The sequence below is a fragment of the Curtobacterium sp. KBS0715 genome (assembly GCF_005938005.2).
In the GTDB taxonomy this organism is placed as follows: Bacteria; Actinomycetota; Actinomycetes; order Actinomycetales; family Microbacteriaceae; genus Curtobacterium; species Curtobacterium flaccumfaciens.
This window is the reverse complement of record NZ_VCCA02000001.1, coordinates 2,098,319-2,213,661: the sequence shown is the minus strand read 5'-3', so window position 1 is coordinate 2,213,661 and position 115,343 is coordinate 2,098,319. Positions and strand designations below refer to the sequence as shown.

General features: G+C 71.1%; 101 protein-coding genes, 2 tRNA genes and 1 pseudogene (2 of these 104 running past the window's edge). 21 read left to right on the top strand and 83 right to left on the bottom strand.

Annotated features, from left to right (window positions below):
* Positions 1–268: the start of a hypothetical protein gene (locus FFG40_RS10560; protein WP_138803134.1), read on the bottom strand. The gene continues 770 nt to the left of window position 1, outside the view; 268 of the gene's 1,038 nt are visible here — the first part of the coding sequence; it begins with the start codon at positions 266–268; its stop codon lies off the left edge, out of view.
* A 106-nt stretch (positions 269–374) separates the two neighbouring features.
* Between FFG40_RS10560 and FFG40_RS10555 the strand changes: the two genes are divergently transcribed.
* From FFG40_RS10555 to FFG40_RS10535, 5 genes are all read left to right on the top strand, one after another.
* Positions 375–749, top strand: a complete 375-nt coding sequence (locus FFG40_RS10555) for a holo-ACP synthase (RefSeq protein ID WP_185974158.1) — start codon at positions 375–377, stop codon at positions 747–749.
* A gap of 81 nt (positions 750–830) precedes the next feature.
* Positions 831–1,118, top strand: coding sequence for an acyl carrier protein (locus FFG40_RS10550; RefSeq protein WP_138803132.1), 288 nt, complete (start codon positions 831–833; stop codon positions 1,116–1,118).
* Complete coding sequence (locus FFG40_RS10545; protein WP_071248024.1) at positions 1,115–2,290, top strand: acyl-CoA dehydrogenase family protein; 1,176 nt, start codon at positions 1,115–1,117, stop codon at positions 2,288–2,290. Before FFG40_RS10550 ends, FFG40_RS10545 begins: the two co-directional genes overlap by 4 nt.
* Positions 2,287–3,258, top strand: a complete 972-nt coding sequence (locus FFG40_RS10540; protein WP_221935168.1) for an amino acid--[acyl-carrier-protein] ligase — start codon at positions 2,287–2,289, stop codon at positions 3,256–3,258. Before FFG40_RS10545 ends, FFG40_RS10540 begins: the two co-directional genes overlap by 4 nt.
* Entirely contained in the window at positions 3,255–4,841 is a 1,587-nt protein-coding gene (locus tag FFG40_RS10535) for an alpha/beta fold hydrolase (RefSeq protein WP_138803131.1), read from the top strand. The genes FFG40_RS10540 and FFG40_RS10535 overlap by 4 nt, the downstream gene beginning before the upstream one ends.
* A gap of 15 nt (positions 4,842–4,856) precedes the next feature.
* On the opposite strand, the gene FFG40_RS10530 is transcribed toward FFG40_RS10535, so the two are convergent.
* Both FFG40_RS10530 and FFG40_RS10525 read right to left on the bottom strand, forming a co-directional pair.
* Positions 4,857–5,783 (bottom strand): alpha/beta fold hydrolase, encoded by a 927-nt coding sequence (locus FFG40_RS10530; RefSeq protein WP_185974157.1) that lies wholly within the window; start codon positions 5,781–5,783, stop codon positions 4,857–4,859.
* Between the two features lie 56 nt (positions 5,784–5,839).
* A complete protein-coding gene (locus FFG40_RS10525) occupies positions 5,840–6,328 on the bottom strand; it encodes a peroxiredoxin (protein WP_017886715.1) in 489 nt (162 codons plus the stop codon).
* Between the two features lie 241 nt (positions 6,329–6,569).
* Here FFG40_RS10525 and aceE point away from each other — a divergent pair, with 241 nt between their 5' ends.
* From aceE to FFG40_RS10495, 6 genes are all read left to right on the top strand, one after another.
* On the top strand, positions 6,570–9,314 hold the full coding sequence (aceE, locus tag FFG40_RS10520) for a pyruvate dehydrogenase (acetyl-transferring), homodimeric type (RefSeq protein WP_071405343.1): 2,745 nt from the start codon (positions 6,570–6,572) through the stop codon (positions 9,312–9,314).
* A 7-nt stretch (positions 9,315–9,321) separates the two neighbouring features.
* On the top strand, positions 9,322–10,548 hold the full coding sequence (locus FFG40_RS10515) for a CdaR family transcriptional regulator (protein WP_027465341.1): 1,227 nt from the start codon (positions 9,322–9,324) through the stop codon (positions 10,546–10,548).
* A gap of 78 nt (positions 10,549–10,626) precedes the next feature.
* Entirely contained in the window at positions 10,627–11,568 is a 942-nt protein-coding gene (locus FFG40_RS10510) for an ACP S-malonyltransferase (protein ID WP_138803129.1), read from the top strand.
* Complete coding sequence (locus tag FFG40_RS10505; RefSeq protein ID WP_260678855.1) at positions 11,565–12,617, top strand: beta-ketoacyl-ACP synthase III; 1,053 nt, start codon at positions 11,565–11,567, stop codon at positions 12,615–12,617. Before FFG40_RS10510 ends, FFG40_RS10505 begins: the two co-directional genes overlap by 4 nt.
* A 121-nt stretch (positions 12,618–12,738) precedes the next feature.
* A complete protein-coding gene (locus FFG40_RS10500; RefSeq protein ID WP_017886710.1) occupies positions 12,739–12,987 on the top strand; it encodes an acyl carrier protein in 249 nt (82 codons plus the stop codon).
* A gap of 87 nt (positions 12,988–13,074) precedes the next feature.
* On the top strand, positions 13,075–14,319 hold the full coding sequence (locus FFG40_RS10495) for a beta-ketoacyl synthase (protein ID WP_138803128.1): 1,245 nt from the start codon (positions 13,075–13,077) through the stop codon (positions 14,317–14,319).
* Between the two features lie 244 nt (positions 14,320–14,563).
* On the opposite strand, the gene FFG40_RS10490 is transcribed toward FFG40_RS10495, so the two are convergent.
* The 6 genes from FFG40_RS10490 to FFG40_RS10465 form a co-directional block, all read right to left on the bottom strand.
* A complete protein-coding gene (locus FFG40_RS10490; RefSeq protein ID WP_027465337.1) occupies positions 14,564–15,064 on the bottom strand; it encodes a DUF3145 domain-containing protein in 501 nt (166 codons plus the stop codon).
* A gap of 157 nt (positions 15,065–15,221) precedes the next feature.
* Positions 15,222–16,067: a DUF1684 domain-containing protein gene (locus FFG40_RS10485; protein WP_138803127.1), complete on the bottom strand. Its 846-nt coding sequence runs from the start codon at positions 16,065–16,067 to the stop codon at positions 15,222–15,224.
* Positions 16,064–17,188: an AI-2E family transporter gene (locus tag FFG40_RS10480; RefSeq protein ID WP_173033412.1), complete on the bottom strand. Its 1,125-nt coding sequence runs from the start codon at positions 17,186–17,188 to the stop codon at positions 16,064–16,066. The genes FFG40_RS10485 and FFG40_RS10480 overlap by 4 nt, the downstream gene beginning before the upstream one ends.
* Before the next feature lie 7 nt (positions 17,189–17,195).
* Positions 17,196–17,270: transfer RNA gene (locus FFG40_RS10475), tRNA-Ile, on the bottom strand.
* Positions 17,271–17,283: 13 nt separating this feature from the next.
* Complete coding sequence (locus FFG40_RS10470; RefSeq protein WP_027465335.1) at positions 17,284–18,495, bottom strand: glycosyltransferase; 1,212 nt, start codon at positions 18,493–18,495, stop codon at positions 17,284–17,286.
* Between the two features lie 113 nt (positions 18,496–18,608).
* The gene (locus FFG40_RS10465; RefSeq protein WP_181440182.1) at positions 18,609–19,523 is read right to left on the bottom strand and encodes a DMT family transporter; all 915 of its coding nucleotides are present in this window, start codon (positions 19,521–19,523) and stop codon (positions 18,609–18,611) included.
* 39 nt (positions 19,524–19,562) lie between these two features.
* On the opposite strand from FFG40_RS10465, the gene def reads away from it, so the two are divergent.
* Positions 19,563–20,138, top strand: a complete 576-nt coding sequence (def, locus tag FFG40_RS10460; RefSeq protein ID WP_138803126.1) for a peptide deformylase — start codon at positions 19,563–19,565, stop codon at positions 20,136–20,138.
* Between the two features lie 58 nt (positions 20,139–20,196).
* Here the strand turns inward: def and FFG40_RS10455 are convergent, their stop codons facing one another.
* The 11 genes from FFG40_RS10455 to dusB all read right to left on the bottom strand — a co-directional run bounded on the left by FFG40_RS10455 (position 20,197) and on the right by dusB (position 34,006).
* Positions 20,197–20,685 carry a hypothetical protein gene (locus FFG40_RS10455; protein ID WP_138803125.1) on the bottom strand — a complete coding sequence of 163 codons (489 nt, stop codon included), beginning with the start codon at positions 20,683–20,685 and terminating at the stop codon, positions 20,197–20,199.
* Between the two features lie 129 nt (positions 20,686–20,814).
* A tRNA-Asn gene (locus FFG40_RS10450) sits at positions 20,815–20,887 on the bottom strand.
* Between the two features lie 115 nt (positions 20,888–21,002).
* Complete coding sequence (locus FFG40_RS10445) at positions 21,003–22,061, bottom strand: D-isomer specific 2-hydroxyacid dehydrogenase family protein (RefSeq protein WP_260678854.1); 1,059 nt, start codon at positions 22,059–22,061, stop codon at positions 21,003–21,005.
* The gene (locus FFG40_RS10440; RefSeq protein WP_081827275.1) at positions 22,058–22,987 is read right to left on the bottom strand and encodes an ATP-binding cassette domain-containing protein; all 930 of its coding nucleotides are present in this window, start codon (positions 22,985–22,987) and stop codon (positions 22,058–22,060) included. The genes FFG40_RS10445 and FFG40_RS10440 overlap by 4 nt, the downstream gene beginning before the upstream one ends.
* Positions 22,988–23,135: 148 nt before the next feature.
* The gene (locus tag FFG40_RS10435) at positions 23,136–24,833 is read right to left on the bottom strand and encodes an ABC transporter ATP-binding protein (protein ID WP_138803124.1); all 1,698 of its coding nucleotides are present in this window, start codon (positions 24,831–24,833) and stop codon (positions 23,136–23,138) included.
* The gene (locus FFG40_RS10430; protein WP_138803123.1) at positions 24,830–25,855 is read right to left on the bottom strand and encodes an ABC transporter permease; all 1,026 of its coding nucleotides are present in this window, start codon (positions 25,853–25,855) and stop codon (positions 24,830–24,832) included. The genes FFG40_RS10435 and FFG40_RS10430 overlap by 4 nt, the downstream gene beginning before the upstream one ends.
* A 2-nt stretch (positions 25,856–25,857) precedes the next feature.
* Positions 25,858–26,934: an ABC transporter permease gene (locus FFG40_RS10425; RefSeq protein ID WP_083404423.1), complete on the bottom strand. Its 1,077-nt coding sequence runs from the start codon at positions 26,932–26,934 to the stop codon at positions 25,858–25,860.
* Between the two features lie 117 nt (positions 26,935–27,051).
* A complete protein-coding gene (locus FFG40_RS10420) occupies positions 27,052–28,668 on the bottom strand; it encodes an ABC transporter substrate-binding protein (protein ID WP_071248075.1) in 1,617 nt (538 codons plus the stop codon).
* Between the two features lie 913 nt (positions 28,669–29,581).
* Entirely contained in the window at positions 29,582–31,501 is a 1,920-nt protein-coding gene (gene dnaG, locus FFG40_RS10415; protein WP_138803122.1) for a DNA primase, read from the bottom strand.
* A gap of 40 nt (positions 31,502–31,541) precedes the next feature.
* Entirely contained in the window at positions 31,542–32,837 is a 1,296-nt protein-coding gene (locus FFG40_RS10410; RefSeq protein ID WP_138803121.1) for a deoxyguanosinetriphosphate triphosphohydrolase, read from the bottom strand.
* On the bottom strand, positions 32,834–34,006 hold the full coding sequence (dusB, locus tag FFG40_RS10405; RefSeq protein WP_071248081.1) for a tRNA dihydrouridine synthase DusB: 1,173 nt from the start codon (positions 34,004–34,006) through the stop codon (positions 32,834–32,836). Before dusB ends, FFG40_RS10410 begins: the two co-directional genes overlap by 4 nt.
* Before the next feature lie 47 nt (positions 34,007–34,053).
* Here dusB and FFG40_RS10400 point away from each other — a divergent pair, with 47 nt between their 5' ends.
* Positions 34,054–34,539 (top strand): aminoacyl-tRNA deacylase, encoded by a 486-nt coding sequence (locus FFG40_RS10400; RefSeq protein ID WP_138803120.1) that lies wholly within the window; start codon positions 34,054–34,056, stop codon positions 34,537–34,539.
* Between the two features lie 8 nt (positions 34,540–34,547).
* On the opposite strand, the gene FFG40_RS10395 is transcribed toward FFG40_RS10400, so the two are convergent.
* The 4 genes from FFG40_RS10395 to FFG40_RS10380 all read right to left on the bottom strand — a co-directional run bounded on the left by FFG40_RS10395 (position 34,548) and on the right by FFG40_RS10380 (position 38,212).
* The gene (locus FFG40_RS10395) at positions 34,548–34,793 is read right to left on the bottom strand and encodes a hypothetical protein (protein ID WP_138803119.1); all 246 of its coding nucleotides are present in this window, start codon (positions 34,791–34,793) and stop codon (positions 34,548–34,550) included.
* A 5-nt stretch (positions 34,794–34,798) separates the two neighbouring features.
* Positions 34,799–35,533 (bottom strand): DsbA family protein, encoded by a 735-nt coding sequence (locus FFG40_RS10390; RefSeq protein ID WP_027465323.1) that lies wholly within the window; start codon positions 35,531–35,533, stop codon positions 34,799–34,801.
* A gap of 130 nt (positions 35,534–35,663) precedes the next feature.
* A complete protein-coding gene (locus tag FFG40_RS10385) occupies positions 35,664–37,049 on the bottom strand; it encodes a glycine--tRNA ligase (RefSeq protein WP_027465322.1) in 1,386 nt (461 codons plus the stop codon).
* 107 nt (positions 37,050–37,156) lie between these two features.
* Positions 37,157–38,212, bottom strand: a complete 1,056-nt coding sequence (locus FFG40_RS10380; RefSeq protein WP_138803118.1) for an aminotransferase class V-fold PLP-dependent enzyme — start codon at positions 38,210–38,212, stop codon at positions 37,157–37,159.
* Positions 38,213–38,282: 70 nt separating this feature from the next.
* On the opposite strand from FFG40_RS10380, the gene FFG40_RS10375 reads away from it, so the two are divergent.
* Positions 38,283–39,230: a LysR family transcriptional regulator gene (locus FFG40_RS10375; RefSeq protein ID WP_138803117.1), complete on the top strand. Its 948-nt coding sequence runs from the start codon at positions 38,283–38,285 to the stop codon at positions 39,228–39,230.
* A gap of 33 nt (positions 39,231–39,263) precedes the next feature.
* Here the strand turns inward: FFG40_RS10375 and FFG40_RS10370 are convergent, their stop codons facing one another.
* The 15 genes from FFG40_RS10370 to hrcA form a co-directional block, all read right to left on the bottom strand.
* Positions 39,264–40,061 (bottom strand): isoprenyl transferase, encoded by a 798-nt coding sequence (locus FFG40_RS10370; protein WP_138803116.1) that lies wholly within the window; start codon positions 40,059–40,061, stop codon positions 39,264–39,266.
* Complete coding sequence (gene recO, locus FFG40_RS10365) at positions 40,058–40,912, bottom strand: DNA repair protein RecO (RefSeq protein WP_138803115.1); 855 nt, start codon at positions 40,910–40,912, stop codon at positions 40,058–40,060. The genes FFG40_RS10370 and recO overlap by 4 nt, the downstream gene beginning before the upstream one ends.
* Before the next feature lie 210 nt (positions 40,913–41,122).
* Positions 41,123–42,892, bottom strand: coding sequence for a 2-isopropylmalate synthase (gene leuA, locus FFG40_RS10360; protein WP_138803114.1), 1,770 nt, complete (start codon positions 42,890–42,892; stop codon positions 41,123–41,125).
* A 456-nt stretch (positions 42,893–43,348) separates the two neighbouring features.
* The gene (locus FFG40_RS10355; RefSeq protein ID WP_138803113.1) at positions 43,349–44,749 is read right to left on the bottom strand and encodes an ABC transporter permease; all 1,401 of its coding nucleotides are present in this window, start codon (positions 44,747–44,749) and stop codon (positions 43,349–43,351) included.
* Positions 44,746–45,498 carry an ABC transporter ATP-binding protein gene (locus FFG40_RS10350; RefSeq protein WP_110860432.1) on the bottom strand — a complete coding sequence of 251 codons (753 nt, stop codon included), beginning with the start codon at positions 45,496–45,498 and terminating at the stop codon, positions 44,746–44,748. The genes FFG40_RS10355 and FFG40_RS10350 overlap by 4 nt, the downstream gene beginning before the upstream one ends.
* Positions 45,499–45,610: 112 nt before the next feature.
* Positions 45,611–46,300 carry a response regulator transcription factor gene (locus FFG40_RS10345; protein ID WP_035808237.1) on the bottom strand — a complete coding sequence of 230 codons (690 nt, stop codon included), beginning with the start codon at positions 46,298–46,300 and terminating at the stop codon, positions 45,611–45,613.
* The gene (locus tag FFG40_RS10340; RefSeq protein WP_221935167.1) at positions 46,297–47,535 is read right to left on the bottom strand and encodes a sensor histidine kinase; all 1,239 of its coding nucleotides are present in this window, start codon (positions 47,533–47,535) and stop codon (positions 46,297–46,299) included. Before FFG40_RS10340 ends, FFG40_RS10345 begins: the two co-directional genes overlap by 4 nt.
* Before the next feature lie 73 nt (positions 47,536–47,608).
* The gene (gene era, locus FFG40_RS10335) at positions 47,609–48,547 is read right to left on the bottom strand and encodes a GTPase Era (RefSeq protein ID WP_027465313.1); all 939 of its coding nucleotides are present in this window, start codon (positions 48,545–48,547) and stop codon (positions 47,609–47,611) included.
* Positions 48,544–49,866 carry a hemolysin family protein gene (locus tag FFG40_RS10330; RefSeq protein ID WP_138803112.1) on the bottom strand — a complete coding sequence of 441 codons (1,323 nt, stop codon included), beginning with the start codon at positions 49,864–49,866 and terminating at the stop codon, positions 48,544–48,546. Before FFG40_RS10330 ends, era begins: the two co-directional genes overlap by 4 nt.
* Before the next feature lie 3 nt (positions 49,867–49,869).
* Positions 49,870–50,331 (bottom strand): rRNA maturation RNase YbeY, encoded by a 462-nt coding sequence (gene ybeY / locus FFG40_RS10325; RefSeq protein WP_017886675.1) that lies wholly within the window; start codon positions 50,329–50,331, stop codon positions 49,870–49,872.
* Positions 50,328–51,470 (bottom strand): PhoH family protein, encoded by a 1,143-nt coding sequence (locus FFG40_RS10320; protein WP_138803111.1) that lies wholly within the window; start codon positions 51,468–51,470, stop codon positions 50,328–50,330. The genes ybeY and FFG40_RS10320 overlap by 4 nt, the downstream gene beginning before the upstream one ends.
* A complete protein-coding gene (locus FFG40_RS10315) occupies positions 51,460–51,813 on the bottom strand; it encodes a histidine triad nucleotide-binding protein (protein ID WP_027465310.1) in 354 nt (117 codons plus the stop codon). Before FFG40_RS10315 ends, FFG40_RS10320 begins: the two co-directional genes overlap by 11 nt.
* A 38-nt stretch (positions 51,814–51,851) precedes the next feature.
* On the bottom strand, positions 51,852–52,589 hold the full coding sequence (locus tag FFG40_RS10310; RefSeq protein WP_138803110.1) for a 16S rRNA (uracil(1498)-N(3))-methyltransferase: 738 nt from the start codon (positions 52,587–52,589) through the stop codon (positions 51,852–51,854).
* The gene (gene dnaJ / locus FFG40_RS10305) at positions 52,589–53,701 is read right to left on the bottom strand and encodes a molecular chaperone DnaJ (RefSeq protein ID WP_017886671.1); all 1,113 of its coding nucleotides are present in this window, start codon (positions 53,699–53,701) and stop codon (positions 52,589–52,591) included. The genes FFG40_RS10310 and dnaJ overlap by 1 nt, the downstream gene beginning before the upstream one ends.
* 33 nt (positions 53,702–53,734) lie before the next feature.
* Complete coding sequence (gene hrcA / locus FFG40_RS10300) at positions 53,735–54,754, bottom strand: heat-inducible transcriptional repressor HrcA (RefSeq protein ID WP_027465308.1); 1,020 nt, start codon at positions 54,752–54,754, stop codon at positions 53,735–53,737.
* A gap of 110 nt (positions 54,755–54,864) precedes the next feature.
* On the opposite strand from hrcA, the gene FFG40_RS10295 reads away from it, so the two are divergent.
* The gene (locus FFG40_RS10295) at positions 54,865–55,338 is read left to right on the top strand and encodes a DUF4870 domain-containing protein (RefSeq protein WP_313900855.1); all 474 of its coding nucleotides are present in this window, start codon (positions 54,865–54,867) and stop codon (positions 55,336–55,338) included.
* 37 nt (positions 55,339–55,375) lie between these two features.
* Here the strand turns inward: FFG40_RS10295 and hemW are convergent, their stop codons facing one another.
* A complete protein-coding gene (gene hemW / locus FFG40_RS10290; protein ID WP_138803109.1) occupies positions 55,376–56,629 on the bottom strand; it encodes a radical SAM family heme chaperone HemW in 1,254 nt (417 codons plus the stop codon).
* A 28-nt stretch (positions 56,630–56,657) separates the two neighbouring features.
* Between hemW and FFG40_RS10285 the strand changes: the two genes are divergently transcribed.
* On the top strand, positions 56,658–57,350 hold the full coding sequence (locus tag FFG40_RS10285; RefSeq protein WP_185974156.1) for an HAD family hydrolase: 693 nt from the start codon (positions 56,658–56,660) through the stop codon (positions 57,348–57,350).
* Between the two features lie 73 nt (positions 57,351–57,423).
* On the opposite strand, the gene FFG40_RS10280 is transcribed toward FFG40_RS10285, so the two are convergent.
* A complete protein-coding gene (locus FFG40_RS10280) occupies positions 57,424–58,071 on the bottom strand; it encodes a DUF1990 family protein (protein WP_035808235.1) in 648 nt (215 codons plus the stop codon).
* Positions 58,072–58,201: 130 nt separating this feature from the next.
* On the opposite strand from FFG40_RS10280, the gene FFG40_RS10275 reads away from it, so the two are divergent.
* Entirely contained in the window at positions 58,202–58,699 is a 498-nt protein-coding gene (locus FFG40_RS10275) for a hypothetical protein (protein WP_138803107.1), read from the top strand.
* A gap of 104 nt (positions 58,700–58,803) precedes the next feature.
* On the opposite strand, the gene lepA is transcribed toward FFG40_RS10275, so the two are convergent.
* Together lepA and FFG40_RS10265 are read right to left on the bottom strand one after the other, a co-directional pair.
* Complete coding sequence (gene lepA / locus FFG40_RS10270; RefSeq protein WP_017886664.1) at positions 58,804–60,651, bottom strand: translation elongation factor 4; 1,848 nt, start codon at positions 60,649–60,651, stop codon at positions 58,804–58,806.
* Between the two features lie 147 nt (positions 60,652–60,798).
* The gene (locus tag FFG40_RS10265) at positions 60,799–61,965 is read right to left on the bottom strand and encodes a pyridoxal phosphate-dependent aminotransferase (RefSeq protein ID WP_027465302.1); all 1,167 of its coding nucleotides are present in this window, start codon (positions 61,963–61,965) and stop codon (positions 60,799–60,801) included.
* 222 nt (positions 61,966–62,187) lie between these two features.
* Here FFG40_RS10265 and rpsT point away from each other — a divergent pair, with 222 nt between their 5' ends.
* A complete protein-coding gene (rpsT, locus tag FFG40_RS10260; RefSeq protein ID WP_017886662.1) occupies positions 62,188–62,448 on the top strand; it encodes a 30S ribosomal protein S20 in 261 nt (86 codons plus the stop codon).
* Positions 62,449–62,654: 206 nt separating this feature from the next.
* Here rpsT and holA read toward each other — a convergent pair whose 3' ends face one another.
* From holA to FFG40_RS17130, 13 genes and pseudogenes are all read right to left on the bottom strand, one after another.
* Positions 62,655–63,674 carry a DNA polymerase III subunit delta gene (gene holA, locus FFG40_RS10255; RefSeq protein ID WP_138803508.1) on the bottom strand — a complete coding sequence of 340 codons (1,020 nt, stop codon included), beginning with the start codon at positions 63,672–63,674 and terminating at the stop codon, positions 62,655–62,657.
* Positions 63,675–64,269: 595 nt separating this feature from the next.
* Positions 64,270–65,469, bottom strand: a pseudogene (locus FFG40_RS17400) (ComEC/Rec2 family competence protein); the annotation flags it as partial.
* Positions 65,470–66,090: 621 nt separating this feature from the next.
* Positions 66,091–66,870 (bottom strand): ComEA family DNA-binding protein, encoded by a 780-nt coding sequence (locus FFG40_RS10245; RefSeq protein WP_138803106.1) that lies wholly within the window; start codon positions 66,868–66,870, stop codon positions 66,091–66,093.
* A 107-nt stretch (positions 66,871–66,977) separates the two neighbouring features.
* Positions 66,978–69,539 carry a leucine--tRNA ligase gene (gene leuS, locus FFG40_RS10240; RefSeq protein WP_138803105.1) on the bottom strand — a complete coding sequence of 854 codons (2,562 nt, stop codon included), beginning with the start codon at positions 69,537–69,539 and terminating at the stop codon, positions 66,978–66,980.
* A gap of 50 nt (positions 69,540–69,589) precedes the next feature.
* On the bottom strand, positions 69,590–71,278 hold the full coding sequence (gene cydC / locus FFG40_RS10235) for a thiol reductant ABC exporter subunit CydC (RefSeq protein WP_138803104.1): 1,689 nt from the start codon (positions 71,276–71,278) through the stop codon (positions 69,590–69,592).
* Positions 71,275–72,957 carry a thiol reductant ABC exporter subunit CydD gene (cydD, locus tag FFG40_RS10230; RefSeq protein ID WP_138803103.1) on the bottom strand — a complete coding sequence of 561 codons (1,683 nt, stop codon included), beginning with the start codon at positions 72,955–72,957 and terminating at the stop codon, positions 71,275–71,277. The genes cydC and cydD overlap by 4 nt, the downstream gene beginning before the upstream one ends.
* 10 nt (positions 72,958–72,967) lie before the next feature.
* The gene (cydB, locus tag FFG40_RS10225; RefSeq protein WP_138803102.1) at positions 72,968–73,972 is read right to left on the bottom strand and encodes a cytochrome d ubiquinol oxidase subunit II; all 1,005 of its coding nucleotides are present in this window, start codon (positions 73,970–73,972) and stop codon (positions 72,968–72,970) included.
* Between the two features lie 16 nt (positions 73,973–73,988).
* Positions 73,989–75,401: a cytochrome ubiquinol oxidase subunit I gene (locus FFG40_RS10220; RefSeq protein ID WP_138803101.1), complete on the bottom strand. Its 1,413-nt coding sequence runs from the start codon at positions 75,399–75,401 to the stop codon at positions 73,989–73,991.
* Positions 75,402–75,676: 275 nt separating this feature from the next.
* Positions 75,677–76,600 (bottom strand): ABC transporter substrate-binding protein, encoded by a 924-nt coding sequence (locus tag FFG40_RS10215; RefSeq protein ID WP_138803100.1) that lies wholly within the window; start codon positions 76,598–76,600, stop codon positions 75,677–75,679.
* Positions 76,597–77,325, bottom strand: a complete 729-nt coding sequence (locus FFG40_RS10210) for an ABC transporter permease (protein ID WP_138803099.1) — start codon at positions 77,323–77,325, stop codon at positions 76,597–76,599. Before FFG40_RS10210 ends, FFG40_RS10215 begins: the two co-directional genes overlap by 4 nt.
* Positions 77,322–78,038 carry an ABC transporter permease gene (locus FFG40_RS10205; RefSeq protein WP_138803098.1) on the bottom strand — a complete coding sequence of 239 codons (717 nt, stop codon included), beginning with the start codon at positions 78,036–78,038 and terminating at the stop codon, positions 77,322–77,324. The genes FFG40_RS10210 and FFG40_RS10205 overlap by 4 nt, the downstream gene beginning before the upstream one ends.
* Positions 78,035–78,961 carry an ABC transporter ATP-binding protein gene (locus FFG40_RS10200; protein ID WP_138803097.1) on the bottom strand — a complete coding sequence of 309 codons (927 nt, stop codon included), beginning with the start codon at positions 78,959–78,961 and terminating at the stop codon, positions 78,035–78,037. Before FFG40_RS10200 ends, FFG40_RS10205 begins: the two co-directional genes overlap by 4 nt.
* A 228-nt stretch (positions 78,962–79,189) precedes the next feature.
* Positions 79,190–79,720, bottom strand: a complete 531-nt coding sequence (locus FFG40_RS17130; RefSeq protein ID WP_175475042.1) for a TetR/AcrR family transcriptional regulator — start codon at positions 79,718–79,720, stop codon at positions 79,190–79,192.
* A 255-nt stretch (positions 79,721–79,975) separates the two neighbouring features.
* Here FFG40_RS17130 and FFG40_RS10190 point away from each other — a divergent pair, with 255 nt between their 5' ends.
* Complete coding sequence (locus FFG40_RS10190; RefSeq protein WP_035808219.1) at positions 79,976–81,040, top strand: App1 family protein; 1,065 nt, start codon at positions 79,976–79,978, stop codon at positions 81,038–81,040.
* 78 nt (positions 81,041–81,118) lie between these two features.
* A complete protein-coding gene (locus FFG40_RS10185; RefSeq protein ID WP_260678853.1) occupies positions 81,119–83,065 on the top strand; it encodes a glycoside hydrolase family 15 protein in 1,947 nt (648 codons plus the stop codon).
* Between the two features lie 210 nt (positions 83,066–83,275).
* On the opposite strand, the gene FFG40_RS10180 is transcribed toward FFG40_RS10185, so the two are convergent.
* The 6 genes from FFG40_RS10180 to FFG40_RS10155 form a co-directional block, all read right to left on the bottom strand.
* A complete protein-coding gene (locus FFG40_RS10180; RefSeq protein ID WP_138803096.1) occupies positions 83,276–84,649 on the bottom strand; it encodes a glucose-6-phosphate dehydrogenase in 1,374 nt (457 codons plus the stop codon).
* A gap of 158 nt (positions 84,650–84,807) precedes the next feature.
* Positions 84,808–85,224 (bottom strand): cytochrome c oxidase subunit 4, encoded by a 417-nt coding sequence (locus tag FFG40_RS10175; protein WP_027465267.1) that lies wholly within the window; start codon positions 85,222–85,224, stop codon positions 84,808–84,810.
* Positions 85,225–85,228: 4 nt separating this feature from the next.
* Positions 85,229–86,965, bottom strand: a complete 1,737-nt coding sequence (ctaD, locus tag FFG40_RS10170; RefSeq protein WP_027465266.1) for a cytochrome c oxidase subunit I — start codon at positions 86,963–86,965, stop codon at positions 85,229–85,231.
* Between the two features lie 11 nt (positions 86,966–86,976).
* On the bottom strand, positions 86,977–87,879 hold the full coding sequence (coxB, locus tag FFG40_RS10165; RefSeq protein ID WP_027465265.1) for a cytochrome c oxidase subunit II: 903 nt from the start codon (positions 87,877–87,879) through the stop codon (positions 86,977–86,979).
* Positions 87,880–88,172: 293 nt separating this feature from the next.
* Positions 88,173–88,541, bottom strand: a complete 369-nt coding sequence (locus FFG40_RS10160) for an iron-sulfur cluster assembly accessory protein (protein ID WP_035808216.1) — start codon at positions 88,539–88,541, stop codon at positions 88,173–88,175.
* A 58-nt stretch (positions 88,542–88,599) separates the two neighbouring features.
* Complete coding sequence (locus tag FFG40_RS10155) at positions 88,600–90,051, bottom strand: dipeptidase (RefSeq protein WP_138803095.1); 1,452 nt, start codon at positions 90,049–90,051, stop codon at positions 88,600–88,602.
* 52 nt (positions 90,052–90,103) lie between these two features.
* Between FFG40_RS10155 and FFG40_RS10150 the strand changes: the two genes are divergently transcribed.
* Positions 90,104–90,679 carry a DUF3043 domain-containing protein gene (locus tag FFG40_RS10150; protein ID WP_138803094.1) on the top strand — a complete coding sequence of 192 codons (576 nt, stop codon included), beginning with the start codon at positions 90,104–90,106 and terminating at the stop codon, positions 90,677–90,679.
* Positions 90,680–90,840: 161 nt separating this feature from the next.
* On the opposite strand, the gene FFG40_RS10145 is transcribed toward FFG40_RS10150, so the two are convergent.
* From FFG40_RS10145 to FFG40_RS10045, 21 genes are all read right to left on the bottom strand, one after another.
* Positions 90,841–91,917, bottom strand: a complete 1,077-nt coding sequence (locus FFG40_RS10145) for a quinone-dependent dihydroorotate dehydrogenase (protein ID WP_138803093.1) — start codon at positions 91,915–91,917, stop codon at positions 90,841–90,843.
* Positions 91,914–92,414 (bottom strand): transcriptional regulator NrdR, encoded by a 501-nt coding sequence (gene nrdR / locus FFG40_RS10140; protein ID WP_027465260.1) that lies wholly within the window; start codon positions 92,412–92,414, stop codon positions 91,914–91,916. The genes FFG40_RS10145 and nrdR overlap by 4 nt, the downstream gene beginning before the upstream one ends.
* A 13-nt stretch (positions 92,415–92,427) precedes the next feature.
* Complete coding sequence (gene hisD / locus FFG40_RS10135) at positions 92,428–93,735, bottom strand: histidinol dehydrogenase (RefSeq protein WP_138803092.1); 1,308 nt, start codon at positions 93,733–93,735, stop codon at positions 92,428–92,430.
* Positions 93,732–94,622, bottom strand: a complete 891-nt coding sequence (locus tag FFG40_RS10130) for a hypothetical protein (RefSeq protein ID WP_138803091.1) — start codon at positions 94,620–94,622, stop codon at positions 93,732–93,734. The genes hisD and FFG40_RS10130 overlap by 4 nt, the downstream gene beginning before the upstream one ends.
* Entirely contained in the window at positions 94,619–94,969 is a 351-nt protein-coding gene (locus FFG40_RS10125) for a DUF2200 domain-containing protein (protein ID WP_027465257.1), read from the bottom strand. Before FFG40_RS10125 ends, FFG40_RS10130 begins: the two co-directional genes overlap by 4 nt.
* An 11-nt stretch (positions 94,970–94,980) precedes the next feature.
* Positions 94,981–98,460: a DNA polymerase III subunit alpha gene (gene dnaE, locus FFG40_RS10120; RefSeq protein WP_071245757.1), complete on the bottom strand. Its 3,480-nt coding sequence runs from the start codon at positions 98,458–98,460 to the stop codon at positions 94,981–94,983.
* Positions 98,461–99,270: 810 nt separating this feature from the next.
* A complete protein-coding gene (locus FFG40_RS10115) occupies positions 99,271–100,200 on the bottom strand; it encodes an RluA family pseudouridine synthase (protein WP_138803090.1) in 930 nt (309 codons plus the stop codon).
* The gene (gene lspA, locus FFG40_RS10110) at positions 100,197–100,883 is read right to left on the bottom strand and encodes a signal peptidase II (RefSeq protein ID WP_260678852.1); all 687 of its coding nucleotides are present in this window, start codon (positions 100,881–100,883) and stop codon (positions 100,197–100,199) included. The genes FFG40_RS10115 and lspA overlap by 4 nt, the downstream gene beginning before the upstream one ends.
* A 2-nt stretch (positions 100,884–100,885) precedes the next feature.
* The gene (locus FFG40_RS10105; RefSeq protein ID WP_185974155.1) at positions 100,886–101,563 is read right to left on the bottom strand and encodes a DivIVA domain-containing protein; all 678 of its coding nucleotides are present in this window, start codon (positions 101,561–101,563) and stop codon (positions 100,886–100,888) included.
* 185 nt (positions 101,564–101,748) lie between these two features.
* Positions 101,749–102,045 carry a YggT family protein gene (locus FFG40_RS10100; RefSeq protein WP_017886631.1) on the bottom strand — a complete coding sequence of 99 codons (297 nt, stop codon included), beginning with the start codon at positions 102,043–102,045 and terminating at the stop codon, positions 101,749–101,751.
* A 68-nt stretch (positions 102,046–102,113) separates the two neighbouring features.
* Complete coding sequence (locus FFG40_RS10095) at positions 102,114–102,698, bottom strand: cell division protein SepF (protein ID WP_138803089.1); 585 nt, start codon at positions 102,696–102,698, stop codon at positions 102,114–102,116.
* Between the two features lie 41 nt (positions 102,699–102,739).
* Complete coding sequence (locus FFG40_RS10090) at positions 102,740–103,465, bottom strand: YggS family pyridoxal phosphate-dependent enzyme (RefSeq protein WP_138803088.1); 726 nt, start codon at positions 103,463–103,465, stop codon at positions 102,740–102,742.
* A gap of 7 nt (positions 103,466–103,472) precedes the next feature.
* Entirely contained in the window at positions 103,473–104,633 is a 1,161-nt protein-coding gene (gene ftsZ, locus FFG40_RS10085; RefSeq protein ID WP_027465251.1) for a cell division protein FtsZ, read from the bottom strand.
* 146 nt (positions 104,634–104,779) lie between these two features.
* Positions 104,780–106,054 (bottom strand): FtsQ-type POTRA domain-containing protein, encoded by a 1,275-nt coding sequence (locus FFG40_RS10080; RefSeq protein ID WP_138803087.1) that lies wholly within the window; start codon positions 106,052–106,054, stop codon positions 104,780–104,782.
* Positions 106,051–107,472, bottom strand: coding sequence for a UDP-N-acetylmuramate--L-alanine ligase (gene murC / locus FFG40_RS10075; RefSeq protein ID WP_138803086.1), 1,422 nt, complete (start codon positions 107,470–107,472; stop codon positions 106,051–106,053). Before murC ends, FFG40_RS10080 begins: the two co-directional genes overlap by 4 nt.
* Positions 107,469–108,566, bottom strand: a complete 1,098-nt coding sequence (gene murG, locus FFG40_RS10070; protein ID WP_138803085.1) for an undecaprenyldiphospho-muramoylpentapeptide beta-N-acetylglucosaminyltransferase — start codon at positions 108,564–108,566, stop codon at positions 107,469–107,471. Before murG ends, murC begins: the two co-directional genes overlap by 4 nt.
* The gene (gene ftsW, locus FFG40_RS10065; protein WP_138803084.1) at positions 108,563–109,828 is read right to left on the bottom strand and encodes a putative lipid II flippase FtsW; all 1,266 of its coding nucleotides are present in this window, start codon (positions 109,826–109,828) and stop codon (positions 108,563–108,565) included. Before ftsW ends, murG begins: the two co-directional genes overlap by 4 nt.
* A complete protein-coding gene (murD, locus tag FFG40_RS10060; protein WP_138803083.1) occupies positions 109,791–111,326 on the bottom strand; it encodes a UDP-N-acetylmuramoyl-L-alanine--D-glutamate ligase in 1,536 nt (511 codons plus the stop codon). The genes ftsW and murD overlap by 38 nt, the downstream gene beginning before the upstream one ends.
* A 4-nt stretch (positions 111,327–111,330) precedes the next feature.
* Positions 111,331–112,434 carry a phospho-N-acetylmuramoyl-pentapeptide-transferase gene (mraY, locus tag FFG40_RS10055; RefSeq protein WP_138803082.1) on the bottom strand — a complete coding sequence of 368 codons (1,104 nt, stop codon included), beginning with the start codon at positions 112,432–112,434 and terminating at the stop codon, positions 111,331–111,333.
* Complete coding sequence (gene murF / locus FFG40_RS10050) at positions 112,431–113,906, bottom strand: UDP-N-acetylmuramoyl-tripeptide--D-alanyl-D-alanine ligase (protein ID WP_138803081.1); 1,476 nt, start codon at positions 113,904–113,906, stop codon at positions 112,431–112,433. Before murF ends, mraY begins: the two co-directional genes overlap by 4 nt.
* Positions 113,903–115,343, bottom strand: the 3' portion of a protein-coding gene (locus FFG40_RS10045) for a Mur ligase family protein (RefSeq protein ID WP_138803080.1). The gene runs 206 nt beyond the window's last position; 1,441 of the gene's 1,647 nt are visible here — the last part of the coding sequence; the start codon falls outside the window, past its right edge; it ends in the stop codon at positions 113,903–113,905. The genes murF and FFG40_RS10045 overlap by 4 nt, the downstream gene beginning before the upstream one ends.

Here is a 115,343-nt window from a genome sequence, read left to right as displayed (position 1 = left end):
GCCGACCGAAGTCCATCTCGGCGTGGTCGAGCCGTTCCTGCACGGTGAACCCGTGCGCCCGTGCCACCACGTCGAGCCCGGCCAGGAACACCCCGGCGCAGACGTGCCCGAACGGGATGCCGAACGACTCCGCCGGCAACCCCCGTCGCAGGTCGTAGAACACGGTCGCGGTGCGGTCGTCCTCGACGCGCACGACGATCGGTTGCGAGTTGTGCGGCGACGGGTAGTGCCGCGCGTCCTCGATGATGCCCGTCCACGGTGATGCCATCGTTCCCCTTCGGTGGTCCCTGGCGACGATCATACGAACCCCCTCGGCGCCCCATGCCCCTCGGGGAATGCGCTGTGGAGAACTCGTGCGTAGCCTGCTCCTCGTGATGACCATCCGCACCGGCACCGACCTCGCCTCGGTCGAGGACGTCGTCGACGCCGTGACGGCGCACGGCGAGCGGTACCTGGACCGGGTGTTCACCCTGCGGGAACGCACCGACACCGGCGACGACCCGGAGCGCCTCGCTGCCCGGTTCGCGGGCAAGGAGGCCGTCGTGAAGCTGCTCCGGCCGGCCCCGGACCAGGCGATTCCGCTGCGTGACGTCGCCGTCGTGCTCGATGCCGGCGGGGCCCCCACGGTCGAGCTGTCCGGGGCGGCCGCGGCGCTGGCGGAGTCGATCGGGTGCGGCCCGATCGCGGTCTCGTTGGCACACGAACGGGGGCTCGCGGTGGCGACGGCGGTGGCCCTCTCGGAGCGCTGACCCGGCGCTCCGGACAGGGGTGCGGTTTCCCGCACCGGCACGGCGGTTTCCCGAGGGCCGTTCCTCTTTACGGTTGCAGTCATGGAACAGGACCCGAACCCCTCCAGCACCACCGCGACGATCGCCGACCCGGCCACCGACCGGGCCGTCCGTCGTGCCCTCGTCGAGCACGGCCGGCTGACGGTCGACGCGTGGGACGTCGCGTCGATCGCCGACCTCTACGCCCTCGGCCTGACCTCGCACGCCACCGTCAACGTGATGCTCGCGGTGGAGTCGGACCTCGACGTCGAGTTCCCCGACTCCGTGCTGAACCGGTCCACCTTCGCGAGCGTCGAGTCGATCACCGCGGCCGCGGAGCTCGCGTCGTGACCCTGGTCCTGCCCGCTCCGTCGGTCATCGACCGCTTCGCCGAGCGTGCGAGCGCGGTGGCCGAGGTCGCCGCGCAGTTCGCCGACGAGGTCGACCGCGACGCCCGACCCCCGCGCGAGGCCATCGCCGCGATGCGGGAGTACGGCCTGCTCGCGGCAGCGGTGCCGACCGAGCACGGTGGCGAGGGTGCCTCCGTGGCCGAGCTCTCCGCGATCGCGACCGAACTCGGCCGGGCCTGTGCCGCGACCGGCATGGTCTTCGCGATGCACCAGGGCCAGGTCATGGCGCTCTGGCGGCACGGCGGCGACGGTGCCGGCGTGCTCGAGACCATCGAGGCCGTCCGTGGCGGTGCGCTCGTCGCGTCGGCCACCACCGAGCGCGGCGTCGGTGGCGACGCCCGGCGGTCCACGTGTTCCATCGAGCCGACCGACGACGGCCGGATCCGTCTGCGCAAGGACGCGCCGGTGATCTCGTACGCCACCGAGGCCGACGCGGTGTTCGTCACCGCCCGACGCGACCCGGACGCCCCGGCGTCGGACCAGCGACTGCTCATCTGCCGCACCGACACGATGGTCTTGTCGCAGACGTCCACCTGGGACACCATGGGGCTCCGCGGTACGTGCAGCAACGGGTGGATCCTCGACACCGAGACGACGATCGACCGGGTGTTCCGCGACGACTACGCCACGATCTCCGCCCAGACCGTGCTGCCGGTGTCGCACGTGCTCTGGGCCTCGGTCTGGCTCGGCATCGCGGTCTCGTCCGCGGAACGTGCCCGCAGCGCCGTCCGGAAGCAGGCCCGCGCCGCCGTCGGGACGACCCCGCCCGGTGCCCTCCGGCTCGCCGAGCTCCTGGTCGACCTGCAGGCCCTCGCCGACTCGGTGCGCCACGCCGCCGAACGGTTCGACGCCGCCGCCGACGACCCGGACGTGCTGGCCTCGAGCGCGTACGCCCTCGCCGCGAACGCCCTGAAGATCGGTGCGTCCGAGCGCGTCACCGACATCGTCACGAAGGCGCTGCGCATCGTCGGGATCGCGGGCTACGCCGCCTCGGGTCCGATGAGCATCGCCCGACACCTCCGAGACGCCCACGGGGCCGCCGTCATGGTGAGCAACGACCGTCTCCTCAAGAACGACGCCGACCTGGCCATCATGACGGGAGTGATCCTGTGACCATCACGGACACCACCACGCACACCACCGACACCAGCACCGCGGACACCGCCGCTGCGCTCGACGCCGCCCGCGCCGCCCTCCGCGCCCGTCTGCTCACCGACGGCGTCCTCCTCGACCTCGGCACGCCCGGCCTCTACGGCCGCACCGGGGTCTTCGAGCGCGTGTACGCCGCGGTCGACGCCGCAGCGGTGCGCAGCCAGCAGCACCTCGGCGCCGAGGTCCTGCGCTTCCCGCCGGTCGAGCCGCTCGCGTCGTTCGAGCGCACCGACTACATCGCGTCGTTCCCGGACCTCGCCGCGTCGATCTCCGGGTTCACCGGCGACGACCGCACCCACCGCGCACTGCTCGCCGCCCGCGAGCGCGGTGAGCGCTGGGAGGGGTTCCTCGAGCCGGCCGACCTCATGCTCACCCCCGCGGTCTGCCACCCGGTCTACGGCCTGATCGGCGACACCGTGCCCCGGCAGGGTCGGTTCTTCGACGTCCTCGGCGACTCCTTCCGCCGGGAGCCCTCGCTCGACCCGATGCGCCTGCAGGCCTTCCACATGCACGAGTTCGTGCACGTCGGCACCCCCGCGTCCGCGGCGGACCACCGCGACGGAAGCATCCCGGTGATGCGCGCGCTGCTCGAGTCGTTCGGGCTCGAGATCGACGTCGTCCCCGCCAACGACCCCTTCTTCGGCCGCGTCGGGCAGATGCTCGCCCGCAACCAGGTCGAGCAGGCGCTCAAGTTCGAGTTCGTGACGAAGGTCTACGGCCCCGGCCACGACGCGACCGCGATCAGCTCCGCGAACCTGCACGAGGACCACTTCGGCACCTCGTTCGGCCTCCGCACCGAGGACGGACAGGTCGCGCACAGCGCCTGCATCGCGTTCGGCCTGGAGCGCATCACCATCGCCCTGTTCGCCGCCCACGGCACGGACCTCGACGCCTGGCCGGCGTCCGCCCGCGCCGCCCTCGCCCTGTGACCACGCTGCACGGCTGGTCCGGATCGCCCGCGATCCGCGCCGCGGTCCAGCTCCCCGCCGCCGCGCGCGCCGGCGTCGTCATCTGCCCGCCGCTCGGGCAGGAGGGCGTCATCGCGTACCGCACGCTCCGTCTGCTGGCCGACCGCCTGGAGGCCCGTGGCATCGCCTCGGTGCGCTACGACCCGTCCGGACGTGGCGACGGCGCCCCCGACACCACGCCGGACGCGCAGGTCCGGTCCGCACGCCACGCCGCCGCCGTGCTCCGCACGACGGGGGTGCAGCACGTCGCCTTCGTCGGGCTGGCCTCGGCCGCCCTCGTCGCGGCGAACGCGGCCGCGGACACCGACGGCCTCGTCGTCTGGGACGCACCGGCATCGGGCAAGGGGTGGCTCCGCAGGCAGCGCGCCCTCGCGACCATCACGATCGGTGCCGACCGCGTGGTCGACGGCGTCGAGAGCCTCATCGGGTTCGACGTCGAGCCGGACGAGGCCGCCGCGCTCTCGGGCCTCGCCTTCGCCCCGCGCACCGGGCCCACCGTCGCGCTCGTCCGCCCGGGTGCCCGGCCGCCGAAGCCCCTCGGTGGCGTCGACGTGACCGAGGTCACCGGCAGCGCCGAGCTCCTCGACGGCACGAGCATCCACGCCCGCATCCCCGGAGCCGCCGTGGACACCGTCGTCGCCTGGCTCGACACCTGGGCACCCGAGACGGCGGTGCCCGTCCGCGCGCCCGTCCTCGACGAGGTCCTCGACGTCGACGGCCGCGTGTCGGAGCGGATCGTCCACCTCGGCGATCAGGGGCTGTTCGGGATCGAGACCGTCTCGTCCGCCCAGCACCACGACGCCCCCGTCGTCGTGCTCCACAGCGGCGGCGCCGAACACCGGGTGGGCGCCACCGACTACCAGGTCGAACTCGCCCGCGCCCTCGCCCGCGACGGCGCCCGGGTCGTCCGGGTCGACCGCCGCGCCACCGGCGAGAGCACCGGCGTGCACGAGGACGAGCGGAGCTTCCTGTTCGCGCAGGAGTGGGTCGAGGACCAGTCCGCCGTCGTCACCGCACTCGCCACACCATCGGACCGGCTCGTGCTCGTCGGCATGTGCGCCGGCGCCTGGGTCGCGGGCCGCGCCGTCGAGGAGGCCCCGCGCCTGGTCGTCGAGATCAGCCCGAACGACTACCGTCGAGTCCCGGCCGAGCCCGGCTCGTACGCCGACGGGGTCCGGGCGATCGACGCCCCGTCGCCCGCCCGGATGTGGGTGCGCGAGCGGTACAACCGGTTCGTGCCGAAGGCCGTCCGCGACCGGATCGCCCGTCGCGACCGGATGGGCGGGGTCGTCGGCCACGTCCGCCCGCTCGTCGAGCACGGCACCGACGTCGTCGTGATCGTCGCTCCCGAGGACGCAGCCCTGTTCGACCGGCTCGGTGGGCAGAAGGCCGTCCGGCGCTGGCCCGGTGACGACCGTCGCGGCTCGGTGTCCGTCGTCCGCGTGGAGGACGGCGACCACGCGCTGTTCTCCCCGGCCATGCGCGAGGCCGTCGTCGCCGAGGTGCGCTCCCGCGTCGCGGCGACGTTCCCCGTCCACACCTGACGCGGCCCGACCGGCTCAGCGGAGGCCGAGCTCCCGCGCGACGGCGTCGGGACGCTCGACGTGGGCGAAGTGCCCGCAGTCGTCGAGCAACACCGTCCGGACCTGCGGCACGAGCACCCGCAGCGCCTCGAGGTCCGAGACGCGGGCGAACACGTCGTCGCGCCCGGCGATCGCCGTCACCGGGCAGGTGACGGCGCGCCACCGGTCGACGTCGTACGCAGCCGCCGACCGTGCCGCCTCGGTGAACTGCTCCGGCCGGAGTTCCTCGACGAAGGCCTCGAGCACGCTCGGGTCCAGGCGTCGCACGTGCGTGAACACCGGCGCCGCGACGAGCGGCAACAGACCGACCCGTGCGATCCCCCGGAGCAGCGGACGAGCGGCGCGCCCGGTCACCGTGAGGCCCGCACGCAGCAGGGTGAACGCCGGCAGGGTGCCGAGCGCCCGCACCGGGTGCCGAGCCGCACCGGCCGTCGCGACCGTGGTGCCGGACACCAGGGCGAGCGACCGCACCCGCTCGGGCGCCACCACCGCCAGGTGCAACCCGACGAACGCGCCCATGGAGTGCCCGACGACGTCGACCGCACCGAGACCCAGCGCGCCGAGGACGGCCGACACGGCACCCGTGACGGCGTCGAGCCCGAGCGGACCGTCCGGAGCCGGCGAGGACCCCCAGCCGGGCAGGTCGACGAGCACCAGGCCGCGGTCGCCGACGCCCTGTGCGGCGTGCAACAAGGGTGTCCACGTCGACCAGGAGCCGGCGACGCCGTGCAGCAGCAGGAGCGGGTCCGGGCCGGCGCGGTGGTGCACCACGACGGGGCCGGTCGGGGCCGCCACGACCGTGCGGGTCAGCCCCCAGGTGCCGGGCGTGACGCGCACCGGGTACGGGGCGTACGCATCAGCGGTGACCCCGTGACCACGTGGGTCGGTGTCGATGGCGTGCACCGGGCCTCCTGTCCGACCGTCGACGCGGACGCGTCCGTCAGGAGGGATTCGGAACGCTAGCCGACGGGGACGGGTGCCGAGCAGGCGGCGAGCCGGTCGAGGGCAGCCTTGTACTCGGCGACGTCGCGCTGCAGGCCGGGCTCGGTGATGATCGAGGCCTTGATCCGACCCTGCACGTCGATGACGAAGGTCGCGCGGGTGGCGAAGCCCTTGTGCTCGAGGAACACGCCGTACTCCTTCGAGACCGCGCCGTGCGGCCAGAAGTCGGCGAGCAGCTCGAAGTCGTAGCCGTTCGTCTCGGCGAACGACCGCAGCGTCGCCTTCGAATCGACCGAGATGCCGAGGAGCTCGATGCGCTGGTCCTGGAACATCGTGATGTTGTCCTGCAGGGTGCAGAGCTCGTTCGTGCACCCGGACGAGAACGCCAGCGGGAAGAAGACGAGTGCGACCGGGCGGTTGCCGCGGAAGTCGCTGAGTCGGACGTGCTCACCGAACTGGTTCGGGAGCTCGAAGTCCGGCGCGAGTGAGCCGATCTCCAGTGCCATCGCTACGTGTGCTTCTTCCTCGGGCGTGGGGTGTGCCCGTCGGGTCCGTGCGCCGCAGATCGCGTGTGCACGATCGGCCATGCTACGCCGACGACACGCGAATGCAAGCACCCGTCCACCTGCACGTCACCATCAGCATCAGCGTCGGTCCTGGGGCCTAGAGTAGACGGGGCCCCAGCCGGTCGCGACCCGACCACCGGAGCCACCATGTCCACCACCACGAGAACGAACGAGGTCAAGGGTGACGGTGAACGACCAGGACCCGTACAGCGCCGGGGCGAACGACCAGGATCCGCAGGAGACCGCCGAATGGCGTGAGTCCCTCGACGGGCTGGTCCAGACCCACGGACACCAGCGCGGTCGCGAGATCATGCTGAGCCTGCTCAAGCGGTCCAAGGAACTGCACCTCGGTGTGCCGATGGTCCCGACGACGGACTACGTGAACACCATCGCGCCGGAGAACGAGCCGGAGTTCCCCGGCGACGAAGAGCTGGAGCGCCGGTACCGCCGCTGGATCCGCTGGAACGCGGCCATCACGGTGCACCGTGCACAGCGTCCCGGCATCGGGGTCGGTGGCCACATCTCGACGTACGCGTCGAGCGCCGCGATGTACGAGGTCGGCTACAACCACTTCTTCCGCGCGCAGGACCACCCCTCCGGCGGCGACCAGGTCTTCTTCCAGGGCCACGCCTCCCCCGGCATGTACGCCCGCGCGTACATGGAAGGGCGCCTCTCCGAGGACCAGCTCGACGGGTTCCGGCAGGAGAAGTCGCACGCCGGCGGCGGCCTGTCGTCGTACCCGCACCCGCGCCTCATGCCGCACTTCTGGCAGTTCCCGACCGTGTCGATGGGCATCGGCCCGATCAACGCGATCTACCAGGCGCAGCAGGCCAAGTACCTGTCGAACCGCGGCATCAAGGACGCCATGGACCAGCAGGTCTGGGCGTTCCTGGGCGACGGCGAGATGGACGAGGTCGAGTCCCGCGGGCAGCTCCAGGTCGCCGCGAACGACGGCCTCGACAACCTGAACTTCGTCATCAACTGCAACCTGCAGCGACTCGACGGTCCGGTCCGTGGCAACGGCAAGATCATCCAGGAGCTCGAGGCGTTCTTCCGCGGTGCGGGCTGGAACGTCATCAAGGTCGTCTGGGGCCGCGAGTGGGACGACCTGCTCGCCCGTGACACCGAGGGCGCGCTCCTCAACCTGATGAACCAGACGCCGGACGGCGACTACCAGACGTACAAGGCCGAGAACGGTGCCTACGTCCGCGAGAACTTCTTCGGGCGCGACCCGAAGGCGCTCGAGCTCGTCAAGGACTACACCGACGACCAGATCTGGAACCTCAAGCGCGGTGGCCACGACTACCGCAAGGTCTACGCCGCGTTCAAGGCCGCGACCGAGCACAAGGGCCAGCCGACCGTCATCCTGGCGAAGACGGTCAAGGGCTACGGCCTCGGCCCGAGCTTCGAGGGCCGCAACGCGACCCACCAGATGAAGAAGCTCACGCTCGACAACCTCAAGCAGTTCCGCGACGAGATGCGCATCCCGATCTCCGACGCGCAGCTCGAGGAGAACCCCTACACGCCGCCGTACTACCACCCGGGCAACGACGACGAGGCGATCCAGTACATGCACGAGCGTCGTCGCGCGCTCGGTGGCTACGTGCCGGAACGTCGCACGAAGTACACGCAGTTCACGCTGCCGGACGACTCGAAGTACCAGGTCGTCAAGAAGGGCTCCGGCAAGCAGGAGGTCGCCACCACCATGGCGTTCGCGCGCCTGCTGAAGGACCTGCTGCGCTCGCCCGACTTCGGCGACCGCGTGGTCCCGATCATCCCGGACGAGGCACGCACGTTCGGCATGGACGCCTACTTCCCGTCGGCGAAGATCTACAACCCGAACGGCCAGCACTACACGTCGGTCGACCGCGAGCTCCTGCTGGCCTACAAGGAGAGCCCGCAGGGCCAGATCATCCACGTCGGCATCAACGAGGCGGGCGCCCTCGCGGCGTTCACCGCGGTCGGCACCTCGTACTCGACGCAGGGCGAGCCGCTCATCCCGGTCTACGTCTTCTACTCGATGTTCGGGTTCCAGCGCACCGGCGACGCCATCTGGGCCGCCGGCGACCAGATGACCCGCGGCTTCATGATCGGCGCGACCGCCGGCCGCACCACGCTGACGGGCGAAGGCCTGCAGCACGCGGACGGCCACTCGCCGCTCCTCGCCACGACGAACCCGGCCGTCGTCTCGTACGACCCGGCCTACGGCTACGAGATCGGCCACATCGTCAAGGCCGGCCTCGACCGCATGTACGGCACGAACGAGGACGGCTCGCCGAAGCACGCCGACCCGAACGTCATGTACTACCTGACGGTCTACAACGAGCCGCTGGTGCAGCCGGCCGAGCCCGAGGGCGTCGACGTCGAGGGGATCCTCAAGGGGATGTACCTGCTCAAGGCGAGCGAGCACGACGGCCCGAAGGCCCAGCTGCTCGCGTCCGGCGTCGCCGTGCCGTGGATCCTCGAGGCGCAGCAGCTCCTCGCCGAGGACTGGGGCGTGTCGGCCGACGTCTGGAGCGTCACGAGCTGGGGTGAGCTGTACCGCGACGGTGTGGCCGCCGAGCAGCAGGCGTTCCTCAACCCGAACGAGCCGGCCCGCACGCCGTTCGTCACCGAGCGTCTGCTCGGCACCGAGGGCCCGGTCGTCGCCGTGAGCGACTTCATGCACCTGGTGCAGGAGCAGATCCGCCCGTTCGTGCCGACCGACTACGCCACCCTCGGCGCAGACGGCTTCGGTTTCTCGGACACCCGTCCGGCCGCTCGCCGCTTCTTCCACATCGACGGCCCCTCGGTCGTCGTGCGGACGCTGCAGCAGCTCGCCCGCCAGGGCAAGGTCGACGGCGCGCTCGTCCAGCAGGCGATCGACAAGTACCGCCTGCACGACGTGACCGCCGGCACCACCGGCAGCGCGGGCGGCGAGAGCTGATCAACCCGTGACGACGGTCCGCCCGGACCACGAGAGCCAGGAGAGCGCGCGCGAGCGTGCGCTCTCCTGGCTCCGTCAGGTGTCCGGAGAACTCTCCACCGCGACGATCAAGCGACTCGAGGACACGCTCCCCTGGTACAGCGAGATGCCACCGGGGCGCCGCTCCGCCGTGGGCCTCGTCGCCCAGGCCGGCATCACCTCGTTCATCAGCTGGCTCGAGGGCACCGCATCGACGCCGTGGATCGCCGCGGCCGACGTCTTCGGGTCCGCCCCGCGGGAACTCCTGCGCTCGGTGAGCCTGCAGCAGACCCTGCAGCTCATCCGCGTCGTGGTGACCGTGGTCGAGGAACGCGCCGCCGACGACGAGATGCTGCAGGAGGCGATCCTCAAGTACTCCCGCGACATCGCGTTCGCCGCCGCCGACGTCTACGCCCGCGCGGCCGAGGCCCGTGGCCTGTGGGACGCCCGGCTCGAAGCGCTCGTGGTCGACTCGATCCTCTCCGGCGAGTACGACGACGAACTGCCCTCCCGCATCGCCGCCCTCGGGTGGCACGGCCACGGCGAGGTCGCGGTGCTCGTCGGCACCGCACCGAAGCAGCTCGAGGTCGACCAGGTCCGGCGCACCGCACGGCACATGGACGCCGACGTGCTCGTCGGGGTCCAGGGATCGCGGCTCGTCGTGGTGATCGGCCGCGCCACCCCCCGCGACGACGTGCCCGAGGGCGAGGAGCCCGTCTCCTTCACGACCATCGCGCAGGCCCTCGAACCGCTGTTCGGCGAGGGCCACCTGGTGCTCGGCAACGAGGTCCCCGGGGTCGTCGACGCCTCGACGAGCGCGAAGGCCGCCCTCGCCGGGTTCGCCGTCGCGCGTGCCTGGCGTGGCGTGCCCCGCCCGGCCCTGGCCGACGACCTGCTGCCCGAACGGGCCCTGGCCGGCGACCCCCTCGCCCGGTCGGCCCTGGTGCAGCGCATCTACGTCCCGCTCAAGGACCAGTCCACCGAGCTCCTGCAGACGCTCTGGTGCTACCTGGACACCGGGCGTTCGCTCGAGGCCACGGCCCGCGAGCTCTTCGTGCACCCGAACACCGTGCGCTACCGCCTGCGCCGGGTCGCCGACATCATCGGCTGGGACGCCACGCACGCCCGTGACGCCCTGATCGTGCAGTCGGCGCTCATCCTCGGCGCGATGTCCGAGTCCGCGACCGGACGCCGCCGCATCACCCCACGGCGGTAGAGAACCAACAATGTCCCGCGGGGATTCGTGTGGGAAGTCCACACGGGCCCCGCGGGACGAGAACGCGAGGATTGTCCGGTGATCGTCGTCGTCGCGCCCGGACAGGGCTCCCAGACCCCCGGCTTCCTCGCCCCCTGGCTCGAGGACGCCACCGTTCGTGAACGAGTCGGGCAGTGGTCGGAGTCGATCGGCGTCGACCTCGCCGAGCACGGCACGAACTCCGACGCGGACACCATCAAGGACACCGCGCTCGCACAGCCCCTCATCGTCGCCGCCGGCCTGGTGACCGCCGACGCCCTGCTCGCCGAGGGCCGTCGTGCCCTGGTGGGCGGGGTCGCCGGACACTCGGTGGGCGAGTTCACCGCCGCCGCGGTCGCCGGGATCCTCGACCCGACCGACGCCGTCGCCCTGGTCGCCGAACGCGGCCGGGCCATGGCCGACGCCGCCGCGCTCGAGCCGACCTCGATGGCCGCCGTCCTCGGTGGCGACGCCGACGCGGTGGCCGCAGCCCTCGCCGAGCACGGCCTGGTGCCCGCGAACCACAACGGTGGCGGCCAGACCGTCGTCGCCGGTGCGGCCGACGCCATCGCGGCCCTCGCCGCCGACCCGCCCGCCAAGGCCCGCGTGATCCCGCTCGCCGTGGCCGGTGCGTTCCACACCCGGTACATGGCCCCCGCCGTCGAGCGGGTCGCCCCGGTCGCGGCCGCCGCCACGGTGCAGGACCCGACCCTGCCGATCTGGACGAACGCCGACGGCTCCCGGGTCGACGACGGTCGCCGCTTCGTCGACCTGATGGTCCAGCAGATCGCGAACCCCGTGCACTGGGACGCGGTCATGGAGTCCTTCTCCGGCGCCGGCGTGACCGGCATCATCGAGCTCGCACCCGCCGGTGCACTCGTCGGCCTGGCGAAGCGCGGCCTCCGCGGCACGCCGACCGTCGCCATCAAGACCCCCGACGACCTGCCTGCAGCGATCGACCTGCTGCAGCGCGCGGGCCAGGAAGCAGACGCAACCGCATGACCGACCCGACCAGCCCGACGGACGCCCCCACGGGCCTCCCGACCGGATCCGCGCGCCCGCTGCTCCAGCAGCGCCGCGGCCACGAGTTCACCCGGATCCTGGCGTTCGGCGCCGCCCGCGGCGAGAACGTCGTGCCGAACGACGACCTCGTCGGCCCGATCGACTCGTCCGACGAGTGGATCCGGCAGCGCACCGGCATCATCACCCGCAAGCGCGCCGGCAAGGACGTCGAGGCCGTCGACCTCGCCGAGGCCGCCGCGCGCGAGGCCATCGAGAAGGCCGGCATCGAGCCGTCCCAGATCGGCGTCGTGCTCGTGAGCACCGTCACGCACACCGTCGCGACCCCGTCGATGGCGTCGCTGCTCGCCGAGCGCATCGGGGCCACCCCGGCGGCCGCGTACGACATCAGCGCCGCCTGCGCCGGGTACGCCTACGGCATCGCCCAGGCCGACTCGTTCATCAAGTCCGGGCTCGCCGACCACGTGCTGGTCGTCGGGGCCGAGAAGCTCAGCGACGTCGTCGACCCGACCGACCGCTCGATCTCGTTCCTGCTCGGGGACGGTGCCGGCGCCGCCGTGATCGGCCCGAGCGACTTCCCGGGCATCGCCCCCACCATCTGGGGTTCCGACGGCTCGAAGTGGGATGCCATCGGCATGACCGCGACCTACAACGAGTGGGAGGCCGGCGCACCGCGCCCGACCATGCGCCAGGCCGGGCAGACGGTGTTCCGCTGGGCCGTCTGGGAGATGGTCAAGGTCGCCCGCCAGGCACTCGAGACCGCCGGGGTCCGCCCCGAGGACCTCGCCGCCTTCGTGCCGCACCAGGCGAACATCCGCATCATCGACGAGTTCGCCAAGCAGCTCGGCCTGCCCGAGACGGTGACGATCGCCCGCGACATCACCACCACCGGCAACACCTCCGCCGCGAGCATCCCGCTCGCCACGCACCGCCTGCTCGAGGAGCACCCGGACCTGTCGGGCGGCCTCGCCCTGCAGATCGGCTTCGGCGCCGGACTCGTCTTCGGCGCGCAGGTGGTCGTCCTCCCCTGATCCCCGCCCGGTCGCGCAGCCGCGCGCCGGTCCCCATCCCGACGAGCCTCCGCGCACCCGGACCCCGCGTGCCCTAGGCTGGTCAACGGTCAAACGACACCCCCCTTCAAGGAGAACACTCATGGCCCTGTCCAACGAAGAAGTCCTCGCCGGCCTGGCCGAGCTGATCAACGACGAGACCGGTATCGCCACCGACACCGTCGCCGCCGACAAGTCCTTCACGGACGACCTCGACATCGACTCCATCTCGATGATGACCATCGTGGTCAACGCCGAGGAGAAGTTCGACGTGAAGATCCCGGACGAAGAGGTCAAGAACCTCAAGACCGTGGGCAACGCGGTCGACTACATCGTCAAGGCCCAGGCCTGACACGAGCTTCCTGAGCGCCGCGGCCCGCGGACCCCTGCGGGCCACGGCGCTCATCTTGTTCACCCCAACGAAAGAACACGTCGTCCCATGACCAAGAAGACCGTCGTCGTCACCGGGATCGGTGCGATCTCACCCCTCGCCGCGACCGCCCCGGACACCTGGGACGCGCTGCTTGCCGGCAAGTCCGGCATCACCCGCATCGAGGACCCCCGTTACGCCGAGCTCGAACTCCCCGTGGAGTTCGCCGGCCAGGCGCGCCGGTTCCTCACCGACCAGCTCACCCGCCCCGAGTCGAAGCGCCTCGACCCCTCGTCGCAGCTGTCGCTCGTCGCGGCGCGTGAGGCCTGGGCCGACGCCGGCATCGACGACGAGTCGGTCGTTCCCGAGCGCCTGATCGTCGACTGGGCGACCGGCATCGGTGGCGTCAACACGCTGCTCGACGCCTGGGACACCCTGCGCGAGAAGGGCCCGCGTCGCGTCCTGCCGATGACGGTGCCGATGCTCATGGCGAACGGCCCCGCCGCCGCCATCGAGATGGAGTTCGGTGCCCGTGGCGGCGCCCGCACCTACCTGTCGGCCTGCGCGTCCTCGACCGAGTCGCTGGCCGAGGCGTACCGGCACATCGCCGACGGCGACGCCGACATCGTCATCACCGGTGGCGCCGAGGCCGCGCTGCACCCGCTCCCGCTGGCCGCGTTCGCCGCGATGCAGGCCCTGTCGCGCCGCAACGACTCCCCCGAGACCGCCTCGCGTCCGTACGACGTCACGCGTGACGGCTTCGTGCTCGGTGACGGCGCAGCGGCACTCATCCTCGAGTCGAAGGAGCACGCGGAAGCCCGCGGCGCGACCATCTACGCCGAGGTCGCCGGCTCCGGCATCACCTCGGACGCCTTCCACATCACCGCGCCGGACCCCGAGGGCAGCGCCGCCGCTCGTGCGGTCCTGCAGGCCCTCGAGCACGCCGACGCGAGCATCGAGGACGTCGTGCACGTCAACGCGCACGCCACCTCGACCCCCGTCGGTGACGTCGCCGAGTACCACGCGATGCGTCGGGTCTTCGGCGACCACCTGGACGACGTCGTGGTGTCCGCCACCAAGGCGTCCACCGGGCACCTGCTCGGTGGTGCCGGAGCGATCGAGGCCGTCTTCACCGTCCTCGCACTGCACAACCGCGTCGCCCCGCCGACGATCAACCTGCACGACCAGGACCCGGAGATCGTCATGGACGTGGCCCGCGAGCCGCGTCCGCTGCCCGAGGGCGACCTGCTCGCGGTCAGCAACTCGTTCGGCTTCGGCGGCCACAACGCCGTGGTCGCGTTCCGCAGCGTCTGATCCGTCACACCCTCCGCCAGGAGGCCCGTCCCGCGTCGTCGGGGCGGGCTTCCGTCGTTTCGGTGGCCGGTCCGGAGTTCCGCCAACACGCCGTCGTGTCGCTGAGGCGCCCCGGGAACGACGAGACGCCGCCGTGTTCGGCGGCGTCTCGAGTCTTCGGCGGTGTCAGGACAACACACCGGCGTGTTGCGCACCCGACGCCGACGTCCGGCGCACCCGAGACGCCGGCGTGTTGCGAGTCGGGTCAGCCGACGCGGTGCAGCCAGACGACCGGGTTGCCCTCGGCCGCGTGGCGGAAGGGCTCGAGCTCGTCGTCCCAGGCCTGCCCGAGGGCGAGTCGGAGCTCACGGTGCAGTTCGAGGGCGTTGCTGCCCGCGACCTCCATCGCGTAGCGCACCCGGTCCTCGGGGATGACCATGTTGCCCGTGACGTCGGTCTGGGCGTAGAACACACCGAGGTCGGGCGTGTGCATCCAGCGGCCGCCGTCCGAGGCGCTCGTCGGCTCCTCGGTGACCTCGTACCGCAGGTGCTCCCACCCGCGCAGGGCCGACGCGATCGCGGCACCGGCGCCCACCGCACCGGTCCACGTGTACTCGGTCCGGCGCGCACCGTCCTGCGCGGGCTGGTCGAGCCACGAGAAGTTCACGGCGCGGTTCATGGCGCGACCTGCTGCCCATTCGACGTGCGGGCAGAGCGCGCGGGGTGAGGAGTGCACGTAGAGCACTCCTGTCGTCGTTCCGTTCACGGTTCCTCCGATACGTCAGGTGCGACTTCCCCATCGACCTGGTGCGGAGGATCCTGACCCGAGGGGCCACGGAACCATCGGTATGCGATTGTGATGTCCCGACGGGACACGCCCATTATGCAGCGCCACGCCTGGGAACGGCAAGGACCTGACCCGATCAGTGCAGGACGGCACCGTTCGCGTCGACCGGGTGCCGCTCCCCCGCCGTGATCGGCACCGGGACGCGGTTGTCCTCCGGTGGGATCGGGCAGGCGTACTGGTACGAGAACGCGCACGGCGGGAGCACCAGCCGGTTCCAGTCGAGCTCGACCGTGGCCTCGGTGCTGGGGTCGTCGAGGTACAGGAACCGACCCATCGAGTAGGTGCTGCCCGGGTCGTCCTCGGGCAGGGCACTCGTGGCGTCCTGCACGATGAGCTGCAGCCGGGGGGCTCCGCGGTGGGCAGCCGACCGGAGGGCGACGAAGCGCACCGTGCCACCACCCACGACGGTCTCGACGTGTCCGGCGACCGGCAGGGCGTCGCCGGCGGCGTCACGGACGCTGCCACGGGCCTCCAGGGCGTCCCCGACCAGCGGGACGTACGTGCCGGACGTCACCCAGTCGCCGGACCACGCGAAGCGGGCGATCTGCGCGAAGCGGGCGATCGCCTCGGAGGACGGGTCCCAGACGCGCAGGGTGTCACCGCTGACGGTGCCGGCGAAGCCGTCCGGCAGGGCGACGGTCGACGGTACGACGGCGGTGTCCCCGGCCGCCAGGACCGTGCCGTCCACCGGCACGCCGTCGACGACGACGCCGTCGGATGCCTCGGCCGTCACGGTGAGTCCGCCGACGGCCGGGGCCCACGTCCCGGGGACCGGCCAGACCGGCTGCGGGTGGTCGACGTGCTGGGCGTTCACCAGGGCGAGTGGCCCACGGGCACTGCGCGCCCAGCGGTCACGGTCGTGGACGTGCTCGGCGAACGCGGCGACGACCGCGTCGTCGGCTGCGCCGGTGCCGCTCGTCACGCCTGTTCCTGGCGGGGGTAGATGACCTTCTGCACGATGATGATGACCGACGCCGCGACGGGCAGCGCCACGAGCGCGCCGAGCACGCCGCCGATCGTGCCGCCGGCGACCGCCGCGATGACCACGAGGGCTCCGGGCACCTGGACTGCCCGCGACATGATGCGCGGGGAGATCAGGTAGGCCTCGACCTGCATGTAGACCAGGTAGTAGATGCCCGAGAACAGGGCGGTGGCCGGCGACGCGAAGAAGCAGAGCAGCGAGATCACGATCGCGGCGGCCAGGGTGCCGACCAGCGGGATCAGCGACCCGAGGAACGCGATGAACGCGAGCAGCACGGGCAGCGGTGCACCGATGATGAGCAGGAAGATGAAGCTCAGGATGCCGTTGATGAGCGCCTGCGACACCTGCCCGACGACGTACCGGCCGACCGCCTGCGTGATCTGCTCGCTCACGTCGATGAAGTTCTGGCGACGCGACGCCGGGACGAACCGGTACGCCGCGCGCTTCATGCCCCGCATCGACGCGAGGAAGTAGAGCATCAGGATGATGACGATGAGCGCCCCGGTGACCCCGGACAGGATCCCGCTGCCGACCGCCAGGATCCCGCCGCCGACGCTGAGCAGGTTGCCCGGCTTCTCGACGAAGGACTGCAGCGACTGCAGCGCGTGGTCGATGTCGAACGACCCGGCGAACTGCTTCGACAGGTCCTGCACCCACGGCTGCTGCGAGATGTCCTGCACGATCTCGGGGAAGTTCTGGACCAGGTTCGAGGTCTGCTCCACCAGGATCGGGACGACGGCGAAGACGATGCCGGCGAAGGCCCCGAGGACGACCACGACGACGATCGTGATGGCGGACCAGCGCGGGATGATCCGCTCGAGGAACGACACGAGGGGGTCGATGCCGAGCGCCAGGAACAGCGCGACCCCGATGTAGACCAGGACCGTGCTCAGCTCGTTGATGATCGACCCGGCGAGCAGCGCGACGAGCACCCCGATGGCGCCCATGAACCCGATCCGGAAGGCGTTCACGCGCACGCCGGTACCGCCACGGGTCACCTCGAAGGTGACGTTCGGTGTCGGTGCGTGGTCGTCCTGCGACGTGTCGCGCTTCCTTGGCATGTGCACGTAGGGCGGGCGGGACTCGAACCCGCGGATCGTTCGGTTATGAGCCGACTGCCTTGACCAGCTTGGCTACCGCCCCTCGCCGGAGACCCTCAGGCCACCGGCTCACCACGATACAGCGACTCGAACGTCGACAGCGTGCGGTTGATGTCGTGTGCCTCGATCATGGCCAGACTGCGTTCCCGCATCGCCACGTACTCCGACTCGGGCGCGGTGAGCACCGTCGTGAGCTTCGCCGCCAGGTCGTCCACGTCGCCCGGGGTGAACAGGTACCCGTTGCCGTCGATCAGGTGCGGCAGCGCCATCGAGTCGGCGGCGACGACGGGCAGTCCCGAGGCCATCCCCTCGAGCGACGAGATGCTCTGCAGTTCCGCCGTGGACGGCATCGCGAACACCGTCGCGTTGGTCAGGGCCTCCTGCTTGCGCTCGTCGGAGACGAAACCCAGGAACCGCACGCGGTCCTCGAGCCCGAGCTCCTTCGCCAACGCGGTGAGCTTCGGGATCATCTCGCCGTCGCCGACGATCGTCAGCGTCGCGGACAGCTCGGCGGGCAGCAGCGCCACCGCGCGGACCAGCACGTCGAGGTTCTTCTCGGGGGCCACACGACCCACGAACACGATGTCGTTGTTGACCGGGCGTCCCTCGCGCGCCACGTACCGGGACGCGTCGATGCCGCACGAGATCGCGAGGACCTGCTGTCCGGCGATGGCCTTCCGCAGGTAGTCGGCGGCCAGGTTCGTCGGCGTCGTGATGGTGTCGGCCAGCCGGTAGGTCTTGGCGGCGTCGCTCCACGCGATCTTCAGCGCGAGGGGCAGCGTCCACTTGCCGAACGGCGTGTACTCGAGCAGGTTCTCCGGCATGAAGTGGTTCGTCGCGATGACCCGGATGCCGCGGTCGTTCGCCTCGTGCACGATGCCGCGGCCGATGACCACGTGCGACTGGATGTGCAGCACGTCGGGCTTCACGGCGTCGAGGATCGGGCCCGTCCACTTCCGGACGCTCCACGGCCACACGAAGCGCAGCCACGGGTGCAGCGGCCACTTGTACGACTTCAGGCGGTGCACGACGAGCGTGACGCCGTGGTGCTCCTCGTCGAAGGTGCCGTACTGGCGGCTCGAGGCCGGGGCCACGACGTGCACCTCGTGCCCGCGCTCGGCGAGACCGACGGCGAGCTGCTCGGCGAAGGTGGCGGCGCCGTTGACGTCGGGGGCGAAGGTGTCCGCAGCGATCAGCACGCGCAACGGTCGGTGACCGCCCGTCGCACCCGTCGGTCCGGCGGTGGCGGTGGTGGCGTCTCCTGACACGGCTGAGTTCGTCCTCTCGTGGGCGATGGCTGGTCGGCAGTGACGCTATCGCACCAGGATCGACGGTCGCGTCAGCCGCGCGGATGAGGGCGGCGACCTCCGGGTGCGCGGCGTCAGGCCCGGGTCTGGGGGTGGTGCTTGGCGAGCAGGAACACCCCGGTGATGGCGATGCCCGCGGCGACCACGAACCCCGCCACCGCGAACCACGGCGCCCCCGATGCCTCGCCGAGCACGATGACGCCGATGCCGACCGCGACGATCGGGTCGATCACCGTCAGCCCCGCGATCACGAGGTCGGCCGATCCGCTCGAGTACGCGTTCTGCACGAAGTACCCGCCGAGCGATGCCGCCACGATCACGCCGGCGATGGCGAGCACGGTCAGCCAGTCGAAGGTGCCGTTCACGAACCGGTTGAGCACGACCTTGGCCAGTGTCGCCACGAACCCGTAGAGCACCCCCGCCCCGACGATGTAGTAGAGCGCGCTGCGGTGCTTGGCCACGAGCCGGAACGACACCAGCACGAGCACCAGCACGACGGCCAGGATCACCAGCACGGTGACGAGCTGCTGGCGGGTGATCGCGCTCTCGTGCCCGACGAACGCCGCGATCCCGACGAAGATGCCGACACCGATGATGCACGTCCACACGGCCCGCCGCGCTCGACGACCGAGCGGCACACCGGACGACCGCGACGAGAACCACGTCGTGATGACCAGGGCGACGGCGCCCAGCGGCTGCACGACGATCAGGGGCGCGAACGTGATGCTGATGAGCTGGAGCACGACCGCGATGCCGAGCATGAGCGTGCCGAGCACCCAGTAGCCGCTCGAGACGAGCCCGACGACGTGCCGGACGCTCAGCCCCTTCGACTGCCGACCGAGACGTGCTTCGACCCGCTGCACCCCGCGGCTCTGGAACTGCGCCCCGAGCGACAGGAACACCGCGCCGATCAGGGCCACCGGGATCATCAGCGCCTGGAACGGCGTGAGGTTGCTCACGGCGTCCGGCAGCTGGAGGTCCGTCGTCACGCGTCGAGGCTACCGTCCCCCGCCGGATAACCTGGGTGAATGGCCGTTCTCCCGATCCGCATCACCGGCGAACCCGTCCTGCACGAGCGTGCAGCCGAGGTCACCGCGTTCGATGACGACCTCCGCACCCTCGTCGCCGACATGCTCGAGACCATGGACCTGGCCCCCGGCGTCGGCCTGGCCGGACCGCAGGTGGGCGTCGGCAAGCGCCTGTTCGTGTACTCCTACACCGATGACGACGACGTCCTGCACCGGGGCGCCGCCGTCAACCCGGTCCTGTGGATCACGCCTCCGGTCCCCGAGTCCGTCGAGGAGCTCGACGAGGACGATGAGTCCGAGGGCTGCCTGTCGATCCCGGGCGAGCGGTTCCCGCTCCGCCGCTCAGAGGGCGCCCTGCTGCGTGCCTTCGACGAGCACGGCACCCCGTTCGAGGTCGAGGCGCACGGCTGGCTGGCCCGCATCTTCCAACACGAGTACGACCACCTGGACGGCTGGCTCTACGCCGACCGCCTGGTGCACCCCTACGGCAAGCAGGTCGCCAAGGCGATCCGCAAGAGCAGCTGGGGCGGACCCGGCCAGTCCTGGTTGCCGGGTCGCGACCACCCCGAGGGCTGACGCCCGTCCTGCCGCCGTCGGGCCGTCGCCGGTGCGGCGGTCGGTCTGGAGGCCCGGCTCAGCCCCGGTAGGCCGCCAGTGCGTCCCGCAGGTGGTCGGTCTCCGGGTGTCCGGGGCAGTACCGCAGGAGGCCTGCGGCCACGTGCGCACCGCGCTCGTCGGCGACCGCCGACGTCCACGGGTCCGCGCCGCGAACCGCGCACGCGCTCGCGAGCTCGACCAGGGTCGCGTCGCCACGCGCCGCCGTCACCGCGGCCTGCTGCTGGCTCGACGGCACCGAGCCGGTGAGGCGCTTCGCCGAGCAGTCGGCACGCTCGGCCTCCCACACCGCCGAGTAGGTCGTGTAGGTCTCGCTGTCCGATCCGCCGCGGTCGCAGACGAACGCGAAGACCACCGGCGACGCGCCCGAGCCCAGCCCGGTGTCCGAGCTCGTCGGGTCCTCGGAGGCATCGGTGTCCGGGCCGACGCTGCTGCAGCCGGTGAGCACCGCCGTCGCGGCGACGACCACGCCCAGGAGCGCGAGTCGAGGCGAACGGGAACGGTGCACCTGTGAACGCTAACAGCATCGACCGGGCAGGAGCCGCGCGAACGCTGCGGATCCGGTGCGCAGCTGCGCTGGTGCAGTTCGGCAGCGGGAACGCAAAAGGTCCCCACCCCGAAGGATGAGGACCTGTCGCTCCCCGAGTTGGACTCGAACCAACAACCTGCCGGTTAACAGCCGGCTGCTCTGCCAATTGAGCTATCGAGGATCACTGTTCGCTGGCGAATGACGTGCGAACAACGGGTAACAGCATAGCAGGACCCTGCGGCCCTCCACCGCATCGGACACGCCGCCCGGGCGCGCCGCGCGGTGGAGCCCCCGGGTCAGTACCCGGCGACCGGGTCGACGACGCCGACGAAGCCCTCGCCGTCGCCCCCGAGGAACGCCGTGGCGTTCAACCGGACGCGCTCGGCCAGCAGGGGCGCGACCATGTCCGGGGTGTCGGCCTGGTGCGGGGTGATGACCGCGCCGGGCTCCGACCAGAGCGGGTGCCCGTCGGGCAGCGGCTCGGGGTCGGTGACGTCGAGGCCCGCCGCGGCGATCTCCCCGGTGCGCAGGGCGTCGACCAGGGCGTCGGTGTCGACGAGTCCGCCGCGCGCGATGTTCACCAGCCTGGCGGAGGGCTTCATGATCCGGAACTGCCGCTCACCGAAGAGCTTCGCGGTGCCCGAGGTCATCGCCGCCGCGATCATCACGACGTCGGCGTCGGGCAGGACCTGGTCGAGCTCGTCGGTGGTGACGGTCCGCGCGGCTCCCGGCACGGGCTCGGGCGAGCGGCGCACGACGGTGACGTCGACGTCGAACGGCGCGAGCAGCCGGAGGTACTCGAGCGCGATCCCGCCGGCACCGATCACGACGACGTTCCGCCCGTACAGCGAGACCCCCTCGGGCTCGGTCGCCCACGACGACGCACGAGCGCGCTTCTGCAGGACCCGGAGCGTGCCGAGGGTCAACGCCAGCGCGTGCTCGGCGACCGGCTCCGCGTAGGCGCCCTTGGCCGAGGTGAACAGCACGCGGTCGCCGTGCTCAGCGATGAGGTGCGCGAAGGCGTCCACGCCGGCGAACGGCAGCTGCACCCACCCGACGGCGGGGTGCCGGCGCAGGGTTTCGTCCAGGCCGGCGGGATCGCGGTTGTCGAGCCAGACGATGCCGCGGGTGTCCGGGCCGAGCGGCCCGACCGTCCCGCCGGCCTCGGTCACGACCCGCGCGTGCAGGTCGCTCGGTCCGACGGTCCCGCTGGCCTCGGGGGCCGCGCTCACGGGCCGGTCGGCCGGCGCGGGCAGCACCGCGACGGGGCCGGACTCCGGGGCCCGGATCGGCAGGGGCGTGCGGGCGGTGGGGACGACTGCCCGGTGTCCGCGGGCCGGCTTCGCGGCGCTCACAGGCCCTCGGGCCGATCCGTGCGGGGACCGCTACCGGCGGCCACCGGACGGCGCGGCGCCGACGAACGGCGGGACGTGCTCGGCGCCGGACGACGCTTCACCCCGCGGGCCGCGGTCGAGGCGAGGGTCTTCACGTAGGGGTCGACGGGGTTGTCGAGGACCTCGTCGAAGGTGCCGAGCCCGACGAGCCGGGCATCGGCCATCACGGCGACACGGTCGGCGAGGGCGCGTGCCTCGCGCAGGTCGCTGGACACGACGACGGCCGAGAACTGCCGGCCGCGCTGCAGCGTCGCCAGGGCCTCGAGCACGGACTGCCGCACGAGCACGTCGACGCCGCGTGCCGGTTCGTCCGCGACCAGCAGCTGGGGTTCGAGCACGAGCGCCTTCGCCAGGGCGACACGCTGGCGCTGCCCGCTCGAGAGCTCCCACGTGTTCAGGCGCATCGCCCCGAGCGGCAGGTGCACCGCGTCGAGCAGACGGGCCACGATGAGCCCGGCCTCGCGCCGGTCGAACCGGCGGTCGCGTGCGTAGATCGGTTCGGCGACGGCTTCGCCCACGGTCAGGTCCGGGCTGAGCCGGTCGGCACCGTCCTGCGGCAGGTAGCCGATCCGGCCGCTCAGCCGTTCGAGCTTGCGCGACGAGGGACGGAGGCCCCGGGTCTTCTGGCCGAGCACGGTCAGCTCGCCGCCGACGATGTGCCGACGGAGGGCCCCCTCGCCCTCGCCGTGGGACCCGAGCTGGCCGGCGATGGCGGCGGCGAACGTCGACTTGCCCGAGCCCGACTCACCGAGCAGGGCGAGGATCTCCCCCTGCCGGACCGTCAGGCTCACGCCGTCGACGGCACGGATGGACTCGCCCCCGCGTCCGCCCCGGTACTCGATCGACACGTCGTCCGCGACGACCGCCGGTCCGTTGACCGCGATCATGGGTCCCCTTCCACGCCGCCCCCTGGCGGCGGTTCGCGACGGACCGCCCTGGCAGGTCCGTCGTGCGTACAGCAGTGGAGCCGACCACCCTGGAGGCCCGGCGTGCGTCGACGACGCTGGCCGGGCCTCCAGGGTGGGTCACGTCGGGTCAGGACCCGGCGTGCTCCAGTCGCTCCAGCGTACGCCGTCGCTCCGCCTGCTCGGCTGGGTCCGGCACCGGCAGCGACGCGAGGAGCCGCTGCGTGTAGGGGTGCTGCGGCGCGCCGAGGACCTGCGCCGTCGTGCCCGTCTCGACCAGGTCACCGCGGTACAGCACCGCGATCCGGTCGGAGAGCGCGCCGACGACCGCGAGGTCGTGGCTGATGAACAGCGATGCGAAGCCGAGGTCCTGCTGGAGCTCGAGGAAGAGCTCGAGCACGCGCGCCTGCACGGACACGTCGAGCGCACTCGTCGGCTCGTCGGCGATGAGCAGCTTCGGCCGGAGCGCGAGCGACCGGGCGAGCGACGCGCGCTGGCGCTGCCCGCCGGAGAGCTCGTGCGGGTAGCGGTCGCCGTACGCGGCCGGCAGCTGCACGGCCTCGAGCAGCTCGTCCACCCGCTTGCGCGCCGCACGCGGGCTCGAGACCTCCTTGTGCACGACCAGCGGCTCGGCGACGCACTCGGCGATCGTCAGCAGCGGGTTGAACGAGGTCGCCGGGTCCTGGAAGACGAACCCGATGTCCTTCCGCAGGTGCTTGAAGTCGCGTTCGCGGTACCCGAGCATCTCGGCGCCGAGGACCTTGAGCGAGCCGCCGGTGACCTTCGTCAGGCCCGCCATGGCCCGGCCGATGGTGGTCTTGCCGGAGCCGGACTCCCCCACCAGCCCGAGGACCTCACCCGGACGGATCGCCAGGTCGACGCCCTTGACCGCCTTGAACGCCGGCGAGCCGAGCCGCCCGGGGTACTCGATCTCGAGCCCCTTCGCCTCGACCAGCGGGGTGACGTCCTCGGCGATCGCGGCGCGCCGGGCCACCCCGGTGGACGCCTCGAGCCGGGGCACCGCCGCGAGCAGCCGCTTGGTGTAGTCGGCCTGCGGCGTCGCGAACAGCGCCGTCGCCGTGGCCTCTTCGACGATCTCGCCCTGGTACATCACGGCGACGCGGTCGGCCAGGTCGGCGACCACACCCATGTTGTGCGTGATGACGACGATCGCAGTGCCGAACTCGTCACGGCAGCGGCGCAGCAGGTCGAGGATCTCGGCCTGCACCGTCACGTCGAGCGCCGTCGTGGGCTCGTCCGCGATGATGACGCTCGGCTCGAGGGCCAGTGCGCTCGCGATGACCACGCGCTGCTTCTGCCCGCCGGAGAACTGGTGCGGGTAGTGGTCGACGCGGGTCTCGGGGTCGGGGATGCCGACGCGACCGAGGTAGTCGATGGCCTTCGCCCGTGCTTCCTTCTTGGACACGCCGCCGTGGGCGCGGAGTCCCTCGGCGATCTGCCACCCGACGGTGAAGACCGGGTTGAGGGCGGTCGACGGTTCCTGGAACACCATCGCCCCGGCGGTTCCGCGCAGGCTGCGGAGCTTCTGCGCGCCGACGCTCACCACGTCGGTGCCGTCGAGCAGCACCGCGCCGCCGAGCGTCGCCGTCTCCGGCATGAGCCGCAGCATGCTGCGCGCCGTGACGGACTTGCCGGAGCCGGACTCGCCGACCAGGGCGAGCACCTCGCCGGGGCGGACGTCGAGGCTGACGCCCTTGACCGCGTCGACGGCACCGCCGTCGGTCGCGAACGTGACGGTCAGGTCGTCCACGACGACGACCGGTTCGGTGGTGGTGTCGCCCGGTTGCAGGCGTGTGGTCGGGGTCATGCGCCCGTCCCTTCCGTGTCGTTCCCGGCGGTGCGCGGTGCCGCGGGGTCGCGTGTGTCGCGCGTGGACACCAACTGCTTCAGGCGTCGGCGTGCACGCAGGCGGGGGTCGGAGATGTCGTTCAGGCTCTCGCCGATGAAGGTCACGCCGAGCACGAGCACCACGATCGCGACACCCGGGTAGACACCGGTCCACCAGACACCGCTCGCGACGTCCGAGAGCGCACGGCTCAGGTCGTAGCCCCACTCGGCGCCGGACGTCGGGCCGATGCCGAACCCGAGGAAGCCGAGGCCGGCCAGGGTCAGGATCGCGTCGCTCGCGTTGAGCGTCAGGATGAGCGGCAGCGAACGCGTCGAGTTCCGCAGGACGTGCCGCGTCATGATGCGCCACGGGTTCGTGCCCATCACGCGCGCCGACTCGACGAACGCGTCGTTCTTCAGCCGGACGGCTTCGGCACGGACCACGCGGAAGTACTGCGGCACGTACACGACGGTGATCGAGATCGCCGCCGCGATGATGCCGCCCGAGTAGCTCGAGTTGCCGCCGGAGATGACGATGGACACGATGATCGCGAGCAGCAGCGACGGGAACGCGTAGATGGCGTCGGCCACGACCACCAGGACGCGGTCGAGCCAGCCGCCCAGGTACCCGGAGACCATGCCGAGCAGGACGCCGACGATGATCGAGACGATCACGGCGACGATGACGACGAGCACGGCTGTGCGGGCGCCGTAGAGCACGCGGCTGAACACGTCGAAGCCGCCGACCGTGGTGCCCCAGATGTGCTCGGCACTCGGTTCGCCGGTGCGCGGGAAGCTCTGCCCGTCCGCGCCCTGCAGCTGGCCGAAGCCGTACGGGGCGAGGAGCGGTGCGAAGACCGCGACGAGCAGGTAGAGGGCGCAGATGACCACGCCGACGATGAGCATGGCGCGCTGCCAGCCGGTGCTCCGGCGGAGCTGGACCACCACGGGGAGCCGCTTCCAGAGCGGCTCGTGGCGGTCGACGAGGGTGGTGTCGACCATCGTCAGAACCTCACTCTCGGGTCGATCAGGGCGGCGACCACGTCGACGATGAAGTTGGTCACCGCGACGATCACCGCCAGCATCGCGACGATGCCCTGCACCGCGACGAAGTCACGGGCCGACAGGTACTGGTTGAGCTCGAAGCCCAGGCCGCGCCACCCGAAGGTCGTCTCGGTGAGCACCGAGCCACCCAGGAGCATCGCGATCTGCAGCCCCATCACGGTGATGATCGGCACGAGGGCCGGACGGAACGCGTGGGTGCGGACGAGCCGCGACTCGCGCACGCCGCGGGACCGGGCGGCGTCGACGTACTCCGAGCCGAGCGACCCGATCATGTTCGCGCGCACCAGGCGCAGGAAGATGCCCGCCGTCAGCAGACCGAGCGTCAGCGCGGGCAGGACGGCGTGCTGCAGCACGTCGCCGATGACCGCGGCGTTGCCGGTGCGGAGCGCGTCGATGATGTAGATGCCGCTCGCGCCCGGGATGCCGTCGAGGATGAGCGACACCCGGGTCGAGGCACGGTCGCCGAGGGGCAGCCAGCCGAGCCACACCGAGAAGACGAGCTTGAGCAGCAGGCCACCGAAGAACACCGGCGTGGCGTAGGTCAGGATCGCGAGCGCACGGAGCAGCACGTCCGGCCACTTGTCGCGCGTGTACGCGGCGAGCATGCCGAGCGGGATGCCGAGCACGAGCGCGACGATGAGCGCGTAGAACACGAGCTCCGCGGTCGCGCCGCCGTACGTGACGATGATGTCGGTGATCGGACGGTTGTCCGTCGACGAGGTGCCGAAGTCACCGCGCAGGATGTTGCCGAGGTACTCGAAGTACTGCACGAGCACCGGCCGGTCGTACCCGGCGGCGTGCAGGCGTTCCTGCAGCTGGCTCGGCGTGAGACGACCGCCGACCGATGCGGTGATCGGGTTCCCGATGACGCGCATCAGGAAGAACACGAGCGTCACCAGGATGAAGACGGTCGGGATGATGAGGAGGAACCTGACGAGGATGTACCGGCCGAGTCCGCCGCCACTGTTCTTGGCACTGCGTTGTGCCTGTGGCTTGGTGGGATCGGTGCCGTTCACGTCCTGCGTCGCCTCGGGAGTGCTGAGGGTCACGGGGTGTGTGCCTTTCGTCGCCGTTGCACAGGCACGCGGGCGTTCCTCGTGGGAACGCCCGCGGCCTGCACGTGGGGCTTGGTGCTACTTGCTCAGGGTGGCGTACCGGAACTTGAACGAGGCGTCGAGGGTCAGGCCCTTGACGTCCTTGCCGGCGACCGCGACGGACTTGCCCTGCAGCAGCGGCAGCGTCGAGATCTGGGTGGCCTCGCGCTCCTGGGCCTGCTCGATCAGGGCAGCACGCTTGTCCGTGTCGGACTCGGCCTGCTCCTTCGCGATGAGGTCCTGGATCTCCGGGTCGTCGTAGTGGTTCTGGACGAAGTTCTCCTTGGTGAAGAACGGCGACAGGTAGTTGTCGGCGTCGGAGAAGTCCGGGAACCAGCCGAGCTGGTACACGGGGTAGGCGTCCTTGGTGCGCTCCTGCGCGTAGGTCGTGTAGACCGTCGACTGGATGTTGACGGTGAACAGACCGGAGTCCTCGAGCTGCTGCTTGAGCAGCGCGTACTCGTCGTCCGAGGCCGAACCGTAGTGGTCGGGCGCGTACTGGATGTCGAGCTGCACCTTGCCGGTGACACCGGCGTCCGACAGCGTCTTCTTGGCCTTCGCGACGTCCGCGCCGCCGTCGCCGTCGCCGTACATCTCCTTGAACGGCTGGACCGCGCCGGTCAGGCCGTCCGGGACCATCGAGTAGAGCGGGGTGAAGGTGTCGTTGTAGACCTCCTTCGCGAGCTGGGCACGGTCGACCACGTCGGCGGCAGCCTGACGCACGGCCAGGGCCTTCGCCTCGTCGGCGTCGTCCTGCCCGGTGCCGAACGGCTGGGTCTTGAAGTTGAAGACCACGTAGCGGATCTCGCCGCCGGGGCCGTCGGTGACCTTGAGGGAGTCGTCCTTGCGCAGGTCCGAGATGTCGGTCGGCGTCAGGGAGCGGTACGCCACGTCGACGTCGCCCTTCTGCACGGCGAGCTTGAGGTCGGTCTCCTTGGTGTAGTAGCTGGCGGTGACCTCGTCGGTCTTCGCCTTGCCGAGCAGACCGTCGTACTTCGGGTTCGTCTTGTACTGGATCGTGTCGTTCTCCTTGTAGGAGCTGATCTGGTACTGCCCGGCGAAGGCCTTGCCCTTGACGATGTCGTCGGCGCTGGTGAGCTTCGTCGCGCTGAAGACGTCCTCGTCGACGATCGGACCCGCGGGGCTCGAGAGCACCTGCGGCCAGGTCTGGTCGGCGTGGTCCAGGTTGAACACCACGGTGGTGTCGTCCGGGGTGTCGATGCTCTTGAGGTTGGCCAGCAGCGACTGCGGACCGTTCTCGTTGTTGATCTTCAGCTCGCGGTCGAACGAGAACTTCACGTCGCTCGACGTGAGCTTGTTGCCGTTCGCGAACTCGAGCCCGTCCTTGAGGGTGACCTCGTAGGTGGTCGGGTTCGTGAACTCCGCCTTCGTGGCGATGTCCGGCTCGACGTCCGGGCTCCCCACGGGCGTGTTCATCAGGAACGGGAACACCTGGTTCTGCACGGCGAAGGAGCCGTTGTCGTAGGAACCGGCCGGGTCGAGGGACGTGATCTTGTCCGTCGTCCCGATGCTCAGGCCGTTCAGTTCGGTGTCACTCACGCTGCTGCTCGCGCAGCCGGTCAGCACCAGCGCCGTCGCTGCTGCACCGGCGCCGAGCGCGATGCCGCGCTTGCCCCACTTGGTCACGGATGCCATGTCCGCTGCCTCTCTGGTCATGATTGCAAGAGTCCTGAGCCGGAGGGTGGAACGTCTGTGTGCCCGGCCAGGAACGCTCATTGGTATCACCCTGTCACGGAACAGAACGAACCGGGGGCGATTTGTTTACACCGCTGTAATGCACGGGCCCGCCGCGTGATGCATGATTCCGCCGGAGTCGAGCGGCGCGTCACGCACGAAAGTTGCGTGGTGCAACCTGGGGCGTCTGGCGCTCGTTCTCGGCCGTTCCTGCCCCTTCCCGCCCTGAAAGTGCCGGGGCTGCCGTCCCACGGGACGCCCGGCGACGGTTCCCGCCACCTCGGGGTGCGCCGGCGGCGCGTCGTGCGACCGCCCGCACCCCGGCCTGGAGGCCCACCCCGCGTCCGCCCCGCCCCTCGCCCCGCCGAGCGGTCACGACTCCCCGCCCGCCCCACCCCGCGCGGTCACGTCCCGTCGGCCGGACCCCGGCCAGCCGACGATCTGCGACCACTCGACGCCCCACACGCGGCACGTCCTGACCACTCACGCCGTCGCCGACAGAACCAACCGCCGCTCGCAGCCCCCACCGTGCGACAGTTCGTGCCACCTCGGCGAGACACTCGCGGCGCGTCGTGCGACTTCACCCCCGGCCGGGAGGCCCGCCCCGCGCCCCACCCCTCCCTCGCCCCCGCCGACCGGTCACGACTCCCCGCCCGACCCACCCCGAGGGGTCAGGTCCCGTCGGCCGGACCCCGGCCAATCGACGATCTGCGACCACTCGACGCCCGACACGCGGCACGTCCTGACCACTCACGCACCCGAGGTCGCACCAGCAGCCGCTCGCAGCCCCACCGTGCGACGGTTCGTGCGACCTCGGCGAGACGCACCCGGCGCGTCGTGCGACCTCGCGCCCACCAACAGCGCGCGAAGAGCCCTAGGACGCCTCGGCGTCGGCGCGCAACCGCATCCGCTGCCCGTCGATGTCGACGAGCTGCCGCTGGATCTCCGCGCGACGCTCCGCCTGCTCGTGCGGGTCGGCGCGCTGCAGCTGTCCGAGCAACGAGGCCTTGCGGGCGAGCAGGTCGCGCTCGACCAGGGCCACGACGATGCTCCGGCAGTAGGCCGCCAGGTCCTCCGCGTTGCGCGCGGGGATCGGTGCGAGGGCGAGTTCGTGCGTCAGGGTGCGGAGGGGTGCCGGCACGTCGGCGAGCAGTCGGTCGAGCCAGTCCCCCGCGCCGATGATGTCGACGTTGGCGACCACGGCGTCCCGCACGGCGGCGAGCATCGGCGTCGAGAACGTGGCCGACGCGGCGAGCCCGAGCATCGGTGCCCCGACGGACGTGGGCTGCTGCACCATCGCCATCACGGCGTCGCGCTCCATGCGACTGATCGGGTCGTTCGGCAGCGAGCGGATCCCGGCGACGGGCTCGTCGGGGGTGTCGGCCCCGTCGGTGCCGGTTCCGGCACGGCCGTCGCGCCCCGAGCCCGCGGACCGGTCGTCCTGCCCGGCGGAGCCCGCACGACGCCGGGCGGTCTCGACCGACCGACGGACCTCGGGGATCTCCATCCCGAGCCAGCCGGCGAGTTCGCGCACGTAGCCCTGCGTGAGCGAGCGGTCGCGGATACCGGCGAGCACGGGCGCAGCAGCGCGCAGGGCACCGACGCGCCCCTCGACGGTCTCGAGGTCGTGGCCGTCCAGGGTGCGGCGGATCATGAACTCGAACATCGGGCGCTTGTTCGTGACGAGTCGGCGGATCGCGTCGTCACCGCGGGCGAGCCGGAGGTCGCACGGGTCGAGCCCACCGGGCGCCACGGCGACGTAGGTCTGCGCGGCGAAGCGCTGTTCTTCCGCGAAGGCACGCGAGGCTGCGCGCTGCCCGGCCTCGTCGGGGTCGAACGTGAACACGACCTCGCCGTTGGCGTTCGGGTCGGCGCCGGCCAGGTCACCGAGCATCGGGCGCAGCACCTTGATGTGGTCGACCCCGAACGACGTGCCACAGGTGGCGACGGCGGTCGTGACGCCCGCGACGTGACACGCCATCACGTCGGTGTAGCCCTCGACGATGACGACCTGCTTCTGCTTCGAGATGTCGCGGCGTGCCAGGTCGAGCCCGTAGAGCACCTGGCTCTTGTGGTAGATCGGGGTCTCGGGCGTGTTGAGGTACTTGGGACCCTTGTCGTCCTCGAGCAGGCGGCGCGCCCCGAAGCCGATGGTCGCCCCGGTGACGTCGCGGATGGGCCACATCAGGCGCCCGCGGAACCGGTCGTACGGCGAGCGGTCACCCTGGCTGACGAGGCCGGCGGACACGAGCTCCTCCATCGTGAAGCCGCGCCCGCGCAGGTGGTCCTTGAGCATGTCGTAGGACTTCGGGGCGAACCCGACGCCGAAGTGCTGGGCGGCCGAGGGGTCGAACCCGCGCTCCCCCAGGAACCGGCGGGCGGGGTCGGCGGCAGCGGTGGTGAGCTGCCCCGTGAAGTACTCGAGCGCGGCTTCGTTCGCGGCGATCAGCCGGGCACGGGTGTTGTAGTCGGTGCGCGGCCCGTCGCCCTCTTCGTAGTGCAGGGTGAAGCCGATCTTCGCGGCCATGCGCTCGACGGCCTCGGCGAAGGTGGTGTGGTCCTGCGCCATGATGAAGCTGAAGACGTCGCCGTCCTCGCCGCAGCCGAAGCAGTGGTAACGGCCGACCTGGGGCCGGACGTGGAACGACGGGGAGCGTTCGTCGTGGAAGGGGCAGAGGCCCTTCATCGACCCGACGCCCGCGTGCTTCAGCGTGACGTAGTCGCCCACGACGTCGGCGATGTTGACACGCGAGCGGACCTCGTCGATGTCGTTCCGCGCGATCCTGCCAGCCACCCCTCGATCCTAGTTCGTGGGACCGACGTCGGCGGACCGGTCAGACGGCGATGTGGACCGGGTCACGGTCACCCACCACCAGACGTCGGTGCCACGCGAGTGCACCCTGGTCGGTCAGGCTCGCCACCTGGTCGACGACGGCGCGCAGTCGGCCGGCGTCGTCGCCCGCGGCGTGCCAGTCGGCGGCGAAGCCGGGCTCCAGGTCGGACGCCCCCGTCGCCGCGAGCGCGTCGAGCAGTTCGGTGAGCACGCGGCGCTGGTCCTCGTACACGGGCTGACGGTCGCCCTGGGTCATCACGAAGGCCGCGACGATGCCCTTGAGCACCGCGATCTCACCGATGATCTCGGGCGGGGTGACGACCGACGCGGCGAACCGCACGAGCGACCCCGAGGCGTAGGACTCACGGGTGGCCGTCGTGGCGGTGCGCGCGAAGCGTCCGATCAGCTGTGACGTCAGGTTCTTCAGGCGTGCGGCGTCACGGCGGGAGCCGTCGTACGCGGTCATCCAGAGCGGCAACTCGCGCAGGCGGTCGAACGCCTCGAGCAGCTCGTCGCGGCTCAGATCGTCGCCGACCCAGGCGTGCATGGCGCTCACGATGTCGTTCTCGCCCACGCGGTCGCCCAGGGCCGCGACGTCGATGAACCCGGCGACGACGGCGTCCTCGAAGTCGTGCACCGAGTACGCGATGTCGTCGGCGAGGTCCATGACCTGCGCCTCGATGCAGCGCTGACGACGCGGGGCACCGGCGCGGAGCCACTCGAAGGCGTCGTGGTCGTCGTCGTAGAAACCGAACTTGGTGCGCCCGGAGGACGACTCCGAGACCCCCTGCGCCGCCGGCCACGGGTACTTGCAGCTGGCGTCCAACGACGCGCGGGTCAGGTTGAGCCCGTACGGACGGTCGACGTCGGAACCCGGCCGGACGCCGTAGACCTTCGGCTCGAGCCGCGTCAGCAGCCGGAGCGTCTGCGCGTTGCCCTCGAAGCCGCCGATCCCGGTGGCCCAGGCGTTCACGGCGGTCTCGCCGTTGTGCCCGAACGGCGGGTGCCCGATGTCGTGCGCCAGGCACGCGGTGTCGACCACGTCGGGGTCGAGTCCGAGCGAGTCGGCGAGCTCGCGGCCGACCTGCGCGACCTCGAGCGAGTGGGTCAGTCGGTTGCGGGCGAAGTCGAGCCCGGCCGTCGGGCTGAGCACCTGGGTCTTGGCGGCCAGACGCCGGAGGGCGCTGGAGTGCAGCAGTCGGGCGCGGTCACGGGCGAAGTCCGAGCGGCGGTTGCCGTGTTCTTCGGGGAGCCAGCGCTCCGCGTCGGCCGGGCCGTACGAGGCGGTGGCGCTCATCCGCCGCTGTGGTGCAGCTCGGCGGCGGCCAGGACCTTGCGGAACTCGGAGTCGACGTCGCGGCTCTCGAGCCAGCGGTCGGGCAGGGCGGTGCGCTTCGGGTGCCCGGCACGACCGCGCGGCCCCTCGGCATCGGCACCCGGGTACGGCGCGTCGTGGTCGAGCTGGCCGAGGAAGTCGTCGATCTCCTGCAGGCTCGACGCCATCGCCAGGCCGGCCCGGACGTCGCTGCCGATCGGGTACCCCTTGAAGTACCAGGCCACGTGCTTGCGGATGTCGCGGCAGGCGTGCTCTTCGTCGCCGAAGAACTCGACGAGCAGCTCGGCGTGCCGGCGGAACCCGTCGGCGACCTCGCCCAGGGACGGCATGTACCGCAGCCCCTCGCCGCGGAACGCCGCGGCCAGGTCGCCGAACAGCCACGGGCGGCCGAGGCAGCCACGCCCGACGACCACGCCGTCCGCGCCGGTCTCGTCGATCATCCGGAGCGCGTCGGCGGCGGACCAGATGTCGCCGTTGCCGAGGATCGGGATGTCGGTGACGGTCTCCTTGAGGGTGGCGATCGCGGACCAGTCGGCGTGCCCGGAGTAGTGCTCGTTCGCGGTGCGGGCGTGCAGCGACACCGCGGCGACACCGGCGTCGCGCGCGATGCGTGCGGCGTCGAGGTAGGTCAGGTGGTCCTCGTCGATGCCCTTGCGCATCTTCACCGTGACGGGGACGTCACCGGCGGCGCGCACGGTCTTCGTGACGAGCTCCTGGAAGAGGTCGAGCTTCCAGGGCAGGGCAGCGCCGCCGCCCTTGCGGGTGACCTTGGGCACCGGGCACCCGAAGTTCAGGTCGATGTGGTCGGCACGGTCCTCACCGACGAGGATCGTCGCCGCCTCGGCCACGGTGTTCGGCTCGACGCCGTACAGCTGGATCGACCGCGGGGTCTCGGACTCGTGGTGCTGGATGAGCTGCATCGACACGGGCGTCCGTTCGACGAGCGCGCGCGAGGTGATCATCTCGCACACGTACAGGCCGGCGCCGTACTCGCGGCAGAGCCGGCGGTAGGCCATGTTCGTGATGCCCGCCATCGGCGCGAGCACGACCGGCACGTCGACCTCGATGGGGCCGATGCGCAGGGGCTTCGCCGGACGGGTCGCCGTCCCGGGTGCGTCAGTGATCGTCATACGTCCCCCATTCTCCCACGTCGGTGCCCGCCGGTAGCGTTCTCCTCATGACCATCGACGCCAGCACCCGGTTCGACGCCGACGCCCAGGCCCGTGGCCTGCCGGTCGAAGTGGTCGAGCGCCCGGCCGCGAACTCCCTGCACGAGGCCGCCGAACTGCTCGGCATCGAGCCCGGCGACATCGTCAAGACCCTGGTGGTGAAGCGCCACGACGGCGGGTTCCTGCTCGCCCTTGTGCCCGGCGGCCGCAGCATCGCCTGGAAGAAACTGCGCACGGTCGTCGGCGTCAACAAGCTCTCGATGCCCGATGCCACCACGGCGCTCGGAGCGTCCGGCTACGAGCGCGGCACCATCACACCGATCGGTGCCACGGGCGACCTGCCGGTGTACGCCGACGAACGCATCGTCGGCCGCCGGGTCGCCCTGGGCGCCGGCCGGCACGGTGCGAGCGCCTTCGTCGACGCCGACGCGCTCATCGCCGCCTACGGCGCGACCGTCGCCGACATCACCGACGAGGAACCGCTGCGCGACTGACGCAGGCGTCAGTCCGGCACCTCGGACCAGTCGCCCTCGGCCCCGGCGAACGAGCCGGCGTCGATCAGGCAGGCGTCGCCCTCGCAGACCGGCGCACCGCCGGGCGTGACGAGCGTCAACAACGCGGGACGGGCCTCCAGACCGGGAACGCCGGAACCACCGAACGCGCCCGGCAGCCCCGTGAGCGCGTCCGGGACGGACGGCACCGACGTCGCGACCTGGAGGCGCACCGCGCCCTGGTCGCTGATGGTCATGTCCGTCATCGGGTCACCGCCACGTCCGCGCTCGCGTCGTCCGCGGCGCGCTCGGCCGCCGAGGCGACCTCCTCCGGCGTGGTCTCGCGGAGCGCGACCACCTGGCGGAGCACCTGCTCGAACGCCGTGGGGTCCTGGGCGCCGGAGACGCCGTACTTGCCGTCGATCACGAAGAACGGCACGCCGTTGATCCCGTACGCCTGCGCCTGGGCCTGGTCGGCGCGGACCGCGGCGAGCTGGGCGTCGTCGCGCAGGGTGCTGAGGACCTCGTCGCGGTCGAGGCCGATCTCCGCAGCCAGGTCGGCGAGCGAGGACTCCTGTCCGACGTGCTCGCCGCGCTCGAAGTAGGCGGTGAACAGGCGCTCGACCATCTCGAGCTGCTTGCCGTGCTGCTTGGCGAGGTGGATGACCTGGTGGGCCTTCACCGTGTTGGTGTGGTGCATGGCCTCGAAGTCGTAGTCGAGTCCGACGCCAGCGGCGATGGCCGTGACCTGGTCGAGCATCTGCTGCGCCTGGTCGACGGGCATGCCCTTGTGGCCCGAGAGGAACTCGGCCTCGGTGCCCTCGAAGTCGACGGGGGTGTCCGGGCTGAGCTCGAAGGAGTGGTACTCGACCTCGACGGGGCGGCCCTCGCTCGAGGCGCCGAACGCGGCGACGCCGGCCTCGAACTTGCGCTTGCCGATGTAGCACCAGGGGCAGGCGATGTCCGACCAGACATCGACCTTCACGGAGTCGTTCATGCTGACCCCAACGCGATCGTGCGGCGCGCATTCCCGCCGCTGGCAGCAAAACACCGGTGTTCGCAGGTCGAACACCCGGCTGCGGGTGTGCAACACACGAACACCGGTGTCTTGCGGAGCCGCGGAAGCCCTACGCGCCGAGCAACCGCTGCGCCAGGTACCCCTGCAGCTGGTCGAGCGAGACGCGCTCCTGGCCCATGGTGTCGCGCTCGCGCACCGTGACGGCCTTGTCCTCGAGCGTGTCGAAGTCGACCGTGATGCAGAACGGCGTGCCGATCTCGTCGTGGCGACGGTAGCGACGGCCGATGGCCCCGGCGTCGTCGAAGTCCACGTTCCAGTTCTTGCGCAGGTCGTCGGCCAGGCCGCGGGCGACGGGCGAGAGCTGCTCGTTGCGCGACAGCGGCAGGACGGCGGCCTTCACCGGGGCCAGGCGCGGGTCGAGGCGCAGGACCGTGCGCTTGTCGACGCCGCCCTTCGCGTTCGGGGCCTCGTCCTCGTGGTACGAGTCGAGCAGGAACGCCATGAGTGCACGGGTCAGCCCGAACGACGGCTCGATGACGTACGGCACGTACTTCTCGTTGGCGGCCTGGTCGAAGAACCGGAGGTCCTGGCCGGACGCCTCGATGTGGTTGTTCAGGTCGAAGTCGGTGCGGTTCGCGACGCCCATCAGCTCGCCCCACTCCGAGCCGGTGAAGCCGAAGCGGTACTCGATGTCGGCGGTGGCGTCGGAGTAGTGCGCCCGCTCGCCGTCCGGCACGTCGAAGCGACGCAGGTTCTCCGGGTCGATGCCGAGATCGGTGTAGAACGCGACCGAGTCGGCGATCCACTGCTCGTAGTGCTCCTCGGCCGAGGCCGGCGGCACGAAGTACTCGATCTCCATCTGCTCGAACTCGCGCGTGCGGAAGATGAAGTTGCCGGGCGTGATCTCGTTGCGGAACGCCTTGCCGACCTGACCGATGCCGAACGGGGGCTTCATGCGGCTGGTCGTGACGACCTGCGCGAAGTCGACGAAGATGCCCTGCGCCGTCTCGGGGCGCAGGAAGTTCAGGCCCTCTTCCGACTCGACCGGGCCGAGGTAGGTCTTGAGCATCCCGGAGAACTCGCGGGGCTCGGTCCACTCGCCGCGGGTGCCGCAGTTCGGGCAGGCGATCTCGGCCATGCCACCCTCGGGAGCGCGGCCCTTCTTCGCCTCGAACGCCTCGAGCAGGTGGTCCTCGCGGAACCGGTGGTGGCAGTGCAGGCACTCCACCAGCGGGTCGGTGAAGGTCGCGACGTGCCCGGAGGCCTCCCACACCTTGCGGGGCAGGATCACCGCGGAGTCGAGGCCGACCATGTCCCCGCGGCCGCGGACGAACCGCTGCCACCACTGGCGCTTGATGTTCTCCTTGAGCTCCACACCGAGGGGCCCGTAGTCCCACGCGGAGCGGGAGCCTCCGTAGATCTCACCCGACTGGAAGACGAAGCCGCGGCGCTTGGCCAGGGCGATGACGCTGTCGAGACGGGAGGGCTGTGCCAAAGGGTGCTCCAGAGGTCGCCGAGCTGGGTGCTCGGTGCGGAAACGGTCCGGGCAAGACTACCGGCGATCCTGGCCCGGGAGGCCCGCCACGGGTCCGCCCTCCACGCTCACCTCGCCGACGTGCCCGGCCCCACCCCGCCGAGCGCGGCCGCGACGTCGGTCACGTCGGACTCGTCGTTCCACAGGTGGAACGCGATGCGCAGTCGCCCGGCACGCCCCGAGGCGGTGACGCCCGCGGCGGTGAGTGCCCGGAGGGCCGCCCCGTCCGCGTCCGCGAACGTCACGATCGCCTGCCCGTCGCCCTGCCGAGGCGACCCGAGGGCGTCGCACAGCCGATCTGCGAGACCGGTGGCGTGCCTCCAGACCGCCTGCTGGTCGAGCGCGACCGCGTGCTCGAGCGCGGCCACGGCACCGGGCCACGCCTGCCAGGCCGGCGAGACGTCGAAGCGACGCGCGTCGTCGGCCAGGTGCAGGGCGGGGCCGTAGCAGGAGGACCAGACGTCCGCGCCCGCGTACCAGCCGGCCTGCACCGGACGGAGCCGGCCGAGGGCGGTGTCGGAGAGCGTCATGAAGGCGACGCCGCGCGGAGCGCAGAGCCACTTGTAGGTGTGCGTGAGCGTCACGTCGAACGCTGCGGCGTCGACGGGCAGCACGCCGGCGGCCTGCGTGAGGTCGCAGAGGGTCAGGGCGCCGACGCGTCGGGCGGCGGCCACGACCGGGTCGGGGTCGGTGACCACGCCGGTCGCGGACTGCACCGCGGACCACGCGACCAGGGCGGTGTCGGGCCCGACGGACGCCGCGAGCCGCTCGAGCGGGACGCTCCGGACGCGGACGCCGCGGTGCGCCTGGGCGAGGAACGGGAAGACGACCGAGCTGAAGTCGCCGTCGGGGACGACCACCTCGGCGCCGTCCGGCAGCGCGTCGGCGACGACCGCGGCCATCACCGAGGTCTGCGATCCCGTCGCGACGCGCTCCACCGGGACGCCGACCAGCGCGGCGAAGAGCGCACGTCCCTGCTCGACCAGCGCGCCGTACCGGGCGGGCGACGTCTCGGCCCGGGACCACGCGTCGAGGTCGGCGCGCTGGGCGGCGAGGGTGCCGCGGGTCGGCAGGCCCGCGGTGCACGCCGCCAGGTAGCCGCGGCCGGCGGGGAAGGAGTCCATGCGGACAGCGTCCTCGTTCCCGTCCCATCACACCAGATCCGGTTCGTTGTGCCACCGATAACATCGGGTGATGGACGAGATCGATCCCCAGTTGCTCCGGGTCCTCCGCGCCGTGGCCGACGGCGGGTCGATCACCCGCGCTGCCGCCGCACTCGGGTCGAGCCAGCCGGCCGTCAGCCAGCTGCTGGCCCGGGCCGAGCAGCGTCTCGGGCACGCACTGGTCCTGCGGGGCGGACGGGGCGCGACCCTCACGCACGCGGGGCAGGTGCTCGCCGACCATGCCCTGCACGTCCAGGCCGCGCTGACCGCGGCGCGCGAGGACCTCGACGCCGTCGGTGGACTCAGCCGTGGCCGGGTGCGACTCGCCGGGTTCCCGAGCGCGTCCTCCGCCCTCGTACCCGCGGTGCTCGCCCGGCTCGCCGCGACGGCGCCCGGCGTGACGACCTCGTACGTCGAGGTCGAGCCGCCCGAGGCACTCGACCTGCTGCGCGGTGGCGAGGTCGACGTCGCCCTGACCTTCACCTACGTCGGTGACGAGGTCGGGACCACCCCGGACCCGGGCCTCGTCACCCGGGCACTCGGTCGCGACCCGCTCGCGCTGGTGACGCCGGTCGACCCGGGAGGCTCAGAGCGACTCCGCCCCGCCGGCTCCACCGTCGTGGACCTCGCGTCCCACCACGACGCCCGGTGGATCGGGGGCTGCCCGCGTTGCCGTGGGCACCTGCTCGCATCGTGCGCGAGCGCTGGGTTCACGCCGGACATCGTGCTGGAGACGGACAACGCGGCCGCGGTGGTGGGGCTCGTCGCCGCCGGGCTCGGGGTGGCGCTGCTCCCCCGGCTGGCACTCGCGACGACGGTCATCCCCGCCGGTGTCGCGATCGACCCCGTGGACGACGAGCTGGCCCGGCGTGTCGAGGTCGTCGTCGCCCGTGGTGCCGACCGTGTGCCGAGCGTTCGTGCGGCGCTCGACGCGGTGCGCTCCGCGGCCCACCTGCTCGAGGGGCCGCTGCCGGGCTGAGGGGTCGGGCTCGGGCTCGGGCCTGTGCTCGGGCTACGCCGTCGGGGCGTCGACCGCGCCGCCGTAGCGTCGGTCTCGGCTGGCGTACTCCTCGATCGCACCCCACAGGTCGGTGCGACGGAAGTCCGGCCAGAGCCGGTCGAGGAACACCATCTCGGCGTAGGCGGACTGCCACAGCAGGAAGTTGCTCGTGCGCTGCTCCCCCGAGCTCCGGAGGAACAGGTCGACGTCGGGCATCTCGGGCACGTACAGCCGCTTGGCGAGTGCCTTCTCGGTGACCTGGCTCGGCTTCAGGCGTCCGGCGACGACGTCCTCGGCCATGCCCCGCACGGCGTCGACGATCTCGTTCCGGCCCCCGTAGTTCACGCACATCGTCAGCGTGAGGACGTCGTTGCCCGCCGTCATCCGCTCGGCGGTCTCGAGCTCGTCGATGACGCTCCGCCACAGCCGCGGACGGCGGCCGGCCCACCGCACCTTGACGCCCCACTGGTGCAGCTGGTCACGGCGACGGCGGATGACGTCGCGGTTGAAGCCCATCAGGAACCGGACCTCTTCCGGGGAGCGCTTCCAGTTCTCCGTCGAGAACGCGTACGCCGACACGTGCCGGACGCCGATCTGGACCGCCCCGGCGACGACGTCGAGCAGCGAGGCCTCGCCCGCCTTGTGCCCCTCGATCCGCGTCAGGCCGCGGCCGTTCGCCCACCGGCCGTTGCCGTCCATGACGATGGCCACGTGCTCCGGCACGAACCGGGCCGGGATCGCCGGGGGCGTCTCGCCGGTCCAGTCGATCGGGCGGAACGGTTCGACGTCGTCGGGGCGGCGGGGGCTCATGCGGTGGGGGCTCCTTCGACAGCGGGATCAGGGTCGGGCTCGGGCACGGCGGGTGCCGGGGTCGAGGCCACCGCGCGCGCCGTCGCCTCGGGTCCGCCGTGGGTCTGCGGCACCGGCATCGGGTGTTCGGAGCGGTCGACGTGCGGCAGGGACCGGAGCGATCGTTCCAGGTGCCACTGGGCGTAGGCCGCGACCACGCCGGAGGCCCGCGAACGCGTCCGCTCGTCGGTGGCGTCGACCGTCGCCCAGTCGCCGGCGAGCAGGGAGCCGAGCACCCCGAGCGTCGCCGCGTCGAGCCGCGGGGTCCCCGGGGGTGCCGCACGGTCGGCGACGACACCACCGAGCTGCACCACGAACGCCGAGTGCGGGCCGGGCTCCCCCGTCACCGCGCAGTCGCTGAACGAGGGGGCCCACCCCGCGATGCTCATCGCGCGGAGCAGGTACGAGTCGAGGGTCGCGCTGGACTGGTGCTCACCGCGCGACAACGAGCGGAGCGCCCCGACGAGCAACAGGTACTGCTGCAGCCCGGCGTCGGCCTCGCTCAGTCGGTCGGCGGTCTCGACCATGGCGCTGGCCGCGGTGTACGCACCGTAGTCGGCGACGATCTGGGCCCCGTACGCGCCGAGGGACTCCGCCTGGGTGACGATGTCGAGCGACCGGCCCTCGTAGAACTGGGCGTCGACGACCATGAACGGCTCGAGCCGGCTGCCGAACTTCGACGCGGTCCGCCGCACACCCTTGGCCACGGCGCGGATCTTGCCGTGCTGCCGCGAGAGCATCGTGACGATGCGGTCGGCTTCACCGAGCTTGTGGGTGCGCAACACGACGCACTCGTCCCGGTACAGCGGCATGCCCCCAGTATCCCCCGCCCCGCCGACAGCCGCGTGCGGTACGGGCGGGGGCTCGGGGGTACCGAGTGGAATCGGGCGTACCTGGTCGGAAGAATCGACCAGGTACGCCCGATTCGACCTGCCATCGCGCGTGACGGGGGAAAGACCGGGCACAGACGGGAGGCGCAGTGCAGGACGGACCCGCACCGCGCCTCCCGGGCTGGTTGCGTCTCAGGCCGAGACGAGCTCCGGCGCGCCGGCCGTGGCACCCGCACGCACCGCGCGGTTCACCGCGGACACGATCGCCTTGAGCGACGCCGTCGAGATGTCGGCGTCGATGCCGACGCCCCACAGACGCACGCCGTCGACGTCGAGCTCGACGTAGGACGCGGCCTTCGCGTCACCGGAGGCGCTCATCGTGTGCTCCGAGTAGTCGTACAGCGTGACCTGGACGCCCTGCTCGGCGAGCACCTTCAGGAACGCGTCGATGGGACCGGTGCCGACGGCCTCGGCCGTGACCGCGCCCTCGTCGACCCGGAGTGCCACGGACAGCGAGGTCGTGCCCTCGAAGTCGCTCGACGTCGCCGTCTTGGTGAGCTCGTACCGGCCCCACTTCTCGTCGTCGATCGACGCGGGCAGGTACTCGTCCTGGAACACGTCCCAGATGCGCTGCGACGAGAACTCGCCGCCCTCGGTGTCGGTGTGCCGCTGCACGACGCCGGAGAACTCGATCTGCAGCTTGCGGGGCAGGTCGAGGGCGTGGTCGGTCTTGAGCAGGTACGCCACACCGCCCTTGCCGGACTGCGAGTTGACGCGGATGACGGCCTCGTACGACCGGCCGATGTCCTTCGGGTCGACGGGCAGGTACGGAACCGCCCACTCGATCTCGTCGATGTCCTTGCCCGCGGCGGCGGCCTTGGCCTTCATCGCCTCGAAGCCCTTGTTGATGGCGTCCTGGTGCGAGCCACTGAACGCCGTGTACACGAGGTCGCCCGCCCACGGCTGGCGCTCGGGCACCGGCAGCTGGTTGCAGTACTCGACCGTGCGCTTCACCTGGTCGATGTCGGCGAACGAGATCTCCGGGTCGATGCCCTGCGTGAACAGGTTCATCCCGAGGGCGACCAGGTCCACGTTGCCGGTGCGCTCACCGTTGCCGAACAGGCAGCCCTCGATGCGGTCGGCACCGGCCATGTATCCGAGCTCGGCGGCCGCGACCGCGGTGCCCCGGTCGTTGTGCGGGTGCAGCGACAGGATGACGTCCTCGCGGTGGGCGAGGCGGCGGGACATCCACTCGATCGAGTCGGCGTAGACGTTCGGCGTGGCCATCTCGACGGTGGCCGGCAGGTTGATGATGACCTTGCGCTCGGGCGTCGGCTCGAAGACCTCGAGGACGGCGTTGCAGATCTCCAGTGCGACCTCGAGTTCGGTGCCCGTGTAGGACTCCGGCGAGTACTCGTAGTAGATCGTCGTGTCGTGCTGCAGCGTCGCCTCGGCGGCCTTGCAGAGCTTCGCACCGGTGACCGCGATGTCCACCACGCCCTGCACGTCGGTGCGGAAGACGACCTCGCGCTGGACGATGCTCGTCGAGTTGTACAGGTGGACGATGGCCTGCTTCGCGCCGTCGATCGCCTCGTAGGTGCGCTGGATGAGGTGCTCGCGCGCCTGGGTCAGCACCTGGATCGTGACGTCGTCGGGGATCGCGCCCTCGTCGATCAGCGACCGGACGAAGTCGAAGTCGGTCTGCGAGGCGCTCGGGAACCCGACCTCGATCTCCTTGTAGCCCATCCGGACGAGGAGGTCGAACATCGCCCGCTTGCGCTCGGCGTCCATCGGGTCGATGAGGGCCTGGTTGCCGTCACGCAGGTCGACGGCACACCAGCGCGGCGCCTTGTCGATGCGCTTCGTGGGCCAGGTGCGGTCCGGCAGGTCGACGCTGATCTGCTCGTGGAACGGGACGTACTTGTGGATCGGCATCCCGGAGGGCTGCTGGGTGTTCTGCATCGTTCTTCGCTTTCGTCGCGTGTTCGTGAGCTGTTGTGGTGCGGCCACGACGGACTCCGCGACGAGGTGGGCCGGAGTGTCAGGCCTCGTCGCGGCAGCGAAGGAGGAGGAGTGCCGAGTACATCGAGACCCACGGTAGCACCGGTGTACCAGGCTGGCGCAAGCGTGTGACGCGGGACCGACCGGTGCTTCGGTACGGGCGTGCCGGCTGGGTTGCCGGGTGAGGTGCCGGGTGAAGTGCCGAGTGGTCGAGACCTGCCGTGGGCCGGTCGCCGAGCGGTCACGGTCTGTCGCCCGGGCGGCGTCCAGACGACGGTTCGTGACACCTCGGCGGACGTGAGCGGCGTGGCGGAGCCAGGCAGGGCACGTCGGCGCGACCACGCGACGACACGGGACGCCCGGTGCCAGCTGGCACGGGCCTCCCGTGTCGTCGCGTGGTGCGACCAGGGCGACGGGTCAGTCGACCGCGAGCGCCTCGGTCGGCGGGACGCGCATCGCGCGCCGCACCGGGGCGATGGTGGCGACGACCGCCAGGACCAGCGCGCCGATCACGACGATGCCGATGGTCAGCGGCGGCAGCACCGGTGCCACGGGCGTCCCGAGCGAGCCGAGCAGCGTCTGCCCGCCGACCCAGCCGTACAGCGTGCCGAGTGCGAGCCCCGAGACGACGGCCGCGACGACCATCTGCACGGCCTCGGTCACGATCATCCGTCGGACCTGCGCACCGGTCAGGCCGAGCACCCGCAGCAGCCCGAGTTCGCGTCGACGCTGGAGCACCCCGAGCGCCAGGGCGTTCACGACCCCGACGGCGGCGATCACGGCGGAGAACCCGACGATCACGCTGACGACGGCGTTGATCTGCACGAAGAGGTCCCGCTGCGCCTCGATCATCTCGGGGGTGGCGCTCCCCGCGCTCATGGCGCGCATCTCGGTCTCGAGCACGTGCTGCATGATGCCGAGCGCCACCGCGAAGGTGACGAGCAGCGTGACGCCGATGACGAGCCCGATGGTCGCCCGCGAGGACCGACCCGGCGCCCGCATCGCGTTCCGTCCGGCGAGCAGGACGACGGGGTCGTGCGAGCCGATGCGACCGATGAGCTGCAGCACGGGCGGCATCACGACCGTCGCCCCCACGGCGACCCCCGCGAAGGACACGAACCCACCGAGCGCCGCCGGCAGGACCGCGACCGGGGACAGCGAGCTCACCGCGAGCCCGAGCAGCATCAGCACCGCGCCGCCGGCCATGAGCACGATGGCCCAGACCTTGCGGGCCGTACCGGACCGGACGTCGTCGTGGCTCGGCTCGACGGACGACGACAGGGCTTCGAGCGGTGTGACGGTGAGCACGCGGCGCGACCCGGCAGCGAAGGCACCCCAGGTGGCGAGGACGACGGCCACGACCGGCAGGACCAGCTCCCACGGGACGTACGTGTACTCGGCGTCGGGCAGGACCCCGTTGCCCCGCAGGACGACCACGAACAGGGCCGAGAGCGCGGTGCCCACGACGGCGCCGACGACCCCGCCGAGCACGCCGACGACCAGGCCGGTGCGGGTGATCCGCGCACGGAGGGTCGCACCGGTCGCACCGACGAGCCGCTGCAGCGCGATGATCCGGGTCTGCCCGGCGATCAGGGTGGCGCAGGTGTTCGCGGTGACGATCGCGCCGACGTAGAGCGCGATGCCGAGGAACAGCCACCCGACCACCGACAGGATCGCCTTGATCGGACCGAGGTCGGCGACCCCTGCGGCTCGGAGCGCCTCGGTCACGATCCCCGGTGCGATGACGAGGGCGGAGCCGAACGTGGTGCCGAGGGCGGCCACCAGGACGGTGGGGGCGAAGGATCGGATGCCGTTCACGCTGCTGCCTCCATCCCGAGCATCGTCGTGGAGATCGCGCCGGCGTCCATCGCGGGGCGGTCGGCGACGATCCGGCCGTCGGCCAGGAACAGGATCCGGTCGGCGTTCGCGGCCGCCACCGGGTCGTGCGTGACCATGACGACGCTCTGGCCCCATTCCTGGACGGCGCCGCGGAGGATCGCGAGCACGTCGCGCCCCGTGCGGGAGTCGAGCGCGCCGGTCGGTTCGTCGGCGACGACCACCGCCGGCCGCGAAGCGAGCGCCCGTGCGATGGCGACGCGCTGCTGCTGCCCGCCGGAGAGCTGGTGCGGCCGGTGCGTCAGCCGGTTGCCGAGCCCGAGCATCTCGACCAGCCGGTCGATCCAGGCGGTCTCCTCGTGCGAGGGCTTGTGCCCGCCGAGCAGGAACGGCAGCCGGATGTTCTCGCTGACGTCGAGCGTCGGGACGAGGTTGAACGACTGGAACACGAAGCCCAGCCGACGACGACGCAGCTCGGTGAGGTCCTTGTCGCCCAGGGCCGTGATGTCGACGCCGTCGATCTGGATCCGGCCGGCGGAGACGGCATCGAGGCCGGCCGCGACGTGCATGAGCGTCGATTTGCCGGATCCGGACGGGCCCATCACCGCGGTGAACTCCCCCGCGCCGATGTCGACGCTGACGTCGTCGAGCGCGGTCACACGTCGGGCGTCGTCGCCGTAGTGCTTGGACACGTGGTCGAGGCGGATGATCGGGGCGTGGCTCGTGGTCATGCATCCACGATGGCGGTCAGGCGTCCGGTCCCGCGTCGCCCGCTCGGCTCCTGTGGATCGTCCGCTCGGCTCGGTTGCCTGTGGAGGGGTCATCCCCGCGGATGACCCGGCATCAGTCGGCCTTGGTGACGAGCCCGTGTTCGTGGGCGAAGACGACGAGGCGCACCCGGTCCCGGAGCTCGAGCTTCGTCAGGACCCGCGAGATGTGCGTCTTCACGGTCGCCTCGCTGACGTACTCGTGCTGGGCGATCTCGCTGTTGCTGAACCCCCGAGCGGCCAGGTCGAAGATCTCGCGCTCACGCGGCGTGAGGTCGGCGAACGCCGCGGGGACGGCGGCAGCGCGTCCGACCGAGTCGTCGTACCGCCGCAGCAGCTCACGCGTGGCCGACGCGGCGAACACCGCGGTGCCGGCGTGCACGGTCCGGACCGCCGCGAGCAGGAACTCGGGGTCGGCGTCCTTGAGCACGAAGCCGCTCGCACCGGCGCGGATGGCCTTGGCGGCGGCCTCGTCGAAGTCGAACGTGGTCAGCACGAGGACCTTCGCACCGTCGGTGCCGGACTGCTCGACGATGTGACCGGTCGCCGTGATGCCGTCCATCACGGGCATCCGGACGTCCATCAGCACCACGTCGGGACGGGTCCGTCGGACGAGTTCGACCCCCTCGGCACCGTCGCCCGCCTCGCCGACGAACCGCAGGTCGGGCTGCGAGTCGATGAGCATCCGGATGCCGGTGCGGAACAGCGCCTGGTCGTCGACGAGGGCGACACGGATCGAGTGCTCGTCGGTCGGGATCGTGGTCATCGGGCGGTGCGCTCCTGCTCGGTCGGGGTGATCCGGCCGCGGGGCATCTGCCCGCTGGCCGGGACGGTCGGCATCCGGACGGCGACCGCGAAGTCGTCCCCTCGGGCCCCGGCGGTCATGGTGCCGCCGGTCATGACGGCGCGCTCGCGCATGCCGACCAGGCCGTGGCCCGTGCCGGGGCCGCGGACCCCGTCGTCCGCGCGTCGGTTCACGACGGCGATCTCGACCGTGTCCGGCCGGTAGGTCAGGGCGGCACGCACCGGGCTGCCGGGCTCTCCGTGCTTGTACGCGTTCGTCAGGCTCTCCTGCACGATCCGGTAGACGGCGAGCTGCGTGGTGGTGGGCAGCCCGGCGGGGTCGCCCTCGCGTTCCACCCGCACGTCGAGCCCGAGCTGCCGCATCTCGTCGACGAGCCGGTCGATGTCGTCGATCTCGGGCGTCGGCGCGGTCCCCTGCTCGTGCCGGAGCGCGCCGAGGAGTTCGCGCACGTCGCCGAGGGCACGCCGGGCCGTGGCCGAGATGGTGCTGAGGGCCTGGTCGGCCACCGCGGGGTCGGCCTTCAGGGCGTACCGGGCACCGTCGGACTGCGCGATGACGACCGCGAGCGAGTGCGCGACGATGTCGTGCATGTCGCGGGCGATCCGCACGCGCTCCTGCTCGACCGCGACGGCCCGGTCGGCCCGCGCGGCGTCACGCTCGGCAAGCAGCTGGGCCTCGCGACTCATGCTCGCCGAGCGACGGGTCCGGACCACGAGTCCGGCGAGCCACGGCAGCAGCAGCAGGAGCAGGACGACGGCGAAGAACGACAGGGTGACCTGCAGCGACTCCTGCAGCGGCGTCGAGGCGGTCTCGTAGGTGAGGCGGTTCTGGTAGTCGTCGAAGCCCATGTACGCCGCCGCCGCCACGGACCCGAGGATCGCCGACACGAGCCCGGCCAGCCGCACACGGCGGCTGCCGTACGCACTCGTCGTGTACATGACGCCGGCGATGAACGCGTTCGACACGTCCGGCACCTGCAGGGTGACCATCTCGAAGACCGCGAACACCCATGCCACGGCCAGGGCGAGCCCGGGTGACAGGCGCCGGATTGCCAGGGCACCGGTCATCCCGACGACGGTGACCACCGACAGCGGCCCGTCGAGCCCGCGCCCGCTGGCGACCAGCACGAGGCCGCCGAGCAGCACGGCGATCAGCAGGTCGGTGATGACCTGCGCACGCAGCATGGGACGGAACACCCGTCCACGGTACGGCGGGTCGCTCGTCCCCGCGTCCCTCGCCCGGATGACCCGGGGTGCGAGCGGCCGACGGTCAGAAGCCGAGGCGTCCGAGCTGCTTCGGGTCACGCTGCCACTCCTTGGCCACCTTCACGCGGATGTTCAGGTAGACGTGCCGGCCGCCGAGCAGCGACTCGATCTCGACGCGGGCCCGGGAACCGACGTCCTTCAGGCGCTCACCCTTGTGTCCGATGACGATCGCCTTCTGGCTGTCCCGCTCGACGAACAGGTTCGCGAAGATGCGCAGGGGGCCGTCGGCGTCGTCGTCGGCGTCGGGCTCGACGATGTCCTCGATGACCACGGCGAGCGAGTGCGGCAGCTCGTCACGGACACCCTCGAGCGCAGCCTCGCGGATGAGCTCGCCGATGCGCTCCTCGTCGGTCTCCTCGGTCACCGCGCTCGAGTCGTACAGCTGCGGCGACTCGGGGAGCAGGGCGGTGATCACGCCGAGCAGGTCTTCGAGCTGCATGCCCCTGGTGCCCGAGGTCGGCACCACGGCGTCCCAGTCGCGGAGCTTCGAGACGGCCAGCAGCTGCTCACCGACGCGGTCCTTGGAGGTGCTGTCGATCTTCGTGACGATCGCGATCTTCTTGGCGCGCGGGTACTGGTCGAGCGTGTCGTTGATGAACCGGTCGCCGGGACCGACGGGCTCGTTCGCCGGCACGCAGAACCCGATCACGTCGACGTCGCCGAGTGTGGACTGCACGAGGTCGTTGAGCCGTTCGCCGAGCAGGGTACGCGGACGGTGCACGCCCGGGGTGTCGACGATGATCACCTGGCCGTCGGGCCGGTGCACGATCCCGCGGATGGCGCGCCTGGTGGTCTGCGGCTTCGACGAGGTGATGGCGACCTTCTCGCCCACCAGGGCGTTGGTCAGCGTCGACTTGCCGACGTTCGGACGGCCGACGAACGAGACGAAGCCCGCGCGGTAGGGCTTCTCCGAGCCGGCCTGGGTGGTGTCGGGGTCGGTCATGCGTGCGTGGTTCCCGTCGTGGTGGGTTCGGCGTCGTCGAAGGCGTCCTCGACGTCGGCCAGGGCGTGGGTGCGCTCGGCGAGCACGGTGATGAGGTGGCGGCGCTTGCCCTCGACCCGGTCGGCGGTCAGGACGACCCCGGACACGGTGACGGTGTCGCCGGAGACGGCCAGGTGTCCGAGCTCCTTGGTGAGCAGGCCACCGGCGGTGTCGACGTCGTCGTCGTCGAGCTCGATGCCGAACAGGTCGCCGAGCTCGTCGATCGGCAGTCGGGCGGAGATCCGCCAGATGCCCGGTTCGACCTCGGTCCGGTCGACGACGGCGCGGTCGTACTCGTCGGAGATGTCGCCGACGAGCTCCTCGATGAGGTCCTCCATGGTGACGAGCCCGGCGACACCGCCGTACTCGTCCACCACCAGCACCAGGTGGTTCTTGGCGACCTGCATGTGCCGCAGGGTGTCGTCGGCGTGCTTCGACTCCGGCACGAACTCGGCGGGCCGCAGCAGCCGGCTGACCCGCTCACTGCGGGACGCCGGTCGTTCGTACAGCGACCGCGCGACGTCGCGCAGGTAGAGCACACCCCGCACGTCGTCGCTGTCCTTGCCCGTCACCGGCATCCGGGACACCCCGGCGGCCAGGAACTGCTCCATCGCCGCGGCCAGTGTCTCCGCGCCGTCGACGGTGAGCATGTCCGTGCGGGGCACCATGACCTCGCGCACCAGCGTGTCGCTGAACTCGAACACCGAGTGGATGAGCTCGCGGTCCTCGTCCTCGAGCACGTTGCTCTCGGTGGCCTCGTCGACGAGCGAGAGCAGCTGCTCCTCGCTCGACACGGTGGAGGCGCTCCGGCCGCGGCCGGGGGTGACGCGGTCGCCGATCCGGACGAGCAGCCCGGCCAGCGGACCGAGCACGATGCGGACCCCACGGACGATGCCGCCGGTCGCACCGATCAGCCGCTCGGCGTGCGCGCGTCCGACGCTGCGCGGACTCGACCCGACCAGCACGAACGACACCGCGGTCATGATCGCGGCGGAGACGACGAGTGCGATCCACCAGCTGTCGAAGGCGCGCACGAGGGCGATCGTCACGAGCACCGCAGCGGCGGTCTCGGCGAGGACCCGGAAGAAGTTCAGCGCGTTGACGTGCGCCCCGACGTCGTCAGCGATCGCCTCGATGGCGCGGCGGCGCTTGTTGCCCCTGGCGATCTCCTCGAGGTCGGCACGGGAGACCACCGAGAGTGCGGCATCGCTCGCGGCGAGGAGCCCGCCGAGCACGACGAGCCCCAGCGCCACCGCGAGGAGTCCGGCGACGACGACCACCGGCTACCGCCCTCGGTGCTGGGCGGCGAAGGCGGTCAGGATCTCGCCCTGGATGCCGAACATCTCGGCCTTCTCGTCGGGCTCGGCGTGGTCGAAGCCGAGCAGGTGCAGGATGCCGTGGCAGGTGAGCAGCAGCATCTCGTCGGTGCTCGAGTGCCCGGCGGTCTTCGCCTGCTCCTCGGCCACCTGCGGGCAGAGCACGATGTCGCCCAGCAACCCGGCCGGCGTGGGGTCGTCCTCGGTGCCGGGGCGCAGTTCGTCCATCGGGAAGCTCAGGACGTCCGTCGGTCCGGGCTCGTCCATCCACCGGACGTGCAGCTGCTCCATCGCGCCCTCGTCGACCAGCACGATCGCGAGCTCGGCATCGGCGTGGACGTGCATCGCGTCCAGGGCGAACGCGGCGAGCCGTTGGATCGCGGCCTCGTCCACCTCGACGCCGGACTCGTTGTTGAGCTCGATGCTCACCGGTTGCCTCCTCGGGCGTCGTTCTGGGGGTACGGGGGTCGTGCGCGGTCCTGCGGCGGGCGCCCACGGCGTTCGGCGCGGTTCGCTCCGTCGGGGTTGCCGACCGGGGCGGTGCCGCGGCCACCGGGGCGCTGCCCGGCCTGCTCGGCGAGGCGCTCCTCGTCGTAGACCGTGTACGCGTCGACGATCCGGCCGACGAGGGTGTGGCGGACCACGTCCTCGCTGCCGAGACGGGCGAAGTGGATGTCCTCGACCTGGTCGAGGATGCGCGTCACGAGCCGCAGACCGGAGACGTTGCCCGGCAGGTCGACCTGGGTGATGTCACCCGTGATGACCATCTTCGAACCGAACCCGAGCCGGGTCAGGAACATCTTCATCTGCTCAGGCGTGGTGTTCTGCGCCTCGTCGAGCACCACGAAGGAGTCGTTGAGGGTCCGGCCACGCATGTACGCCAGCGGGGCGACCTCGACGGTGCCGGCCGCCAGGAGCTTCGGGACCAGTTCCGGATCCATCATCTCGTTGAGGGCGTCGTACAGCGGGCGCAGGTACGGGTCGATCTTGTCGGTGAGCGTGCCCGGCAGGAAGCCGAGCCGCTCGCCGGCCTCGACCGCGGGACGGGTGAGGATGATCCGGTTGACCTCGCGCCGCTGGAGCGCCTGTACGGCCTTGGCCATCGCCAGGTACGTCTTGCCGGTACCGGCCGGACCGATGCCGAACGTGATGGTGTGCTCGTCGATGGCGTCGACGTAGGCACGCTGCCCGTCCGTCTTCGGGCGGACGGACTTGCCGCGGCTCGACACGATCGGGGTGCCGAAGGTGTCGGACGGCTTGCGGTCGTCGTCGAGGATGCGTGCGGACATCGGGATGTCGGACGGGCCGATCTCCTGCCCGCGCCTGACCATGCCGACGAGCTCGTCGACGAGCGCCTTCGCGCGTGCGACGTCGCGCTCGGGCCCGGTCAGCGTGACCTCGTTGCCACGGACGACGACCCGGACGCCCGGGTACTGGCGCTCGACGGTCTTGAGGAGACGGTCCTGGGGACCGAGCAGCTGCACCATGGCGATGCCGTCGACCTGGAGCGAGACGGAGACGGGCTCGTCGTCGGCGGCGGTGGGCTGTACTGGTTCGTTAACCGGCAAGGGTGCCTTCCTGCAGTTCACCTGCGAGTACGTGCGCGTGCACGTGGAACACGGTCTGACCGGCGGCTTCGCCGGTGTTGAAGACGAGTCGGAACTGGCCGTCGGCGCGCTCGTCGGCGATGCGCTGCGCGGTGGCGACGACGTGGGCCAGCAGATCGGGGTCGCCCGCTGCGAGTTCGCCGACGTTCGCGTACTGCTCGGTCTTGGGGACGACGAGCACGTGGACGGGAGCCTTCGGGGCGATGTCCTCGATCGCGATCACACGGTCGTCCTCGGCGACGATGGTCGCCGGGATCTCGCGCGCGATGATCTTGGAGAAGACGCTGGGCGTGCTGCTGCTCATGGCTCCATCGTAGGACGCGCCCGACGGCGTGGTCCGGCTCACCAGCGACCCAGTCGCGCCTGCAGGACAGCGAGTGCCGCCGGTCCGGCGGTGGACGTGCGGAGCACACTGTCGCCGAGTCGGACCCGCACGGCACCCGCGGCTTCGAGCCGGTCGAGCTCCGCGCCGTCGATGCCTCCTTCGGGGCCGACGACGAGGGCGATGTCCTCGGCGTCCGTCGGGGGCTCCCAGGTGGCGAGCCGCACGGTCGCGGTCGGGTCGAGCAGGACGAGGGTGGTCCCGTCGCCGAGCGCGGACACGAGCTGTCCGGTCGTCACCAGCGGCGCGACGACGGGCACGCGCGGACGGATCGCCTGCTTCGCGGCCTCGTGCGCGATCGCGGCCCATCGGGTACGGCCCTTCTCGACCTTCGCGCCGTCCCACCGGGAGACGCTGCGCGCGGCCGACCACGGCACGACCCGGTCGACCCCGATCTCGGTCGCCGCCTGCACGGCCATCTCGTCGCGACCGCCCTTGGCCAGGGCCTGCACGAGCGTCAGCGACGGGCGCGGTGCGTCCTGGTGCTCGACGGTCTCGACCGCGAGCTCGAGCGTGTCCTTGCCGAGTGCCGTCACCGGACCGGACACGACCGTGCCCCGACCGTCGGCGATCCGCAGGACCTCGCCGACCCGGACACGCGCGACGGAGACCGCGTGCCGGCCCTCGGCGCCGTCGAGCGACACCGGGTCACCGACGGCGACGCCGTCCAGCGAGTCGACGAGGTACAGCGACGCCATCAGTGGTTGAAGAACCGGTCGCGGAGCTTGCCGAACATGCCCTGCTGGAACCGGGCGAGCTGCGGGGCGGTGGTCTTGTGCGACTTCGCGAGCTGCTCGACCAGCTGCCGTTCCTTGTGGGACAGCTTGGTCGGCGTGACGACCTGCACGCCGACCCGAAGGTCGCCACGGCCGTTCCCGCGCAGCTTCGTGATGCCGCGGTCCTTGATGACGAGGACGTCGGCACTCTGCACACCGGGACGGATCTCGAGCTCGACCGGGCCGTCGAGGCCGTCGATCGTGGTGGTCGTGCCGAGGACGGCGTCGGTCATGCCGACCTCGAGCGTCGCGAGCAGGTCGTCGCCGTCACGGCTGAAGACGTCGTCGTGGCGCACGCGGATCTCGAGGTACAGGTCGCCGGACGGGCCGCCGGCCGGACCGACCTCGCCCTGGCCGGGCATCTGCAGGCGGAGACCGGAGTCGACGCCGGCGGGGACGTCCACCGGCACGGTGCGACGCGCGCGGACGCGGCCCTGACCCTGGCAGGTCGGGCAGGGGCTCGGGATGACGGTGCCGTAGCCGCGGCACGTGCCGCACGGGGCGCTCGTCACCACGTTGCCGAGGAGCGAACGGACCTGGCGCTGGATGTGCCCGGAGCCACCGCAGATGTCGCACGTGCGCGGGCTGGTGCCCGGTGCGCAGCAGGAGCCGTGGCAGGTCTCGCACAGCACCGCCGTGTCGACCTCGACGTCCTTGTGGGTGCCGAAGACGACCTCGTCGAGGTCGACCTCGATGCGGAGCAGGGCGTCCTGGCCGCGCTCAGCACGGCTGCGCGGGCCGGATCCACGGCCGCCGCCACCGCCGCCGCCGAAGAAGGCGTCGAAGATGTCGCTGAAGCCACCGGCGCCACCGCCGAAGGGGCTGTCGGCCTGCGGCCCGGCGTCGTACCGGCGCCGCTGCTCGGGGTCGCTCAGCACGTCGTACGCGTGCGTCACGTCCTTGAAGCGCTCGGCGGCGTCGGGTGCCGGGTTCACGTCCGGGTGGAGCTCACGCGCCAGGCGGCGGTAGGCCTTCTTGATGTCGGCATCGGAGGCGTCTCGCTGGACGCCGAGGACGTCGTAGTGGTCTGCCACGTATCCCTCAGTCGGTTGGGTTCGGTCGGTTGGTCAGTGTTCGCCCAGGAGCTTGGACAGGTAGCGGGCGACGGCGCGGACGGCCGCCATGTTCGTGCCGTAGTCCATGCGGGTCGGTCCGAGGACGCCCAGGCGGGCCACCTCGCCACCGGCCAGGTAGCCGCCGGCGACGATGCTCGTGGCGTCGAGCCCGTACTCGGCGTTCTCGACGCCGATGCTGGCCGCCACCGCGATGTCGTCCACCTGCATCTCCCCGAACAACCGGAGCAGGGTGACTTGTTCCTCGATCGCTTCGAGCACCGGGAAGAGGCCGCCGGAGAAGTCCTGCTCGCTCTTCGCCAGGTTGGCCGCACCGGCCATCAGCAGGCGGTCCTGCCGGTTCGCCGCGACCTGCTCGATGAGCGTGGCGACGACGACCCCGCCGAGCGTCTGGGCGTCGGGGCGGAGCTGCTGCGGCACGGCTCGGAGCGCGGTCGGGACGTCCTGCAGCAGGAGCCCCACCGTCGCGCCGTTCACCACGGTGCGGAGTTCACCCAGCGAGTCTTCGTCGAGCGGGACGTCGGTCTCGACCACGCGCTGTTCGACGCGGGCGGTGTCGGTGATGAGCACCACCATCAGCCGGGCGTCACCGAGCCGGACGAGCTCGACGTGCTGCACCCGGGCGCGCACCATCGAGGGGTACTGCACCAGGGCGACCTGGTTGGTGAGCTGGCTGAGCAGCCGGACGGTGCGCCCGAGGACCTCGTCGAGGTCGTTCGGGGCGCCGAGGAAGGTCTCGATGGCGTGCCGCTGCGCGCTGGAGAGCGGACGGGCACCCGCCAGGTGGTCCACGAAGACGCGGTACCCCTTGTCGGTCGGCACGCGCCCGGACGAGGTGTGCGGCGCGGCGATCAGCTGCTCGTCCTCGAGCAGGGCCATGTCGTTGCGGATCGTCGCGGCGCTGACCCCGAAGGCGTGCCGCTCGACGATGGTCTTCGACCCGACGGGTTCACGCGACGCCACGTAGTCGCGCACGATGGCCTTGAGGACCTCGAGGCTGCGTTCACTGACCACGAGCGCCTCCTTTCCCGATCGACCTGGCACTCGGACGTGTCGACTGCTGATCCTACGCCCGACCGCTGACGGCCCGGGACTTCCGGGCGGTCGGCCGATACGCTTCCGCCATGACCTACGGACAGCAGCCCGACGGCCCCGGACCCGAGCAGCCCGGCGGCCAGTACGGCCACGGCCCCGGTGGCCCCCAGCAGCCCGGCGGACCGCAGTACCCCGGCGGACCGCATTACCCCGCCGGATACACCCCGCCCCGGCCGATGAGCCCCGAGGACCAGCGCCTGTGGGCCACGCTGACGCACATCGGCGGCATCTTCTTCAACTTCATCGCACCGTTGGTCGCCTACCTGGTCCTCCGCGACCGCGGCGGCTTCGTCCGTGAGCACACCCGCGTCGCGCTGAACTTCCACATCACGATGGGCATCGCCTACGTGGTCGGTTCGCTCACGTCGGTGTTCGGCGTCGGGGTCCTGATCGTGCTGGCAGCGGGCATCGTGTCGCTGATCTTCAGCATCATGGCCGCGATCGCCGCGAACCAGGGCCAGTTCTACCGCTACCCGCTCTCGATCGAGTTCATCAAGCAGTAAGCGGCAAGCACTGCGCAGCGGGCAGTGCGCAGGCTCCTCAGTCGAGCAGCTCCCGCACCACCGCGTCGGCGAGCAGGCGACCCTGCAGGGTCAGGTCGATGCGTCCCCGCACCGCGGCCGCCCCGTCCACGAGTCCGCGTGCGATGAGGCCGGCGACCCGGCCACGGGCCTCCTGGCGGATCTCGCTCGTCGCGAGCTCCCCGCGGACCCGCGCCGCCAGCAGCAGTCGCTCGACGTACCGCGTCTCGTCGTCGATGGTCTCGCGGCCGGCGGCCGGCGACTCCCCCGACAGCACCCGGTTCGCGTACGCGGCCGGGTGCTTGACGTTCCACCAGCGCGTGCCGGCGACGGCGGAGTGCGCGCCGGGGCCGACGCCCCACCAGTCGTGGCCCTTCCAGTAGGACAGGTTGTGGCGACTCGCGTGCGCGTCACCGCGTGCCCAGTTCGACACCTCGTACCAGGAGTAGCCGGCGTCGCCGAGCACCTGGTCGGCGAGCTCGTACATGTCGGCGGCCAGGTCGTCGTCGGGGGCGGGGAGCTCGCCGCGGGCGACCATGCGGCCCATCGCGGTGCCGTCCTCGACGATGAGCGAGTACGCCGACACGTGGTCGGGCTCGCAGGCGATCGCGGCGTCGAGCGAGGTCCGCCAGTCGGCGAGGGACTCCCCCGGCGTCGAGTAGATGAGGTCGAGCGAGACGTCGAGTCCCTGCTGCTTCGCGAGGTCGACGACGACGGGGACCCGGAGCGGGTCGTGCGTGCGGTCGAGCGTGGCGAGCACGTGCGGCACGGCGGACTGCATGCCGAAGCTGATCCGGTTGAAGCCGCCGGCCCGCAGGGTCTCGAGCGACGCCGCGTCGACGGAGTCCGGGTTCGCCTCGGTGGTGACCTCGGCCCCGGGCAGGATGCCCCAGGTGTCGTCGATCGCACGGAGGATCATCGCCAGGTCGGACGCCGGCAGCATGGTCGGGGTACCGCCGCCGAAGAAGACGGTCGACACCGGCCGCCGCGGCACACCGGAACGGTCGAGCACGGTCGCGGCCCACTCGATCTCGCGCACGGCGTGCCCGGCGTAGTCGTCACGGCGGACGCCGCGGAGTTCCGACGCCGTGTAGGTGTTGAAGTCGCAGTAGCCGCAGCGCACGCGGCAGAACGGCACGTGCACGTACACGCCGAAGGGCACGTCACCGGCGGTGGGACCAGCCCCCGGCCCGGCAGCGGAGCCCGCCGCCGCCCACGGGGTGATCAGGCCGTCCGCTGGTGCTGGATCGGCGATCGGGAGAGCACTCGGCATGGGCTCCATTCTCCGTCATGATGGAGCCATGGAGCACCATCCCGTCCCCACCACGGTCCTGTGGGACATCGACGGCACCCTCGTGATGAACGCGTCGTCCCCGGGCAACCTCTACCACCTCGCCCTCGAGCGGGCGGTGGGCCGTGACCTCACCCTGCGGGTCGGACACCAGCACGGCCGGACCGACGCCGGGCTCATCGCCGAGCACGTGCACGCCCACGCGTTCGAGGACACCCTGATCCCCACGGTCAGCCGGCACCTCCACGACCTGACCGCCGAACGGCACGCCTCCGGCGACCACCGCAGCCCCGTCCCCGGGGCGAAGGCGCTCCTGACCCGCTTCGCCGAACTCGGGTGGCGCAACGGCCTGCTCACCGGCAACTCCGAGTACCGCGCCCGGGTGAAGCTCACCGGCGCCGGGTTCGACGCCGACGTCTTCGACTGGGAGCACTCGTACTTCGGCGACACCGAGGTCGAGCGGGCGGGGGTCACCCTGCGCGCCGCCGCCGAACTGGTCGGCACCCGGGCGGTCATCGTCGGCGACACCCCGCGGGACGGCGAGGCCGCGGACGCCGCGGGCATCCCCTTCCTGGCCGTGGCGACGGGTGTCTACGACGTGGACGCGCTGCGGCACACGAACGCCGTGACCGTCGCACGCGACTGCCAGCAGGACGCCTCCCTCATCGAGGACGCGATCGCGGCACTCCCACCGCTCCGCTGAGGAGCAGGAGCGCGCGAGACCGAGGGCGCAGTCGCGAGACCGAGGGCGAGACCGCGACCGCGCGACCAGGCGCCTAGTCGCCCCGCAGCGCCGCCAGGTACTTCTCCGCCATGACCTTCTGCTGCCGCCGCACGAACGGCGCGACGAAGCGCCACTTCCGGCTCGCCGGCTGCGAGAACTGCCGGACCTGCAGCCACACCGAGCCGTCCGGGGTGCGCTCGACGACGAACGACTCCTCGCCGGAGAGCGGGTGCCCCTCGAGCGTGCCGTAGGCGAACCCCTTGCGGTCGTGCTCGTCGATGATCGACACGACGCGCACCGGTGCCAGCACGGTCTGCCCGAACGCGTGGATCGTCAGCGTCGCGCTGGTGCCCGCCGTCAGCAGCGGGGTGCCGTCGGGCGCGAACTTCTCGACCCGCGGCGTCCCGATGGACGCCGGGGCGATCGGCACACCGTCGTCGTCGAAGGTGACCGGGTTGTACCGGACCTCGTCGTCGTCGGGCTGCTCCTCGACGCGCACGCGGACCCCGCTGCGCTCCTGGATCTGCCACGTGAGCGCCTGCACCACGGCGGTCTCGAACCGCTGGTCGCCGTGTCCGATCCGCGCGCGCGACTCGGCCGGCGTGAAGCCGTCCGGCGGGTAGGTCATGAGGTCCGACGCCTGGGTCGCCCCCACCGCGCCGTACGTCAGGGCGGTCCGGTAGCTCCCGCGGATGCTCATGCCGCCATGTTACTTGGGCGGGCCGCCCCGGATCGAACCGATCCGCGCTCACCTCCGTCGGATGGGCCCGCCGCCGTGCACCCCGAACTGGAGGCCCGACAACCGCCCGCCCCGGGGCTATCGTCAGCAGGTGCCCCGCCCCACCCCCGTTCGTCCGCGGTCCGTCGACCGCCGGACCGCCGTCCTCGCCGCGCTCGCGCTCGTCGCGTTCGGCGTGGCGGCGACCGCCCGGGTGCTGGTGGACGTGACCACGTCGGCCGCGGCGTCACCCGCCCGGTACGCCACCGTCGCGCTGGCCCCGGACGCGTGGAACGGCTTCGACACCGCGAACGTCATCGCCGCCGTCGGGGCGAGCTGCGCCGGCGCCGGGGTGCTGCTGTTCGGTGCCGCACTGGTGTCGGCGGTGCGGCGTCAGCGCGGCCGTCGGCTGCCGCTGGTCCTCGCGGTCGTGACGCTCGCGATGGTCGTCGGCGCCGTGGTCGCCGGGGTGGCCTCCGGCGAGCAGACCGACTTCGACGCGGCTGCCCACTGGGCCATCCTGCGGACCGCACTGGCGGGACTGGCCGCTGCGAGCCTCCCGGCCCTCTGCCTGGCCGCCCTGCGGGCGCGCGCCCGCCGGATCGGCTGACCCGCGCCGAGCTTTCGCGCTCACCGACAGATCTCGGCTGTCGCAGTGCGTGAGCTGTCGCTCAGCGCGAAACGCGCTGCGCGCTACGCGCTACGCGCCCGGCGCTACTTCTTCTTCTCTTCGACGTCGCCGGAGAGCGCCGCGATGAAGGCTTCTTGCGGGACCTCGACCCGACCGATGGTCTTCATGCGCTTCTTGCCCTCCTTCTGCTTCTCGAGGAGCTTGCGCTTGCGGGTGATGTCACCGCCGTAGCACTTCGCCAGCACGTCCTTGCGCATCGCGCGGATGCTCTCGCGGGCGATGATGCGGGCGCCGATGGCGGCCTGGATCGGCACCTCGAACTGCTGGCGCGGGATGAGCTTGCGCAGCCGCTCGGTCATGAGCGTGCCGTAGGCGTACGCCTTGTCGCGGTGCACGATCGCACTGAAGGCGTCGACCTGGTCACCCTGCAGCAGGATGTCGACCTTGACGAGGTCGGCGGCCTGGTCGCCGGTGGGTTCGTAGTCGAGCGACGCGTAGCCCTGGGTCTTGCTCTTCAGCTGGTCGAAGAAGTCGAAGACGATCTCGCCGAGGGGCATCTCGTAGCGGATCTCGACGCGGTCCTCGCCGAGGTACTCCATGCCGAGCAGGGAGCCGCGGCGCTGCTGGCACAGTTCCATGATCGCGCCGACGTAGTCCTTCGGGGCCAGGATCGCCGCGCGGACCATCGGCTCGCGGACCTCGACGATGCGCCCGGTCGGGAACTCCGACGGGTTCGTGACCTCGGTCACGGCGTTGTCCTCGGTCGTGACCTCGTAGATCACGCTCGGGGCCGTGGTGATGAGGTCGAGCCCGAACTCGCGGGACAGCCGCTCGGTGATGATCTCGAGGTGCAGCAGCCCGAGGAATCCGCAGCGGAACCCGAAGCCGAGCGCCACCGAGGTCTCCGGCTCGTAGACCAGTGCGGCGTCGGAGAGCTTGAGCTTGTCGAGCGCTTCGCGGAGCACCGGGTAGTCGCTGCCGTCGATCGGGTACAGGCCCGAGAACACCATCGGCTTCGGGTCCGTGTAGCCGGGCAGTGCCTGGGTCGCGGGCTTCTGCGCGCTCGTGACGGTGTCGCCGACCTTCGACTGGCGCACGTCCTTCACGCCGGTGATCAGGTAGCCGACCTCGCCGACGGACAGCCCCTTCGTGGGCTTCGGCTCCGGGCTCGAGACCCCGATCTCCAGGATCTCGTGCGTCGACTTGGTTGACATCATCTGGACCTTCTCGCGGGGCGAGATGGTGCCGTCGATCATGCGGACGTAGGTGACGACGCCGCGGTAGCTGTCGTAGACCGAGTCGAAGATCATCGCGCGGGGTGCTGCCTCGGCGTCGCCGACGGGGGCCGGCACGCGACGGACGACCAGGTCGAGGAGCTCCGGCACCCCGACGCCGGTCTTGCCGGACACCCGGAGGACGTCCTCGGGCTTGCCACCGATGAGCTGCGCGAGCTCGGCCGCGTACTTGTCCGGCTCGGCCGCCGGGAGGTCGATCTTGTTGAGGACCGGGATGATCTCGAGGTCGTTCTCGAGCGCCAGGTACAGGTTCGCGAGCGTCTGCGCCTCGATGCCCTGCGCGGCGTCGACGAGCAGGATCGCGCCCTCGCACGCGGCCAGGGAACGCGAGACCTCGTACGAGAAGTCGACGTGCCCGGGGGTGTCGATCATGTTCAGCGCGAAGGTCTCACCGTCGAGTTCCCACGGCATGCGCACGGCCTGCGACTTGATCGTGATGCCGCGCTCGCGCTCGATGTCCATGCGGTCGAGGTACTGCGCACGCATCGCGCGGTCCTCGACGATGCCGGTGATCGACAGCATGCGGTCGGCCAGCGTCGACTTGCCGTGGTCGATGTGCGCGATGATGCAGAAGTTGCGGATCGCGTCGGCCGGGGTCGCTGCGGGCTCCAGCGGAGCGGATGCTTGTGGGCTCACGGTTCCTCAGGTGGGTCGGACGGTCGCAACAGTCTCCCACGCTTCACCCGCCCTGGAGGCACGGCGCGCGTCCGCCACGTGCGTGACGGACGCGGGGCGCGCCTCCGAAGCGGTGGTCCGGTCGACGAGGCGGGCGTCGACCGCCGGTCAGACGGTCGCGTGCGCCGGAGCCGGCAGCGCGCCCAGGCCACGTCGGAGGTCGTCCGCGGTGGCTGCGAGGCACACGCGGATCCACCCCTCGCCGGTGCGTCCGAAGGCGCTGCCCGGCGCGACGGCGACGCGCTCGCGCTGCAGGAACCCGAGCGCCCACTCGGCGATGTCCCCGTCGGAGGCGTGCGACATGTCGATCCACAGGTAGAACGCCCCGCGCGGGTCGAGGTACCGGATGCCGGCGGCGTCGAGCGTCTCCTTCGCGACCTCGAGGTTCGCGCGGTAGTGCTCCCGAGCGTCGCGCACCGCGGAGTGGTCCCCCACGATCGCCGCGAGGGCCGCGTACTGGTCGGGTTCGGCGACGCAGCTGATCATGGCCTCCTGCGTGGTCCGCATCGTCGCGCCGAGTCCCTTCGGCGTGACGAGGTAGCCCACGCGGACACCGGTCATCGCGTACGTCTTGCTCAGCGAGAACGCCGAGAACACGCGGTCGTCCTCGTCGAGCGCCGCCAGGCTGACGTGCCGGGTGCCGTAGGTGAAGTACTCGTAGACCTCGTCGCTGATCACCCAGAGGTCGTGCCGCTTCGCGAAGGCCAGGAGCGCACGCAGGGTCTCCTCGCCGAAGACCGAGCCGAGCGGGTTCGACGGCGAGTTGACGATGAGGACCCGGGTGCGTTCGGTGACGCTCGCCTCGAGGGCCTGCAGATCGGGTTCGAACCCGTGCTGCGGCTCGAGCCGGTACGGCACCGGGGTCGCCCCGATGATGTGGGCGTTCATCGTGAAGGTCGTGTAGCCGGGGTCCGGCACGAGCACCTCGTCGCCCGGGCTCAGCGTCAGCGTCATCGCCTGGAACAGCGCCTGCGTCGCACCGATCGTCATCCAGATCTGCTCGAGGTCGGCCTCGATCCGGTTCTCACGGCGGAGCTTGTCGCGGACGGCTTCGCGGAGCGGCGCGATCCCACCGTTCGGTGTGTACCCGGTGCGGTCCTCGGTCCAGGCGCGACGGGCAGCCTCGCCGATGTGCGGCGCCACCGGGACGTCCGGCTCGCCGATCACGAGCATCGTGACGTCCGTGCCGCTCGACTGCAGCAGGGCTGCCTGCTCGAAGACCCTCCGGATGCCGGAGGCGGGCACGGTGTCGATGCGCGGTGCGAGGGAGGGCATGTCCGTCACGGTATCCGGTGCGTGTTGCCGTGGGGTTTCGGCGCGGTCGGCCGCGGGCTTCCGGCGATCCGGCGGTGTTTCGTGCTTTGGTGGCAGCCCGCTTGCCTGGTAGTGTTGGTGGCTGGCTTCCGCGTTCCCCGCCCACGGGTGGAACGCGATGCGACCAAGGGCCCCTCTACCCTGCGGTCGCGCCCACCCGTACGAGACGAGCAGGAGCAATTCATGGCGAACATCAAGTCGCAGATCAAGCGCATCAAGACCAACCTCAAGGCCACCGAGCGCAACAAGGCGTACAAGTCGGAGCTCAAGACGCACATCCGTCGTGCCAACGACGCCGTCGCCGCCGGTGACAAGGACAAGGCCGTTGCCGCCCTGGCCCTCGCGTCGAAGAAGCTCGACAAGGCCGTGAGCAAGGGTGTCATCCACAAGAACCAGGCCGCGAACCGCAAGTCGGCCATCGCGAAGAAGGTCTCGTCGCTCTGACGTCCTGACCCTTCTGGTCCGAAGGCCCCGCACCGTTGGTGCGGGGCCTTCGTCGTGTGTGGGGTGCGGGGTGCGTGCGCGGCGTGGGGTGCGTCGGGTCCGTTTCGTGAGCAGAAACGGTCGGGTCGTGACGGAACACCCGACCGTTTCTGCTCACGAAGCACCGACCGACCGGCGCGCGAGAAGGCCGGGAGGCTCGACTCGCCTCAGCGGGCCTCGCCGCGTCGGGCGATGGTGCGGACCATGACCTCGAGCGCGTAGTGCGCGTCGCGCGAGCCACCCTTCACCGCGGTGTCCGCCTCGGCGATGCTGATGATCGCGTTTGCCAGCCCGGACTCGCTCCAGCCGGCGACGTCACGCTGCGCGCGCTGCACCTGCCACGGTGCCATGCCGAGCGCCGAGGCGGCCTGCCCGCTCGGACCCCGGAAGGCGCTGACCTTCGCCATCGTGCGGATCTTGCTCGCGAACGCGGCGACGATCGGCACGGGTGCCTCGCCGGTGGCCAGGGCGTGCCGCAGCTCGACGATCGCCGGTGCCGACCGACCCGCGAGGGCGATGTCGGCGACCTTGAACGCGTTCGTCTCGACGCGACCGCCGTAGTACTTGTCGACGACCTTGTCGGTGATCTCCTCGGCCTCGTCCGCCAGGAGCTGTCGGCACGCGGCGGCGAGTTCGGCGAGGTCGTCGGCGAACGCGGTCACCAGGGTCCGGACGGCGGAGGGTGCGATCCGGCGTCGTGCGGCGCGGAACTCGGCGTTCACGAAGTCGATGCGGTCGGTCTCGCGCTTCAGCTCGTCGCACAGCACCTCGACCCCGCCGCCGACACCGCTCCGGATCGTGTCGAGGAGCTTCTTGCCGCGCACGCCACCCCCGTGCCGGAGCACCAGGGTGACGTCGTCGGCGGGGGCCTGCAGGTAGGAGATCGTCTCGGTGATGAACGCGTCGGTGCACTTCTCGACGTTCGTGACCTGCACGAGTCGCGGCTCGCCGAACAGCGACGGGCTGGCGAGGGTGGCGAGGAGCCCGGGGGCGTACTGGTCGGCTTCGAGGTCGTGCACCTCGAGCGCGGGGTCCTCGCCCTGCAGCAGGTCCTTCAGCACACCGCGGGCACGGTCGGCGAGGAACGCTTCGGGCCCGGTGATGAGCACGACGGGCGCCGGACGGATCCCCGACCAGGGCACCTGGTCGATCTTCGCTGCGGCGCGCGCGGGCTTCTTGGCGGCCATGTGGTCCTTCCGGTGGTGCAGGCCCGGACGGTGCCGGGTCGAGTGGTGCACCGACGATCCTACGGGCGGCCGCCGACGACGAGCGCTCCGTCCACACCCGCACCTCGTCGCTGCCGGACCGGGCGAGCACCACGGTCCCACGTTCGTCGGTGCGGAGCGGCAGCGTGCCCGCCGCCTCGAGCATGCCGAGCGCGGACGGCGTCGGGTGCCCGTAGGTGTTGTCCGCGCCGACCCCGATGAGCCCGACCCGCGCGGCGAGCCCTCGGTAGAGCTGCGGGTCCTGGTCCGCCGAGCCGTGGTGCGCCACCTTCACGACGTCGATCGGCCCCGCCGGCAGACCACCGGCGTTCCGGAGCCGACGTTGCGACGACTCCCCCAGGTCCCCGAGGAAGACCCCGGTCAGGCACGCCGCACAGGAGTCTCCGTCCGCCGGCCCCGTGACGAGCACGATGCTCGCGTCGTTCCCGTCGGCACGGTCGTCGCCCCGTGGCCACACCACGCGCCAGGCGAGCGGCCCGAGGGTGCCGGAGACCCGGTCGTCCGCCGTCCGGACGTCGACACCGGCACGCCGGAGGTCGTCGGCCACCCGCTCGTCCGACGCACGTCCCACGGGTCCGACCAGGGCGGTCTCGACCGTGTCCGCCACAGCGCCCACCGCGCCGACGTGGTCGCGGTCGAAGTGCGTCAGGACGAGCAGGTCGATCCGGGTGACCCCGAGCAGGTCCAGGCACGCCCGGAGCCGTTCCTCGTCGTCGCCGGTGTCCACGAGCGCGACGGCGTCATCGCCGCGGAGCAGCACTGCGTCCCCCTGCCCGACGTCGCACGCGGCGACCGACCAGTCGCCCGGTACCGATCCCCGGACGACGAACACCGGGACGGTGACCGCTGCGACACCGACCACGACCACCACCCCTGCGGCGAGCAGCAACCGTACGCCGAGCCGCCCCCGGACCAGCACGGCGACCGCGATGCAGCCGCACACCAGCACCGCGGCGGCCACACCGGGTGCGCCGGCCGGCCAGGGTGCCGACGCGTGTGGCAGGGCGGCCGCCCCGTGCGCGATGCCCCCGACGGCGGCGGCCGGGACCCACGCGACGGCCGCGAGCCCCTGCGCACCCGCCGGCCACACCGGAGCGAGACCACACGCGGCGAGCCCGATCACCGTGACGACCGGCGCGAACGGCTCCGCGAGCAGGTTCGCCGGCACCGCGTAGGTCGGGAGCGCCGCCGACAGCGGGATCGTCACCGGCCAGCAGGCCACCTGTGCGGCGACCGGGATCGCGAGTGCGGCGGCGACCGGCGGCCACACACGACGCGCCAGGAGCTCGGTGAGCGGCGGACCGAGCACCACGATCCCGCTCGTGGCGAGCACGGACAGCGCGAACGCGAACGACCGCGCGAACCAGGGGTCGACCACGAGCATGCCGACCGCGGCGAGGGCGATGAGCGGGACACCCCGCACCGGTCGACCGGCCAGGTGCACGACGAGCACCACGATCGCCATCACCGTGGCCCGGACGATCGACGGGTCGGGGCGCACGAGCACGACGAACACCAGGAGCACGCCGACGGCCGCCGCGGCCCGGGGTCCTCTCGGCAGACCACATGCTCGACCGAGGACCACGACGAGCCCGACCACCACCGCGCAGTTCGCCCCGGACACCGCCGTCAGGTGCGTCAGCGCCGAGGTCTCCATCGCCGCCTCGGTCGTCGGGTCGAGGCCGGAGCGGTCCCCGATCGCGAGTCCGCGCAGCAGCGCCGCTCCGGGCTGCGGCAGGTCGGCCGTGGCCCGCACGAAGGCCTGTCGCGCGGTGTCGGTGGCGCCGAGCAGCCCGTCGGGCGGCACCGACGACGGCGTCCCGCGCAGGAACGCCACGAACGCGGTCGCGGAACCGGGTTCGTCCGGCTGCACGGCGGCGGTCACGGTGACCCGGGCACCGGCTGCCAGCACGCTGCCCGGTGCGTCACCGTGCTGGTCGGGGACGAGCCGGACCGGCACGCGGAGGCCGTCGAGGTCGTCCGCACGCACCAGCGTCGCGGTGACGGACCGGTCCGCCGGTACGAGGTCGCGGGTCAGCACGGCCTCGACGTCCACGTGCCCCGTGCCCGGACCGGCGAAGAGCGCACGGAGCGGCTCGGGGGCCCGCCGGGACTCCCCCACGGTGACCGACACCGCGAGCAGCGTCGTCAGGGCCCCCGCGACGAGCAGCAGCCCCGCGACGGTCGGCACGACCCCGGTGCCCCGACGCCACCGGAGCGCGCTGCCGCTGACGCCGGCAAGGAGTGCCCCGGCCCCACCGACCGCGGGTGCCGCGTCGGGCACGCCGATGAGCAGGGCGGTCGCGATCCAGGCGACCGAGACCGGCACCGCGAACCGCAGGTCGATCGCACTCGGCGCGAGCTGCACGGTCGCCCCTCAGACCCGCACACGATCGCGGAGCTCGGCGAACCGCACGTCCCCGATGCCGCTGACGTCGAGCAGGTCCTCGACCGCGGTGAACCGGCCGTGCTCGTCACGCCAGGCGATGATCCGCCCGGCCAGCCCGGGTCCGATCCCGGGCAGGGTCTCGAGCGCGGTCTGGTCGGCGGTGTTCAGGTCGACGACGGCGGTCTCCTCGCCCCCGGTGCCCGCGGTGCCACCGCCGCCCCCGGCCCCGGCGGCGGCGGTCGGCCCGGCGGCAGCACCGTCTGCCATCGGCCCGAGCGCCTCGGGCACCTCCTGTTGCCCGACCCGCGGCACGTACAACCGCTCACCGTCCGTCAGCACCCGGGCAAGGTTCAGGCGGTCGAGGTCGGCGTCGTCGGTGGCCCCACCGGCACGTTCGAGGGCGTCACCGACCCGGCTCGATGCCGGCAGCTCGACCACGCCGCTCCGCCGTACCGCCCCGAGCACGTGCACCACGACACGCCCCGCACCGGTCTCCGCGCCGACACCCGGAGCAGACGAAGCCTCGACGCCGGCACCGGCGTCAGTACCAGCAGAGGCCGACGGCGACGGCGCGCCCGTAGCCGCACCGGCCGTGGGCGCCCCACGCACGACGACCTCGCCCGTTCCCCCGGCACCACCCGACACCAGCGCCCCGACGAGGACCACCACGACGGCGACCACCACCACGACCGCCGCCAGCACCACGGCAGCCCGCGGTGACAACGCGAGACGGGACCACCAGGGTCCGGGAGACGACGGGGACGACATGCCCCGAACGCTACGGAGCCCGGCCGATCGGCCGGGCTCCGGAGGTCACACCCGTGGACGGGTACCGCGAACGCCCCTGCTGTGAGGGACGATGCCAGCGACGGTCGCTACCCCTTGATGGCGATGTTCACGAGCTTCGGCGCCCGGACGATCACCTTCACGATCTCGCGGTCACCGATGTACCGCTGCACGTTCGCCGACGACCGTGCGAGCTGTTCGAGCTCGTCCGCCTCGATCGACTTCGACACCTCGAACGAGTCACGCACCTTGCCGTTGACCTGCACGACGGCCGTCAGGGTCTCCTGCACGAGCAGCGTCGGGTCGGCCTTCCGCCAGCCGTACGTGGCGACGGTGGCCTCGTAGCCCAGCTTCTCCCACATCTCCTCGCCGGTGTACGGCGCGAAGACGCTCAGCCCGAGCGCGATGGTCTCGACGGCCTCGCGCACGGCGGGGTCGCCGGCGCCGGGGCCGCTGTCGATCGCCTTGCGGGTGACGTTGACCAGGTCCATCAGTCGCGCGATCACGACGTTGAACTTGAACGACTCCATCATCCCGGGGGCGTCGGCGAGGAACCGGTGCGTGACCTGGCGGAGCGCCCGGTCGCCGTCGGCCCACACGGCGTCGCGTGCGGACGTGACGTCGAGCGCCAGGCGGTAGGCCCGCGCCAGGAACCGAGCCGAGGCGGACGGCGAGACGTCCTCCCAGTTGATGTCGTCCTCGGGAGGGCCGGCGAAGCCCATGACCAGGCGGATGGCGTCGACGCCGTTCGCGTCGAGCTCGTCACCGAGCGAGACGCCGCCCTTCGACTTCGACATCTTCGAGCCACCGGACAGCACCATGCCCTGGTTGAGCAGCGCCGAGAACGGCTCGGTGAAGTCGAGGTACCCGAGGTCGAACAGCACCTTCGTGACGAAGCGGGCGTACAGCAGGTGCAGGATGGCGTGCTCGATGCCGCCGATGTACTGGTCGACCGGAGCCCAGCGGCGCGCAGCCGCCGGGTCGAACGCCTGGGTGTCGTCGTTCGCCGACAGGAACCGCAGGAAGTACCACGACGAGTCGACGAAGGTGTCCATCGTGTCGGTGTCGCGGAGCGCCGGGGTGCCGTCGACGGGGTTCGGGACGTTCACCCAGTCGGTCGCGCCACCGAGCGGGGACGTGCCCTTCGGCTTGAGGTCGAGGCCCTCGGTGTCCGGCAGCACGATCGGCAGCTGGTCCTCGGGCACGGGGTGCTCGGTGCCGTCGGCACCGTGGATGATCGGGATCGGGGTGCCCCAGAAGCGCTGGCGCGAGATGAGCCAGTCGCGCAGGCGGTAGGTCTTGGCGGCACGCCCGGTCCCGCGTTCCTCGAGCAGCGCGATCGCCGCGGTGATGGCGTGCTGCTTCGACATGCCGTCGAGCGGCCCGGAATTGATCATCCGGCCCTGGCCGGTCAGCGCTTCGCCGGTGGCGACCGGGTCGAGGGTCGGCACGTCGAAGTCGTCGAGCGTCGCGCCCTCGGGGATGACCGGGATCGCCCCGGTGACGGCGGCGTTCGTGTCGACGACCACCTTGACGGGCAGGTCGAACGCCCGCGCGAAGTCGAGGTCGCGCTGGTCGTGTGCGGGCACGGCCATCACGGCGCCGTGGCCGTAGTCGGCGAGCACGTAGTCGGCGGCCCAGATGGGCAGGCGCTCCCCCGTGAGCGGGTGGATCGCGGACCGGCCGAGCGGCACGCCGGTCTTCGGGCGGTCGGCGTTCTGCCGGTCGATCTCGGACGTCTTCTGCGTTGCCGTCAGGTAGGCGTCGAAGTCTTCACGGACGGAGGACGGCACCGACGGGTCGGCGACCAGCGAGGCAGCCAGGTCGGAGTCCGGCGCGACGACCAGGAACGTCGCCCCGTGGATCGTGTCCGGACGGGTGGTGAAGACCGTGACGGGCTCGTCGCGGCCCTCGATCACGAAGTCGACGTCGGCACCGACCGAGCGGCCGATCCAGTTGCGCTGCTGCGCGATGACCTTCGCCGGCCACCGCCCCTCGAGCTGGTTCAGGTCGTCGAGCAGCCGGTCGGCGTACTCGGTGATCTTGAAGTACCACTGCGTGAGCTTCTTCTTCACGACGACGGCGCCGGAGCGGTCCGAGGTGCCGTCGGGCAGGACCTGCTCGTTCGCGAGCACGGTCTGGTCCACCGGGTCCCAGTTGACCCAGCTGTCCTTGCGGTACGCCAGGCCCTTCTCGTACATCTTCAGGAACAGCCACTGGTTCCACTTGTAGTACTCGGGGTCCGAGGTGTGGATCTCGGTGGTCCAGTCGAACGACGGCGCGTAGCGCTTGAAGGACGCCTTCTGCTGCTCGATGTTCGCGTAGGTCCAGTCCTTCGGGTCCACCCCGCGCTTGATCGCCGCGTTCTCGGCGGGCAGCCCGAACGAGTCCCAGCCGATCGGGTGCAGCACGTTGAAGCCCTGCTGGCGCCAGTAGCGCGCGACGAAGTCCCCGAGGGCCCAGTTCTCGGCGTGCCCCATGTGCAGGTCGCCGGACGGGTACGGGAACATCTCGAGGATGTACTTGCGCGGACGGGTGTCGTCGAGGTCGGTGGTGAAGAGCCCGAGCTCTTCCCAGCGGGGCTGCCACTTCTCCTGGATACGACGGAAGTCGTAGGCGTTCGGGTCCTCGGCGTGCTGCTCGGTGGTCACGGTCGTCAACGATACAAGCCGGGAGGCCCGTCCCGCGTCCGTCTGTCGGCTCACCCGGCGAGCAGGCGTCCGTCCCGCATCCGCAGGGTGCGGTCGACCAGGTCCGGCGCCACCGGGACGTGCGAGACGATGACGACCGTCCGGCCCGCTGCGCGGGCCGTGGTGACGATGTCACGCAGCACGGCGTCGCCGAGGTCCGGGTCGACGTCGGCGGTCGGTTCGTCGAGCACCAGCACCGGGAACGCGTGCAGCAGTGCGCGGGCGAGCGCGAGCCGGTGCGCCTGGCCGCCGGACACGAGCACGCCGCGTTCCCCGACCGAGGCGTCCAGCCCGCCCCGCCGGACGACCCAGTCCGCCAGGCCGACCCGGTCGAGCACGGCGAGCAGTTCGTCGTCGGTCGCGGTCTCGCGGGCGAAGAGCAGGTTCTGCCGCACGGACTGGTCGAACACGAACGGGTCCTGTTCGATCAGGCCGACCCGGGCCCGCACCGCGTCGGGGTGCATCGCCTTCGTCTCGACGCCGTCGAGCGTGTAGGAGCCCTCGTGCTCCACGAACCGGACGAGCGCGTCGACCAGGGTCGACTTGCCGGCACCGCTCGGCCCCTGGAGCACGACGACCTCGCCGGGGGCGAGCGTGAACGAGACCCCGTCGACCGCGGGCTCGGCGGCCCCGGGCCAGCGGACCGTGAGGTCGTGGACGGCGACTGTGACCGGCCCCTCGACCACGAGCGACGCCGGGTCGGCGTCCTCGTCGGGCTCGGGGACGATGCCGACGGGCACCTCGGCGGGCACGACCTGCTCGACCCGTTCGGCCGCGGCACGCACCCGGCGGAGCGTCAGGACGGCGAGCGGGACGGTCCCGACGACCTCGAAGAGCGCGAGCGGCACGAAGACCGCCAGTGCCCAGAGTGGACCGTCGAGCGCACCGGACACCACGGCGGGGGCACCGACGGCGAGGATCCCGATCACCGCAGCGCCTCCGACCAGGCCGACGAGTGCACCGACGAGCGACTCGACCGTGCCACGGCGCCGGACGGCCCGGGTGACGCCGGCGTCGAGCCGGGCGATGTGCGCGAGCCGTTCGTCGAGGGTGCCGTACGCGGCGAAGACGTCGAGCGTCCGGACGGTGTCGAGCACCAGGTCCGCCACGCGACCCCGGTCGGCGGCGGTCTCGCGGTCCGAGCGCTCGGCGATCGACCGGGTGACGATCGTGCCGACCAGGGCCGCGACCGCCAGCGCGAGGACGAGCACGAGCGCCGCCGGCACCGACACGAGCGCCACCGCGACGACGGACAGCACCGCGACGACCCCGGCGGAGACGAGCGGGCCGACGACGCGGATCGGCAGGTCCTGCAGCCGGTCGGTGTCGGTCACCAGGCGCGTCATGAGGTCGCCGCGTCCGGTCCGCCCGAGTCCGGCGGGCGCGATCGACGCCAGCCGCCGGTACATCTCCGTCCGCACCACGGCCAGTTGCCGGAAGGACGCGTCGTGCCCGGCGAGCCGGTCGACGTAGCGCAGCACCGCCCGTCCGAGTGCGAAGGCGCGCACGCCGACCATCACGAGCGTCAGGTACAGGATCGGCGGGTGCTCGGCGGCACGGGTGATCAGGTAGCCGCTCGCGGCGAGGAGCGCGACCGCGCAGACCGCACTGAGCGACCCGGCGGCGACCGCCTTCGCCCAACCCGACCCGTGCGGCATCGCGAGCCGCAGGACGGAGCCGCCACGGGCCTCCCGGCTCATGCGCGCACCCCCCTGCGGACCGTCACGGACCCGCCGGCGCGGACGTCCACGCGGACGTCCGCCGCGGCGACGACCGCGGGTCGGTGGCTGGCGACCACGACGACGGCGCCGTCGGCCGCCAGGCCACGGGCGGCCGCGATGACGCGTTCCTCGGCCTCGGCGTCCAGCGCGGACGTCGGCTCGTCGAGCAGCACGAGGGGCGTGGCGGCGCGGCGCGCGCGGTACAGCGCGCGTGCGACGGCGACACGCTGTGCCTGGCCGCCGGACAGTCCGCCGCCACCGGCACCGACCGGGAGGCCCGGTTCGAGTCCCAGCCCCGCGTCACCCAGGGCGGTGCGCACGTCGGCGTCGTCGGGGGTCGCGCTGAGCGCGACGTTCTCGGCGATCGTCCCGCGGACGAGACGCGGGCGCTGGTCGGCCCAGGTGGTGCGCTCGGCGACGGACGCGCCGGCCGGGCCGGGCACGGTGACGGCACCGTCGTGCGGCAGGACACAGCGGAGTGCGGCGATGATGCTCGACTTGCCGGAACCGCTCGGGCCGGCGAGCACGACGAGGGTGCCGGGCTCGGCGTGCAGGTCGAACGGTCCGATCACGACGTCGGATCGGCGGACGGTGAGCCCGCGGACGTCCAGCCCCCGGACGTCCACCGCGGTGGTGGGTGCTGCGGTGTCCGTGTCGGTTCCGCTGCTGGCGGTCGCGGACGACGATGCGGTCTCGTCGTCGGCCAGCACGTCGAGCACCGCGGCCGAGGCCTCGACGCCGTCCTGGGCGGCGTGGAAGTCGGCGCCGACCTGGCGGATGGGTGCGAAGGCCTCCGGCGCCAGGACGAGCACGAACATCGCGGCGCCGAGGCCGAGCGAGCCGTCGACCAGGCGGATGCCGATCGAGACGGCGACCAGTGCGACGGACAGGCTCGCGGCGAGCTCGAGCGCGAAGCCGCTCACGAACGACAGCCGGAGCACGCCGATCGTGCCGCGGCGGTACTCGTCGGTGACCGCCCCGATGCGACCGACCTGGCGGCGCGCTCGGCCGAAGACCTTGAGCGTGGCGAGCCCCTCGACGGCTTCGGTGAAGGCGCCACCGAGCTTCGCGAGGGCGTCCGACTGCTTCCGCTGCAACGACTGCGTCGCCAGGCCGATCAGGATCATGAAGACCGGGATCACCGGCAGGGCGAGGAGGATGATCAGCCCGCTCGTCAGGTCGCCCAGGCCGATCGCGACCAGGAGCATCGGCGTCGCGATCGCGGTGAGCGCGAGCTGCGGCAGGTACCGGCCGAAGTAGGCGTCGAGTGCGTCGAGCCCGGGACCGAGCGTGGTGGCGAAGCCGGCGCTCGACAGGCCCGCGAGCCACGACGGACCGCGCTCGGCGGCGCGGGCGAGCACCGTCGTGCGCATCTCGCTCTTCACCTTCGCAGCAGCGCGTGCCGCCAGGTCGTCGGTCGCCCACGCGGCCACCGCACGCAGGACGAACGCCCCGCCGAGCAGCGCGAGCGCCTGCCCGAACGCCGCCGGGACCGTGCCGCCGCCGACGGCGTCGACCCCGAGGGTGACGGCCGCCGCGATCCCCCACGCGATCGCGATGGTCGCGAGCGTGCGGAGGACACCGGTGCCGGCGGCGGCGACGATGAAGCCGCGCGCCGTCCGGGACAACCGCAGGAGTCGGGGGTCGAGGGGCTTCATCGTCGTCCGCCTAGTGCGCGGCCGCGGTGACGTGGGCGCGGGAGACGCGCTTGCGGAACACCCAGTAGGTCCAGGCCTGGTACGCGAAGACCAGGGGCACGAAGATCAGCGCGACCCAGCTCATCACGGTCAGCGTGTACGACCCGGACGAGGCGTTGTACACGTTCAGGCTGTTCGCGACGTCGTTCGAGGCCGGCATGACGTCGGGGAAGATCGCCGTGAACATCGCGAGCACGATCGCGGCGATGGTGACCGCCATCAGCGTGAAGGCGCGCCCCTCCTTGCCCCAGGCGTTGCAGAGCACGGCGAGCACCAGGGCCAGGGCGGCGACCACGGAGAGCACCAGCGAGGCCGGGGTGGCCCGGACGAAGGCCATCGACACCAGGAACGCGGCGCCGACGACGATCGTGACGATGCCGGCCCGGGTCGCCAGGCGCTTGGCGCGGACGCGGATGTCGCCCTCGGTCTTCAGCGCCACGAAGACGACCCCGTGGGTGAAGAACACCAGCAGCGTCGCGGCACCGGTCAGCAGCGCGAACGGGTTGAGCAGGTCGAAGATCGTGCCGGTGTAGTTGTGCCCGGCGTCCATCGGGATGCCACGGACGACGTTGCCGAACGCGACGCCCCACAGGAACGACGGCACGGCGCTGCCGACGATGATCATCAGGTCGAAGCGGCGCTTCCACTCGAGGTGCTTGTTCTGGTGCCGGTACTCGAACGACACCCCCCGGACGATGAGTGCAGCGAGGATGAGCAGCAGCGCCAGGTAGAAGCCGGAGAACATCGTGGCGTACCACTCCGGGAACGCCGCGAACAGGCACGCCCCGGCGACGATGACCCAGGTCTCGTTGAGGTCCCAGACCGGGCCGATGGTGTTGATCAGGACCCGACGGTCGGTGTCGTCCTTGCCGAGGAACGGCAGGGACATGCCGACACCGAAGTCGAATCCGTCGAGGACGAAGTAGCCGACGAAGAAGACGCCGACGATCGCGAACCAGAGAACGGGGAGATCCATCAGGCAGCGTCCATTTCTAGTAGACCGTCACTTCGTGCTTGACCTCGCCGGTCTCCTCGTCGACCTCGGCCGGGTCGGCGGGCCCCTCTTGCGCGACCTTCTTGATGAGCTTGAACTCGACGACGGCCAGCGAGCCGTAGATCAGGGTGAAGACCAGCAGCGAGATGAGGACCTCGAGCCCGGTCACGTTCGGCGACACACCGTCCTTCGTCTGGAGCAGCCCGAACACGAGCCACGGCTGGCGACCCATCTCGGTGAAGACCCAGCCGACGATCATCGCGGCCATCGGCAGCGGCACCGTCCAGGTGGCGATGCGCCACACCCAGCGCTGCGTCGGGAACCGACCCTTGCGGGTCAGCCACAGGCCGACCAGCGAGACCATGACCGCGCCGACGCCGAGGGCGATCATCCAGCGGAACGACCAGTAGGTGACCCAGATGATCGGCTTGTAGTCGCCGGGACCGTACACCTGGGTGTACTGCGCCTGCAGGTCGTTGATGCCCTCGACCGTGCCGTTGAACGTGTGCGTCGACAGGAACGACAGCAGGTACGGCACCCGGATCGAGAACAGCTCGTGCACGCCGTCGGGGGTGCCGAGCGTGAAGATCGAGAACGAGGCGTCCTTGCCGGTCGCGGTGTTGTACAGCGCCTCGGCCGCCGCCATCTTCATCGGCTGCGTGTCGACCATCGTCAGTCCGAGCTGGTCGCCGGTCAGGACGGTCAGCGCGCCGGCCGCGAGCATGGTCCACATGCCGAACTTGAGCGCCGGCATCATCGTCTCGAGGTTCTGGTTGCGCGCCAGGTGGTAGGCCGCGACCGAGATGATGACCGCCGCGGCGACCATGAAGCAGGCGAAGAGCGTGTGCGGGAACGCGGCCAGGGCGACCTTGTTGCCGAGCACCGCCCAGATGTCGGTGAGTTCCGCACGGCCCTTGGCCTCGTTCATCGCGAAGCCGACCGGGTGCTGCATGAACGCGTTCGCGGCGATGATGAAGTACGCCGACATGATCGTGCCGGCGCTGACGCACCAGATGCTCGCCAGGTGCAGCCCCTTGGGCAGGCGGTCCCAGCCGAAGATCCAGATGCCGATGAACGCCGCCTCGAAGAAGAACGCCAGGATCCCCTCGAGTGCGAGCGGTGCGCCGAAGACGTCACCGACGAAGCGCGAGTAGTTCGACCAGTTCATGCCGAACTGGAACTCCTGCACGATGCCCGTCACGACACCCATCGCGAAGTTGATCAGGAAGATCCGCCCGAAGAACCGCGTCAGCTGCAGGTAGTGCGCGCGGCCGGTCCGGTACCAGGCGGTCTGGAACACGGCCACCACGGCTGCCATGCCGATCGTCAGCGGGACGAAGAGGAAGTGGTAGATGGTCGTCAGACCGAACTGCCACCGCGACAGGAGGAGCGGATCGAGGAGGTCGTTCATGCGGCGATTCCGAGACGGGTGGCCGCGCGCTGTTCGTGCACGTCAGTTGCTTCCTGTGGAACGGATACATCAGGTGTCACAGCCCTTGGGACACCCCAACGCTATCGCGACGCACCCCGGTTCGACAACTTGTAGAACCTCCCCGTGCACAAACGTGCACAGCCCCTGCACGGCACAACCGTGCGGCACGGATGTTCGCGCTGCCCCGTGCGCGAACGACGACAGGCGCCGGGTAGATACCCGACGCCTGTCGCTTTTCTTTCGTGGAGCTGTGGCTACAGCAGGCCCTCGGCCTTCAGCCAGTCCTCGGCGATGGTGGACGCCTTCTCCTTGTCGGCCGTGCTCTTGGTGTTGAGCTCGATCAGGGCCTCGGTCGTGAGCTTCTCGTTGACCGAGTCGATCGCGTCCGCAGCCTTCTCGTTGACCTTCTTCGAGACGACCGGCACGACGTTCTGCGGCAGGATCAGGTTCTCCGGGTCCTTCAGCGTGACGAAGCCGTTCGCCTTGATGCTCGGGTCGGCCGTGTAGATGTCGGCCAGCTGGACGGTGTCGTCCTTGAGCGCCTTGACCGTCAGGGCGCCACCGCCGTCCTCGATCGCCTTGAAGTCGACGTCGACGCCGTAGACCGACTTGAGCCCCTTCGGGCCGTATGGCCGCGTCTGGTTCTCGGAGTTGGCGCCCACGGTGAGCTTCTCGTCAACGTTCTTCAGGTCGGCCAGGCTCGTGACGTCGTTGTCCTCGGAGAACTTCTTCGTGACGGTGTAGCTGTCCTGGTCGGTCGCGTCGGCCTCGTCGAGGACCCGGAGGCCCTTCGGCAGGGCCTTGTCGAGCCCGTCGTCGATCTGGTCGGCGGTCTTCGCGTCCGAGTTCTTGTCGAAGTACTGCAGCAGGTTGCCGCTGTACTCGGGCATGACGTCGATGGCGCCCTTCTCGAGCTGCGGGATGTAGACCTCACGCTGCCCGATGTTGAAGTTGCGCTTGACGTCGAAGCCGTCCTTCTCGAGGACCTGGGCGTAGAGCTCGGCGATGATCTCGTTCGAGTAGTACTGCTGCGAGCCGACGACGATGGTCTTCGAGTCGGACGAGTCGCTGGAGCCGCTGTCGAGCGGGTCGCTCGACGCGCAGCCGGCGAGGGCGGCGACGACGCCCACCGCCATCGCGGCGGCGACACCGGCGCGGATCTTGGGTGCTGTGATCACGAGGGATTTCCTTCCGGGAGTGGATTGCGGGCTCGCTCACGCGACCCCTGACGCTGTCGGGCCGACGGGTCCGCGGTGCCCTTCGGCACCGCCGCCCGCTGCAGCACGGCGAACACGATCTCGAACGCGATCGCGAGGGCGATCACGAGGATGGAGGCGCCGAGCATCTCGGCGTAGTCCTGGGTCTTCAGGCCGAGGAAGAAGTACCCGCCGAGGCCACCGGCCCCGACGTACGCGGCGAGCGTGGCCGTCGCGACGACCTGCAGCACCGCGGCACGGATGCCACCGATCAGGAGCGGGAGTCCGAGCGGGATCTCCACCTTCCACAGGATCTGCCAACCGGTCATGCCCTGGGCCTTCGCGGCGTCGACGACCCCCGGGTCGACGGACTCGATGCCGGAGTACGCACCGGCGAGCACCGACGGGATCGCCAGGATGACGAGGGCGAGCAAGGGAGCCTGCAGCCCGATGCCGAGCAGCAGCCCGAACAGCGAGAGCACGCCGAGCGTCGGGAGCGCCCGCACTCCGCCGGACACGGCGATCGAGAAGCCACGAGCACGGCGCGTGTGGCCGATCGCGTACCCGACCGGCACGGCGATGACGGCGGCGATGAGCACCGCGAGCAGGGTGATCCAGACGTGTTCCCAGAGGCGCTGGGGGATGCCGTTGTAGCCGCCGTAGTTCGTGGGGTCGAACACCCACGCGAAGGCCTGTCCGATGATCACGAGGAGACCTCCGCTGCTTGCAGGACCCGGCGGGCCTGTCGTCGTGACACCGCGTTCGTCCGGGTCCACGGCATGACCAGGCGCCCGAGCAGCACGAGGAGGCCGTCGAGGGCGAAGGCGAGCACGAGCACCATCACGATACCGGAGAGGATCTCCTCGTAGATCCCGCGCCCCAGGCCGTCGGTGAACAGCAGGCCGAGGCTCGGGATGCCGAGGACCGCGCCGACCGTGGTGAGCGAGATCGTGGAGACCGAGACCACCCGGAGGCCGGCCAGCAGGACCGGACCGGCGAGCGGGAGCTCCACCCGGAAGAACCGCTGCGCCGGTGAGTAGCCCATGGCGGTCGAGGCGGACTTGGTCTCGGAGTCGACCGAGGTCAGCCCGTCGACCGTGGACCGGACCATCAGTGCGAGGCCGTACAGCGTCAGACCGATGACGACGTTGATCGGGCTCTGCAGGCCGGTGCCGATGATGCTCGGCAGCGCGACGAACAGGGCGAGCGACGGGATGGCGTAGAGCAGACCGGCGAGGGTCACGATGCTGCTGCCCACACCCGATGCGAAACGCGACCCACCGGGGCGCTGCAGCCGGACCACCAGCCACCCGATCGGGATCGACAGCAGGAACGCGACGATGATCGGCGGGATCGCGATCGCGAGGTGGGAGAGCGTGTTGTCCCAGATCGTGTCGAGGTTCGCCAGCACCCACTTCACCGGGTGCCCCCACCCTGCGCCGGAGCACCCGGTGCGTCGTGCGACGCTCCGGCCTCTGCTGCTCGGGCGTCGGACTGCGGCACGGCCTCGGCGGCGTCGACGACCCCGACGGGGCCCGTCAGCACGCCGGCCGCGCGGCCTTCACCGTCGACGACGATCGGACCGGTCGGGGTCTGCTCGACGCGGAGCGCGCGGCGCCCGCGGCCGGCGCCGATGAACGTGGCGACGAAGTCGTCGGCGGGTGCGGCGAGGATCTCGGCCGGCGTCCCCTGCTGGGCGATCTCCCCGCCCTTCTTGAGGATGACGACCTGGTCGCCGAGCTTGAACGCCTCGTCGATGTCGTGCGTCACGAACACGACGGTCTTGCCGAGTTCGCGCTGCAGGCGGATGAGCTCGTCCTGCAGGTCGTTGCGCACCAGGGGGTCCACCGCACCGAACGGCTCGTCCATGAGCAGGATGTTCGGGTCGACGGCCAGCCCGCGGGCCACACCGACGCGCTGCTGCTGGCCGCCGGACAGCTGTGACGGGTAGCGGTCGGCGAATGCACGGTCGAGTCCGACGGTGTCCATGAGCTCGAGGGCGCGCTTGCGTGCGTCGGCCTTGGAGACGCCGGTCAGCAGCGGGACGGTCGCGATGTTGTCGACGACCTTGCGGTGCGGCAGCAGTCCGGAGTTCTGCATGACGTACCCGATGTGGCGACGGAGCTCGACGGGGTTGATCCCGGCGACGTCCGAGCCGTCGATCTCGACGGTGCCGGAGGTGGGGTCGACCATGCGGTTGATCATGCGGAGCAGCGTGGTCTTGCCACAGCCGCTGGATCCGACGAAGACGGTGGTGGTCCGGGACGGGATGACCAGATCGAAGCGCTCGACCGCAGTCGTGCCGTCCGGGTAGGTCTTGCGCACCGAGCGGAACTCGATCATGGGGTGCCCTTCTGTTCGGAGGTAGCCCGACTCCGGATGAGAGTACCCGGAGGTGCCGACATCGGTTCGCTGTGACGTTCCGTGACCGTCCTGCGGCGGTGCACAGGTCGGTGGGGATGCCGACGGGCACGACGGGATCGGCGGGGACGACGACGCCCGCGCCTCGGTGTTCGGAGGCGCGGGCGGATCGGTTCGGTCACCGGCGTGTCGCGCCGGCTGAGTGGGTGGTCAGGACGCGGCGATCACCGATTCCAGGTGCGCACGGTTCATCCGGCGGTACTCCTCGATCAGCTCCGTGTCGGGGTGCTCGCGGTCGCGGTGCGCGCGCGCCAGCACCGCGTGACCGGACTCGGCGAGGACGACCCAGGCGCGGGTGATGTGCTCGTCGTCCGGCAGGCCGAAGCGGTCGCGCATGATCTGGCCCACGGTCGCTCCGAGTGCGCCCATGCGGTCCTCGGCGTCACCGGTACCGGTGTCCGCCGGGTCACCGAAGCGGATGGCCCGGAAGCCGGGCTCGGTGCGGTACATCTCGGCGGTCATGTCGATGAGCGCGTCGTTCGCGTCCTGCCAGGTCTCGGCGCCGCTGGCGTCGAGGGCCTCGACGAAGCGGGAGGCGAGCCGCTGGGTGCAGCGGATCGCGAGTGCCTCGACCACGGCGATGCGGTCCGGGAAGTACCGGTAGACGGTGCCGATCGACGCCCCCGCGCGCTCGGCGACCATGGCGGTCGTGAGCCGTTCGAACCCGATCTCATCGATCACCGCGGCTGCGGCGTCGAGGAGGCCGGCGAGGCGCGCCGAACTGCGGGCTTGGACCGGCTCGTTCCTGAGCAGTGATGATCCCCCCGGCAGAGCGTTCGTTACCTCGGTGACGAGCACGTGTTCTCCTCTTGCGCTCCAGCGCGGTTGGTTGGTGTGACGGGGACAACTTTCGCAGAACGCGCCTGGAACATGGCTGCGACTCACCAGTTCCGCCCAGCGCGCGGTTTCGTCAGCCGTACATGGGATGATGGCGCCATGCCCGACCCGACGTCCCACGAGCCGTCGTTGGCCGAGCCGCTCCTGCACCGCGCGGCCCGCATCGAGGACGCCGTCCAGGAGTTCCGCGAGCACCGTGCACGCCGTCGCGGACTGGTGCCGACGGTGGTCCCGTACACCGGCTACGGCGCGCCCGGTTGGGTGCGCATCCTGTGCCGTGTGCTGCTGACGCGCCGCGGTCTCGCCTCCGACGTCTCCTACGCGGGGGTCCGCGGCTGGAAGAGCTTCACGAGCGTGGCCGTCGACCACGCCGAGGTCACCGTCACCGCCGGCGGTGTCTCCCACGTGGTGAAGACCGACCGTGGCGGCGTCGTCGACACCATCGTCCCGATCGACCTCGAGCCCGGCTGGCGCACGGTGCGGCTGTCGGCAGGCGGCGGGCGCGACGTCGAGGCCGACGTGTTCGTCGTGCATCCGGACACCCGCTTCGGGCTGCTGTCCGACATCGACGACACGGTCATGGTGACCTCGCTCCCCCGCCCCATGCTCGCCGCCTGGAACTCGTTCGTGCTGACCGAGCACGCCCGCCGCCCGGTGCCGGGCATGTCCGTGCTGTACGAGCGGATCCTCGCGCAGCACCCCGGCTCCCCGACGGTCTACCTGTCGACCGGAGCATGGAACGTGGCCCCGACGCTGCAGCGCTTCCTGTCCCGCAACATGTACCCGTCCGGCACACTCCTGCTCACCGACTGGGGTCCCACCCACGACCGGTTCTTCCGCAGCGGCCAGCTGCACAAGCAGGAGAACCTGCGGCGGCTCGCCAAGGACTTCCCGGACATCCGCTGGCTCCTGGTCGGCGACGACGGACAGCACGACGAGAGCCTCTACGGGGACTTCTCGCGGGAACACCCGGACAACGTCGCGGGCGTCGCCATCCGGCAGCTGTCCACGAGCGAAGCGGTCCTGGCCGGTGGTCGCTCGCGGGCGCAGGAACGCTCCCGTGACTCGTCGGCGCCCTGGGTGTACGCACCGGACGGCGCCGGCCTGTGGAGCGAGCTCGCGCGGGTCGGCATCATCGAGTCCGACGGTTCCGACCCGGCCTGAGCGACCCTTCATCACGATCTCGGCCCGGAGCCCCCGTGGCCGACCGCGGCGCTCGGGCATCGGGTGTTCGATCGGTCCATGAGCACCGAGCCGGCCGCACCGCCCGAAGCCGCACCACACCCAGCCGCACCGAGCACAGCCACACCGAACACACCGCCGAACCGCATCGAGGACCACGCCCTGATCGGCGACACCGGCACCGCTGCCCTGGTCGGCCGCGACGGGACCATCGACTGGGCGTGCCTGCCGCGCTTCGACAGCTCGTCCACCTTCGCCTCGCTGCTCGGCACCGAGGACCACGGGCACTGGACCCTGCGACCCGTCGACGACGACGCCACCGCCGAGTGGCGGTACCACGGTGACACCCTGGTGCTCTCGACCGTGTGGACCACCCGTGACGGCGTGGTCGAGGTCACCGAGTTCATGCCCGTCGGGGCCCACCGCCCCTCGATCGTCCGCCGGGTGCGTGGGCTCCGCGGCACCGTCGAACTCCGGCAGACGCTCCGGATCCGGTTTGACTACTCGCGCGCCCTGCCGTGGATCCGGCAGATCGGGGACGACGACGAACCGGCGCTGCTCGCGACCGCGGGTCCCGGCTCGGTGATCGTCCGGGGGCCGCGGTTCCGCGCCGACGACCACCGGCACACCGCCGTCACGACGATCCACGACGGCGACGTGCTCGACACAGTGCTCACCTGGTACCCGTCGCACCGCGAGCCGCCGGAGCCGCTCGACGTCGACGCGGCCCTCGCCCACACCATCTCGTGGTGGACAGCGTGGACCGCACCGGCGCAGACCACCGGTCGGTACGCCGACGCCGCACGTCGGTCGCTGGTGTTCCTCCGCGCGATGACCCACGGCGAGACCGGTGGCGTCGTCGCCGCCGCGACCACGGGCCTGCCGGAGGACCCCGGCGGCGAACGCAACTGGGACTACCGCTACGTGTGGCTCCGCGACGCCTCCCTCGCGCTCGCGTCGCTCATCGCCCACGGCTACCGCGACGAGGCCACGCACTGGCGCGGCTGGCTGCTGCGCGCGATCGCGGGCGACCCCGCCGACGTGCAGATCATGTACGGCATCGCCGGCGAACGCGAGCTGCCCGAACGGGAGCTGCCCGAACTGCCGGGGTACCTCGGGTCGACTCCCGTGCGCGTCGGCAACGGCGCCTCCACGCAGTACCAGGGCGACGTCTTCGGCGAGGTGCTCGCGGCACTGCACGACGCGCGCGAGCTCGGGGTCGAGGAGAACGCCGACTCCTGGGCGCTGCAACGGGCGCTACTCGGCTACGTCGAGGAGCACTGGCAGGAGCCGGACAACGGCATCTGGGAGATGCGCGGCCCGCGGCGCAGCTTCACCCACTCGCGGGTGATGATCTGGGCTGCGTTCGACCGCGGGGTCGCCGCGGTCGAGGAGTTCGGCCTCGAGGGCCCCGTCGACCGCTGGCGCACCCTGCGCGACACCGTCCGCGCCGAGATCGAGGAGCACGGCTGGAACGCCGATCGCGGTTCGTTCCGCCAGCACTACGACACCGACGAGGTCGACGCGAGCCTGCTCGTCCTGCCGCAGGTCGGGTTCTGCCGCGCCGACGACCCCCGGATGACGGGCACCGTCCGCGCCATCGAGGAGGACCTGCGCGTCGGGGACGACGGCCTCGTGCTCCGCTACCGCACCACGGCCGGTTTCGACGGGCTGTCCGGTGCCGAGCACCCGTTCCTGGCGTGCTCGTTCTGGCTGGTGGAGCAGTACGCCGCTTCGGGACGGGTCGAGGACGCCGAGCGCCTGATGGACGTGCTCGTCGGGTACGCCAACGACGTCGGCATGCTCTCCGAGGAGATCGACGTCGCCACCCGACACCACATCGGCAACACCCCGCAGGTGCTGTCGCACCTGACGCTCGTGTCGGCAGCGGACGCCATCGAGCGCGCACGTGGCGCGACCGTCGGGCACCGCACGCGGTTGCCCGTCCACGACGGCGGCACGCGGTCGTGGACCGGCGAGGGTGAGCGCGCCGGCTCCCCCGCCTGACGTCCGGCTCAGCCCCCGGGAGACGCCGTCGTCTTCGCGCGACACCTCGAAGCCGCCGAGACGCCGCAGGATCCGGCGGCGTCTCGAAGACACGACGGCGTCTTGCGGTGCCCTGGTGGTGACCCCAGGACGGACGGGAGGCCCGGTGCCAGCTGGCACCGGGCCTCCCGTCCGTCAGGGCGTCCGTTCAGGACGTCGTCAGCGCATCCGTCAGGACGACGACTCCCAGTCCGCCGGGCCGCGCGAACCGGCGCGGTACTCCTCGAGCGGGACCTCGTCGGCCTTCCAGGCGGCGACGACCGGCTCCACGATCTCCCAGCAGCGCTCGGCCACGTCACCGCGGATGGAGAGCAGCGGGTCGTCGTGGAAGATGCCGTTCAGGACCTCGCCGTACGGGGTGAGCTCGCCGTCGCTGAACGACGACGACAGGGTGACCTGTCCCATCTCGAACGGGTTGCCACCGCCGTTGGCCGACACCGACAGCTCGATCTCGTCCGGGTTCAGGACGATGCGCAGCGTGTCGGTCTTCGGGCGACCACTCAGACCGGAGGGCAGGCGCGTGACCGGCTTGAAGGTGATCAGCACCTCCTTGCGGCTGGCGCCGAGGGCCTTGCCGGAGCGCAGCGTGAAGGGGACGCCGGCCCAGCGGGCGGTGTCGACCTCGACCGAGATCTCGGCGAGGGTCTCCGTCTGGCGCGACGGATCGACGCCGTCCTCTTCCTGGTACGACGGCAGTTCCTTGCCGTCGATCGTGCCGGCCGTGTAGACCGCGCGGCGCGAGGCGATCTTCGCGTCGTCGCCCTTGAGGCGGGTGGAGCGCAGGACCCGGGCGAGCGACGAGCGGAACTCGACCGCGTCGATCGCGGCCGGGGCGTCCATCGTCACCAGACCGAGGATCTGCAGCAGGTGCGACTGGATCATGTCGACCATCGCGCCGGCCTCGTCGTAGTACTGGGCGCGGTTCTCGAGACCGAGGGTCTCGTCGTAGAAGATGTCGACCTTCTCGATGTTCTCGGCGTTCCAGATGGGCTCGAACAGGCGGTTCGCGAAGCGCAGACCGATGATGTTCAGCACCGTGGTGCGGCCGAGGAAGTGGTCGGTGCGGTGCACGCGGTCCTCGGGGACGAGCTTGAGCACCGTCTCGTTGAGGGCCTGGGCGCTGGCGACGTCGGTGCCGAAGGGCTTCTCGAAGGCAAGGGTCGTGCCCGCGGGGAGCTCGACGTGCTCGAGCGCCTCGCAGATGTCGGAGGCGATCTGCGGCGGGAGGGCGAAGTACAGGATCGGCTCGGAGTCGGCCGCGGCCAGGAGCGCCTCGAGGTGCTTCGGGTCGGTGGGGTCGCCCTGGATGAACTGCGTCGACTCGATGGTCGCGTCGACCTCCGGCCCCTTGACGTCCTGCGACGCGAAGGACTGCGTGACGATGTCCTTCCACTTCTCGGGGCTGCGCTCGCTGCGGCCCGTGCCGATCAGCTGCACGGGGACGGCACGGCCGCTCTGCAGGAACGTGCCGAGGCCCGGCAGGAGCAGGCGGGAGGCGAGGTCGCCCGTTGCGCCGAAGATGATGAGGGTGCGCTTGTCGGTCACCTGAGGTGACTCCTTTCGCTGTGGTGGGAGGTCCGCTCCAGTCAAGTCGCGGGCGGGCCCGTTTGTTCCGGATCGGGACCGGAGTTCGTCTCCTGGACGCACTTCGGGCGGCACCGTTCTGGTGCCGCCCGAAGTGTCAGGTGCGCTGCAGCGCCGGGTCAGTGCCCGAAGTTGCCGCGGTAGTACTCGTAGACCCAGCCGACCAGGGTGATCGCCACCAGGACGAGCCCGATCGGGACGATCCACAGGCCGGCGGCCACGCCGAGGAAGCACACGGCGACCGCGGCGGCCAGCAGGATGGGCCACCAGGACCACGGGCTGAAGTGCCCGAGCTCGGCGTCGCCGTCCTCGATGTTGGCGTCGGGACGGTCCTCAGGCAGGACCCCGCCCTGCGACGACATGACCTTGCCGAGGTAGAAGGCGATGAACGCCGACATCAGGCCGGTCAGGCCGATCGCCACGGTGCCCACCCACTCGGGCTCGCCGTAGTAGATCATCGCCCACGTCGTGTAGGCGGCGTCCGCCAGGATGAAGAACCCGAAGAGGATCCAGAACAGGTTGGTGTTCGCGCGCATGGCGTTACTTCACCTCGCCCTTCGCGGCGTCGTAGGTCGGGGCATCGGGGGCGTCCTTCGCGGGACCCACACCGATCGGCACACCGGCCTCGGGGTGGTTCAGGTCGAAGGCCGGGGACTCCGAACGGATACGCGGGATCGACGTGAAGTTGTGGCGCGGCGGCGGGCAGGAGGTCGCCCACTCGAGCGAGCGGCCGTAGCCCCACGGGTCGTTCACGGCGACCTTCGGTGCGTTCCGGGCGGTCACGTAGACGTTGAAGATGAACGGCAGGAACGAGATCGCGAGGATCATCGAGCCGATCGTCGACAGCTGGTTCATCCAGGTGAAGCCGTCGTTCGGCAGGTAGGTCGCGTACCGACGCGGCATGCCGATGACGCCCAGCCAGTGCTGGATGAGGAACGTCGTGTGGAACCCGATGAATAGGAGCCAGAAGTGGATCTTGCCGAGACGCTCGTTGAGCATCTTGCCCGTCCACTTCGGCCACCAGAAGTAGAAGCCGGAGAACATCGCGAACACGACGGTGCCGAAGACCACGTAGTGGAAGTGCGCCACGACGAAGTACGAGTCGGACACGTGGAAGTCGAGCGGCGGCGACGCCAGGATCACGCCGGTGAGACCACCGAAGGTGAACGTGATGAGGAAGCCGAGGGCCCAGAGGAGCGGGGTCTCGAACGTGACCGAACCGCGCCACATGGTGCCGACCCAGTTGAAGATCTTCACGCCGGTCGGGACCGCGATGAGCATCGTCATGAGCGAGAACCACGGGAGCAGGACGCCACCGGTGACGTACATGTGGTGCGCCCACACCGTGACCGAGAGGGCCGCGATGGAGATCGTCGCGTAGACCAGGGTCTTGTACCCGAAGATCGGCTTGCGGCTGAACACCGGGAAGACCTCGGAGACGATGCCGAAGAACGGCAGCGCGATGATGTAGACCTCGGGGTGCCCGAAGAACCAGAACAGGTGCTGCCAGAGCAGGGCCCCGCCGTTGGCCGGGTTGAAGATCTGTGCGTCGAACACTCGGTCGAGCCCGAGGCCGAAGAGCGCCGTCGCGAGGACCGGGAAGGCCATCAGGACGAGGAGCGCCGTCACGAGGGTGTTCCACGTGAAGATCGACATGCGGAACATGGTCAGACCCGGGGCACGCATCGTGATGATCGTGGTGATGAAGTTCACCGCGCCGAGGATCGTCGAGAAGCCGGTCATGCCGAGCCCGAAGACCCAGAGTGTGCCGCCGAGCCCTGGTGTGAACGTCGTGTCACTCAGTGGCGCGTAGGCGAACCACCCGAACGAGGCAGCGCCCTGCGGGGTGAGGAAGCCGCCGACCGCGATGAGCGAGCCGAACAGGTAGAGCCAGAAGGCGAAGCCGTTGAGTCGCGGGAAGGCGACGTCCGGCGCGCCGATCTGGAGCGGCATGATCGCGTTCGCGAAGCCCGAGAACAGCGGCGTCGCGAACATCAGCAGCATGATCGTGCCGTGCATCGTGAACAGCTGGTTGTACTGCTCCTTCGTCGCGACCACGTGCAGGCCGGGTTCGAAGAGCTGGGCACGGATCACGAGGGCCATCACACCTGCGAGCAGGAAGAAGATGAACGACGCGATCAGGTACATGTACCCGATGGTCTTGTGGTCGGTGGAGGTGATCCACCGAACGACGATGTTGCCCTTCCGACCCACCTTCGACGCCTGGAAGTCCGGCGACGAGGTCTGGGTCGGTTGGCCGACGAGTGACGTTGTCATCTGACGAGCCCCTACTTGTTCTCGCTGGACGCCTCGACCGGCGCCTTGTTGTTCGGTTCGTTGGTGTTGGTGTTGTACTCGTCACCGAGCAGACCGACCTTGCCCTGGTCCTTCAGGGTGTCGAGGTAGTCCTGGTACTGCGCCGGCGTGACGACCTTCACCTGGAAGAGCATCAGCGAGTGGTACTCACCGCAGAGCTCCGCGCACTTGCCCTGGTACGTGCCGAGCTTCTCCGGGATGAAGTACTCCCAGTTGGTCTTGCCCGGGAGCATGTCCTTCTTGTAGAGGAAGTCGATGACCCAGAAGGAGTGGTCGACGTCGCGCGAGGAGAGCTCGATCGCGACCTTCTTGCCCTTGGGCAGGTAGAGGGTCGGCAGCTGCGACTCGTCGATCGCCCCGTTGGCGTTCTCTTCTTCCTGGGCCTGGATGCCCTGGTAGTAGACGCTCTCTTCGGGGTTGTCCTTGTTGATGTAGTTGAAGTCCCACGCCCAGCGCTTGCCGTACACGTGCACGGTGGCGTCGGGGTCGGCGAAGGGCTTCTCGATCGCGGCCTGGTCCTTCGCGGTGAAGGCGAAGAAGCCCAGCACCAGGATCAGCGGCACGATCGTGTAGAAGATCTCGAGCGGCATGTTGTACCGCATCTGCACGGGCAGGCCGGTCTGGCCCTTCCGGCGGCGGTAGACGATCGCTGCCCAGATGATCAGGCCCCACACGATGAGACCGACGGCGAGGAGAACGACCCAGCTGGTGGTCCACAGGCCGACGATGCGGCTCGTGTGGTTGGTGACGTTCTTCGTCTCCTCCGTGCCGGGGAGCCATCCGTTCATCTGCTGCTGCGTGCAGCCAGCCAGTGCGATGACCAGACCGACGGCCACCGGGACGGCCGCCCAACGTATACGGCGATTCGAACGCACTGTTACCTCTCGCAAAAGACGTGAGCTTCAGGAGGTCAGCCCGTCGAGTCCGACGGCGAGCCGCACGAAGGCGGCGCATGGCTGGCTCCCAGCTTGATTGGAACACTCCTAGCTTACTCGCAGCTCGGTACCGCTCGCGCACACACGACACGGTTCTGGCCTCGATCCGCACGTCGGTGGGCTTCATTTCGCCCGGTCACGCCGCGCCCCGGCGCGCCACGTCCGGCCACACGAACGCGAGCGGGGAGCGACCGTTCCGGTCGCTTCCCGCTCGCGTGTCGGATCGCTGGCGATCAGTGGAAGCTGTCACCACAGGCGCAGCTGCCCTGCGCGTTCGGGTTGTCGATCGTGAAGCCCTGCTTCTGGATCGTGTCCTCGAAGTCGATCGTCGCACCGTCGAGGTACGGGACGCTCATCTTGTCGACGACGACCTCGACCCCGTCGAACTCGGCGGTGACGTCACCATCGAGCAGGCGCTCGTCGAAGTAGAGCTGGTAGATCAGGCCCGAGCAGCCACCGGGCTGGACGGCGAGGCGCAGGCGCAGGTCGTCGCGGCCCTCTTGTTCGAGCAGGCTCGCCACCTTGCCGGCAGCGGCGTCGCTCAGGAGGACGCCGTGCGACTGCGTTTCGGTCGCCGGTGCTTCGGTGATGGTGTCGCTCATCGCGCGTCTCCCTCCGGGCGGTGCTGGTCACCGCGCCTGGCCTCGATTGTAGGCACCCTCAGCTGCGCGTCGCGAGCCTGGCGAGCAGGATCGTCTCCGACGCGATGGCACGGTGCAGGACACCGAGGTGCTGCGACTCGTTCGGGCTGTGCGCGCGGGTGTCCGGGTCCTCGACGCCGGTGACCAGGATCTGCGCGTCCGGGAACTCCGCCGCCAGGTCCGACACGAACGGGATCGACCCGCCGATCCCCTGCTCGACCGCCTCGGCGCCCCACCCCTCGCGCATCGCCGTGCGGGCCTCCTGGACGGCCCAGCCAGCGGTGTCGACGAGGAACCCGTCGCCGCTGTCCGGCTCGGTGATCTCCATCCGTGCACCGAACGGGACGTGCTCGCGCAGGTGGCGCTCGACGGCTGCGGACGCCTGCCGGGCGTCCTGGCCGGGGGCGACGCGGACCGACACCCGTGCCGAGACCGTGGGCAGCAGGGTGTTCGAGGCGTTCGCGACGCTCGGCACGTCCATGCCGGTCACCGTGATCGACGGCTGGAACCACATGCGGGACAGCACGGCGCCGGTGCCGATCGGGCGCACACCGGGGACGAGCGCGGCGTCGACGGCGAGTTCGTCCTCGGTGCGCTCCGGCACGTCGGCCTCGTACGAGCTCAGCCCGTCGACGGCGACCGAACCGTCGGCGTCGTGCAGCGAGGCGAGCAGCCGCACCATGGGGATCATCGCGTCCGGGGCCGCTCCCCCGAACATGCCGCTGTGGCTGGCGTGCTCGAGCGTGGTCAGGGTGAGCTTGAAGGTGACGTTGCCGCGCAGGGAGACCGTGATCGACGGCACCTCGGTCGACCAGTTGTCGCTGTCCGCCACGACGATGACGTCAGCGGCGAGGTGCTCCTTCTGCTCGCGCAGGAACGTGCGGAACGAGCGGGAGCCGAACTCCTCCTCGCCCTCGACGAACAGCACGATCCCGAGGTCGAGGTCGTCACCGAACTGGGCGTGCACCGCGCGGAGCGACGCGATGTGCGTCATCACACCGGCCTTGTCGTCCGAGGCGCCGCGGCCGTACAGGCGGTCACCGCGCAGGGTCGGCTCGAACGGCGGCGTCTCCCACAGGGCCTCGTCGCCCTGCGGCTGCACGTCGTGGTGGGCGTAGAGCATCACCGTCGGCTTGCCGTTCCGCGCCGGGCGCACCGCGAGCACCGCGGGCTGGCCGAGCTCGGTCTCGGCGTCGGCCTCGGCGACGTCGGCCGTCGAGCCGGAGACCGCCGACCGCACGATCCGGACGTCGTCCGCGCCGAACACCCCGGTCGACCGGGCGAGGTCCGCGACGGCCTCGGCACTCGCGCGCACGTTCGCCGGGTCGAAGGCCGACCAGGACACCGACGGCAGGCGCACCAGCGCGGACAGGTCGGCGATCGTCGTGGGCAGTGCCCCCTGCACGTGTTCGCGCAGGGCGTCGAGGAGCGCGGGGTCGGTCGCGGGGCTGTGCTGTTCGCTGTCGGTCATGCCCGGTAATCTAGAGGAGATCCCGCACGCACACCGCCGTTAGGAACGCACCGTGGCGAAGGCAGCCCCCAAGACCAAAACGACCGTCAACCCGACCGAGGCCGAGCTCCTCGAGCAGGGCAAGGGCCGCCCCACGCCGTCCCGCCGCGAGCGAGAGGCAGCGAACCGCCGCCCCCTCGTCGGCAACACGCCGGTCGACAAGAAGGCCGCGCGCGCTCGTCTCAACTCGGAGCGCGAGCGTGCCCGGGTCGGCATGGCCAACGGCGATGAGCGCTACCTGCCGGCGAAGGACCGCGGTGAGCAGCGACGCTTCGTCCGCGACTGGATCGACGCCCGCTGGAACGTCGGCGAGGTCATGATGCCCGTGCTCGTGCTGTTCCTGATCGTCGGGTTCGCGGCCGCGCAGACCGTGATCGCGTCCTACTCGCTCCTGCTGGTGTGGGCGTTCGTGGCGCTGTTCATCATCGACTGCGTGGTGCTGTGGCTGTCGCTCCGCCGCAAGCTCACCGCCAAGTTCGGCGAGCTCCAGCGCGGCACGTTCCTCTACATCCTCACGCGGGCGTGGCAGCTGCGTTTCCTGCGGCTGCCGAAGCCCCAGGTCCGGCGCGGCCAGTACCCCACGCTCTAGCCACACGCACACGACGAAGCGCCGCCCGGCCTGCCGGGCGGCGCTTCGTCGTTCCCGCTCCCCCGTTCCTGCTCACGAAGCGGCCGTGAGCGCACCCGCACGACGGACGGGAGGCCCGTGGCGGTGTCGCCACGGGCCTCCCGTCCGTCAGGTGGTCGCGTCTACCGCGCGGCGCGACGCAGCCGCCGACGGCGCAGCCGGTTGATGCGCGCGGCCCAGGTCGGTCCCTCGTAGAGGAACGCCGTGTAGCCCTGCACGAGCGTGGCCCCGGCGTCGATGCGGTCCTGCACGTCCTGCTCGGTGGTCACACCGCCGACGGCGATGACGCAGAAGTCGGCGGGCACCGCGGCCCGGACGCGACGCAGCACTTCGAGCGAGCGGGCGGCGACCGGCGCACCGGAGAGGCCCCCGGCACCCATCGCCTCGACGTCGGACGGATCGGCCGTCAGGCCCTCGCGGGAGATCGTCGTGTTGTTGGCGATCACTCCGGACAGTCCGAGCTCGACCGCGAGGCCCGCGATCGCGTCGATCTGCTCGTCGGTGAGGTCCGGTGCGATCTTGACGAGCACCGGCGTCCGGCCGGCGGCGTCACGCACCGCGGACAGCAGCGGTCGGAGCTGGTCGAGTTCCTGCAGTCCGCGCAGGCCGGGCGTGTTCGGCGAGCTGACGTTGACCGCCAGGTAGTCCGCGAACGTGGCGAGCCGACGGGTGGACTCGAGGTAGTCGTCGATGGCGTCCTCGACGGAGACGACCCGGCTCTTGCCGATGTTCACGCCGATGACCGGTCGGCCGGGGTTGCGGCGGGCGCGCTCGAGGCGTCGGGCGGCCGCTGCGGCGCCGTGGTTGTTGAAGCCCATGCGGTTGATCAGGGCGCGGTCGCCGATCAGTCGGAACAGGCGCGGGCGCTCGTTGCCGGGCTGCGGCTTGGCGGTGATGGTGCCGACCTCGACGTGGCCGAAACCGAGCAGGCCGAGACCGGCGATGCCGCGGGCGTCCTTGTCGAACCCGGCGGCCAGGCCGAAGCGCGACGGGAAGTGGATGCCCATCGTGGTGATGCCGTCGGACGCCGCGGGACGGCAGTACCGCTCGACGACGCCACTCAGGAACGGCATGCGGGGCAGCCCCGCGATGACGGCGAACGCCAGGTGGTGGGCGCGCTCCGGGTCCATGTTCGCGAACACGGAGCGGAACACGACGCGGTAGCCGCCGCGCACGATCCGTTCGGCGATGCCGCTCACGCGCGCGTGCCGGACGGTGCGGACGACCCGGCGGCCGTGTCGGATGCCCCGTGGTGGTCGCGGCGGAGCTGGCCGATGGCGTCCTCGAAGTCCTCGAGCGAGTCGAACGCCTGGTAGACGCTCGCGAACCGCAGGTAGGCGACCTCGTCGAGCTCCCGAAGGGGCGCGAGGATCGCGAGGCCGATGTCGTTCGCGTCGATCTGGCTGGATCCGGAGGACCGGACGGTCTCCTCGACGCGCTGCGCGAGCACGGCCAGGTCACCGTCGGTGACCGGGCGTCCCTGGCACGCCTTGCGCACGCCGGAGACGATCTTGTCGCGGCTGAACGGCTCGGTGACACCGTTGCGCTTCACGACGTTGAGCGATGCGGTCTCGGTGGTCGAGAACCGTCGACCGCAGTTGGGGCACTGACGACGGCGGCGGATGGAGGTTCCGTCGTCGCTCGTCCGTGAGTCGACGACGCGGGAGTCCGGGTGGCGGCAGAAGGGGCAGAACATGTCGTTCCCCAGGCTATCGGTTCGTGCGCTCCGTCACGGCGGCCCCGTGCGCGGGGAGCTGCTCCTCGGTGGACAGCGCGACGATGTGCGGGGCGACCTCGGCCAGGGCCTCGGGCGTGTACCGGACGATCTGCTGGGGCCGCAGGAACGTCGACGCCGACAGCCCGGCCCCGAAGCGGGCCTGGCCGCCGGTCGGCAGCACGTGGTTCGAGCCCGCCAGGTAGTCCCCCAGGCTCACCGGCGTGCTCGGTCCGACGAACACCGCACCGGCGGCGTCGATGTCGGCCAGCACCGCGTCGTCGTCGACCGTCTGGATCTCGAGGTGCTCCGGCCCGTACGCGTTGCTCACGGTCGCCGCGTCGGTCAGGGAGTCCACCAGGACGATCGCGGACTGCGGTCCGTCCAGGGCGGCCTGGAGGCGCGCAGCCGTCCCGAGCACCGCCGTGCGTTCCGGGATGGCCGCCTCGACCGCGTCGGCGAACGTCGCGGACGTCGTCACCAGCACGCTGCCGGCCTGCTCGTCGTGCTCGGCCTGGCTGATGAGGTCGGCGGCCACGAACCCGGCGTCGGCGGTGTCGTCCGCGATCACGAGGATCTCGGTCGCCCCGGCCTCGGAGTCGATGCCCACCACCCCGCGCACCAGACGCTTGGCCGCGGCGACGTAGTTGTTGCCCGGCCCGGTGACCAGGTCGACCGGCTCGAGGTCGATCTCGGCGACGCCGTACGCCAGCGCGCCGACGGCTCCGGCACCGCCCATCGCGTAGACCTCGTCGATGCCGAGCAGCCCCGCCGCGGCGAGGATCGTCGGGTGCACCGCGCCGCCGTGGTCGCGCTGCGGCGGCGACACGAGGGCGATCGAGGGCACGCCCGCGACCTGGGCCGCGACGACGTTCATCACGACGCTGGAGGGATACACGGCCTTGCCACCGGGCACGTAGAGCCCCACGCGGCGCATCGGCTGCCAGCGCTGGTGGACCTCGGCGCCGTCGGCCAGGGTCGTCACGGACGGGGCGGGGATCTGCGCGGCACTCGCGGCCCGGACCCGGCGGACGGCCTCGTCGAGGGCTGCTCGGACCTCGGGGGTGAGCCCCGCCACGGCGGCGGTGATCTCGGCAGCGGGGACCCGGACGTTCGCAGGGGCCCCGCCGTCGAAGCGCTCGGCCTGGTCGTGCAGGGCCGCGGCCCCACGGTGCCGGACGTCCTCGATCAACTCGCGCGCGGCGTCGACCGCGTGCGACACGTCACCCGCGGCGCGGGGCATGAGTCGGAGGAGTTCGGCACGGGCGGGGAGGCCGCCGCGGAGGTCGATTCGCTGCATCATGAGGCCTCCAGCGTACCGGCGGCGTGCTGCACGACGGCGTCGACCACGGGCCGGTGGCGGACCGTCTGGTCGGCGTCCCACGCGTCGAGCAGGTGCAGCGTGGCGATCCGGAACGCCAGCGCTCGGACGAGCAGCTGCGGCCACTCGGGGATGCCGGTGCCGAGCACGCCGAGCCGACCGACGGCGACCCGGTGCCAGCACGCGGCGTCGACCGCGGCGATCGCGGCGCCGAGGCCCGCCGGGCGCCAGTACGGTGCCCAGTCGAACACCGTGGGCGGCTCCCCCGGCGTGAAGAGCACGTTGCCGAGCAGGTCACCGTGGACGAGCTGCGACGGGGACGTCACCGGCCGGAACGTCGCGGCCAGGCGGTCCAGCGTCGGGTCGTCGGGAAGGGCTGCTCCGCCCCAGGCCATGCGGTCCGCCCGGCTCCAGGGCTCGTCGCGGTGGTCGAGGAAGTCCGGGCGTGGCAGATGGGCGATCGCCCGGTGGAACGCTGCGCCCGCGGCGATCACGTCGTCCACGCGAGTCGGGTCGGTCCGACCGTCGACCCACCACCAGGCCTCCCAACCGTCGTCGCCGGTGCGGACGCCGGTGCCGGCGCCAGCGCCGTCGCCGTCGCCGTCGCCGGCAGCCGCGGCGGCGCGGGCGTCCACGACCCAGTCCCCGGACGCGGCGGCGACCGGGCGCGGCGTCCGGAACCCGGCCGTGTGGTCGAGCCGCGCCAGCGTGGCGGACCGCCACCGGGCCTCCAGGCGGTCACCGGACGGGCGGAGGACGACGTCCCCGGCGCGCCACGTGAGTCCGCGCCCGCCGCCGAGGCGCTCGAGCGGCCGGCCGTGTACGCCGAACGCCCGGAGGACGTGCGGTGCCGGCTGCCCGTCGGTCACGCGGTCCGCAGGATCTTCACCATCGGCCGGCCCTTGGCGACCTCGTCGACGAGCTTGTCGAGGTACCGGATCTGCCGCATGAGCGGGTCGTCGAGCTCCTCGATCCGCACCCCGCAGATCACGCCGGTGATGAGCGGGGCGTTCGGGTTGAGGTGCGCGCCGGCGAAGAAGTCCTCGAACGTGGTCCGGTCGGCCAGGTGCTGCGCGAGCGCCAGGTCGTCGAAGCCGGTCAACCACTCGATGACGGTGTCGAGCTCCGCCTTCGTGTGGCCCTTCCGCTCCACCTTCGCCAGGTAGTGCCCGTAGACGTCCGCGACGGGCGTCCCGAAGATCCGGTGACCGGCCATGGTCGACGCTCCTACACCAGGCAGCGGGGTCCGAGCAGGCTCTTCAGCTCGCCGAACAGGTCGGGGGTCAGGTTCACCGGGAACGGCAGCTCGAAGGTGCGCGCGACGTCGTCCTTGAGCAGCTTCAGCCGGACCTCGGTGTCACCCTGGTGGCGACCGAGCACGGCGGCGAGTTCCGTCACCGTGGTCGTCGTGGCCTGGCGTTCCGGCAGCGACAGGGTGAGCGGGCCGGAGCCCATCGCGTCACCGACGTTCGGCTGGAACATGCTCACCGCGTGCAGGGCCTTGCCGTCGTCGCGGACGTTGACGCGGCCGCGCAGGACGACGATCGAGTCGGGCACCAGGGACGGGCCGAACTCCTGGTACGTCTTGCCCAGGAACATCACGCCGATCTGGCCGCCGAAGTCCTCGATGTCGACGATGCCGTACGGGTTGCCGCTCGTCTTCGCCACCCGGTGCTGCACGCTCGTCAGCAGGCCGGCGACGGTGACCGTCTCGCCCTCGATCGAGTCGTCGGCGGTCAGCAGGTCGGCGATGGTGATCGACTGGTGCTTCGCGAGCTCGATCTCGAGCCCGGCGAGCGGGTGGTCGGACACGTAGAGCCCGAGCATGTCCCGCTCGAACGCGAGCTTGTCGCGCTTGGACCACTCCGGACGGTCCGGCACCTGCGACACCGCGGCGCTCGGGGCGTCTTCGGCTGCCTCGGCGAAGAGCGAGTCGAAGTCGAACCCGACGTTGCCGTGGGCCTCGTCGCGCTTGACCTTGACCGCACCCTCGACCGCGCCCTCGTGGATCTCCACCAGGGCTCGTCGGGTGTCGCCGAACTCGTCGAAGGCACCGGCCTTGATGAGCGACTCGACCGTGCGCTTGTTCGCCGACGAGATCGGGATCTTGCGCAGGAAGTCGTGGAACGACTCGAAGGCGCCCTTCTCGGTCCGGGCCTTGACGATGTCGTCGACGACGTTGAACCCGACGTTGCGGATGGCACCCATGCCGAACCGGATGTCGTCACCGACGGCGGCGAAGAAGCCGATCGACTCGTTGACGTCCGGCGGCATCACCTTGATGCCCATCCGGCGGCACTCGTTCAGGTACAGGGCGAGCTTGTCGCGGGCGTCGCCGACGCTCGTCAGCAGCGCCGCCATGTACTCGGCCGGGTAGTGCGCCTTGAGGTACGCGGTCCAGAAGGACACCACGCCGTAGGCCGCCGAGTGCGCCTTGTTGAACGCGTAGTCGGAGAAGGGCAGCAGGATGTCCCACAGCGTCTTGATCGCCGCGTCGGAGTACCCGTTGTCCTTCATGCCCTGCTGGAAGCCCGCGTACTGCTTGTCGAGCTCGGACTTCTTCTTCTTGCCCATCGCGCGGCGGAGGATGTCCGCCTGGCCGAGGGAGAACCCCGCGACCTTCTGCGCGATGGCCATGACCTGCTCCTGGTAGATGATCAGGCCGTAGGTCGTGCCGATGATGTCCTTGAGGGGCTCTTCGAGCTCCGGGTGGATCGGCGTGATCGGCTGCTCGCCGTTCTTGCGGAGCGCGTAGTTCGTGTGCGAGTTCGCACCCATGGGCCCCGGGCGGTACAGGGCGATGAGCGCGGAGATGTCCTCGAAGTTGTCGGGCTTCATCAGCCGCAGCAGGCCACGCATCGGCCCACCGTCGAGCTGGAACACGCCGAGGGTGTCGCCGCGCTGCAGGAGCGCGTACGCCTCGGGGTCCTCGAGGCCCATGTTCTCGAGGTCAAGCTCGGTCCCACGGTTCGTCTTGATGTTGTCGAGGGCGTCACTGATGATCGTGAGGTTGCGGAGCCCCAGGAAGTCCATCTTGATCAGGCCGAGCGACTCCGCTGCGGGGTAGTCGAACTGCGTGACGATCTGGCCGTCCTGCTCCCGCTTCATGATCGGGATGATGTCGATCAGCGGGTCGCTCGACATGATGACGCCGGCCGCGTGCACGCCCCACTGACGCTTCAGCCCCTCGAGCCCGAGTGCGGTGTCGAAGACGGTCTTCGCCTCGGGGTCGGTCTCGACCACGGTGCGGACGTCGACGGCTTCCTTGTAGCGCGGGTGGTCCTTGTCGAAGATCCCGGTGAGCGGGATGTCCTTGCCCATCACGGGCGGCGGCATCGCCTTCGTGAGCTTCTCGCCCATGCCGAACGGGAAACCGAGGACGCGCGAGGAGTCCTTGAGCGCCTGCTTCGCCTTGATCGTGCCGTACGTGACGATCTGCGCGACGCGCTCCGACCCGTACTTCTCAGTGACGTACTTGATCGCCTCACCGCGGCGCCGGTCGTCGAAGTCGACGTCGAAGTCGGGCATCGAGACGCGGTCCGGGTTGAGGAACCGCTCGAAGATCAGGCCGTGCCGGATGGGGTCGAGGTCGGTGATGCGCATCGCGTACGCGACCATCGAGCCGGCACCGGAGCCACGCCCCGGACCGACGCGGATGCCGTTGTTCTTCGACCAGTTGATGAAGTCCGCGACCACCAGGAAGTAGCCGGGGAAGCCCATCTGGTTGATGATGCCGACCTCGTAGTCGGCGCGGTCCTGGACCTCTTTCGAAATGCCGTCCGGGTACCGGTAGTCCAGCCCCTTCGCGACCTCTTTCTCGAACCAGGAGTGCTCGGTCTCGCCCTCGGGCACCGGGAACTTCGGCATGTAGTTGGCCGAGGTGTCGAACTCGACGTTGCAGCGTTCCGCGATGAGCAGCGTGTTGTCGCAGGCCTCGAGGTTGTCGCGGAAGACGTGCCGCATCTGCGCCGGGGTCTTCAGGTAGAACTCGTCGGCGTCGAACTTGAAGCGGTTCGGGTCGTTCAGGGTCGAGCCGGACTGCACGCAGAGGAGTGCCGCGTGCGACTTGGCGTCGTGGGCGTGCGTGTAGTGCAGGTCGTTCGTGCCGACCAGCGGGATGTCGAGGTCCTTCGCCAGGCGGATCAGGTCGCTCATGATCCGGCGTTCGATCTCGAGGCCGTGGTCCATGACCTCGGCGAAGTAGTTCTCCTTGCCGAAGATGTCGCGGTAGTCGGCAGCCGCCTGCACTGCTTCGTCGTACTGGCCGAGGCGCAGGCGCGTCTGGATCTCCCCCGAGGGGCAGCCCGTGGTGGCGATGATGCCCTCGTGGTACTCCTGCAGGAGCTCGATGTCCATGCGGGGCTTGAAGTAGTAGCCCTCGAGCGACGCCTTGGACGACAGCCGGAACAGGTTGTGCATGCCCGTCGTGTTCTCGGCGAACATCGTCATGTGCGTGTACGAGCCGGCGCCGGACACGTCGTCGCCACCACCGTCACCCCAGCGCACACGGGTCTTGTCCGAGCGGTGCGTGCGGGGCGTGATGTACGCCTCGGTCCCGATGATCGGTTTGACGCCACCGGCCTTGGCGGCCTTCCAGAACTCGAAGGCGCCGAACATGTTGCCGTGGTCGGTCACCGCCACGGCGGGCATCCCCTGCGCGGCGGTCTCCGCCACGAGGTCGGAGAGCCTGGCGGCACCGTCGAGCATCGAGTACTCGCTGTGCACGTGCAGGTGGACGAAGGAGTCGGAATCCGACACGGAACCTCCGGTTCGTACGGTGTGCTGCGGGGTGGGAACAGCCTAACCGCGGCCGCCCACATTCCCGCGCGCGTCGGGGCGGTCCGGAGGCTCATGGCGGGGCCGCACCGCGCCTCCAGTCCGGCAGCGGGTCGTGACACGCGCGGGGCGAACCGCCCAGTGGTCAGGACACGCCGCACGCAGGCCGCCGCGGGTCTAGAACCCGTCGCCTGGCGGCTTCCCAACCGACAGTTCGTGACCCCTCGGCGCAAGCTGCCGGGCGCGTCGTCGGGCGCGTCGGGCGCGTCGGCCTGGAGGCGCGTGGCGGGGCCGCACTGCGCCTCCAGACCGGCAGCGGGTCGCGACACGCGCGGGGCGCGCCGCCCAGCGGTCAGGACACACCGCACGCGCGCCGCCGCGGGTGCGGAAAGCGTCGACCGGCAGCCTCCCAGCCGACAGTTCGTGACCCCTCGGCGCAAGCGGCCGGGCGCGCCGGCCTCGGATCGCGACACGCGCGGGGCGCCCCGCCGAGCGGTCAGGACACGCCGCACGCTGGCCGCGGCGGGTGCGGAAGACGTCGTCTGGCGGCTTCCCAACCGACAGTTCGTGACCCCTCGGCGCAAGCTGCCGGGCGCGCCGGCAGCGGGTCGTGACACGCGCGGGGCGCGCCGCCGAGCGGTCAGGACACGCCGCACGCGCGCCGCGGCGGGCGCGGAAAGCGTCGCCCGGCGGCCTCCCAACCGACAGTTCGTGACCCCTCGGCGCAAGCCGCTGGGCGCGTCAGAGCGACGCGCTCCGGATCTGCTCGAGCGCTGCCTGCAGGTCGTCCGGGTACTGCGCCTCGAACGACACCCACTCGCCCGTGCGCGGGTGGTCGAAGCCCAGCCGGACGGCATCGAGCCACTGGCGCGTCAGCCCGAGTTCGGCCGCCAGCACCGGGTCGGCGCCGTACATCGTGTCCCCGACGAGCGGGTGGCGTGTCGCCGCCATGTGCACCCGGATCTGGTGGGTGCGCCCGGTCTCCAGGTGCACCTCGAGCAGGGTGGCCGAGCGGAAGGCCTCGAGCGTCTCGTAGTGGGTGACGCTCGGCTTGCCCTCTGACGTGACCGCGAACTTCCAGTCACTCGACGGGTGCCGTCCGATCGGCGCGTCGATGGTGCCCGAGGTCGGGTCGGGGTGGCCCTGCGCGAGCGCGTGGTAGACCTTCTCGACCGTGCGCTCCTTGAACGCCCGCTTCAGGTGCGTGTACGCCAGCTCGGTCTTCGCGACCACCATCAGGCCCGAGGTCCCGACGTCGAGGCGGTGCACGATCCCGGCGCGTTCGGCGGCACCGGACGTCGCGATCGTGAAGCCGGCGGCGGCGAGGCCCCCGGGCACCGTCGGCCCGTCCCACCCCGGCGAGGGGTGCGCAGCGACGCCGACGGGCTTGTCCACGACGACGATGTCCTCGTCGTCGTGCACGATCGTCATGCCCGGCACGGCCGCCGGAACGATGCGCGGCGGCTCCTTCGGAGTCCACTCGACCTCGAGCCAGGAGTCGGCATGGAGCCGGTCCGACTTGTCGACGGGAACCCCGTCGACGCGGACACCCCCGGCGGCGACGACGTCGGCAGCGAACGACCGGCTGAAGCCGAGGAGCTTCGCGATGGCGGCGTCGACGCGCTCACCGGCGAGCCCGTCGGGGACGGGAAGAGCACGCGATTCGCTCACGTGGCGTCGTGGCCCAGCGTGTCGCGACGGTCGCGGTCCTCCGGCCTGGAGGCGCGGGTCGGCTCGTCGAACGCCGCATCAGCCGACGAGAACGCGGCCCCACCGTCGAGCGGCTGCGCCGCGTCGACCGGCTGCGCCGCGTCGAGCTGCGCCTGGCGCTTGGCCGAGAGCGTGCGGGTGCCGTCGAGGTTCACCCCGAGGATCACCAGCAGCACGAAGACCACCATGCTGATGCAGATGAAGGAGTCGGCGACGTTGTAGATCGCCGGCATCATCCACGGCGTCGAGATGAAGTCGACGACGTGCCCCCGGCCGAAGCCGGGCTCACGGAAGAGCCGGTCGAGCAGGTTGCCCAGCGCGCCGCCGAGCAGCATGCCGAGCACGACGGCCCACCACATCGACCGGATGCGACGCGAGTACACGATGATCGCGACGACGACCGCGGCCGAGATGACCGAGAACACCCAGGTCATGTTCACCGCGAACGAGAACGCGGCCCCCGGGTTCCGGACGTACAGGAACTGCAACGCACCGCCGAGGACCGGGACAGGGGTGCCGTACGGGAGGTTCGCGACGACCAGCGTCTTGGCCACCTGGTCGAACGCCACCACCACGACAGCGGCGAAGGCCAGTGCCGCGATCGCGCGGACACTGACCTTCGCTCGTGATGCTGGTCGCGACAACGTCAGTTGCCGAAGCCCTGCGCCGAAGCCGGCGCCGGGGTGAGACCGGACTGCTCGCCCGAGTCGAGCTCGGAGAGCTGCCCCTGGATGTAGCTCTTGAGCTGCGCACGGTAGTCGCGCTCGAAGGTCCGGAGCTCGTCGATCTTGCCCTCGAGCTGGCGCTGCTCCTGCTCGAACACCGCGACACGCTGACGGTTCGTGTTCTCGGTGTCGGCGATGATCTGGCGCTGCTTCGCCTCGGCCTCGGAGACCAGGCGAGCGGCCTGGGCCGTGCCCTCGGCGATGAGCGCGTCGCGCTTCTCGATGCCCTCGCGGACGTGCTCCTCGTGGAGACGACGCGCCAGGGTCAGGAGGTTCGTGGTGCCCTCGGTGTCCTCGTCGGCGGGGACCGTGGTGGTCGGTGCCGCCGCGGCGACCGGAGCGGGCTCCGGTGCTGCCTCGACCGGGGCCGGGGTGGGCTCCGGCTCGGCTGCGGGAGCGGGCTGCTCGGCCTGCGCCGACTGCGGGGCCGATTCGGCCGCCTGCAGGCGCTGGCGGAGCTCGTCGTTCTCCGCGGTCAGGCGACGGAGCTCGACCACGACCTCGTCGAGGAAGTCGTCGACCTCGTCCTGGTCGTAGCCCTCGCGGAACTTCGTCGGCTGGAACCGCTTGTTGACTACGTCTTCCGGCGTCAAAGCCATTGCCGTCACCTCAATAGAACTGCTGAACGTGTGGAACCGCGTGCGGTGCGACCGAATGTACCAGTCGTACCGTGCGGTGCGGATGCGCCACCGGAGCGGGCATCGATCCCGACCACCGTACACCGACGATGGGGAGGAACCGTGCCGCGCGCCTGGCGTGGCGCGTGTCGCGGACGGGAGTCCGCTCAGATACCGCGTGCCAGGGCGGCGACCACGAACCGGGCGATGATGACGACGAGCATCACGATCGTCCAGCCGAAGTCGAGCGCCACCGGCCCCAGGCGGAGCGGCGGGAGGACCCGTCGCACCGCTCGGATGGGCGGATCCGTGATCGTGTAGACGAACTCGGACACCACGAGCATGCCCCCGCGCGGACGCCACGAACGGTTGAAGCTCTGCACGAGGTCGAGCGCGAAACGCCCCCACATCACGAAGAAGTACAGGAGCAACGCGAGGGAGATGATCCCTAGGATCACGGACACGATGGGGCTCGCTCGTCTCGGGCGAGCGTCGTCAGACGACGCTCAGGGGCGGGTGTGCCGGGTACGGCTCAGGACTGGGCGAAGAAGTTCGCCTCGATGTCGGACTCTACCTCAGCAGGCTCACCGCTCACTGCGACGTGCGCCGGCGACAGGAGGAAGACCTTGTTCGTGACGCGCTCGATCTTGCCGAACAGACCGAGCGACAGCCCGGAGGCGAAGTCGATCATGCGGCGGGCGTCACCCTCGGTCATCTGCGAGAGGTTGATGATGACGGGGATGCCGTCGCGGAAGCTCTCGGCGATGGACTGGGCGTCCTTGTACTCGCGCGGGTGGACGGTGAGGATCTCGTTCATTTCCTGGACCGGGGTCGCCTTCTGTGCGGTCGTGTGCGAGCGGCGGAGCGGAGTGACCTGGGCGCCGCGCTGGTGGGTGTGCGTCTTGGTGGGAGCCGGGACGGCTGCGGGAGCGGCCGCGGGGGCTGCTGCCGCCGCGGAGGTCTCCTGCGGCTCGGCGGGCGCCGGAGCAGCCGCTGCGGCCTGGCGTGCAGGGGCTGCCTGCTGGCGCGCGGGCTCGGCCTGCTGCTCGTCCTCGTAGTCGAGTTCCTCATCGGCGAGGCCGAGGTAGACCATCGTCTTCTTCAGCGGGTTGGCCATGGTTCCTCCGGGGTTCGTGCTCGTGGTGCCCTGCAACGAGGCTAGGGTGCGGGCGGCCGGTTTCCCGTGATTGCGGTGCCGATCCGCAGGTGTGTCGCGCCCTCGAGGATCGCCTCGGCGTAGTCCCCGCTCATGCCGGCCGAGATGTCGGTCGCAGCGGGTTCCAGCGCCACGACCCGTTCGGAGATCGAGCGGAGTCGGGCGAAGGCGGCTCGGGGCTCCTCGTCCAGGGGCGCGACCGCCATCACACCCCGCAGCCGGATCGTCCCGGTGGCCAGTACGCGCGACACCATGGCCTCGACGTCGTCCGGCTGCACCCCGCCACGGCCGGGGTCGTCGGTGAGGTTCACCTGCACGAACCCGTCGATGACCCGGGGTTCCGGCTCGGCCTCGGTCGGGGCGAACGCGTCGACGACGGACCCACGGTCGAGCGACTGCACCACGTCGGCGTACCGCCGGGCCTGCCGGGCCTTCTTCGACTGCAGCTGCCCGACGAAGTGCCAGGTCAGGCCGAGGTCGGCCAGTTCGGCGGCCTTCGCCTGCGCCTCCTGGTGGCGGTTCTCCCCCACGTCCGTCACGCCGAGTGCGGCGAGCTCGCGGACGAGCGACGCCGGGTGGTACTTCGTGACGACGACGAGCGTCAGCTCGTCGGGCGAGCGCCCTGCGGCGCGCGCCGCGTCGGCGATGCCGCTCCTGACGGGGGCGAGACGCGCCTCCGGTCCGTCGTCGGGTGACGAGGCGGACGGGAGGCGCGTGTCGGCTACCAAGGGTGGGTTACTTCAGGAAGTCGGGGACGTCGAGCTCGTCGTCGTCGTCGAACGCCGGGTCGGCGGCGCGCTGCACCGGCGGCTGGTGCTCCTGCGAGGCCCAGGACGGGCTCGACGTGGTCGAGTCCTCGATCGCTCCGGTCGAGGCGGCGACGGGCGCCGCGGCGCTCGACTCCGGGTCGACGTAGCTCGAGCGACGTTCCTTCTGCTGCTGCGCCGGCTCGCCACCGTCGAAGCCCGCGGCGATGACGGTCACGCGGACCTCGTCACCCAGGGTGTCGTCGATGACCGCACCGAAGATGATGTTCGCCTCGGGGTGCACGGCTTCCTGCACCAGACGCGCGGCGTCGTTGATCTCGAAGATGCCGAGGTTCGAGCCACCCTGGATCGACAGCAGCACGCCGTGCGCACCGTCGATCGAGGCCTCGAGCAGCGGCGACGCGACGGCGAGCTCGGCCGCCTTGATCGCACGGTCGGCACCGCGGGACGAACCGATGCCCATGAGCGCGGAACCCGCGCCCTGCATGACGCTCTTGACGTCGGCGAAGTCGAGGTTGATCAGGCCCGGGGTGGTGATGAGGTCGGTGATGCCCTGCACACCGGCCAGGAGCACCTGGTCGGCCGTGGCGAAGGCCTCGACCATGGAGATGCCACGGTCGCTGATCTCGAGCAGGCGGTCGTTCGGGACGACGATGAGCGTGTCGACCTCGTCCTTGAGGCCCGCGACGCCGTTCTCGGCCTGCGACTGGCGACGCTTGCCCTCGAAGCTGAAGGGCTTCGTGACGACACCGATGGTCAGTGCGCCGATGGACTTCGCGATGCGTGCGACGACCGGTGCGCCACCGGTGCCGGTGCCGCCGCCCTCGCCCGCGGTGACGAACACCATGTCGGCGCCGGCCAGGGCCTCTTCGATCTCCTCGGCGTGGTCCTCGGCGGCACGACGGCCGACCTCGGGGTCCGCGCCGGCACCGAGGCCGCGGGTGATCTCGCGGCCGACGTCGAGCTTGACGTCGGCGTCGCTGAGCAGCAGGGCCTGGGCGTCGGTGTTGATCGCGATGAACTCGACGCCACGGAGACCGAGCTCGATCATGCGGTTGACGGCGTTGACGCCGCCGCCGCCGACACCGACGACCTTGATGACGGCGAGGTAGTTGTGGTTCGTGGTCACGTCAGTCAGGCCTCCGGTCGAACCCTCAACCTCTACTTGAAGTTCAGGGGCAATGCTGGTAGATGTGGTGCTGGCTTCGACGCTACGGGTGCGTTCGGCGCACTGTCGCCCCGCCACGCCGCGTGTCGCCGATCAGGTCCGGCAATTCAGTCCTTGGCGCGGATCACGCCGTTGTCCGGTGCCGAGACGTCGTACTCGACGACGACGCCGGGGTTCCGCGCCGCGTGGTCCTTGACCAGCGCGGCGAGCAGTTCGGCCTTGGCGTCCGAGTCGTCCGGGCTCCCCCACACGACGGTCGAGCCGTCCTTGAGGGTCAGGGTGACGTCGTCGGCCGTCGACCCGGCGACACGCGTCACCTGGGACCGCACGGTCGACGGCAGTGCCAGCACGACCTCGGTCATGGTGCGGAAGCTCGCGGAACCGAGGCGCGCCCGGCCGATGTCGGCGAGGGGCATCGTGGCGGGACGCTTCGGCGACGACTGCACGACGATGCCCGCGGGGTCGACGAGGTCGAACGTGCTGCCGGACTGCACCGCGACCACCGGCGTGCGCTCGGTCACCGTGACGACGAGCGTGTGCGGCGGAGCTTCCTCGGTCACGTAGCTCTCGATGAGCGGGAAGCCGGCGACGTCCCGCTTGATCGCGTCGAAGTCGAGCCGGGCCAGGGGCGTGCCGATCTGGTCGGACAGCGCCTGGCGCAGCGCGGACTCGTCGACGCGGTCGGTGCCCTTGATCTCGATCGTGCGGAGCGCCATCAGCGGTGAGAACACCGCGACGAGGATCGAGACCCCGAGCACGAGGACGACGCTCGCCGCCGTGATCCACGCGGCGCGACGGTGCCGGCTGCGCCGGGTGAACCGGCGGACCTCGGCACGCTCGAGCAACCGGCGTCGGCGCTTCGCGATGCGTGCCTCACGCGCGGTCTCGGCAGCGCGCACCCGCGCCCCGATGGGCGCCTCGGCGTGCTGGTCGGTCCGGGAGGCACCGGTCGCGTCGAGCACGTCGGTCACGGTCGCGTCGTGGTCGGCTCCACCGCTCGTGGCGGCTCGGCGTTCCGCGTCGCGGCGGTCGGCCTCCGGGTCCCGGTGGTCCTCGTTCGGCGTGTACTCGCGCAGGCGGTCCGCCACGGTGGAGAGTCCGGCGCCGAAGCGGCGTCCGGCCGCACCGGCGAAGGCGCCGACGCGGTCCCGCTGGGGACCGGAGGTGTCGGCGTCGGGCTGGACCGCGGGGGTGGGGTCGACCGTCTCGTCGACCGGGGGTTCCGGGGCGGACGCGGGGCGGGCCTCCCGGTCGTCGGCGACGCGTCCGCGGAACGGGAGCCGCGGCTTCGAGGGACCACGACGCTGCCGGGGCGCTTCCGCGGCCTCGGCCGGGGCGTCCCTGCGGGCGTCCCCCTCGTCGAACCCCTCGGGGCGCTTCACCGGGCCGACGCTCCGTCGGTGCCCAGGGCGCCGAGCACCTGCGGGATGATCCGGTACACGTCGCCGCAGCTGAGCGTCATGATGATGTCGCCGTCACGGGCGACCGCGGCCGCGCGTGCCGCCGCCTCGTCCCAGTCGGGCAGGAACTCGACGCGCGACTGGTCGGCGAAACGCTCCTGCACCAGGGCCCCGGTCACGCCGGGCTCCGGGTCCTCGCGGGCGCCGTAGACGTCGAGCACGACCGTGTGGTCGGCGAGCTCCTCGTACACCTTGGCGAAGTCGCCGGCCATCAGGCGGGTGCGCGAGTACAGGTGCGGCTGGTGGATCGCGATGATGCGGCCGTCGCCGACGACGTTGCGGGCGGCCTTGAGCGCCGCGGCGACCTCGGTCGGGTGGTGGGCGTAGTCGTCGTAGACCGAGACCCCGCGCTCGACGCCGTGCAGCTCGAAGCGGCGCTGCGTGCCGCCGAAGGCCTCGAGCCCGCGGATCGCGTCGGCCGGGGCGACGCCGAGACCGGTCAGGACCGCGAAGGCCCCGACGGCGTTGATCGCGTTGTGCCGGCCGGGCACGCGGAGGGTCAGGTGGTACGCCTCGCCACCGGCGCGGAAGTCGACCTCGACGCCGGCCGACTCGGTGATGCCCTCGATGCGGACGTCCGCGTCGACGGCCTCGCCGAACGTGACGATCTCGGGGGCGTCGGCGCGCTGGCGGATGCCGGCCGTGACCGTCTTCGCACCGGCGTCGTCGCTCGAGATGACGACGCGCTCGCTCGCCTTCGCGGCGAACTCGACGAAGGCCTCGGTGAAGGCCTCCTCGCTGCCGTAGTGGTCCAGGTGGTCGGCGTCGACGTTGGTGACCAGGGCCACGGCGACGTCGTAGAGCAGGAACGAGCCGTCGGACTCGTCGGCCTCGACCACGAACAGGTCGCTGGACCCCGGGGCCGAACTCGTGCCGAGGGACTGGATGACGCCGCCGTTGACGAAGCTCGGGTCGAGGCCGAGCTCGACCATCGCCGTGACGATCATGCCGGTCGAGGTGGTCTTGCCGTGCGCACCGGCGACCGCGACGAGGCGGTGCTCGGCGATCAGGGCGGCGAGGGCCTGCGAGCGGTGGAGCACCGGCAGACCGCGGCGCTGCGCCTCGAGGAGCTCGGGGTTGTCGGGCCAGAGGGCGCTCGTGACGACGATGGTGTCGGCCTGGCCGACGTTCGCCGCGTCGTGACCGATGTGCACGCTCGCGCCGAGGTCGCGCATCGTGCCGGTCGTCTCCGTCTCGCGGGAGTCGCTGCCCGTCACGCGGTGCCCGGCGGCGAGGAACATCCGGGCGATCCCGCTCATGCCCGCGCCGCCGATGCCGACGAAGTGCACCGTGCCCAGGTCGTCCGGGATCGGCTGGGTCAGGTCCGGCTTGATGGTCATCGTTCCTCCGTGGTGCTGGGGGCCTGCTTCGCGGCATCGAGGACCAGGTCGGTCATCCGGTCGGCGCCGTCGCGGTGGCCGACGCTGCCCGCCCGCACGGTCATGTCCGCGATGCGGGAGCGGTCCTGCAGGATGCTCAGCAGCTGGAACGTCACCCAGTCCTGGTCGAATTCCCCGTCGGCCACCAGGACGGCTCCTCCGGCGTCGACGACGTCCTTCGCGTTGTGGCGCTGCTCACCGTTGCCCACCGGGTACGGCACGAGCACACTCGGCAGCCCGACGGCGGTCAGCTCGCACACCATGCCGGCACCCGAGCGCGACACGACGAAGTCGCTCGCGGCGTACGCCAGGTCCATCCGGTCGCAGTAGGGCAGCACGTGGTAGCCGTCGAGGTCGCTCGGGCCGATGTCCGAGGCGGCACCCACGACGTGCAGGATCTGCCAGCCGGCACCCACGATCGTGGCGGCGGACCTGTTGATCGTCCGGTTGATGCTCCGCGCACCCGAGGAGCCGCCGGTCACGAGCAGCACGGGCCGGTCCGGGTCGAGCCCGAACTCGGCGAGCCCCTCGGCCCGGACGGCACGGCGGTCGAGCGACTCGATCTCGCGACGGAGCGGCATGCCGACGACGCGGCCGTGGCGCAGGCGCGTGTTCGAGAAGGTCAGGCCGACGTGCTCGGTCAGGAACGCGGCGAGGCGGTTCGCAAGCCCGGGCTTGGCGTTCTGCTCGTGCACGACGATCGGGGTGCCGGTGCGGCGCGCGGCGATGTACGCCGGAGCGGCCGCGTAGCCACCGACGCCCAGGACCACCTCGATCTCGTGGTCGCGGATGATCTGCTCCGTCCGCTTGACCGCCGCCGCGAAGCGCTGCGGGAAGCGAAGGGCCGCGCCGTTCAGCTTCCGGGGGAACGGCAGGCGCGGGATCGTCAGCAGCTCGTAGCCGCGCATCGGGACGAGGCGGGACTCCAGGCCCTCGGCGGTGCCCAGCACGAGCACCTCGGCGCCCGGCTCCCGCTCGGTCAGCCGGTCGGCGACCGCGAGCAGGGGGTTGACGTGGCCGGCGGTGCCGCCGCCGGCGAAGAGGTACTTGCTCACCGCAGTGATCCGTTCGTGGAGGTCCGGCCGAGTGGGGCGTTCGTCAGGCCGGCGTCGTTCTTGCCGGGCAGGTCACGGGCGAAGGAGAGCACGACGCCGATCGCCACCAGGGTCATGATGAGGGCCGAACCACCGGCCGAGATGAGTGGTAGGGGCACACCGAGCACGGGCAGCAGGCCGAGCACGACGGCGATGTTGATGAGCGCCTGGCCGATGATCCACGCGAGGATGCCACCGGTGACGGTCTTCACGAAGGGGTCGCGGGACTGCCGGATGATCTTGATCATGCCGACGGCGAGCACCACGAACAGGCTGAGCACCACGACGGCGCCGATCAGGCCGAGCTCCTCGCCGATGATCGCGAAGATGTAGTCGTTGTCCGCCTCGGGCAGCCACGACCACTTCGCCTTCGAGTTGCCGAGGCCGACGCCGAACACGCCGCCGGACGCGAGCGCCCACATGCCGTGCACGGGCTGCCAGCAGATGTCCTGGTACTGGCTGGTGTCGGTGCACCCGGACAGCCAGGCGCTGATGCGGGTCGAGCGCGAGGCCGAGGCCATCGTCACGAAGGGCAGCATCACGGCGAACGCACCGAGGCCGACGAGCAGGTGCCGGGCGCGGACGCCGCCGATGTACAGCGCGCCGAACACCAGGATGAGCATGACCATCGCGGTGCCCTGGTCACCGCCGAGGACGACGAGCCCGAGGGAGAGCATCGAGGCGATCCCGATCGGGATGAACACCTCTTTCCAGTCGTCGAGCTTGTCCCGCTTGACGTAGATGATGGCGCCGATGCCGAGCACCAGGCCGAGCTTCACGACCTCGGACGGCTGCGCGGTGAACGACCCGAGCTCGATCCAGTTCCGGTTGCCCTGGATGTCGATGCCGAGCGGGGTGAACACCAGCAGCTGCAGCACGAGCGCCGCGCCGAGCAGCCGCATCGCCCACTTGCGCCAGATCCGGGTCGGGACCCGGCTGGCGATGAGCATGAGCGGCACGCCGAGCACGGCGTACAGGCCCTGACGGGACGCCGCCCCGAAGAAGTCGTGGGTCGCCGCGTACTCCTCGACGCTCGACGAGGACAGCACCATCACGACGCCGAAGACGACGAGGAACAGCGTGACGCCGAGGATCGTGTAGAAGGTGCTGGACTCCGCGACGAAGACGTTCTTGACGGCGACGATCGCGCCGTTGGTCCGTCGTGGGGTCGACGCGGTCCGGCCGTTACGGCTGTTCGGAAGATCCGTCGGTGTCGTCGCCATCGACTTCTCCTCCCAGGTGCTCGTTGACCGCGGCCGCGAAACGCTGCCCCCGGTCGGCGTAGGAGCCGAACTGGTCGAACGACGCCGCCGCCGGGGCGAGGAGGACGGTGTCGCCCGGCCTCGCGACCGATGCGGCATGCCGGACCGCCTCGCGCATGACCTGATCAGTGTCCGTCGTCTCCACCTGGAGCACCGGGACCGTGGACGCGTGTCGCGCGAATGCCTCGAGGACCGGGGTCCGGTCGGTGCCGATCACCACGACGGCGCGGACGCCGGGGCCGAAGCGCTCGACCAGACCGTCGACGTCGACGCCCTTGAACAGGCCGCCGACGATCCACACGACGGTGTCGAACGACGCGAGCGACGCGGTGGCGGCGTGCGGGTTCGTGGCCTTGGAGTCGTCGACCCAGGTGATGCCGTCCGCCTGGGCCACGAGCTCGGTGCGGTGGTGGTCGGCGCGGAACGCCCGGACCGCCGACTGGATGGCGCTCGGCTGGACGGTGCCGGCACGGGCCAGCGCAGCGGCGGCCAGGACGTTCATGGTCATGTGCGGACTGGCGAGTCCGGCGGCCTCGAGGTCGGCGATGGTCGACAGCTCGAGCGCGCTGTTGCGACGGTCCTCGTTGAAGGCCCGGTCGCACAGGACGTCCTCGACGATGCCGACGTCGCCGGGAGCGGGGACGCCGGGGGTGAAGCCGACCGCGCGGCAGCCCTCCACCACGTCGGCCTCCTGCACCATCCGCCGAGTGGCGTCGTCCGAGGTGTTGTAGACGCATGCCATCACGGTGCGCTCGTAGACCTTGGCCTTCGCCGCGCGGTACGCCTCGGCGGAACCGTGCCACTCCAGGTGGTCGTCGGCGATGTTCAGGCAGGCGCTCGCGAGCGGCACCACGGCACCGTCACCGGACGTCGCCGCGTAGTGCAGCTGGTGGCTCGAGAGCTCGACGACGAGCACGTCGTAGCCGACCGGGTCGCGGACGACGTCGAGCACCGGCACGCCGATGTTCCCGCACGCGACGGCACGCAGGCCGCCGGCCTCGTACATCGCGGTCGTGAGCTGTGTCGTCGTGGTCTTGCCGTTCGTGCCCGTGATCGTGATCCAGGGGGCCGCGACCGGGCCGCGGACGACCTTGTCGCGCACGCGCCAGGCGAGCTCGATGTCACCCCAGACGGTGCTGTTCGTCACCGACCACTGCACGGTGGCGTTGTGCGGGGGCAGCCCCGGGGACACGATGACCACGTCGGGTGCCTGCTGCACGAGGGCGTCCGGCACGGCGTCGAGCGGCGTCTGCAGGAACCGGGCACCGATCACGTCGAGCAGCTCGACGCTGTCGGCGGGTGCGTCGGACGAGTAGACCGTCACCTCGCTGCCGAGCTCCACGAGGGTGTCGGCGACCGAGAACCCGGTGGCTCCGAGGCCGAGGACGGCGACGTTCAGTCCCTTCCACCCCTCGGAGTACCAGCTGTCGAGGGACTGGAGGCGGGACGGCGAGGACACCGGGTCAACCAACGCGTGCGATCCATTCGAGGTAGAAGAGTCCGACCCCCGCCGCGACGAAGAGCCCGGCGATGATCCAGAAGCGGACGACGACGGTCACCTCGGCCCACCCCTTCAGTTCGAAGTGGTGGTGCAGCGGACTCATCAGGAAGATGCGCTTGCCGTGGGTGATCTTGAAGTAGGCCCGCTGCAGGATGACGGAGCCGGTGACGATGAAGAACAGGCCACCGATGAGGACGAGCAGCAGCTCGGTGCGGCTGAGGATCGCGAGGCCGGCCAGGGCGCCGCCGAGGCCGAGCGAACCGGTGTCACCGAGGAAGATCTGCGCGGGCGAGGTGTTGTACCAGAGGAACCCGATGAGCCCACCGCAGACCGCGGCCGCGACCACGGCGAGGTCGAGCGGGTTCGACACGGTGTAGCAGGCGTGTGCGGTGTTCGAGTCGAGGCGGGCGCCGCCGCAGATCTGGTTCGACTGCCAGAAGCCGATGATGACGTACGAGCCGATCGCCAGGATGCTCGACCCGGTGGCCAGGCCGTCGAGCCCGTCCGCCACGTTCACGCCGTTCGACGTGGACACCGTCAGCAGGACGATCCAGGCGAGGAACAGCACGGTGCCGATGACGGTGCCGAGCGCCATGAAGTCGAGCCACGGCACGTCGCGGATCGCCGAGATCATCGTGGACGCCGGGGGCTTGCCGTTCGACGTCGGCACGACCAGGGCGATCGTGGCGAAGATGACGCCGACGATGACCTGGCCGAGGATCTTGGCCCAGCCGCCGAGCCCGAGGCTCCGCTGACGCCGCACCTTCAGGAAGTCGTCGATGAAGCCGACGAACCCCAGCCCGACCATCAGGAACAGCACGAGCAGGCCGGACAGCGTGATCGAGTCACGCCCGACGAGGTGGCCGACGAAGTACCCGATCACGGCACCGATGATCAGGACGATGCCGCCCATGGTGGCGGTGCCGCGCTTGGTGTGGTGGGACTGTGGACCGTCGTCACGGATGAACTGCCCCCACCCGAGACGGTGGAAGAGCTTGATGAACGACGGGGTGAGCAGCAACGTGAACACCAGCGACGTGGCGCCGGCGATGAGGAGCGCGATCATTCGGTGACACCTCCGAGGCGGTCGCCGAGGAATCGCAGTTCGGCAGACTTCGAGGACTTGACGAGGACGACGTCGCCGGGGCGGAGCATCTCCTGCATGGCACGGACGGCGTCGTCGACGTCCTCGATGTACACGGACTCGCCGTCCCACGATCCCTCGAGGGTGGCGGCCTGGTGGATGGGCATCGCGCCGCGGCCGACGACCACGAGCTGTCCGATGCCGAGGCGGACGACGAGCCGACCGATGCGGTCGTGCTCCTCGACGGAGAACTCACCGAGCTCGGCCATCTCACCGAGCACGGCGACGGTCCGCTCCCCCGGGCGCACGATCTGCGCCAGGGTCCGCAGCGCCGCCGCGGTGGAGTCGGGCGACGCGTTGTACGCGTCGTTGATCACGGTGACGCCCTCGGGGCCGCCCTGGAGCAGCTCCATGCGCCAGCGCTCGGCGCGCGTCATCGACGCGAGCGACGCGGCGCCGTCGGCGAGCGGGACGCCCCACAGGTGGGCGACGGTGAGCGCGGCGGACGCGTTCATGGCGTGGTGCTCACCCAGGATCGCGAGGCGCACGTCGACGTGATCCGGGCCTCCAGGCTGTCCTGGAGGCGCGGTGAGGGTGAAGCGGGTGCCGCTGCGGTCCGTCTCGATGCCGGTGATGCGGTAGTCGGCCTCCGCCGACGTGCCGAAGCCGACCACGCGCGCGGCCGTCAGGTCGCGCATCGACGCGACGCGGTCGTCGTCGACGTTGAGCAGGGCCGTCGCGGTCTCGGGCAGGTCGGTGACCATCTCGGACTTCGCGCGCTGTGTCGCCTCGATGCCGCCGAACTCGCCGGCGTGCGCGAGGCCCACCTTGAGGACGACGCCGAGGTCGGGCTCGGCGATCGAGACGAGCTTGGCGATGTGGCCGACGCCGCTCGCGCCCATCTCGACCACCAGGTACCGGGTGTCGTAGGTGACGCGGAGCATCGAGATCGGTGCGCCGACGTGGTTGTTGAACGACCCCTCGGGCGCGACGGTCGCGCCGTGCTGCTCGAGGATCGTGCGGAGCATGTTCTTCGTGCTCGTCTTGCCGTTCGAGCCGGTGATGCCGACGACCCGCAGGGGTGCCGGGCGACCGTCGGCGTCGACACGGTCCGTGGTGCTCATCCGGACGCGCGTGACGACCTCGTGCGCGAGCGCGGCGAGGGCCTCGTACCCGTCTGCGACGACGATCTGCGGCGCGGTCGTGTCCACGCGCTCGGGCGTGATCACCAGGGCGGCACCGGCGTCGACGGCCGCGGCCACGAAGCGTCGGCCGTCGGTGACCTCACCGGGCAGGGCGAAGAAGACGCTGCCGGGGCGGACCAGGCGCGAGTCGGTCTCGACCGAGCCCTCGACGACCAGGTCGCCGGGCTCGGCGACGTCGGTCGCCTGCGCGCCGCCGATCAGCTCGCCGCCGACCGCGGTGGCGATCTCGGCGAGGGTCATGGCGATCATCGGACGTCCTCCGCCGGACCGGAGTTCGGCTCCCAGCCGGCCTCGCGCAGGGCCGCGCGGGCCTCGTCACGGGCGGAGTAGGGCGTGCGGACGCCCTGGATGTCGCGGTAGTCCTGGTGCCCTGGGCCGGCCCAGAGGATCGAGTCCCCCTCGCCGACCAGGCTCACGGCCGTGCGGATCGCGGCCTCGGGCGGGCTGACCTCGTGGATCTCGTGGTCCGGGAAGGCGGCACGTGCGGCGTCGACCAGGGTCTTCCGGATCGATGCGGCGTCCTCGAAGCGCGGGTGGTGGTCGGTGACGACCAGGATGTCGCTGCCGGCCGCGGCCACGCGGGCCATGTCGCCGCGCTTCGTGGTGTCGCGGTCGCCGTCGGCGCCGAACAGCATGAGGACCTTGCCGGAGGTGAACTGCCGGACCGCGGCGAGGGTGTTCTCGAAGGCGTCGGCACTGTGACCGAAGTCGACGTAGACGCTCGGGCCGTGCTCGCCGGAGACGCGCTCGGTGCGGCCGGGCAGGTAGCACTCGATGGCGGAGACGCGGTGCGGCTCGCCGTCGCGCTCGCTCGCGTCGTCCTCGTCCGGGTAGCGGCGGTGGCCCGACTCGAGCGCGTGCGCGATGGCACCGAGCTCGAACCCGCCCTCGACGAGCATGACGATCGCGAGTGCCGCGTTCGCCGCCATGTGCCAGCCGATCAGCGGCACACGGGTCGTCAGCTCGCGACCCTCGGGGCCGGTCAGACGGAACTCGGTGTAGGCGGCGTGCGCCTCGACGATGTCGACGTGCCACTCGGCCTCGACGTCCGGGTGCACCGTGATCGTGGTCACGGGGATGCGGGAGTCCTGCACCACGCGGTGGCCCCAGTCGGTGTCCAGCGAGACGACGCCGCGACGGGCGTGCTCGGGCTGGAACAGCGGGAGCTTCGCCTGGTAGTACTCCTCCATGTCGGCGTAGTCGTCGAGGTGGTCGTGCGACAGGTTCGTGAAGGCCGCGACGTCGAAGACGATGCCGTCGACGCGGTGCCGGCTGAGGGCCTGTGCGCTGACCTCGACGGCGACCGCACGGACCTCGCTCTCGCGCATGCGGGCGAGGAGCGCGTGCATCTCGCTGGCCTCGGGCGTGGTCAGGCGGCTCGTCACGCTGAGCGAACCGATGTGGCGCTCCGCGGTCGAGCTCAGGCCGGTGACCAGGCCGAGCTGCTTGAGGATGCCCTCGAGGATGTACGACGTGCTCGTCTTGCCGTTCGTGCCGGTGACGGCGAACAGCTGCGGCAGGTCGGTGGCCTCGTCGGGGTGCGTGCGGTAGACCCACGCCGCGACGTCGCCGAGGGCGGCGCGGGGGTCGTCGACGACGAGCACCGGCAGCCCGGACGGCTCGACCAGGGCGACGCCGTCCTGGTCGGTCAGGACGGCGACGGCGCCACGCTCGGCGGCCTCCGTC

Excerpts from the sequence above, each read along its gene's own strand:
- FFG40_RS10555 (WP_185974158.1), top strand. The coding sequence starts at position 375 with ATGACCATCCGCACCGGCACCGACCTCGCCTCGGTCGAGGACGTCGTC.
- FFG40_RS10550 (WP_138803132.1), top strand. The coding sequence starts at position 831 with ATGGAACAGGACCCGAACCCCTCCAGCACCACCGCGACGATCGCCGAC.
- FFG40_RS10525 (WP_017886715.1), bottom strand. The coding sequence starts at position 6,328 with ATGGCACTGGAGATCGGCTCACTCGCGCCGGACTTCGAGCTCCCGAAC.
- FFG40_RS10505 (WP_260678855.1), top strand. The coding sequence starts at position 11,565 with ATGACCGACCCGACCAGCCCGACGGACGCCCCCACGGGCCTCCCGACC.
- FFG40_RS10500 (WP_017886710.1), top strand. The coding sequence starts at position 12,739 with ATGGCCCTGTCCAACGAAGAAGTCCTCGCCGGCCTGGCCGAGCTGATC.
- FFG40_RS10495 (WP_138803128.1), top strand. The coding sequence starts at position 13,075 with ATGACCAAGAAGACCGTCGTCGTCACCGGGATCGGTGCGATCTCACCC.
- FFG40_RS10480 (WP_173033412.1), bottom strand. The coding sequence starts at position 17,188 with ATGCCAAGGAAGCGCGACACGTCGCAGGACGACCACGCACCGACACCG.
- def (WP_138803126.1), top strand. The coding sequence starts at position 19,563 with ATGGCCGTTCTCCCGATCCGCATCACCGGCGAACCCGTCCTGCACGAG.
- FFG40_RS10440 (WP_081827275.1), bottom strand. The coding sequence starts at position 22,987 with ATGATCGCGGTCAACGGACCGGCGGTCGTCGCGGACGACGTGTCGATC.
- FFG40_RS10435 (WP_138803124.1), bottom strand. The coding sequence starts at position 24,833 with ATGACCCCGACCACACGCCTGCAACCGGGCGACACCACCACCGAACCG.
- FFG40_RS10430 (WP_138803123.1), bottom strand. The coding sequence starts at position 25,855 with ATGGTCGACACCACCCTCGTCGACCGCCACGAGCCGCTCTGGAAGCGG.
- FFG40_RS10420 (WP_071248075.1), bottom strand. The coding sequence starts at position 28,668 with ATGGCATCCGTGACCAAGTGGGGCAAGCGCGGCATCGCGCTCGGCGCC.
- FFG40_RS10410 (WP_138803121.1), bottom strand. The coding sequence starts at position 32,837 with ATGAGCGCCACCGCCTCGTACGGCCCGGCCGACGCGGAGCGCTGGCTC.
- dusB (WP_071248081.1), bottom strand. The coding sequence starts at position 34,006 with ATGACGATCACTGACGCACCCGGGACGGCGACCCGTCCGGCGAAGCCC.
- FFG40_RS10400 (WP_138803120.1), top strand. The coding sequence starts at position 34,054 with ATGACCATCGACGCCAGCACCCGGTTCGACGCCGACGCCCAGGCCCGT.
- FFG40_RS10395 (WP_138803119.1), bottom strand. The coding sequence starts at position 34,793 with ATGACCATCAGCGACCAGGGCGCGGTGCGCCTCCAGGTCGCGACGTCG.
- FFG40_RS10390 (WP_027465323.1), bottom strand. The coding sequence starts at position 35,533 with ATGAACGACTCCGTGAAGGTCGATGTCTGGTCGGACATCGCCTGCCCC.
- FFG40_RS10380 (WP_138803118.1), bottom strand. The coding sequence starts at position 38,212 with ATGGACTCCTTCCCCGCCGGCCGCGGCTACCTGGCGGCGTGCACCGCG.
- FFG40_RS10375 (WP_138803117.1), top strand. The coding sequence starts at position 38,283 with ATGGACGAGATCGATCCCCAGTTGCTCCGGGTCCTCCGCGCCGTGGCC.
- FFG40_RS10370 (WP_138803116.1), bottom strand. The coding sequence starts at position 40,061 with ATGAGCCCCCGCCGCCCCGACGACGTCGAACCGTTCCGCCCGATCGAC.
- recO (WP_138803115.1), bottom strand. The coding sequence starts at position 40,912 with ATGCCGCTGTACCGGGACGAGTGCGTCGTGTTGCGCACCCACAAGCTC.
- leuA (WP_138803114.1), bottom strand. The coding sequence starts at position 42,892 with ATGCAGAACACCCAGCAGCCCTCCGGGATGCCGATCCACAAGTACGTC.
- FFG40_RS10350 (WP_110860432.1), bottom strand. The coding sequence starts at position 45,498 with ATGACCACGAGCCACGCCCCGATCATCCGCCTCGACCACGTGTCCAAG.
- FFG40_RS10345 (WP_035808237.1), bottom strand. The coding sequence starts at position 46,300 with ATGACCACGATCCCGACCGACGAGCACTCGATCCGTGTCGCCCTCGTC.
- era (WP_027465313.1), bottom strand. The coding sequence starts at position 48,547 with ATGACCGACCCCGACACCACCCAGGCCGGCTCGGAGAAGCCCTACCGC.
- FFG40_RS10315 (WP_027465310.1), bottom strand. The coding sequence starts at position 51,813 with ATGAGCAGCAGCACGCCCAGCGTCTTCTCCAAGATCATCGCGCGCGAG.
- FFG40_RS10310 (WP_138803110.1), bottom strand. The coding sequence starts at position 52,589 with ATGGCGTCGCTGTACCTCGTCGACTCGCTGGACGGCGTCGCCGTCGGT.
- FFG40_RS10295 (WP_313900855.1), top strand. The coding sequence starts at position 54,865 with ATGACCTACGGACAGCAGCCCGACGGCCCCGGACCCGAGCAGCCCGGC.
- hemW (WP_138803109.1), bottom strand. The coding sequence starts at position 56,629 with ATGCCGAGTGCTCTCCCGATCGCCGATCCAGCACCAGCGGACGGCCTG.
- FFG40_RS10285 (WP_185974156.1), top strand. The coding sequence starts at position 56,658 with ATGGAGCACCATCCCGTCCCCACCACGGTCCTGTGGGACATCGACGGC.
- FFG40_RS10280 (WP_035808235.1), bottom strand. The coding sequence starts at position 58,071 with ATGAGCATCCGCGGGAGCTACCGGACCGCCCTGACGTACGGCGCGGTG.
- FFG40_RS10265 (WP_027465302.1), bottom strand. The coding sequence starts at position 61,965 with ATGCCCTCCCTCGCACCGCGCATCGACACCGTGCCCGCCTCCGGCATC.
- rpsT (WP_017886662.1), top strand. The coding sequence starts at position 62,188 with ATGGCGAACATCAAGTCGCAGATCAAGCGCATCAAGACCAACCTCAAG.
- holA (WP_138803508.1), bottom strand. The coding sequence starts at position 63,674 with ATGGCCGCCAAGAAGCCCGCGCGCGCCGCAGCGAAGATCGACCAGGTG.
- FFG40_RS10245 (WP_138803106.1), bottom strand. The coding sequence starts at position 66,870 with ATGTCGTCCCCGTCGTCTCCCGGACCCTGGTGGTCCCGTCTCGCGTTG.
- cydC (WP_138803104.1), bottom strand. The coding sequence starts at position 71,278 with ATGAGCCGGGAGGCCCGTGGCGGCTCCGTCCTGCGGCTCGCGATGCCG.
- cydD (WP_138803103.1), bottom strand. The coding sequence starts at position 72,957 with ATGAAGCCCCTCGACCCCCGACTCCTGCGGTTGTCCCGGACGGCGCGC.
- cydB (WP_138803102.1), bottom strand. The coding sequence starts at position 73,972 with ATGGATCTCCCCGTTCTCTGGTTCGCGATCGTCGGCGTCTTCTTCGTC.
- FFG40_RS10220 (WP_138803101.1), bottom strand. The coding sequence starts at position 75,401 with ATGAACGACCTCCTCGATCCGCTCCTCCTGTCGCGGTGGCAGTTCGGT.
- FFG40_RS10200 (WP_138803097.1), bottom strand. The coding sequence starts at position 78,961 with ATGATCGAGTTCCGCTCGGTGCGCAAGACCTACCCGGACGGCACGACT.
- FFG40_RS10190 (WP_035808219.1), top strand. The coding sequence starts at position 79,976 with ATGCCCGACCCGACGTCCCACGAGCCGTCGTTGGCCGAGCCGCTCCTG.
- FFG40_RS10185 (WP_260678853.1), top strand. The coding sequence starts at position 81,119 with ATGAGCACCGAGCCGGCCGCACCGCCCGAAGCCGCACCACACCCAGCC.
- FFG40_RS10175 (WP_027465267.1), bottom strand. The coding sequence starts at position 85,224 with ATGCGCGCGAACACCAACCTGTTCTGGATCCTCTTCGGGTTCTTCATC.
- ctaD (WP_027465266.1), bottom strand. The coding sequence starts at position 86,965 with ATGACAACGTCACTCGTCGGCCAACCGACCCAGACCTCGTCGCCGGAC.
- FFG40_RS10160 (WP_035808216.1), bottom strand. The coding sequence starts at position 88,541 with ATGAGCGACACCATCACCGAAGCACCGGCGACCGAAACGCAGTCGCAC.
- FFG40_RS10155 (WP_138803095.1), bottom strand. The coding sequence starts at position 90,051 with ATGACCGACAGCGAACAGCACAGCCCCGCGACCGACCCCGCGCTCCTC.
- nrdR (WP_027465260.1), bottom strand. The coding sequence starts at position 92,414 with ATGTTCTGCCCCTTCTGCCGCCACCCGGACTCCCGCGTCGTCGACTCA.
- hisD (WP_138803092.1), bottom strand. The coding sequence starts at position 93,735 with ATGATGCAGCGAATCGACCTCCGCGGCGGCCTCCCCGCCCGTGCCGAA.
- FFG40_RS10125 (WP_027465257.1), bottom strand. The coding sequence starts at position 94,969 with ATGGCCGGTCACCGGATCTTCGGGACGCCCGTCGCGGACGTCTACGGG.
- dnaE (WP_071245757.1), bottom strand. The coding sequence starts at position 98,460 with ATGCTCGACGGTGCCGCCAGGCTCTCCGACCTCGTGGCGGAGACCGCC.
- FFG40_RS10105 (WP_185974155.1), bottom strand. The coding sequence starts at position 101,563 with ATGGCTTTGACGCCGGAAGACGTAGTCAACAAGCGGTTCCAGCCGACG.
- FFG40_RS10095 (WP_138803089.1), bottom strand. The coding sequence starts at position 102,698 with ATGGCCAACCCGCTGAAGAAGACGATGGTCTACCTCGGCCTCGCCGAT.
- murC (WP_138803086.1), bottom strand. The coding sequence starts at position 107,472 with ATGACCATCAAGCCGGACCTGACCCAGCCGATCCCGGACGACCTGGGC.
- ftsW (WP_138803084.1), bottom strand. The coding sequence starts at position 109,828 with ATGGCGACGACACCGACGGATCTTCCGAACAGCCGTAACGGCCGGACC.
- mraY (WP_138803082.1), bottom strand. The coding sequence starts at position 112,434 with ATGATCGCGCTCCTCATCGCCGGCGCCACGTCGCTGGTGTTCACGTTG.
- murF (WP_138803081.1), bottom strand. The coding sequence starts at position 113,906 with ATGATCGCCATGACCCTCGCCGAGATCGCCACCGCGGTCGGCGGCGAG.